The following is an 87556-nucleotide window of genomic DNA, read 5'->3' on the forward strand; positions in this document are numbered from 1 at the left end:
GTTTTATATTACATTAAAAAAATAAATTATTTTTTTAATTTCTTTAATCTATAGGCCATACTTCTCTTAAAAGTTATTAAAGTTTATTTTCCTTTGACTACGTCGAAAAACACAAAAAAACAACTATCAACAAAAGTATCGATAGTTGTTTCTATGCATTTGCCCTCTTTTATATTCCAGTAACTCTATGTTTTACTACTACTTTTACAAGATTTCTAATTATAGCTCTCCAGCTTTTAATTTTCCATGCCACTCTTTTAAGAATGGAATATCTTCTTCTTTAATAGCGCCGGATTCATTTGCTGCTTCAATCAGATAATCAAAATTTGTTAATGATACGTATTGGATGCCAGCCTCATCAAATGCTTGTTCAGCGCGTGGAAGATTATATGTGTATACACAAACAACTCCAAGCACCTCACAGCCTGCTGCACGCAATGCTTCTACTGCTGTAATGGAAGAACCACCTGTAGAAACGATATCCTCCACAACCACTACTTTTTGTCCTGCTACGTATTTTCCTTCAATTTGATTACCACGGCCATGCTCCTTTGCTTTAGAGCGTACATAAACCATTGGTAATTCTAAAATATCACTTACCCATGCCGCATGTGGGATACCTGCTGTAGCTGTTCCTGCTACAATTTCTGTCGCTCCGAAATTTTCTTTGATGACAGAGGCTAAACCATTTGCTAATTGTTTACGAATAACTGGATCGGAAATTGTTAAACGTGTATCACAGTAAATAGGTGATTTAATACCAGATGCCCATGTAAATAGCTCTGTAGGATTTAATTCTACTGCTCCAACTTTTAACATAGCGTGTGCAATTTCATTTTGTAATGTCATAATTTATGCCTCCCATAATTCACTTACGATTTTATATGCTGCTACTGGATCCTGCACACCTGTTACAGCACGGCCAACAACGATGAGTGATGAACCATCACGCTTTGCCCCATCAGGTGTTGCTATACGTTTTTGATCGTGTGCAGCCCCTCCAGCTAAACGAATCCCAGGTGTGACACGTAGAAATTCATCTCCACACACCTCAGCAATCGCCTTAGCCTCATGGACAGAGCAAACAACACCTTGTAAGCCTGCTTCCTTTGTTAGCCCTGAGTAGTGTAGGACAGACTCTTGCAATGAAAGAGCAATCTTTTGTTCTGCTTGCATTTGTTCTTCTGTTGTGGATGTTAATTGAGTAACAGCTATTAGTGCAGGACGTTCTTTGCCTGTTGGTGTTCCTGCTTCAAGTCCTTCTAGAGCTGCTTCCATCATAGCACGTCCGCCTGCAGCATGGACATTGACTAAATCTACCCCTAATTTTGCTAGCCCCTTCATCGCAGAGCCTACTGTATTTGGGATATCATGTAATTTTAAATCAAGGAAAATATCATGACCTAAATCCTTTACTTTGCGTACGATATCAGGTCCCTCTTGCATATATAATTCCATTCCAATTTTCACGAAAAGAGGCTCATCGAATTTTTTTAGAAAATCGAATACTTCTTTTTCTCCTGGAAAATCTAGAGCTAGTATAGGTTTCGTATTCATCAACGATGGCTCCTTCCAATAATCTCTGTTATATGTTCTACACCTAATGCATCCAGCTTTGCTGGTAATTCTTCAATAATGTTCGGGCAAACGAAATGGTCAACAAAGTTAGCTGTTCCTACTGCTACAGCTGAAGCACCTGCGGACATAAAATCAATGACATCCTGTGCTTCCGTTACACCGCCCATACCAATTATCGGAATATTGACAGCCTTGTACACCTCATAAACCATTCGTATTGCTACAGGTTTTACAGCAGGACCAGATAGTCCACCTGTGCCATTAGCTATGACTGGCTTACCTGTACGCTCATCTAAACGCATACCAACCAATGTATTAATCATGGTAATACCATCTGCTCCACCTGCTTCAACAGCTAGGGCAATATCAACGATGTTCGTCACGTTTGGTGATAACTTCACATAGACTGGCACTTCTGACACAGCCTTGACAGCCTTGACAAGCTCACGTGCAGTAGCAGGATCTGTTCCAAATTGAATACCACCACATTTCACATTAGGGCACGAAATATTCAGCTCCAACGCTTTAACATTTGAAGCTGTTGAAATACGGCGTGCTACTTCTACATAGTCTGATGTCTCTGTTCCAGCAACATTGGCGATGATGGGCACATTATAATCCTCTAAAAATTTTAATTCCTCATTCATCACTTTTTCAATGCCCGGATTTTGTAGACCAATGGCATTTAACATCCCCGCTGCTGTTTCGGCAACACGTGGCGTAGGGTTACCTGCACGCGTTTCGACCGTTGTTGCCTTAATCATGATAGCCCCTAGTTTAGATAAATCATAAAGCTGTGCATATTCACGACCAAAGCCAAAGCAACCTGAGGCTGGCATAATAGGGTTTTTTAAATCTAAGCCTGGTATTTGAATTGTTAAACGACTCATAGTGCCACCGTTCCTTTCGGGAAAACTGGACCATCAGAGCAAACTTTAACATAGTCTTTTTCAACCTGATCAGTTGTTTTGCATACACATGCAAAGCAAGCTCCAATACCACAGCCCATACGTTCTTCAAATGATAAATAGCCTTCTTTTTCAGGATAAAAGCCTTCTAATGCTCTTAACATTGGTAAGGGTCCACAGGAATAAAAAACATCAAATTCAGGAGCATGCGACTCTAAAACCGTTGTTACAAAGCCTTTTGTACCTTTCGAGCCATCCACCGTAACATAATGCGTTTCACCAAGTGCACTAAATTCATCCTCATAAAAGCAGACATCTTTTGTTTGGAAGCCTAAGACGTGGATTGTTTTCACACCACGAGCATTCAATTGCTTGGCTAGCTCATGTAATGGAGGGACACCAATGCCACCACCAACTAGTAGTGCAGTACCTCCCTTTTGCACCGCTTCTACTGGGAAACCATTCCCAATTGGTCCAAGTACGTTGACCAGCTGACCTTCTCGATTTGTTGCCAGAACTTTCGTACCACGCCCCTCAGCACGATAGATCATTGTAAACTCATTGTTGTCTTTATCAATATTTGCAATACTAATTGGTCGACGTAAAAGCGGCTCCAGTGAATCCGACACCTTTACATGGACAAACTGGCCAGGAGTCATCTCCTGAACCAGTTCACCATGAAGTGTCAGTTCGAAAATGTTTGTCGCAATTTGCTTTTGAGAGACGACCGTCATTTTCTCTTGACGTATCATATTAGTGTACTACCTCCGCTTTTGGCATTTGTTCTGCTGTAAATGTCATAGATTCGATAACACGTACCATTGCTTCTGCTGTATCTAAAGATGTTAGACAAGGAACACCATTTTCTACAGACTCACGACGAATTCGGAAGCCGTCACGAGCTGGTTGCTTGCCTTTTGTTAAAGTGTTGACAACAAGCTGAGCTTCCCCATTTTGGATAAGATCAATCAATGTTTGTCCTTTCGCCCCAATCTTGCCTACTACATCAGTTCGTACGCCTGCTGCTTCAAATGCTTTTGCTGTACCTTCAGTTGCTACAATGCGATAGCCTACTGTTGAGAAGCGTTTTGCTAATGCAATCGCTTCTTCCTTATCTTTATCAGACACAGTGAATAATACTGTACCTTCTGTTCGTATTTCCATACCTGCTGCAACTAAGCCTTTATAAAGAGCTTTTTCTAATGTTGCATCTTTACCCATTACTTCACCAGTAGATTTCATTTCAGGTCCTAATGTAATGTCTACACGTCGTAATTTAGCGAATGAGAACACTGGTACTTTTACAAATACGCCTCTTTGCTCAGCTGCTAGGCCTGTTGGATAGCCTTGCTCTACAATGGATTTGCCAAGGATTGCTTTTGTTGCAATATTAGCCATTGGGATATTTGTAATCTTACTTAGGAACGGTACTGTACGTGATGAACGTGGGTTCACCTCGATAACAAATACTTCGTTTTGAGAAATGACATATTGGATGTTCATTAAGCCGATGATGCCTAGCCCCTTCGCAAGACGAGTTGTATAGTCAACTAATGTATCTTTTTGTGCCTGTGTTAATTTTTGCGGTGGGTAAACAGAGATTGAGTCACCAGAGTGAACTCCTGCACGCTCGATATGCTCCATAATTCCTGGTATTAACACATTCTCACCGTCACAGATAGCATCTACTTCAATTTCCTGTCCTGTTAAGTAACGGTCTACTAATACTGGATGATCTGGAGATGCCTCTACCGCGTTTTCCATATAGTGCTGTAATTCTTCTTGGTTATAAACAATTTCCATTGCACGCCCACCAAGTACATAAGAAGGGCGGACAAGCACTGGGAAGCCTAGACGCTCACCAATGGCAAGAGCCTCCTCTGTAGAAACCGCTGTTTCTCCTTGAGGTTGTGGAATATCTAATTCACGTAGCGCCTGCTCAAATTTATCGCGGTTTTCTGCACGGTCAATATCCTCAAGAGACGTACCTAAGATTTTCACACCATTAGCAGCTAATTTATCAGCAAGGTTAATAGCCGTTTGACCACCGAATTGAACAACAACACCAATTGGTTGTTCTAAGTCGATAATATGCATAACATCCTCAATTGTTAATGGTTCAAAATATAATTTATCAGAAATTGAGAAATCTGTTGACACTGTTTCTGGATTTGAGTTAATGATGATCGCTTCATAACCTGCTTCTTGAATCGCCCATACTGAGTGTACTGTGGCGTAGTCAAATTCTACCCCTTGGCCAATGCGGATTGGTCCTGAACCGAGTACCACCACAGAAGGTTTTTCTGACTTAATCGATTCATTTTCGTCTTCATATGTGCCATAGAAATATGGTGTTTCTGATTCAAATTCTGCTGCACATGTATCCACCATTTTATAGACTGGCATAATACCATGCTCTTTACGATAAGCATACAATTCTTCTGGTGTTGTTTCCCAAAGCTCAGCAATTTTCTTATCTGCAAAGCCTAAACGTTTAGCTGTTCGTAGTACGTCTTTATCATTCTTATTGTCAGCAAGCGTTTGTTCCATATTCACAATATTTTTAAATTTATTTAAGAAGAATAGATCGATTGCTGACCATTCATGAATTTGTTCAATTGTTACACCTCGACGTAAAGCTTCACCGATGAAGAATAGACGCTCATCCCCAGCCTTGCGAATACGTTTTTCAATCCAAGAATCTGAATTTTCTTCAGCATGTTTTAACTCTAAGTGTACTTGACCTGTCTCAAGAGAACGAACCGCTTTTAGCATAGCTTCCTCAAAAGTACGACCTAACGCCATTACTTCACCAGTAGCTTTCATTTGCGTACCAAGATTACGTTTAGCAGATTCGAATTTATCGAATGGCCAGCGAGGAATTTTTGCTACGATATAGTCCAGTGCAGGCTCAAAACAAGCATATGTTGAGCCTGTCACAGGATTTTTAATTTCATCTAACGTTAAGCCTACTGCAATTTTAGCGGCTAGCTTAGCAATTGGATAACCTGTTGCTTTTGATGCTAATGCAGATGATCGAGAGACACGTGGATTTACTTCAATCACATAGTAATTAAAGCTATATGGATCAAGTGCAAGCTGTACGTTACAGCCACCTTCAATTTTTAATGCGCGAATAATATCGAGTGAAATATTACGTAGCATTTGGTTTTCGCGATCAGATAATGTTTGCGTTGGTGCAACAACGATTGAGTCACCTGTATGAATCCCTACTGGGTCAACGTTTTCCATGTTACATACAACGATGGCATTGTCAGCTGCATCACGCATTACTTCGTATTCAATTTCTTTATAGCCTGCGATTGATTTCTCTAATAGACATTGCGTTACAGGTGAATATTTTAAACCCGATGTCACAATTTCTTCTAAGTCTTGATCGTTGTAGCAAATACCGCCCCCTGTACCGCCAAGTGTAAAGGCAGGTCGAACAATGACAGGATAGCCAATTTTCGCAACAAATCTTTTCGCTTCATCTAAGTTATGAATAATATCAGATTCAGGAACTGGAGCTCCTAGCTCATACATTAAATTACGGAATAAATCACGGTCCTCTGCTTTATGGATGGCATCTAATTTAGTACCAAGAATTTCAATCCCAAGCTCATCTAGAATACCTGATTTGTCTAATTCGATCGCCATATTTAGGCCCGTTTGACCACCAAGTGTTGGTAAAATCGCGTCTGGACGTTCTTTACGTAATATACGCGATACAAAATCAAGAGAAATTGGCTCAATATAGACTTTGTCTGCAATTTCTGTATCTGTCATGATTGTAGCAGGGTTTGAATTGATTAAAATAACGCGGTAGCCCTCTTCTTTTAATGAAAGACATGCTTGTGTTCCTGCATAGTCAAATTCTGCTGCTTGTCCGATAACAATTGGGCCTGAGCCGATTACTAAAATAGTTTCAATATCTGTACGTTTAGGCATGTTGTTTCCCCTTCCCTGCTTCTACTTCCATCATTTCGATGAATTCATCAAATAAGTGGTTTGAATCTTCTGGACCTGGTGATGCTTCTGGGTGATATTGCACTGTGAAAATTGGATATTTTTTATGACGCACACCTTCACATGTTCCATCATTTAACGCGATATGTGTTAATTCTAAATCTGTATCTTTTAATGATTCGATATCGATGGCATAGCCATGGTTCTGAGATGTTAAATCTGTACGACCTGTACGTAAATCTTTTACTGGATGGTTACCACCACGGTGTCCAAACGGTAATTTAAAGGCTTTTGCACCACTTGCTAAAGAAAAGATTTGATGGCCTAAACAAATACCGAACATTGGCACTTTTCCAATTAAGTTACGTACTGTTTCAATGCCTTCTTGAACATCTTCAGGATTTCCTGGTCCATTTGACAGCATGATGCCATCTGGATGCCAAGCTAAAATTTCCTCAGCTGACGTATTATAAGGTACTACTAGCACATCACAATCACGTTTGTTTAATTCTCGTAAAATCCCATGCTTCATTCCATAATCAATTAGGACAACTCGTTTACCACGCCCTGGAGATGGATAGGCCGCTTTTGGTGATACTTCACGAACATGGTGCGTAATGGCTGGCGTTGCTTGTAATTGTGCTACTATTTCATCCACATTTACTTCTTCATCAGCAGCTGTCAAAATCGCTTTTACGGAACCTTTACTACGAATAATACGTGTTAATTTTCGTGTATCAATTCCTTCAATTCCTGGGATATCCTTTGATGTCAAATAATCATCTAAAGTTAAATCACAGCGGAAATTTGAAGGATTTTTAGCTAATTCACGCACAACAAATCCACGAATGGCTGGCGTAATCGATTCAAAGTCATCACGGTTAATGCCGTAATTACCAACTAAAGGATAAGTTAAAGTGACAATTTGTCCATAGAATGAGGGATCTGAAATCGTTTCCTGATAACCCGTCATCCCTGTTGTGAATACAACCTCACCTTGTGAAGCGCGCTCGCTACCAAATGCTGTACCTGTAAATACTGTGCCATCTTCTAAAACTAGTAAACGTTTTTTCATTACTCTGCCTCCTGATATACGATATTGCCTTCAAAAATAGTTAGTACTGGCCAACCCTTTGCCACCCAGCCGTTGAATGGTGTATTACGACCTTTTGATACAAAGCCTTCTGCATCAATCGTTTGTTCTTTTTTAATATCAATTAAAATCATATCCGCTGAAGCACCCACTTCTAATGTGCCATATGGCAGATCAAAAATCTCAGCTGCTTTCACTGTCATCCAATCAACTAATTGTTTTAACGTCCACTTTCCTGTTTCTACAAACTGTGTATAAAGTAGTGGGAAAGCTGTTTCGAAACCTACAATACCAAATGGTGCGCCAACCATACCGCAGCATTTTTCTTCTACTGTGTGTGGCGCATGATCTGTTGCAATGCAGTCGATTGTGCCATCAAGTAGTGCTGCAAGTAGAGAATCTTTATCATCCGCTGCGCGTAATGGTGGATTCATTTTCCAATTAGCATCATCAGATGGAATATCCATCTCTTCTAGTAATAAATGATGTGGACAAACTTCTGCTGTGACACGGATTCCTGCAGCCTTTGCATCTCTTACCGCACGCACTGATTCCTTCGTCGATACGTGACAAACATGGTAACGAGCGCCTGCTGCTTCTGCAAGTAGTACATCTCGTGCAATTTGTACGGATTCACAAATGGAAGGTATTCCTGGGAGGCCTAGCTCTTTATTACGCTTTCCTTCATGCATCACACCATCATAGATTAATGAGTTGTCCTCACAATGTGCTACAACGACCATATCGTGCTGGGCCGCATCTTTCATTTGCTCATACATCGTTGAGGCTAGCTGGATACCAACACCATCATCTGAGAATGCCACTGCTCCATGTGCTTTTAATTCTTCAATATTTGTTCGAACCTCACCCGATATATCCTTTGTTAGGGAACCGTATGGGAGTACTCGAATAACCGCACTGTCCTTAATGAGCCCATTGATGAGTTGCATGTTTTCAACCGAATCAGGTACTGGCTTTGTATTAGGCATTGCGCAAATTGTCGTAAAGCCGCCTTTTGCTGCTGATGCCGAACCTGTTGCAATGGTTTCCTTATGCTCAAATCCTGGCTCTCGTAAATGTGTATGAACATCGATAAAGCCTGGTGCTACGATTAAGCCATGTCCTTCAATCAGTTCTGCACCTGCTACAGTCACATCTTGACCAATAGCCGTAATCTTTCCGTCTGCCATTGCAATATTGACTGTCTTCAATTCACCTTGTTCATCTAGCATTTGTACATTTTGAAGTACCTTTGTCATGTTATTCTCTCCCCTTTAAAATGGTTTCCATAATAGCCATCCGTGTGTAAACACCGTTCCGCACCTGTTCAAAAATTCGAGAGCGATCACACTCGACTAACTCAGAAGCAATTTCGACATCACGATTGACGGGTGCTGGATGCATAATAATGGCCGATTCTTTCATTTGCTTTTCTCGTTCAATTGTTAAACCAAACTCTTGATGGTAACCTTCCTTTGAGAAGCTTTTATTTACTTTATGACGTTCATGTTGCACACGTAGTAACATAATGACATCACTTATTTCGATCAGATTATCCCATGAATGGTGCGCTTCAAAACCGCCAGACCATTCTTCTGGGCAAAGGAAATGAACATTTGCCCCTAAATTTTGTAATGCTGTTGCATTTGATTTCGCTACTCGACTATGAGAGATATCTCCTGCAATTGTGACATTCAACCCTTCGAAATAGCCAAACTCTTTTTTGATGGTATAAAGATCCAATAAGGATTGTGAAGGGTGTTGCCCAGCACCATCTCCTGCATTAATAATCGCTACGTTGATACCATTCAGCAGCTCATTGTAATACTCATCTTCTGACGCTCGAATGATGACAGCATCTAAACCAATCATTTCCAATGTTTTGACCGTATCGTACATCGTTTCCCCTTTTGTAACACTCGAAAACCCTGCATCAAAAGGGATAACATGACAGCCAATTTTGTATTCTGCCATTTCAAAGCTTGTTTTTGTACGAGTACTTGGTTCAAAGAATAGGTTGGCCACTTTGTGTGTGCGAGATAACGATGATGTTTCACCATTTTCAAATGCTTGCGCAAGATCTAGGATTTGGTTAATCTCTTCTGTTGTTAAATGTTCCATCGATAATAAGTTCTTCATCATGTGACCTCCATTAGGTTGTGAATCGTGAACGTCTTTGTCTGACGTTCTCTGTATATAAAGTAAAAGCCCCGTTGATGTCATCAACGAGGCATGAGGAGGCGTGACAAACTACAGCAAGACATACATCCTACTTCAGCCTGTCCACAACTTCCCTTTTTTTGCCTCTCTGGACAATTCATTAAAAGGTACTACTATGAATCTTTATTTTGATTGTATTGTACGGGTATATCAGCTTCTTTTTTACCTGGTAGAATCGCATTCAATAGCACACCAATAATCGCTGCTAGGGCCATTCCTTCAACACTCAATGATTCTGAGATAACAAACTTGGCACCGCCGATACCAATGACTAAAATCACTGAAGCAATTACTAGGTTACGACTGTTACCAAAATCAATATGATTATCAACTAGCATACGTAAGCCACTTGCTGCGATAATTCCGAAGAGTAAGATGGAAACCCCACCAAGTACTGCGGTTGGAATCGTTGCAATTACGGCCATTGCTTTCCCGAAGAATGATAGTAAGATAGCAACCACTGCTGCACCTGCAATAACGTAGATACTGTATACTCGAGTAATGGCTAGTACACCAATATTCTCACCATACGTTGTTTTCGGAGGGCCTCCGATTAAAGCACTCACAAATGTGCCAAGTCCGTCACCTAGTAGCGAACGGTGTAGTCCTGGCTCTTTAATATAATCCCGATCTACTACTTTTCCTAATACCAGTTGATGACCAATATGTTCTGAAATTGTTACAATAACGATCGGTACCATGATAAGTAGAATTTTTGTTGTTATTTCAAACTCATAATGCACACCCGGTATTAAGAAATCAGGCATAGCGAAGAATTTTGCTTTGGCAATCGGTGTATAGTCTACTATGTCAATTATCATGGAGTAAATGTAACCTACAATTAGGCCCATCAAAATTGGCATAGTGCTTAAAATTCCTTTAAAGAAAATCGTAAAGATGATAGCTGTAAAGACCGTAACTAAAGCAGCTGAGAAGTGTAAAAAGCTATACTCTCCATTAACGTTCATTGCCATATTCACAGCCGTACCAGAAAGTCCAAGCCCAATTACCATAATTACTGGACCTACCACAATCGGTGGCAAGATTTTCATAATCCACTTATAACCACTTTTCCAAATGATTAAGGATACAATTCCGTACGTAATGCCGACAGCCATAGCACCGATCATGGCATTGCCTGGGTTTACACTCGCACCGTCTTCATTTAAACCACCTGCAGCAAGTAGGATTGGTGCAATAAAGGCGAAGGAGGAGCCTAAATAAGCCGGTACCTGGAATTTCGTAATTAATAGGAAGAATAATGTAGCAATTCCGCTTGTTAAAAGGGCAATCGCTGGACTAAGACCTACTAACTGCGGTACTAAAATTGTTGAACCAAACATCGCAAACATATGCTGGAAACTTAATGTCACTAGCTGGAGCGGGGTCGGTTTATCCTTAATATCTAAAACTGCATTTGACATACTGTTTCCTCACTTTATTGTTCGTCTTCTTTGTAAATAATGACGCAATCTTCTCCGTCTACTTCTTGTAAATTGACAACAATGCGCTCAGAGCCAGAAGTTGGAACGTTTTTTCCCACATAGTCTGCTCTAATTGGTAGCTCTCGATGTCCTCTATCTACTAGAACAGCTAGTTGAATTTGTGCAGGTCTTCCTAAATCCATTACAGCATCTAGAGCTGCACGTACTGTTCGACCTGTATAAAGTACATCATCTACTAAGATGATTTTTTGATTTTTCACTTGATACTCGATATCAACTTGTTCTACATGTGCTTGTTCGTTTTCATGTTTCGTTGTTAAATCATCTCGGTAAAGTGTAATATCAAGTTCCCCTGTACGAATCGGTTTACCTTCAATTTTTTCAATTCGCTGCGCCAAACGTCTGGCTAGAAAAGCACCTCTTGTTTTAATGCCAACTAAAATACATTCATCGATTCCTTTATTACGTTCAATTATTTCATGGGCAATACGTGTTAATGCTCGTGTCATTGATGGGCCATCTAATAATTCATTTTGTGCCATATTCGTATCCTCCTCTCTTCAATCTATTATCGGCCATGTGTCCATAAAAAAACCTCTCGAGGCGAATAGCCTGAGAGGGTTGTATACGTGTCGAAAAAGCATGTTGGAAAAATTTGCAGCACAAATTTCCACAACACTATCACATGTCCCTTCTCAGCCTCTCTGGACTGCCATTAAAGGTGAATATTTAGTTATGTTGTTCATTCACTGTCGTTAGTATAGACTTTCTTTTCGTATACGTCAATGCCTATTTCGTAAATCATTTAATAATTGTTCATAATCAGCTGGAAGTGGTGTTTCAAACTCCAAGTATTCTCCAGATGAAGGATGATCGAATCCTAAAGTCGCTGCATGTAAAACTTGTCCCCCAAAGTCGATTGTCTTTTTGGGACCATATTTTGGATCTCCAGCAAGTGGGAAACCAATATAATTCATATGCACACGAATTTGGTGTGTACGGCCCGTTTCTAAACGACATTCCACAAGCGTATAGTCACCAAAACGTTCAACAACTTGGAAGTGTGTGACAGCATGTTTACCATTATCGACAACTGCCTGTTTTTGGCGATCTTTTTGGTCACGTCCAATTGGTGCATCAATTGTCCCCTTATCATGTGCAATATGCCCGTGGACAAGAGCAATATATTTACGAGTAACTGTTTTATTCACTAATTGATTGACTAATGATTCATGAGCCGTATCGTTTTTAGCAACCATCAATAAGCCCGATGTATCTTTGTCGATACGATGGACAATCCCTGGTCGAAGTACACCATTAATCCCTGATAAGTCTTTACAATGATACATTAATCCATTTACCAGTGTACCTCCCATATGGCCCGGTGCTGGATGTACCACCATACCCTTTGGTTTATTCACAACAAGAACATCTGCATCCTCATAAACAATATCTAAATCTAAATTTTCTGCGACAACATCCAATTCTTCCACTTCTGGTACATCAATAGCGATGATGTCACCAGCTTTAACCTTATATTTTGCCTTTACAGCATCACCGTTTACTTTAATGACTCCCTCATTAATCCAGTTCCCAATTTGCGTGCGTGACCACTCAGATTGTAAGCTAGAAAGTGCTTTATCAATGCGCTCTCCTTGCTGCTGTTCTTCGATTGTATATGTTACTTGCGTCATTGTTTCACCTGTTTCTTCTCTTTTTTATCTTCCATAATTAAGCCAATCATCAGCACGACAACCGCTATTGTTAATGCAGCATCTGCCACATTAAAAATAGGAAAATCATAATTAATAATTGGAATTAAAACATCTACAAAATCGACCACTTCTCCTCTAAATAGACGGTCTATAAAGTTTCCTACTGCACCACCAAGCAAGAGCATTAAGCCGACTTGAAAAACAGGCTTTCCCTTTGCTTCTTTATGATAAAAATAGACAATCGCACAGATAACAGCAACTGTGACAATACTAAACAACCACATTTGCCCCTCTAGCATCCCCCATGCTGCCCCTCTATTTCGATGAGACAAAATACCAAACCATGGGTCCCATACAGCAATGCGTTCAGCATATTCCATATTTTTCACAATCAGCCATTTTGTCCATTGATCCAGTAAAACGACAAAAGCAGCTAATCCATAATATTTATACACAGACATTCCTCCGTTCACTCAACATCTTACCTATTCTACCATAACAGTACCATTCACAATAACTAATATCATATCTAAATATGGCTGATTCTAAATCTCTTCAAGAAATATAAAAAGGCTACCCCTATTACGTTTAAGCAATAGAAATAGCCATAACTTATTGGTTAGACAGTTTCAGATTCTTTTGAATGTACTCGCTTCATGAAGTCATTAACATCAGCAGGAACTTTGCGATCTATTAATGACACGATAATAACAGATAAGAAGCCCACAGGTACTGTCACAATACCTGGAATTTTAAACTGCAAGAAGCTTGGTAACGTTCCTGGTAAAAAGATCATCCACATAGACACGCCAAGTCCTATTAATAATCCTGCAATGGCTCCTTTTTCTGTCATGCCTCTCCACCAAATACCTAAAATGAATATTGGGGTAAATGTACTTGCAGCGACAGTAAAAGCGAGCGCCACTAAATGGCCAATAGATGCATCCTTTACAAGTAAACCCAATGCTCCATATAAAATACCTAATAATACAATAGCCACTTTCCCAGCAATAACTCGTTGTTTTTGTGTAATATCCTTTTTCATGATATTGGCATATAAATCATGAGCTAGTGCACCTGAGCTTGTAATAAACAATCCTGAAAGATTGGAGAAAATAGCTGCAAATGCTCCTGCTATAACTAATCCAAGTAGCCATTTGCCACCTAGTGCAAGGGCTGTAGTAGGAATGACCATATTATTCCCACCCAGCACTAAATCACGCATGACTTCCTCACTAGCTGTCCCAGAAATGAAAATAGATCGACCTACAACACCTAAATAAACAGCTAACAAGAAGAACGCGCTTGCAATTCCAATGGCCATGAGTGCAGATTTACGGGCTGCTTTAGCACTTGGGTTTGTATAAAAGCGCAATAAAATATGAGGAAGACCAATTGTTCCTAGCGCTAATCCTATCGTCATACTAATTGTTTGCCAGAACGTGGGGAAATAAAAGCCCGTGCCTGTCCAAGCAGCACCATCAAAATTGATATCATTGCCATCTAAGGCATACGGTGAAGTGCCTGTAATTGGACCGCTAAATGAATGGATGGCTGCTAAAATTTTATCATAATGTAAACCGCCATAAACTGCTGCAATTAACATCACAATAAACGCACCAAGACGAATCCACAACTCTAATGCTTGGTTGATGGTTGTTCCTTTCATACCACCAATACCTACATAAAAAATCATAACAACACAAGTAAATATAATGCCGAATTCATAAGAAGTACCGAAAAACATACTTAAAATCTGTGCAGCACCTAATAATTGGGGAGCTGCATAAAAGCCTGAAATAGCTAACACCACTGCCACAGCTACAAGCCGAGCTCGTCTACTATGAAAACGATAGCCTAAAAAATCTGCAACGGTAAATGCACCAAAACGTCTTAAAGGACCTGCCACAAAAATCGCTAATAATGTTAACCCAATGGAGAAGCAAAAAGCATAATAAGCACCATCATATCCAAGTTGAAATGTTAACCCTGCGATACCCAGAAATGTTGCTGCACTTAAGTAATCCCCACCAATGGCAGACCCATTTGTAAACCATCCGAAGCTTCGGCCACCTACAAAGAAATCCGAAGCTGTTGCATTTCTTTTTGTTAAATACGTAATGTATACAATTGTTCCCATTAAAGCAATGGTCATTAACATCTTTGGTTCTAATAGAGCTTCCATCATTCAACATTTCCCCCTTTGTTCCAACTACTTATTTGCTATATCATATTGCTTTAGACGTTTCTCGTACATGGCTGTGTGAACATATGCAATAATAAATGCCATAGCCATCATTACAATCGTTGTCACAAACCATGTGACTGTCATACCACCCCAGATCTTCTTAAACGCAAATGCTGGCGCAAACCAATTCATAACAGGGATACTAAAAATCAAAATAAAGTAAAATATCGATAAACCTAAACCTGTTGTAAATTCATCTTTCATAATTTTGTTTGTTGTTGCATCTAAAGGTGGTAGATCTTTCACATCAATTGTTCCTGCTTCTACATAGTCATAATCATGACTGCCTACTTCCGCCATAAGCCAACTCCCCCTTTTTTGGTAAGTGAATAATTGTCTGAAATTTCAAATTATTATTCACTACAATTATTCTATTCTATTTCAACTTCAATATAGATATAAAATATTGCTGTATTAGTACAAAAAATTGCTATTTTAAGTTAAAATATTTTTATCTTTTTATTCGTAGGGGGCTGGTAGCATTTTAAAGGTGGTATGGTATATGGAAAGCTCATTTGACAAGCAGCAAATGAGTGAATGGTTAAAAGAGGTTTTACCAAACGCTTTAGAGGAATGTAAAGTGCCAAAGCCAGAAGATGAGGTCATTATTGTCTATGAAGTCAATCGGTTATTTGATTGGGTAAAGATTAATCGATTAAAAAGAAATTATCCTAATAGTATTATTGTCCCGTTTGTTACAGAACACCTTACCTACTCGACTGGTATAGCAATTGAATTAGCTTTACCTGCACTTCTCATAAAACCATTACAAAAATCAAAATTTTTAAGAATTGTAAAAAAGCTGTATACGTCCTATCAGGAAAAAAAGGCGAGTACACTTACAATGCTTGAGCTATCACAACAAGTATCCCAACAACATACCTCTCCATTTAGGGAAGCATTTTTAAAACGCCTGATCCGTGGAGAAATTGACAATGAACAAGAAATAATACAATCTGCTTCATTTTTATCGACAAACTGTATACCTAATATTGTTTTTTTAATTCAAGGCTATATTGATGGGGCTAATAAGAAAGCTGTCCCACACGATGCAAGTAGTAGTATTACAACAGTTTTTCGTCAGCACTTTGCTGAGAAGGCCTCATTATCCTTTTTACATTTTGAACGCTATTTATTACTTCTCATGCGAATTCCTACTGACTACAACTCTTTCAAACATTGGACTGAGGGTGAAGCCTGTTTATTAGAGGTTATCGAGACCCTAAAAAGGGATTGTTCTATTCATCTTTTTATGGGGGTTGGAGGTGTATTTCAGGATGCTATGCAAGTGAAGGAATCCTATAGCCAGGCTAGAAAAGCACGTAGAAAACCACCTATCCATAATATACACATCCGATATTACGAAGATTTAACAAAGCATGAGCAGCTGCAAAAAGCTATTCAGTATATTGAAGAGCATTACGACGAACAACTGACCATTCGTGATGTTGCAAAATATATTAACTTTAGCCCAACTCATTTTAGTAGACTATTTAAAAAAGAAACAGGTCGCAATTTTGTTGACTATGTTGCTTATACACGCATTATCAAAACCTTACCTTTTTTACGCAAGTACGACTACACCATAGAAAAAATCTCCTCCACCTGTGGCTTCAATACACCAAATTACTATAGTTTAACTTTTAAAAAATATGTAGGTATATCTCCAACAGACTATCGCAATACGACAGAAATTTTATTTAAATAATGGAAAAGAATCTGCAAAACTTCCATGAAAAAAGCAAGCCTCCAACAAGGAGACTTGCACATCCTCTACATTAAAATGCAGATTCTTGTTATTTATAGATTAAACGTAATACTTTTCTACAACTTCTGCACAGCGAGCACATACTGTAGGCTGTGCTTCATTTGAACCAACTGTTTCTGAAATTGACCAGCAACGCTCACATTTCTCACCTGTAGCCTTCTCAACAACAATGGAAACATGCTCAAGTGTTAAAGCTTCAGCAGGTGCCTCCTCGATAGCAGCTACCTCAAAAGCTGAAACGATGGAAAGTTGTGCAAAGTCAATGTTGGCATCGTTCAATAATGCGACAACATCTTCTTTCGCGTAGACAGTGACTTTTGCTTCAAGTGATTTACCAATTGTTTTCGCATTACGTGCTTCCTCTAATGCTTTTAAAATATCATCGCGTACATCAATAATTTTTTCCCATTTTGTACGTATGCTGTCAAAATTCGCTTGAACATCTACCTCTGGGAAATCTGTTAATTGAACAGAAACTTCTTCTACAATACCTTGAGCATGTAGATAAGACCACATTTCATCTGTTGTATGTGGGATAATTGGTGTCATGATTTTTACTAATGTCATCAATGTATCATAAATAACTGTTTGCATCGCACGACGATCCTTATTGTCATGACCCTCGATATAGACTACGTCTTTGGCAATATCAAGATAGAATGAAGATAACTCTACAGCAACGAAATTATTGACTACATGATAGACAGCAGCAAAATCATAGCGATCATAGGCAGCACGCACAGTTTTTAAGACATCCTGTAAGCGCATATACACATATTGATCCATTTCACGAAGCTCAGCATAACTTACACGATCTTTCGTAGGATCGAAATCAGCAATATTGCCGTGTAAGAAACGGAAAGTATTACGAATTTTACGATACACTTCAGATACTTGCTTTAACATATCCATAGAGATGCGGACATCTGCTGTATAGTCAACAGAAGCAACCCATAAACGAAGTATGTCTGCTCCATACTGATCCATTACTTTTTGCGGAATAATCACATTCCCTAAAGATTTACTCATTTTACGTCCTTCACCATCAAGTACAAAACCATGTGTTAAAAGTCCTTTGTATGGTGCATAGCCGTTAATAGCTACAGATGTAATAAGAGAGGAATTAAACCAACCACGATGTTGGTCAGAACCCTCTAAATAGAGGTCAGCTGGATATTTCATACCACGTTCTACTAGTACACCTTGGTGTGATGAACCGGAATCAAACCATACATCCATAATATCATTTTCTTTTGTAAATTCGCCGTTCGGGCTACCTGGATGTGTAAAGCCTTCTGGTAATAACTCTTTTGCTGTTTTTTGGAACCAAATATTTGATCCATTCTCACGGAATAATGCTGAGACATGACTAATTGTTTCAGGTGTAATAATAGGTTCACCATTTTCAGCATAGAAAATCGGAATCGGCACACCCCACGCACGTTGACGTGAAATTACCCAGTCTCCACGATCACGAATCATATTATAAAGACGAGTTTCTCCCCAAGCTGGTGTAAATGCTGTTGCTTTTACAGCCTCTAATAACTCCCCACGGAATGCTTCAACAGATGCAAACCATTGTGGTGTCGCACGATAAATAACAGGCTTTTTCGTACGCCAGTCATGTGGATAGGAGTGCGTAAAGAAATCAAGCTTTTCTAACGCTCCTACTTCTTTTAGTTTTTCTGTGACGAGTTTATTTGCATCATTATAAAACACGCCTTCAAAGCCAGGTGCTTCATCTGTATAACAGCCACTATTATCAAGAGGGCTAAGAATACCTAAACCGTACTGTTTACCAATATGATAATCGTCTTCACCATGCCCTGGGGCTGTATGAACACAACCTGTACCCGCTTCAGCAGTTACGTGTTCACCTACCATAATAAGCGATTCACGATCGTAGAATGGATGTTGTGCTACAATACGATCTAATGCCTCTCCTTTTACCTCTTGTACAACCTCATAGTCTACCCATCCAAGCGTAGTTGCCACTGACTCTAATAACTCTTTGGCAATGATGAATTTTTTATTAGCCACTGCAACTACTACATAGATAAATTCAGGATTCAAAGAAATCCCTAAGTTTGCTGGTAATGTCCATGGTGTTGTTGTCCAAATGATAAATTTAGCATCTGCTGGAACAACACCCTTCGCATCCTTAATTGCAAAGCTTACATAAATGGATGGAGATTTGATGTCCTTATATTCAATTTCAGCTTCCGCCAAAGCAGATTCAGAAGAAGGAGACCAATAAACCGGCTTTAACCCTTTATAGATATAACCTTTTTCCGCCATTTTACCGAATACTTCAATTTGACGAGCTTCAAACTCAGGCTTTAATGTAATATATGGATTTTCCCAATCACCTCGAATGCCTAGACGGCGGAATTGGGCACGTTGATTGTCAATTTGCTCATAAGCATACTCTTCACAAAGTTGGCGGAATGCTGCTACTGACATTTCTTTACGTTTTACACCTTTGTTAGTCAATGCTTGCTCAATTGGTAAACCATGTGTATCCCAACCTGGAATATAATTGACATGGTAGCCAGTCATGGAGCGATGACGTGTAATCATATCCTTCAATACTTTATTTAGAGCATGGCCTATATGGATATCACCATTTGCATAGGGAGGACCATCATGTAGAACAAATTCTGGTCGACCTTCCGTACGCTCCATCTGTAATTTGTTAATATCCATGCCATTCCATTTTTCTTGCATTTTTGGCTCATTTGCCGGTAAATTTCCACGCATTGGGAAATCTGTTTTTGGCATTAATAAAGTATCTTTGTATTCAACCATTAAAATTCCTCCTTTATTTTACACAAACAGGTAGACATTTTTCTCATAAGACAGTTATTGGCAAAATTATCTAAAACGATTCGGAAACAAACAAAAAAAGCCCTCAATCCCACTAAGGGACGAGAAGCTTCTACTCGCGGTACCACCCTAATTGTAGTACAAAAATTTGCACTACCTCTTAAAAGCACGTTTAACGTCGTGCATCACGAAATAACCTACTTTTTTCAGTTATTTAGCTCAGAAGTGATGTTCAATGCTAGTTGTATGTTTGGGCTCTCACTGTCCCCAAATCGCTTAACAACGCCTAACAAATACTGTCTTCGTCTCTGCTTTTATGCATATCTGTTCAAAATAATTACTATTACAAAGTATATGAAATTCAAACAATCGCGTCAAGTTTCATTTGTCAATTACAGCAATTAAAAAGAAATGTTAAATATCCTCAGAATCCTGTGCTTCTTCAACAGATGCTTGAATTTCTGTTAAATCGATATCATATTGCAGCAAATGATCCCAGTCATCTGCATTAAGTAAATCCAGCTGTGCTTCTACAAGCATCTTGAAACGATTACGAAATACCTTAGATTGCTTTTTAAGCTCATCAATTTCAATCGTCACCTTACGAGCCTTCGTCAAAGCTTCATTGACAATTCGATCAGCATTTTTTTCAGCTTCTTTTACAATGAGCTTTGCCTCTTTTTGAGAATTTCTTCTCACTTCATCAGCCGCTTCTTGTGCAACGACAATAGACTTCTGCAAAGTTTCTTCTAAGGTGTTGAAATGTCTCGCTTGTTCTAAAGCCATCTCTAATTGCTTATCAACCTCTTTTTTTTCACGAAGCAGAATTTCATAGTCTTTAATAATCTGATCTAAAAATTCATTTACTTCATCTTCAGCATAACCTCTGAAGGCTTTTGTAAACTCCTTATTATGTATATCAATAGGTGATAATGGCATACAATCCTTCTCTCCTTTACATGTACATTCGTAATTCCTATTATACAATTGTTCCGACAACTTAGCAGTAAAAATTAATGAAATTTACTTCACTTTCAGCTTTTTTGGGCCAATCGACCGACTTGAAGACGGATTTTATCTTTTTTTGTTCGGCCTTCAGTCATAATAATTTTCACCCTACCACTTCCACGTATCGATAAAATATCTCCCTCTTGTAATTCAAAAGCAACTGTATCTCTTTCTGTCCAATTTACACGAACTTTTTTCCCAGTAATTAAAGCTTGAGCTTTTTGGCGTGATACATTTAATACAGTCGCAATAATTACATCTAAGCGCATGGAAGATACTGTATGAGATTCCTCCAACCATTCTTCCTCATTTACAATAAGGGAATCCGCTTCTTTTAAAGACTCAATATGCACCTTAACTTTACCAATACCTGTTAAATGTAACCGAACATATTCTGCTACCTCTTGAGCTACAACGAATTGCACCTGCTGATCATTTACACGAATATCACCAAATTTGCCACGGTTTAAACCTAATGAAAGCAACGCACCTAAAACATCAGGATGTCGTAATTGGACAAATTTCACTGGATATTGAATCGTAAATGCCACTAACTGAAAGTCTTCTTCTATTGCTTCATAGTAAGTAGGAAAAATAAGCATACGCTGCCTCTCCGCCTCTTCAAATAAACCTGTGCATGCAGTTTTTAGGGTATCATTTTGCCCGATAATCGATGTCACAATAAAACGTTGTCTTGGATCAAGAAAATCTGTCAGCTTAGGCGCATAACGATCTTCAACCTCACGCTGCCAGCTTATTACCTGTTCAATAAAGGGCTGTTCATCTTTTCGAAAATGCTGGATTAAGTGTTCCATCTTGTTGTCTCCTCTTTCACTAGTTCCATTTTGCTTTGTTAGTTGGAAACTTAGTATTCCCAATTAATGACGTTTGGACGTCATTGTTTTAAAATTTTTTATTAGTCGCATTAGTAGCATAGAAAATTAAAATAAATAAAAAATCCCCACCAAAACGTGAGGATTTACTTCTAAGCGAACATAAAATATATTTTCTGAATGACTATATAAAGCCCTCTTTCTATAAAATTCAGCATAAAGATAGCCACAATTGGCGAAATATCAATCATACCAAGAGGCGGAATGAATTTCCTAAAAATACCTAAATATGGCTCACAAACTTTTTCAAGCATGCGACCAATTGCTGAATTTTGAGCGGCAGGCACCCAAGACATTAAGATATATGCAATTAGCATGAATGAGTAAATCTTAAATGCTAATGATACATAACCAAGTATAATAAAAAAAGTCATATAAACTACAATCCTCGCTATTAATTATCGTCTAAAATAAAGTTTGTAATTTCACCAGTCACTTCTACATTATCTGGCGTACAAAGGAAGATATCTTTACCAATACGTTGAATATCTCCAGCAAGAGCATAGACTGTGCCACTTAAAAAATCAATAATGCGTTTACCTTGTTCTCTTTCGATACGTTGCAAATTGACAATTGTTGCACGTTTATTTTTTAAATGCTCTGCGATATCTTGTGCTTCTGCATAAACTCTCGGTTCTATTAAAACAACTTTTGCTCCCTTAGAACTCATAGCTGCCTGCAAACTGACAATGTTATTAGGAGTTGCTGTGCTTTGTGGCATGATTTCATGAATAGGTGCTTTGCGTTCTTTCATCATTTTTTTTGGCTTAACTGAATGAATCGGTTGCTGTTGTTGTATGGGTTGTTGTTGCTGAATAGGAGCTTGCGTGATTTCTTCTTCTAATTCTTCTTCAAGGTAAAAGAAGTTTTTAATCTTATTTTTCATGCTCATCCTGTTCCCCTCTTTCATTTCCAACAAGAGCCGTTCCGACTCGAACAAAAGTAGCCCCTTCCTCTACCGCAATTTCAAAGTCATTAGACATGCCCATTGATAACTCGGTACAAGGTGCGTGTGCGAATCCTTGCTCGGCTATTTGCTGTTGACATTGTTTTAATTGCTTGAAAACAGAGCGAATAATTGCTTCGTTTTCGGTGTTTGGTGCCATAGTCATTAAACCTACAACTTGAATCTTAGTAAAACCTTTTAATGCTTCTACAAAAGGCAAAACTTCTTCGATAGTTAAACCATGTTTTGATTCTTCACCAGAAATATTTACTTGTACAAAACATTTAACAGGTTGTTCGGCTCTTTTTTCAATTTCTTCTGCCAAACTAAAACGATCTAAGGAGTGTAAATAATCAATGCTGTTAATCACTTGTTTTACTTTACGTGTTTGAAGCGACCCAATGTAATGCCAATGAACATCAGCATGTATCTCAGTAATTTTACGATGTAAGCCCTCTGGTCTGTTTTCTCCTAAATGAGTGAGCCCTGCTTCAATTGCTTCTTGTGTTCTTTCAACAGAAACTTCCTTCGTCACGGCAATTATTTGGACTTTTTCGCCCTCACGATTCCCTTTTTTTTCTGCTGCTGTTATTAAATCATTTAGCTTGTTTAAATTTGTTAAGATTTTTGTCACTGTTTTTCCCAACTTTACAACAATAGTTTCCTTTATTGTAACAAGCAATGCTTGATTTATCAATGAATAGCCTGACCTATGTCAGCATACAATTCTCACAATTTTAATGTGCCTATGTCTTAGGAAAGGGCTTTGACTAAAATGACATCCTTACCAACAACAAGCACATCCTTCATATACACTTTTCTCACAGACTCTTCACCTTTAAAAAAACCAAGATATTTGCGAGGCTCTGCAATCAAAAATGCTGTCACATAGCCTGTTTCTTTTGATACTTCAGCATCTATTACAAAGCCTATAAATCGTCCATTTCCTGCTTCAATGACTTCTTTTTGTTGTAACATCGAAAAACGCAATGACATACCTCCTCTATTGTTTACTTTCGTATAAACATTTCTACTACCATCAAACTTTGCTGTTACTTTATATTTATGTATCATTTGTTCATTGAATGAAGATAAAATGCGCACCGAATTATACGATGCGCATTTTTTTATTTGTAATCTTTTTGCATTGTTTCAATTGCATTTTTTTCAAGACGTGAAATTTGTGCTTGAGAAATCCCAAGTTCTTTGGCAATCTCAGTTTGGGTCTCTCCATAATAAAATCGTTTGGCAACGATCATTTGCTGACGTTCATCTAGCTTTTGCAAGCTTTCCTTTACCGACACATAGGCAACCCATTGATCTTCTGATACATCATCATCACGTAATTGGTCCATCATATAAACAGCATCTCCGCCATCTGAATAAATGGGTTCCTGTAATGAAACTGGATCTTGAATGGCATCTAAAGCAAATAAAACGTCTTCCTTTTTCATGTCAATCATCTCGGCAATTTCTTCAATCGTTGGTTCTCGCAAATTATCGGTTATCCATTGCTCTTTTGCCTGCATTGCCTTATAAGCTATATCTCTTAGAGAGCGAGATACACGTAATGCATGATGATCACGCAGATGGCGACGAATTTCACCAATAATCATTGGTACAGCATATGTCGAAAATCGTACATTATGCTTTAAATCAAAATGATCAATGGCTTTCATGAGGCCAATACAGCCTACTTGAAATAAATCATCTGCCTGTTCACCTCTATAGGCAAATCTACCGACAATACTAAGCACTAACCTTAAATTGCACATCACAAGCTCTTCTCTAATCTCTGTTTCTCCAGCTTGTAATCGGATAAAGAGTTCCTTCATTTCCTCGTGCTTTAGAATTGGCAAAGTCGATGTATCTAAGCCGCAAAGATCTACTTTTGTTCGCATATTCGATTCCTCCGGATGTTATTCTCTGACTAAACCGTGACATCAGTTTGTCCGAGAGAAACAAGAATATGCACAAAAGCTGCGACCAATTTTAGGTAGGATAAATTTCCCTTTCTAAGAAATTGGTTGATTTAAATTTTCACGTAAATCTTGAATAATTTTCTTTTCTAAACGGGAAATATATGATTGCGATATGCCTAAATGATCTGCAACTTCTTTTTGTGTCATTTCAACTTTTCCATTGAGACCAAAGCGACATTCCATAATATAACGTTCACGCGCACCTAGTAAATTAATAGCATGGAACATATGCTGACGTTCAATTTTTTTCTCCACATTATCTAAAATAATATGCTCTTCTGTTCCTAAAATATCTGACAGTAATAATTCATTTCCATCTGCATCAGAATTTAGTGGCTCATCTAAGGATACTTCACCCTTCATACGACTTGTTTTTCGTAAATGCATTAAAATTTCATTTTCAATACAGCGTGATGCGTATGTTGCAAGCTTAATATTTTTATCCGTATTGAACGTCTCAATTGCTTTTATTAAACCAATGGAGCCAATACTGATTAAGTCTTCGATTGGCGTTCCCGTATTATCAAAACGTCTAGCAATATAAACAACAAGACGTAAATTACGTTCAATTAGTGTGTCTCTAGCTCGTAAATCACCATTCATAAAGGATGCAATGACTGTAACTTCTTCTTCTCGACTTAATGGCACTGGCAATGAATCATTTCCCCCTATATAGTACGTTTCACGACTCCGAAACTTACTCCATAATTTTTTCAAGCTAGCAAGTAGCCTAAGAAGCAATAGTTCTCCCCCTCTATGAGTTATTTGAAAGCGCTGAAAAATGTAAAATTGCTGCTGTGCTATGTGGAAAATTTTTAGCTTTTTTGGTTAATACGATATATTCATTCATTTTCACTTGCGAAGGCTCCCCCTTTATATGCCACTCATCAAAGCGAAAACCAAGGACAACGGTTTGCTGCTGTACTGTATTGACATGAATAAATCGTATATAACGCTGATAATCTTCTGAAAACATAGATACATTGTACGGATCTGTTTCTTGCCATTCCATTAATGATTCCCGGAACGCTGAAGGTAAATGTGGTCTCAAAGCAGTATAGGAAACAAAATGAACCGGCTTTCCTGATAATGGCTCAATGGCTTGATTTCCTGTATCTACAAAGGCAGAAAGTGGTATCTTTGCCCCAAAGATTGTTAAAGTTGTATCAAATACAAATTGACCACTTAAGCGTTCTAACTTTACAAAACCCCATTGCTTATAAAATGCAATAAGATTTAAAACTGCAAGCAAAAAGCAAATCATAATGAAATGGGTGGAAGAAAGATTTTTTAAAAAAGGTTGTAGTGCTGTTAACAATCCGCCAATAACGATCGTTGCTGTTAACACAATAGGTCCTTGCTTCTGAAAGCTTCGAATCTTAAAGTGAAACGCTATACCAATTAACAATATAAAACTAAGAATTGTCGTCCACAGCAATTGACCGCCAATGACAGCTACAAAACTACTACAAATAGAACTCATTAATAATCTTGAATTTTTTACAAGGACTCCTGTTACTCTTGCCGTAAACGTGAGTATCGCTAGATTAAAAAGCGTATTAATGAGCACCAGCCATTCTCCATACATAACAGCCGCCTCCTACTTACAAAGTTAGCACGTTACTCCCACAAATATTGTCAAACAATCGCATCATTTCCTAAAAATGTTTTGACAAAAAACATGGTTTCCTTACACATTTGAACATCATGGCAGACAATATAAAAAGCTCGTATTTTACATATGTAAAATACGAGCTTTTTAGAAGTTAATTAACCACGATTTTTGCGGTTACGTAAAAATGCTGGAACCTCAAGCATATCATCCTGTGCATAATTTTGCTGATTTTGACGTGGCTGCTCATGTTGAACATGCATTTCTTGTCGTTGTTCACGAATAGGTGCTTGTTGCTGTGGAGCAGATTGTCTGTTCATATTAAGTGTCGGTTTTGCTGTAGGTCGTTGTTGCTGTAAAGCTTCCTCAGTGAAGCCTGTCGCAATAACTGTAACAATGATTTCATCTTTAAGATTTTCATTAATTACAGAACCGAAAATCATATTTACCTCTTCATCTGATGCAGAAGCTACGATATCTGCTGCTTCTTGTACTTCAAATAAGCTAAGATTTGAACCACCTGTAATGTTCATAAGGACACCTTTAGCACCATCAATGGATGATTCAAGCAATGGACTTGAAATAGCTTTCTTTGCAGCCTCAGAAGCTCTGTTTTCACCTGTTGCAATACCAATTCCCATTAAGGCTGAACCTTTGTTGGACATAATCGTTTTCACGTCTGCAAAGTCTAAGTTAATAAGACCAGGTGTAGCAATTAAATCTGAAATACCTTGTACACCTTGACGTAATACATTATCGGCTTCTCTAAAGGCTTCTAACATTGGTGTTGATTTATCAACTATTTGTAGTAGCTTGTCGTTTGGTATCACAATCAGTGTATCTACTGCTTCTTTCATACCGCCAATTCCACCGATTGCTTGTGTTTGACGTTTACGACCTTCAAAAGTAAATGGACGTGTGACAACACCTACTGTTAGGGCTCCCAATTCACGTGCAATTTGTGCAATCACTGGAGCTGCCCCAGTACCCGTTCCGCCGCCCATACCAGCAGTCACGAATACCATATCGGCGCCTCTTAAAACCTCTTCTAGCTGTTCTCTGCTCTCTTCAGCAGCTTTTTTTCCTACTTCTGGATTTGCACCTGCACCTAATCCACGCGTTAATTTAGCACCAATTTGTAGCCTTACTTCCGCTTTGGATAAATTTAATGCCTGAGCATCCGTGTTAACTGCGATAAAGTCAACACCTTGTACACCATGTTCTATCATTCGATTGACAGCGTTGTTACCGCCGCCACCAACACCTATGACCTTTATTACTGCAAGTTCATCAACACTTGTATCAAATTCTAACATCTCTTTTTCCTCCCACGGTAACTCGACTCTGTATCATTCATTACGCATTCTAGTTAATCAAAAAACTTATCAAATAATTTTTTTGCTCTCCCAATTACGCTTTCTTTTGGTTCTGAAGGTGCAGAATACTCTTGCTTTTTGCTTATAGCTGGTTGAGCCCCTACAACTGCATATTCAACAGGCTGCGTATTCGTACTTTTACCGTAAAAATCATCTTCTAAATAGGCGTAACGAATAAGTCCAACTGCCGTCGCAAATGAAGGCTCTCTAACACCGATATAATCGGGTGTATAGATTCTAACACGCGTTTGTAGAATTTGACGTGCTAATTGGGCAATCCCCTCAAGCTTTGCAACACCACCAGTTAAAACTACACCGCCTGGTAAATCTCTAACACCTAAACGTGCTAATTCATCTATAACTAACTCTAGTAATTCTTCTAATCTAGCACCAATAATCTCCGATATATAACGTTGGCTGTACTGATCAGTAGAATCTGTACCCACGACAGGCACTTCAAAGAGTTCGTCATCTGATGCGTCATCATAAAAGGCATGTCCAAACTGGTGTTTAATTTGTTCTGCTTGTTCTGTTGGTGTTTTTAAAACGATTGAAATATCTTTCGTTATATGATCACCACCAACTGGTATGACACCTGTATGCGTTAATAATCCCTCTTCAAAAACTGCAATTGTTGTAGATCCGCCACCTAAGTCAATAAAGGCAGTTCCTTGGTTTTTTTCATCTTCTGTTAATGCAAAGTAGCCTGATGCTAATGGCTGCAAATATATTTCTCGTATACTTAAACCCGCTCGCTCAACACAGCGAAGAACATTGTGTAAAAGCGTTTTGGATGTCGTTATCATTGTTGCATCCATTTCAAGACGGATGCCAATCATACCACGAGGATCTTTAATTTCATCAAGGTTGTCCACAATAAACTGTCTTGGAATGATGTTAACTAATTCACGTTCAGGAGGTATTGACATGACTTGTGCAGATTCTACCACTCTGTCTAAATCATCATCTGTAATTTCTCTATTTTCACTATTTACAGCGACAACACCTTTAACTAGCTGTAACATCGTCTGGTTAGCTGGAACGCCTAAAACGACTTCATGGATTTGATAACCAGTCATTCGTTCGGCCTGTTCTATTGCTTTTCGAATAGATTGTACTGTTGCATCAATATCAACAATTGCACCTTTTCGAACTCCATTCGACTTTACATTTCCGACGCCAATTACATGTAATTGCCCGTCACTCATTTCACCTATTAATACCTTGACAGAGGAGGACCCAATATCAAGGGAAATGTATAAATCTTGCTGATTCAATTCGCTGCACCTCCTTGAAAAATGCTCTTGTTTTCATTCTATTGTAAATTTGGCATAATGTCTAAGCAAATCGAGTATTTTGGTCAATTTTTCTCTCATTCTATGGAAGTTTTTTTCCGCTTGTGACGTTTCTCATCTAACCGAGTTAGTAATATACGCCTAATAATTGCTATATTTTGGAATAAACGTACTCCAAAAGCAAAAATCGCTGCTAAATACAAATCTATCCCCAAATTCACTCCTATAAAAGCTAATCCTGCTGCTAGAACTATATTAAAAAAGAATCCTGATACAAAAACTTTATCATCGTAAACTTGCTGTAATTGAGCACGAATACCTCCAAATAATGTATCTAAAGCTGCTAAAACAGCTATTGACAGATAATTTTCATACATAGAGGGGATTTGTATATTTGTTAACAAGCCAAGGGCAAGTCCAAATACCAAACCTAAAAATGGTAGCCACATATATTAATCTCCTTTTTTTACCTCTGCTAAATAATCATTTGTCAACGGCTGATCAAATGCTGGAATTTGTAACTGTTCAATTGGTTCTTCAATTACTAAATTAAAATTGTCTAAATAAAATGAGTCTATAAATGTTGAGGCCTGCAAGGAATTATACATTTTTTGTGCTGCTTTATAATCGCTTGTCCCAACAAATATCTCAAATGAAGGCGAAGACAGTGGTATACTGTTTACTGTTGTCTTACCATTAATATCCCGTATTGCTGTTGTTTGTACTACCCGATTACCATCAATTGAGACATTAGTAGCATTGTTCTTAAAAAGGGTATTCAATAATTGAGTTAACAAATCGGGTGAAATCTCTTTAATTTCATAGCCCATTTCTATCAGTTCAGGTGCAGGTTCAACTCGAAGTACAACACCTGGCCCTATAACTTCTGTTAATCCTGCTTGTAGCTTTAAACGATTTAATGTTTCATTTAAAGCTGCTTGCTGATTTACTTTTTCAGATTGCTCATAGCGATCCACTACTTCATGAAGTGAGCGAATTTCTGCCAGTAGTGCGGAATGTCTTTGTTTTTCTTGTGCTAATTCCTCTCTTATTGCCCAAATATCTCGTGTATCTCGCTCAGCTGGTTTTTGTATGGTATTGTATTGTACCGCTATCATCAAACCGATAATAAATAGCACGATCGTTATTCGGGTGTACATATTTCTTTTCAAAATAGCCCCTCCTAGACGTATCGTATGCCCCTCAGAATACGACTTTGAATTGTATAATTTTCTACAATCGACTATATAACTGAAGGCTAAATTAAACATGAAGTTTAAAGTATAGAACTTGTCCTAACTTTCTATTTTTACTTTTGGCATGGTAAGCTTCTGATTTTCTTCAAGTGACACAACAATATTGTCATTTAATAATTGATCCACCACGCCCCCGTTTAAGTTTAAAGAAGCTATTAATGTATCTGAATCACCAACCGCTTCGATTACAAACGGAGCTGGATGTTGTGTACCATCAATTGTTATTACTGGGCCATTACAGCGAATATAAGAACTCGCTAATACACGTTGTCCATTAATAGCAATAGCTTGCGCGCCTGAAATTTTTAGTTCATTTAACAATTTAAATACATGACTTTCATGGACAATATAGTCATTTGGATTTAAGGATTTTGGATCATAGTCTCCATCTTGAAGGGTTATGCGTATGCCCTTCCCCTCACTCTTTAGTTCACCGAGTAAAAGCCGTAAATCTTCTGCTTGCTCAACAAGCTTCTTGTAGTCCTTTTCGTTTGAAGCAAAGGATTTTTCATACTTCCGAATTTGTTCTTGTAAATGATTTAGTTCTTCCGTAAGTTCTTTATTGCGCTCTTGTTGAGTGATTAGCTCCTCACGATAAGAATCTTCTTGCTCAAAAAGCTCAGAATTAATAGTGCCTGCTTCTCGATTATCTTTCGCCTGGTTGTATGAATAGCCGATGATAAATCCTGTTGTTACACAAACAATTAGTAATTCGAATTGTTTTCTAGTAAAAAAACTACCTTTGCTATTCGTCTTCTTGTTGTTCATCTTCTGTCACTTCCTGGTTAACCATTTCACCATCTGCATTTACTTCCATGTCAATACTAATCTTGTTGTATTCCTCGTTAAAAGGACGATAGTATGAACCGACCTCTAAATCAATCACACCTTTTTCTAAGTTAGCAATTTGTGCGACGATAGAGGGGTAGTAATTTAACTTTTCCGCTAGTGTCTGAATAACAGCACGTACTTCGTAGCCATCATTCATATAAAGCTTTACTGCATTTGGATTTGCTTCATTACTATTCGTGTTAACCTGAGAAATTAAAGCTAATACTTCGGGCTTTAATTGTGCTAGCTGTTCAACAAGCTTATTAATTGTCTTTTCACCAGTTATCCCGATAAAAACAGGTGCATCAATGGGTGTATCATTTCCCGTTTGTTCAAAGCGCTTGCCGTTTTCTAGCAAAGGATAATAAGTCCCATCCCCAGCTAAGTACGCAACTTTTTTCCATTCTTTAATATCAATTGTTACGCCTTGTAACCAGTTACGGTTAACCTGTACTTCTTTTACCCATTTATCCTTTAATAAAATCTGTTCAATATCTTCCACTTTGAAACTCCACATTGATTTTCCTGGCGCAAGAGTACTTGCCTCCAAATAATATTGGTCATTCGCTAGCTTCGCACCATTGACAGTGATTTTATTGATGTTACTGTATGGAGATTGAAAATAAAGGAGTACTGCTAACACAATAAAGAAAAGTAATATTAGCACTATAAATTTCCGGTTTGTACGCTTTTTTCGTCGCTTTTTTAGCGTAGGTATGCGTTCTTCTATATCAATTACTTTCTCCATAAAAGTACTCCTCCTTTATATTTATTTCGCTAATTGATAAATAATACCTATTATTAACCACATTGTTACTAAAGATGTTCCACCATAGCTAATAAAAGGTAATGTAACACCCGTTACTGGCACTAAACCTATTACTACGGCTATATTTAGAAAAGCCTGCACCATAAGCATTGTGACTAGCCCGATAATCGCATAATAGGACGTTCGGTTTTTAGCCTGTACAGCAAATCTATAGCCTGCATAGATCGTTAGTACAAAAAGCACTAAAATAACGAGGCCACCAATCAATCCGACTTCTTCTAAAATAATGGCGTAAATAAAATCATTTTGAGGCTCTGGTAAATACAGAAACTTTTGTCGGCTTTGTCCAAAGCCATGCCCAAAAATCCCTGCTGGACCGATAGCCATTAAAGATTGCACCGCTTGGAACCCACTAACCAAGGGATCAGCCCATGGATCAAGAAATGCTTCTATACGCTTTAGACGATATGGCGCTGTCGCTATGAGACCTACTAATCCAGCGACACCAGCTAGCATAATCATGGCGTATAATTTTAGAGGATAGCCAGCGACAAAAAACAATAAAAACACAGATACAACGAGAATAAATACTGAGCCAAAATCCGGCTGCAACATGATAAGAACAACAGGAAGTAACAGGATAAAACCATGTCGCCAGTTAACAACAGGAGTGCCCGTTTTATGTTGGGCTAATATATGGCTCAAGTACACAATGACGGTAATTTTCGTTAGCTCTGCCGGCTGTATTGTTAATGGACCTACACCAATCCAGCTTTGCGAACCATTTCGCACTAATCCTATACCAGGAATCAGGACGAGAACGAGTAAAATTAACGAAAATATATAGGCCATTTTCCAAAAGGACTGCTCTCTCAAAATATTTAATCGAATCGTGATTAAAAATACGACAATGGCTACCACAAAGTATACGCTTTGCTTCATATAAAACGGCATTTTTCCACTATAATGAACGGCACTCCAATAGGTACCTGCAGAATAGACGAAAATAATGCCGATTATTGATAGCATCAAAGTTGTGACGAGCAATAAGTAGCTTTCTTTACCTCTCAGTAATGCCATCCTTCCAAGTCAAGTATATTCTAAAATAGTTACAGGCTCATTACAGCTTCATTACAGCATCAATAAAAACATCTCCACGTATTTCAAAGCTGTCATATTGATCCCAACTTGCACATGCTGGAGATAGTAAAATAACATCTCCTTCTGCAGACATCGGTGCTGCATATTGAACAGCGTCTTCTACATTTTGAGCAATGACGGTATGTTGGACACCACACGATTTTGCAAATTCTACAAATCGTAAGCCAGTTTCTCCAAACGCAACAACACCCTTTACATGACTCATACAAGGGCGAAGCTCTTCGAAAGAATGTCCACGATCTAAGCCACCTGCGAGTAAAATGACAGGAGCTTGGAAAGCATCTAAAGCACTCTTTGTCGCTAAGCAATTGGTTGCCTTAGAGTCGTTGTAAATCTTACGACCGTTCCATTCACGTACGAATTGTGTACGGTGTCTAACTCCACCAAATGTCGCTAAAACCTCTTCCATCTTCTCTTTGTCACAGCCAACTAAAATACAGGCTGCCACGGCTGCTAGGATATTTTCTAAATTATGCTTACCAGGCAAGGCAATGTTCGCGCGATCCATGTATGGTTCACCTTGCCAATAAATTGTTGTATCATCTGCACTAATTCCATTTGCAGTACGCCCCTTCGAACTGAATGGAATCTTCTGTGCATGAGATTGTGCTGCATATCCAACCACTATCGGTTGGTCGGCATTATAAATAAAATAATCACTGTCATCTTGATTACGAGTTACGCCAAACTTCGCTTCAGCATAGTTATTAAATGTTCCATGATAGTCTAGATGCGCATCATAAAGATTCGTCAAAATAGCAATTTTAGGCTTAAACGTTTTAATCCCCATCAATTGGAAAGAAGACAATTCTGTTACAATGATGTCATCTTGATTAGCTTCTTTTGCGACGCCACAAGCAACTGTCCCAATATTTCCAGCAATTAAAGGATTTTTACTTCCGTTACTTAACATGTCGAATATTAAAGTTGTCGTCGTTGTTTTGCCATTTGAGCCTGTTATACCAATAAATGGTGCATCACTAATTAAAAAAGCTAGCTCAATCTCTGTCCAGACTGGAATCTCTCGACTAAGGGCATCAGCCACAATTCGATTGCTATAAGGTATACCTGGATTTTTTACCACTAACTCAAAGCCTTCATCAAGTAAATCTTCAGGATGGCGACCACAGATAACTGTAATCCCCTTCTGTAAGAGCCCTTGTGCATCTGGACTTTCATCAAATGGTTTTGAATCATTTACTGTTACAAATGCACCAAGCTCATGTAAAATTTCAGCAGCGGCCACACCACTTTTTGCTAGACCTAACACAAGTACTTTTTTATGTTGTAAATCTGTATAGTTTTTCATTAGAACGCCTCCGATAAGACTGCAATTAATGCTACTGCTAAGGCAGTTGACCAGAAGACAAGCACTACTTTCCATTCTGACCAACCGGATAATTCAAAATGATGATGAATAGGGCTCATTTTAAAAATACGCTTTTTTCGAAGCTTAAAGCTACCTACCTGCAAAATAACGGAAAGTGTTTCGATCACAAACACTAAGCCAACTAGTAAAAGCAAGAATTCTTCTTTTACTAAGACAGATACCATAGCTAATGCTCCACCTAATGCTAATGACCCCGTATCCCCCATAAATACCTTTGCAGGATTTGCATTAAATAATAAAAAGCCTAATAAAGCACCTGTTACAGCAAACGAAAATAGTGCAATATCTGCCTGACTTTGGAATAGCGCAATAACACCAAATGCTGCAAAGGCAATGGAGGCAGTACCCGCCACTAGCCCGTCTAGTCCATCTGTCAAATTCACTGCATTGGAGAAGCCTACTAACCAAAAAATTAAAAAGGCTACATAGAATACATCTAGATCAATAGTCCACTCCGTAAATGGAATAGCTAACGTTGTATCAAACGATCCTACATGTAGAAGGAAATACGCAAGAATAGCAATAACAATTTGACCAATCAATTTTTGAAGAGAGGTTAAACCTAAATTTCTTTTAAATACAACCTTTAAACCATCATCTAATAAACCTATTAAGCCGAATCCTGCTAATACTAATAAAAGTACTACGGTCTGTGTCGTTAATAAATCTAAAAAGCTACCTACACCAACAGTTGTTACGAGGATGGATATTAAGAAAATGATTCCCCCCATTGTTGGTGTACCAGCTTTTTTCATATGTGATTTTGGTCCCTCTTCTCGAATACTTTGCCCAAACTTTAGACGACGAAGAAGTGGAATACTAATTGGTGCCAGGATAACTGTTACTATAAAAGCAAGAGCTAAAATGGTAAGTGTTGTTGCGAGTTTCATTGAAAAATCTCCTTTAAATCTTGTTTCACTTTCTTCTTTAAGAAAAAAGCATTAACTTTCATTTTATTATTACTACCCTTCATAATAATAGTGGTTCTTTCCCATTTTTTAAAGGTAAAGTTATTTTAGTTCTCCAAATATAAATGAATGGTACCATCTTGTTTGATAACACTATCCACTTCAGGTAATTGATTACCAATTTTAGTCCCTTCTCCATGCCATTCAATACGGAATGGATAAAATTGCTTGGCAATATCATCCTTTGTTTGACCAATAAAATTCGGTACCTTCACAGTAATTGGGTCACCATAACGATAATCCTTTTCCAGTTGTTCCTTCGATTTTTCAATACCTACAAAAGGCGCAACATCCTCAATAATTTGCCCCACTATAGGTGCTGCTACAACACCACCAAACTGGGTTGTCTTTTTCGGATTGTCAACAGCTACATAGACAACAATTTGCGGATTGTCTGCTGGTGCAAAGCCAATAAAGGATACGATGTATTCTCCACTTTTATAACGGCCATTTTCAACTTTTTGCGCTGTTCCAGTTTTACCACCAATTCGCAGTCCATCTCGAAAGGCTTGTCGACCTGAACCATTCGCTACTACTGATTCCAAAGCACCTCGAACCTTAGCAGAGGTTTCTTCACGAATTACCTGATTTTTAACAACTGGTTGCGTTTCTTGTATGACTTCACCTGTATTTGGATTAAATACCTTTTTCACAACATATGGCGTATAAAGCTTGCCTCCATTTATGGCAGCAGCTACTGCTTGAACTTGTTGAATAGGTGTCACGGCTACCCCTTGCCCAAATGAAGTGGTGGCCTGCTCAACAGGACCAAAGGCATCCTTAGAAAATAAAATACCCGATGCTTCACCAGCTATATTAGACCCTGTCTTTTTTCCAAAACCAAAGTCTTTAATATATTGTAGTAATCGCTCATTGCCTAGACGCTGACCTAATTCTATAAAGCCTGGGTTACAGGAGTTCTCAACCACCTCTAAAAAGGTTTCATGCCCATGTCCTTCACGTTTCCAACAGCGAAGCTTTGCTCCCGCCACCATCGTATAACCTGGATCATAAAAGGTTTCATGCTCCAAATCCACTAAGTTTTCTTCCAACGCAGCACTAAGGGTAATAATTTTAAAAGTAGAACCGGGCTCATACGTCATCCATACAGGTAAATTTCGATTGTAGATGGCTGGCTCTACTAATTGATATTCCGCTGGGTGGAAAGTAGGATAAGAGGCTAATGCCAAAATTTCGCCAGTGTTTGGATTCATCGCAATCGCTAGTGCTTGGTCAGCTTCATAGCGCTTCATTGCTTGCGATATTTCGCGCTCTACGACTTGCTGTACATCAACGTCAATTGTTAGCTCAATCGTAGCACCATCTTCTCCTGCTTTCCAAGCACTTGAAACATTAGGCAAATTATTACCTTTTGCATCTGTAAAGAGACGGATAGCAGAAGAATTAGCCTGCAGAAATTTATCATATTCATATTCAATCCCAGCTAATCCTTGGGCATCATACCCCGTAAAACCTAAAAATCGAGATAATAAAGTGCCATAAGGATAATCCCTAGAATAATCAACACCACTATACAATCCTTCAATTTGCATGCCTTGTAATTCTACTGCTTTTTCATAAGGTATATTTTTGCCTTCAGGTGCTAGTTTCACTAAGTACGCTTTTTTTTGCATTTTCTCTAATAGCTTCGCTTTATCCACTTCTAGAACCTGGGCAATTTTTTCAGCAGCTCCTTCAATATCATCACTTTGTGAAGGCATGAAATATAAAGTAGGCGCTAGCTTATTAGTTACAATACTCTCTCCATCTCGATCTGTTATATGCCCTCGTTCATTCGCAAATGGAATTTCCCTGTCCCAGTTCTCCTCTGCCTTAGTAGTCAATTCTTTTTGATCTAACACTTGCAAAAAGAACAACCTAACAACAATTGCCACTGCTACACACATAAACAACACATATAAAATACGTAAACGCTTTTTAGAATGGATAGAAATCCACTTCATTCGACATCACACCTTGTTTTTTACAACGTATGAAATAAAGTGGACTTCTATTCAGTATTATTCATCCTCTACTTCTTCAACTTCACCCTCAGAGGCAGCTTCAACGTCTTGTACAAAGCTTTCAGCAGGTGTTTTGAGCTTAACAACAATCGGGGAACTATCAGTGATGACGGTTCCAGCTGAAACGCTTTGACTTGCTACAAAACCTTCGCCGAATATTTCCATCTCTAGTCCAGTCATAGATTTGAAGACTAGTAAATTACGTAATGACCAATTCGTAAAGTCAGGCAATGTTACCTCGCCATCTGTCTTTAAAAATACAAAACTACCTTTTACCAGCTTTTGAGTGTTCGTTGGATATTGTTCAATAATTTTACCACCACTACCAACAACAATTGGTTGTAAACCATCATTGGCTAATTCTACTTCAACCGCTTCAGCACTTTGACCTGTAAAGTCCTGAATACTGACTTTATTGACATGTTGAACATCGTCTGGGTTGATATTAAGGTGCTTTAAGCTATTTAACATAACTGGATTAAAGACTTTTGATACTGGTACAGATCCAAGCTCATTGTTCAGCTTAGGTTTTTTCACTGAGACATATACAATTAGCTGTGGATCATCTACAGGAGCCAAACCTAAAAATGAATAAAGGTATTGGTTTGAAAGATATCCACCACTAGCTTTCGGAATTTGGGCAGTCCCCGTTTTCCCTGCAACCTCATAATCCTCCAATATAAAATCCTTCGCTGTCCCATGTTTTGATGTTAATGTTGAAGCTAGGATTTCTCGTACTTGTTTCGCTGTATCAGCTTTAATCGGCTGTCCTTTTTCAACTGGCTCATGATTTTGAATAATTTTCCCTGTAGAAGAATCAACAATACGGTCGATAACATACGGTTGCATCATCTTGCCATCATTCGCAATAGCAGTCATCGCTTGGATTAACTGAATAGGTGTTACTGTTGAACCTTGGCCGTAAGTTGTTGTTACTCGTTGAATAGGGTACTTCGATAAAATAGTACCTGCTGCTTCATTCGGTAAATCAATTCCCGTTTTATGCCCAAAACCAAAGCGATCCAGATAATCAATAAATACGTCATCGCCAATCTTAGTTAATAAATGGGCCATACCAGTATTGGCAGAGCGTTGAAAACCTTCTAAATAAGTGATTGGACCCCAACCATATCTATTGTGATCTCGAATCGTACGGTCAAATACTGTATATGAACCTGACATAAACCAATCATTCGGTGTCCATTTTCCCGTATCGATAGCTGAAGCAAGCGTGAAAGTTTTCATCGTCGAGCCAGGCTCAATTGTCTCCTCAATCACCTCATTCAGCCACTTCATATTTTGACTTTCACGTGTTTCTGGGTTAAATGTAGGACGCTGTGACATTGCTAAAATCTTTCCAGTCTTCGGATCTGCTACTACCGCGGTCATGGACTCAGGATTATATTCCTGTTCAACCTTTGTCATTGCTTCCTCTAAGAAGCTTTGGATTGTTTTATCAAGTGTTAAATAAATGTCATCCCCATTTTTTGCAGGTGTAATCATTTTCTCACTGTTTGGAAGCAAATAGCGGAAAGCATCTGTCTCATATTCCACCTTGCCATTAACGCCTGTTAATTCTTTATCATACGTATATTCTAGACCCATTTCTCCCTTGGTTGTAACCGTGCCATCTTCATTATCTTTTTTGAGAGCATAGCCAATTAAATGCGAGGCAAATACACCATTTGGATAATACCGTTTTAAGTCACTCACAAAGAGAATTCCTGGTAATTTTTCTTCCTTTATTTTACTCATGACCTCGTGACTAATGCCACGGCCTGCGCTACCAAACTCAACTTGATATAAAGGTTCACCATCACTTCTATATCGATTGTTCAATTTTTTAACAATCTCGTCTTCCTTTTCCTTCATCGCTGGAATATATTTCGCTAGTACTTTTGCCGTTTTCTCCGAATCCACTACATGTCGAGGATTCTTTGGATCTGTTGTAGCCTTTTCGCTTACAATGGCAATCATGCGATAACTCAATGTATCCTCTGCAATTACTTGTCCATTTTGATCATAAATCTTCCCACGATTAGCTGTAATTACACTTTCCTTACCATACTTAGCTGCTGCTCTCGCTGCAAGCTCTTGTCCTTCCACTTCACCTGTAGCCTGTAATGTCACCATTCTTGTGAATAATAGAAAAAAGAGCCCTCCATAAAAAATTAATAATAGAAAGGCTCCCCATTGGAATCGAAATCTCTTTTTTTTCATTCTCCCGGCACTACCTTTACATTTTTCTCATTTTGAGTTAAACCGAGTTCTTTGGCTTTTTTCCATATGTTTTCGTATGTAGAAAGTTCACTTACACGAACCGTTAAGTCAACATTCTGTTTCGCAATCTCTTCTGCTTCTGATTCGATTTTTTGAATGTCTATACTTGTTGTTTGAATCGCTGCTTGTTTATTTAATACAAGAATTCCTAGTACAGCAATAATGCCAATTAAAACAATTAGCATTGTCTTTTCAAACTTCTGGTTCGTTTTTTTACGACGTATGATAGTGGGTTGTGGACTAGGTGGTGTTATCGGTTGTTGCACTTGTTGATGTTGGTGCTGTTGCCTTACACGAACTGCTGCCATTTACTCACGCCCTTTGTCGTTAATTTTCTCCACCACTCTAAGCTTCGCTGAACGCGCACGATTATTAACTGCCAATTCTTCATCAGAAGGAATAATAGGCTTTCGTGTAATAAGCTTTAAAGTTGGCTTCATGTCATCAGGAATTACAGGTAAATTTGGCGGTAATTCCGGTAATGATGACGCTTCCTTAAAGATTGTCTTGCATAGGCGGTCCTCCAATGAATGGAACGTAATGACACTAATGCGCCCCCCTACGTTAATCATATCAATCGCATCGACTAATGAATCCTCTGCTGCGCCTAGCTCATCATTAACAGCAATTCTTATTGCTTGGAAAATGCGCTTTGCCGGATGTCCACCTTTTCGGCGTGCCGCTGCTGGAATACCCTCTTTAATTAATTCTACAAGTTGACCAGTTGTTTCAATCGGTGCTGTTTTTCGAGCCTCTTCAATTTTACGGGCAACTTGTTTAGAAAATTTTTCTTCTCCATAACGGAAAAATATACGAACAAGATCTTCGTATGCCCATTGATTAACAACATCTGATGCTGTCAGTGTTGCAGTTTGATCCATACGCATATCAAGTGGTGCATCGTGGTGATAACTAAAGCCTCTCTCAGGTGTATCTAATTGTGGAGAAGATACGCCTAAGTCATATAAAATACCATCAACCTGCTTAATGCCATGAGCTAATAGTTCTTCTTTTAAGTAACGGAAATTCGAATGTATAAATGTAACACGCTCTATATAAGGTGCTAATCGAATTTTCGCATTTTCAATAGCCGTCATATCTTGATCAAAACAAATTAAGCGGCCTTTATCTGATAATTGTTGTACTAGATATTCACTGTGTCCCGCACCACCTAGTGTACAGTCCACATATACACCATCAGGATCTATGTTCAACCCATCAACAGTTTCTTTTAATAACACGGTTGTATGATCGAACATACCACTCGCTCCTCTCAGGCCTTAACCTCATTCAACTATCACGTTGTAATGCCTATTACAAGTTAAAAATCAAAGCCAATCATATTTTCTGCAATTTCATTAAAAGATTGTTCAGACTCACTAAAGTAAGCTTCCCAAGCATCCTTAGCCCAAATCTCGATTCGATTTGAAACACCCAACACCACACATTCTTTTACTAGATGCGCATGCTGCATAAGGGTAGTTGGGATGTTGATACGCCCCTGCTTGTCTATCTCTACCTCTGTTGCTCCAGAAAAGAAAAACCTCGCAAATGCTCGTGTATCTTTTTTGGTCATTGGTAAACCTTTTAATTTCTCTTCGAGTTTTCGCCATTCATTCATAGGATAGCCAAATAGACAGTTATCGAGACCTCTTGTGACAACAAACGTTTCGCCTAAAGCTTCACGAAATTTTGCCGGTACGATTAATCGCCCTTTCGCATCAACGGAGTGTTGATATTCTCCCATGAACATACTACTCACCCCACTTTATTAAATAATGTACCACATCCCCCCACTTTCCTCCACTTTTTTTAAAAAAAACTTGACATTTTATCACTTAATATGCAATTAGACCTTTAGGAATTTTTTTGACATGTGCTAAATGATACAAAAAAAGAGCCACCCCTGGTAGGATAGCTCTTTAAATACTATTTATCTCGACATTATTCATCAAATTCACAGGATATCAAATTACTACTTAGGTAAAAAGTATCTGTTTATTAATTTTATAAATAAAGTAAATAGTGGTGTTTACCGATGCTATAATTTTGCTTCAGCATTTCAGTAATTAACATAGGTCCAAACTCATTGAAATATTGATACGGATTAAAGGATCTCTCTTGGAAACCATCATTCGGATATAATTCATTTTGCAATGTCATAAATTTACGAATCGTCGTTTCATGCTTACCCAATACAGTTTGTTCAATTTTTTGCTGTAGATAGTCAAATTGCTTCGCATGATTTTCTTGATTTTTCTCAAGAATCTTATCTAATTGCAGATGCTGTTTCTCTAAATAGGAGGCTAGCTCTTCATATTTTTCTACTAACAACTGCTGCATAGCTTGAATTTGACGTTTGGCTTCACTGTCCTGTACATCTGCAATAAAACGTTCTTTCAGGTGTAATGCTTTCCCTTCCCATACGTCAGTAACAGTTAGTTGATGCTCGCGTAATAATTGCTCTACATGACGAGTGACAATAGTTATATGTAGGCGCGGAGCAAAAATCGGCATTTGTAAATCTAACACTGAAAATGCATTTTTCAGTGTCGCCCAATAAGCTAGCTCTCCTGGACCTCCAACAAACGCTAATACTGGCAATGTCATCTCCTGCATCAATGGGCGAGTTACTACGTTATTACTTAAACGTTCAGGATGATTATGCGCCACTTCTAATAGCTCTTCTTGTGTAAATTTAAGGTTTGCCGCTAAATTAACAAACAGATCATTTTTTCTTTCTAAAAGATGTCGCTCCCCATCTTCTACGTAAAATAAATTGGCGGCTTCATATGTTGCTAAAATAGGCTTACCATAGCCAGCACGTTCAAGCTCTTGCTCCTTTTCCGTTACTACTCTAGCAATTTCTTCATTGGATTGAATGATTTGAGCAAAATATTTATGTTCAAATTGACGGAATTGAAAGTTAGCGGCATCGATTAATAATAAGCCTTCCTCTTTGAATAATTGATTCATTAGACAGGCAAAGAAATCTGTAAATGTTTCACTATTGTTCAATGCGTCAACTAATTGCTTAATCAGCGTTTCTGTATACTCTGTTTCTCCAATATCACGAATAATTGTATTAATTAATTGCGTCATCGACTCTTTGTTGAGGGCTGTTGCAGAAGCCATCGTTTTACGTCTAGAGCGCTCCCCATAAGCTCTTTTTTTCAGCAATTCCCCATGTACCGTATAGGTGTGATTGATTTCTTCTAAGTCATGATCTTCTCCAGCTATCCAGAAAACAGGAATAACAGGCTGTTGAAGCTTCGTACTTTGCTCTTTCGCTAATGCAATAACTGAAATAGCTTTATGAACGGAGTAAAGAGGGCCTGTTAAGATACCTGCTTGTTGTCCACCAACTATTACCATAGCTCCTTGCTCTAGTTGTTCTAAATGTTCATTCGTTTTTTTGGATAACCCCAGCGGCTCCATAAATTGACGGATGATTGTTGTTAACTCTTTTTGATCACGGGAATTTCGCGCTAAATGCTCCGCTCTTTTCTCAAAAGCTTGATCATTGTATTCATACTCAAAAAATTGATGAATGGCAGTATTTGGCGACCAGTAATCTGCTAGTACATGATTTTTTATAGGTACTTGGATTGACTCCAGTTTCATTTAACATAAACTCCTCTACTCACTAAATCATTTCCTTACTCATAACAAGAAATTGAATTTCATTCATACTATGCACATGAGGCTTTCAATGTTGCCTTGACATTCAAATTGCTCAAAAAAATCCGCGGCATCTATTAGCGACTTTTAGGCAACAATGTTGCAGCAGACATTTCGATTTAAAAGCCATCATTCTCCCTCGAGAAATATTTTCTATACCTAACTTTGCTTTCGGTAGAAAAAAAACATGCGCTGGTTCACTTCCTCATATCACTGAACTACGCTTCTAGTTTCGAAGGTTTATGAATGCAATCCATATTCTCATCCCCACAGAATGATTTTTATAACTATTTTAATGCTATTATTTTAACGCTTAAAGCTTCAACATGAAAAGAAAATGCTTAGACAACCTGTAAATATTCCATAATGGATTGGATAACACCCACGATACATATCACTAGATAAGCTGTACTAAGTATTAAGAATAAAAAACGCCAAATTTTCTTTAATAACGGCTTTACTTCTATTTCCTTTTTAGTCCGCCAATCAATATATGTAAAAATCATGGCCATCATTATCGCGAGGATCACTAAAAGCGCTCCAACATTCACACGCCAAAGCACACCGATAGCTAACGGAACAGAAAAAAACAAGCACAATGTCGTAACATCAGAGGCTGCTCCAAAAGCATGTGTGCCTCGAATTTTAACTTTCCTGCCAACCAGATAAACAATTACGAAAAGAACAATTGGACAAAAAATAATGATACTAATAACTATATGTAAAAGGTCTTTCAACTTCTTTCACCGCTCTCCTCTATTGCAAGCACTTGATGATATAAAGTACGCAAAGTAGGTAAATTATGACCGTTTGCTAAAGCTTTATTTAGAATGACACCAACAATTGTTTCGATTTCACTTTTTCTCCCCTGCAGACGATCCGCTAGCATAGATGAAGTATTGTTGGCCGTTTTCCTACATAAGTCTATCACATCACTAAAAGATATGGTGTGTTCAATATCTTCAAAAGCTTCCGTAAGCTCTCGATAAATATTTTCTAGCAGTAAAAATGCTTGTTGATTAGTCACTAACTCTCCGTTCTTTACTTGCAATACAGCTGTCAATGGATTAATTAAGCTATTAAGTACCGCTTTTGCAAAAAGCATTTGCTCTGCATTACTAGCCAATTCAATAGGAAATAAGGAACGTTGTAATTGTAGTAGCTGTTGAAAAGCCTGGTGTTCTCCTCGTTCTATTGCTATTTTAAATAGCCCTACTCCTCTATGTTGAACCGTTGAATGGTCCAACAATTGAGCTCCAAAGGTCACTGAACCAAAGGCGATATTTTTTTGTGGCAAGAGTAGTGCCTCCTCAAAATGCGCTAAGCCGTTTTGCATAAAAAGCAACGGCATTTCACTTGAGAATAAGGCTAATTGATTGTAGAGCTTTTGCAAATGTCCGTATTTAACAGCAATCACTAGTAAATCTTGCTTTGGTAGATTAGCCAAATCTGTAGTAGCAACAATCCTTTGCACAGTTTTAGTCCCATCAACGTTGATACGTGTTAACTTCTTGGCATTTAGTTCAATTACTTGTTCCTGCCTTCTGGCAACCAACGTTACTGGTATACCAGACTCCGCTAAAAAACTTGCTGTTAATTGACCAACTGCCCCTGCTCCAATTATCGCTACTTTCATTGTCTACACCCTTTCCATCTTTACTGATCAATGTACCTCGATGTCATCACATCCAGATTATTCCAAAATGTTCAAAACACTCTGTGATACTTTGAAACAACACGATACTATTCACACCATCAAAAAGGGTGACGCACTTTTTGGCATGCCTCCTATAACAGTAGACTTTAAAACACCCATCTGATGCTTCACCTCTGAATAGTATACATTCATAAAACTATAAGAATAAGGTGCCTTAGAATACATCTAAGGCACCTTCTACGCAGGTTCTTTTATTATACAGGATAGACTGATTATTGACGATATACAGAAAGGGTTTTATGTCCATAAAAGAAAAGCAATGTAATTCATGTTCCAAAAACCACGTAAACATAATTTTAATCTTTCATTAATGAATAACCTTGCTGAAGCCATTTCACTAGCTTCTCATGCTCATTTTGCAATTCCCGATGCTTCATTTCAAGCGTTTGATAAGCCTCCGTTAATTCGTCAAAACTTGTCAACGCTAATTTCAAATGACTTCGCATAGATTGTTGGGGCTGATTTCGCACAGCTAGTAGTGACTGACTATATTGACCACGCAATGTTTTATTCCATCGGAAACCACACGCTTGTTTTGTACGACCTAGTTCTATGGCCGCCATTTCAAAGGCCTCTAGCTGTGTTTTGCCATTTTGCACATTATGCAATACGATTTCTGCTAGTCTTTCATCATCTTCCTTTGTCCATTGATCTTTTCTTTTTTTCAATTCCATAATCTATCACCCTCGCATTTTTTACTACTATATGCAAAAGCAAGCAAAATAGAATCATTGCATGAAAAAAGACAGTGATGATGTTTTTACTCTCAACACTGTCTTTATACATTACTTATTATTCTTCTTTGTCAAGAAATTATTAACCGCTTGATGGTGCGCTTCACTTTCCCACAACTTTGCACAGGTACGAACTTCTTCCATCACACGCTCATACATATTTCGTTCACGCCACTTTCTAAGCTCAATCTCCTTATAAGCTTTATGAACAGAAGGATGAATTTTTCGCATATGTTCAATAAAATCGTTCAAGGCATCTTCTTTTGTGCCTTCAAAAACACGCATAGCCCATCCTATCTCATATAATAATTGCGCAGGGTAAGGCTTCGCATCCACGAGCATCTTCATCGCACGATCATGACGCAAACCTCTTTCAAATAAATATGTACCGCCACCCCAGCCACTTGTAATGGCTAGTGTTCCTTGAATAAATCCACATTTCGCATGGCTAGCTACTAAACGAAAATCACAAGCTGTTGCAATCTCACAGCCACCTCCAACAGCCGTACCATTTATAAGTGCTATAGTTGGTACAGGAAGCGTAGCAAGGTCATATAATATTTTCCCCATCTTACTTAACATACCAAATGCCTCATCCTCTGTTTCCAATGAATGAAACTCAGATAAATCCCCTCCTGAGCAAAACGATTTATCGCCAGCACCAGTCACTACTAAGAAACGCACATCTTCATGCCCACGAATATATGTAATGACTTCTTGAAGACCGTTCATCACTTCATCATTGACAGCATTCCGTTTCTCTTCACGGTTAATGGTAAACGTCATAATGCCATCATGATTGTCAATCGTATAAGACATATTACTACCCCCTTTGTCGCAATGAATAAATTGTATCACACAATTATTTCACTATCGTAAAGAACTTCATAATCAACGAAATATTCCGTCTTTTCAAGCAAACAAAAAGGCTAGTAAAGAGCCATGGTCTCTCTACTAGCCTTTTAAGTGAGCAAACACTGTATTATTTGCTTACTACTTCTTTACCTTTGTATTGTCCGCAAGCTTTGCAAACACGGTGTGATAATTTAGCCTCACCACAGTTAGGGCAAGTTACCATACCAGGTACAGATAATTTGAAATGCGTACGACGCTTTCTTTTTGCAGTTTTAGAAGTTCTTCTAAATGGTACAGCCATTGATGGCACCTCCTTACAGATCGTCTATTCGTCTGTTTGATCAAAATACTTAGCTAAAGCAGCTAGTCTTGGATCCACTTTTTGTTCGTCAGCTTTTTTGTGTAGCTCTACGTCTTCATCTGTTGCATAAGACCAATTTTTACCACCATGCACTTGTCCTTCAGAATCTTCCTTGAACACTTGCATTGGTACCTCAAGCAAAACTAATTCCTCAAGAACCGGTTTCATGTCGATGACTTCACCGTCAATATAGTGAATGTCTCCGTCATCGTCTCCTCGTTTATCTTCGTCAATCCAGCTAAAAATTTCAACTGTCTCAACTTCAATTGGAAACTCAACATCCTCCCATGTGCGAGCACATGGTAGTGTTAACGTTGCTGTCACAGTTAACTGACATGTCATTTGCGATGCACCAAAAGTACATAGCCCTTTTACATGAACGGGCGAAATTGCTCGAATATCCTGGTTTCGCTCCATCACTTCATCCAGCTGGACAAAGGCATCGATTGGCATCCCGTTTTGGCGGTATTTAGATAATTGATGAATTGACCATTTCATTCGTTTAATCACCTCGAGACAACACTGTTGATTATATAATGTGTAAAAATAGATGTCAAGATAATTTCTTGTCACCACTTTAAAACCCACCTATAATTATATACTATAAGAAGTGTATTTACTCCTAACAGTTTAAAATAAAGACACAAATTATAAGGGGGAGAAGCATGCAAGCAGTTGGAATTGTTGTTGAATATAATCCTTTTCACAACGGACATGCTTATCATTTAGAACAGGCTAAAAAAGCAGCACAGGCAGATCTCGTAATCGCTGTTATGAGCGGCACATTTTTACAACGTGGAGAACCTGCCATGGTAGATAAATGGACACGTACTAAAATGGCGCTTTCTGGCGGTGTAGATATTGTTATTGAACTGCCTTATGTCTATAGTACAGCACCTGCTACAGATTTCGCAAAAGGAGCCATTTCCTTATTAAGTGCTGTTGGTTGCAACTCCTTTGCTTTTGGAAGTGAAGACGGCTCTATACAGCCCTTTCTAAACACTTTCGAGCTGATTGACAGCCACCGTGCAGAATATGACCTGTTCATTAAAGACAGCCTTAAAACAGGTGCCAGCTACCCAAAAAGCCTACATTACGCCTATGAACAGCTTTCTCAGATGTACCCTGCTCCATACATCGATCTTGCACAACCAAATAATATATTGGGCTTTCATTATCTTGAAGCAGCGAGGGCACTTAACAGCAACATTAAACCATTAACAATTCCTCGTGTTGCAGCAGGATATCATGATGCATTAAAGGAAGATGCATCGATCGCCAGTGCCACTGGCATACGTAAAGCCCTTGCCTCTACAAATTCTTTACAAAGTGTACAAAATGTTGTTCCTACAGCTACTTTTGATTATTTAACAGACTGGCATATAAAGTATAACCAATTTGCTAGCTGGGAAACATTTTGGCCGTTATTACAGTTCACCATTATAAGACATACCCCTTCAGAACTTACTCGTTATGCAGAAGTAACAGAGGGCATAGAAAACGCAATTGTAAAAGCAGCCAAAAGCAGCTCTACATTTTATAGCTTTATGGAAAAAATAAAATCTAAGCGTTATACTTGGACCCGCCTTCAACGGATGATAACACATATCTATACAGGGTTTACCAAAAAGCAGCTTCAAAGTTTTAACGCGCCCTCTTTTATTCGGCTATTGGGTATGAGTTCGACAGGACAAGCTTATTTAGGTCAGCAAAAAAAGAATATAGAATTACCCTTAATCAGTCGAGTTGCAGCTACAAATGATGCAATGTTAGCTATCGATATACATGCAGCAGAGCTTTATAATTTAAGTATCGAGCAAGGAACAAAGGATTTTACGCTGCCTAAGGATTATCAAACACCACCTATTCGTTGCTAAAGATATCAAAAGGGATGCTAAAGTCCTTTTAGCATCCCTTTATATTATTTTGGTTGAAGTTGCTTTAAATAATTAATAGCATCGTCAACGCTCTTCACTGGAACGATTTTCATTTTTGTTTTAATCTCTTTGGCCGTTTTGACAGCCGTTGCATAATTCGATTCTAGCTCTGGATACTTCGCTTTCATTTCTTGAGAGATTTCATCATCTGGTGCAAAAAAGATTTCCATGCCGTCACGATCAGCGGCAATAACCTTATAGTCTATTCCACCAATTCTTCCAACAGATCCATCTATTAACATTTCACCTGTTCCAGCAATTGCATAGCCTTTTGTTAAATCTTCATCAAGTAATTGGTCTAATATTTCAAGTGTAAACATCAGTCCAGCAGAAGGTCCCCCTATATCCTCTGTTTTCATCGTCACTTTCGGATTAGTTTCAATCGATTTGCTTTCAGTATAAGAAATACCTAAACCCGCTCTATGTTCTTGGGCGTTAGGAATTTCCTGTAGTGTAATAGTCTCCTGGTGTTGTTCTTCATTACGTATAAATTGAATGGTTACCTTATCGCCAAGCTGCTTAGGTTTTAATAGATCCACAAGCATTTGCTGGCTAGTTATTCTTTGTCCATCAACCTCGACAATTTCATCACCAGCTTTTAAAATACCGTCCGAAGCTCCTCCGTCTAAAACGTTTAATATGAATACACCATTAAAAAGAACCTTTGTCTCTAGCCCTGCTCTTTGGAAGGCTACATATTTGGCATTAAATTGTGAATCAGACATTAACTTTAACTGTCGAATATTATATTCCTCATCATCCTCTAAAGGATTTCGTACTTGTTCAATATCCATTAGCTTTTGATATTTTTGAACTTTCGCCCACAAATACGAAAATGGTGTGGCTTGCTGCATAGCAACTGTCATTAAACTTAAAGACCCCTCACTATCTGCCTCTTTACTATCCACAGTAACAAATTTACTGACATCATAGGCACTTCCAGGTTTCATAATATACGCGTCTAGTCGGTATAACATCATAAAACAAATCACGACTATCAACACTGCATAAATACTAATTTTTTTCTTCACTTGAAAACACCTCCTAGGACGCTTGCAAAACCATACGTTCATGTTTTTGCCTTTCTCACATATATTGATTTTAGCATTTGCCTATGTGAATGACAAAAAGTTGAAACGAGATGATAACATGTTTGCTACAATTCAAATAGTGCTCTGCGTAATTCTAATTCTCTTACTCTTGTTATTCCCACAAACCGCTCACAGTGGTACTGATTTAGGCTTAAATCTTTTCATGGAAGCACTTTTTCCGTACTTATTGCCGTATCTTGTGTTAACACAATGGCTTCTGCGTTTAACAGCCCCTATGCGTACCAAAACAAAAAGGGCTTCTTTATACGTACAAGCCTATATTATTAGTGCTCTTGGAGGCTATCCAACTGGCGCAACCACTATTGTTTATTTGAAAAATAGTGGTCAATTACACCCTAAAGAGGCAAATTTCTTGCTAGCTGTTTGTCATGCACCTAGTCCACTTTTTGTATTAGGTTTTGTAAGCCTTGATTTACTACACAGTAATACGTTTGGATGGTTGTTTTTATGTTTACTACATACGTTTAATATTTGTTGCCTAGTAACTGGCTACTTTTTCTTTCGCAAAACTGATTCACCTAATATCTCCGTACACAACACACCACTCTATAGTGCTCCATTTTCGGAAAGTATTAAAGAAACAGCCCCAACCATTCTACTAGTTGGTACAACCATCATCTTTTTCACAACGATTCAAACCATTGTACAACAAGGCTTAGATCAGCTGATACCAAAGCTTCCCTATACGATTGAGCTTTCCATAGCAGCTGTTCTGGAGGTAACGAACGGTCTTAAAATGACAGTTACAGCATTTCCAGATCTCCCCTATATCCATTTACTTGTTGTGATTTTGTTAACGATGCAAAGTATAAGTATTCACTTACAAATTTTTGTTATCGCCAAATCTGCAAAACTTTCTGTACGACCTTATATTAAATTCCGCCTCCTTAGCATAATCATTGTACCAACTATTTATGCTCTATTTTTTCTAAAATAACAATCGCTCTAAATATCAAAAAGAGGATGTCATCGTTCTTTTGACATCCTCTGCATCCTTATTGTGTAAAACCATATTTTTCTTTTAAAGCCTTTACGACACATGTAGGGACTAGCTCGTTAACATCACTACCGTATTTCGCAACCTCTTTTACTATACTAGAACTAAGGAATGAATATTGATTTTTCGTCATGATGAAAAAGGTTTCGATTGTTTCATCAAGGAAACGGTTCATAGATGTAATTTGCATCTCATATTCAAAATCTGAAACTGCCCGTAAGCCACGAACAATTGCCTTCGCCTTTTTTTCCTTAGCATAATCAATCAATAAGCCTGAAGAACTCTCTATACGAACATTAGGTAAGGTTTTTGTCACTTCAGCCATCAAAGCCATACGTTCCTCTACAGAAAACAAAGGATTCTTTGCTGAATTGTTTAATACTGCTACATATACGATATCAAACACATCAGCCGCACGTTTAATTATATCTAAATGGCCGAATGTTACAGGGTCAAAACTTCCAGGAACTACAGCAATTTTTTCAGACAACTTATTCTCCCTCTTCCTCTGTACAGCGATAAACAGAAATAATTGTTCCGCCATAGGTTTCTTGTCTTGTTAAAACAAACTCCCCAAAATTTTGAGGTAATCCTATCTCTTTTGCATGTTCACATAAAATAATACCATCTTGTTGTATTTTACGGTTATCGACCAAAATCTGTACGAGGTCATAATATTCCTGCTGATGGTAAGGTGGATCTAAAAAAACGAGTTTAAATGTAATATCACGCTTTAATAGCGCTTTCACAGCGCGCTTTGCATCTATACGAAAAAGCTCTGTATATTCTTCATAACGGCATTTTTTTATATTTTCTTGTAGCACCTGGAATGCTTTAGGATCTTTCTCAATAAAAATAGCACGTTCTGCTCCTCTACTTAATGATTCAATCCCCAAGCCACCGCTTCCAGCAAACAGATCTAACGCTAAACCTCCATCAAAAAATGGCCCAATTATATTAAAAATGGACTCCTTTACTTTGTCAGTTGTAGGCCTTGTCGTATTTCCTGCTATTGCTTTAAGCGGCATTCCTTTGCGCTCTCCTGCTACAACTCTCATATCAGCATCTCACCGTACTTTCGTCTATATAAAGTATTTTGCAGCGAAAGGTTGGCCCTCCGCTGCAAAAGTTATTGTTGCTCTTGTTTTAATACTTGAATACGCTCATCCTTTTTTTGTAGTTCAACTAGGAATAATCGTTGTAACCAAGCTTCTTCTACATAATAATGATCAGCAATCTTAATGATTGGTTCAGAGATAGTCGAATACCTACGCTGGTTGAATACATAAAATCCAGGCTCTTTAGGGAAACGGAATGTACGATGCTCACTATTTACATAATAGCCATTCTTTCCTTCCGCAGCTGAGTAGCCGAGGTAAGGCAATAATGTATCTGCCGTATACAATACCTGTCCCTCATAGAGAATAACATGAACATCTTCCTTCAATGTATCATCCACATAGACATCACGTGCATCCTCAAATAAAAGTGGATAGGTTCCATTTTGCTGAGCTGCATTTAATGTAAAATAAGATGTCTTGGCATCTAATACCTGTGATAAGTACTTGTCCATTGTATCTGGTGAAATCGATTCATCTCCAAGCTTTTTCAATGTTTCCTGCCAAGCTTGTTGTTGAGCATCCGTCATGTAATCATTTAATGTCTTGATGATTTTCTTTGTTTTTTCTCCACCAATTGGATCGCTTATTAAATAGGATGCCACAACCTCAGGCAACCATTCTGGGGAATCTACAAAATTATATTGTGATTTGATTTGTGATAAAATTACTTCTTGCTCTACAGCTTGTGCAGTAAGTGTTGGTAAAAATAACAATCTTTCGTCATGAACTGCTACTGGACTTTTTTCTTGAATAATTGCAATATGCTCATCACTTAGAAGCTGTAAATTTTTTAATGACTTTAGAAAATCATTAGGGACTTCTTGCTGGGCATAAATTGATAACACCGGTGTCTGTTCTTGCGCTTTAAGCTCCCCGGCTTGCCAATATAAATCTTGAACAGTACCGTTTCCTCTAAACATGGTGTAATTGACAAGTACAAGTTGTTGTTGACCTACTAGGGGCAAACCCGTAACCCATTGTCCTTTCACCTTACTGTCTGTAGAAATTGAAACAATTGAATACGATGCTTCACCATTTATTAGTGTAGCAAAAACATTTTGAAGGAGCATCTTATTTTTTAAGCCACCCTCAATTGGAATTATGTATGACACAGATTGTGATTTTGTCTCCCCTTTTGCAAAGTAAGAAACTTCATCTGATAAACGATCACAGCTTTTTTCATTTTCAATAAAGCAACTAGCGTTTGTTGCTTTTTCAGGCCATTTAATTTTCACCTTTTGATTTGGTAGGTTTTTAAAATGTTGACGAATATCTAAGCTATTTTCGCGATAGACAATTTCTATTTCCTGAGAATAATGAAAATCCCCTATGCCTGTTTCTAAATCAGATGAATAAGCATGGTATTGGAAAAATACCGTTCCTGTAATGATTAGTGCTAAAATAGAAAAAAAGCTTAATGCAAATTTCATGTGCTTGACCTCCCGCAGCATGATACTATGAATATTGGAAAGGATGTGCAATTATTATGCCACAACAATTTATAGAATTAGGTGAAGGCTATGGTGATGTTTACGAGCTACTCGAAATTATTAAAACCAACCAGGAACGTTTTCATCAAGCCTTTTTACTAACATCTACAAAAGAAGACAAGAAGGTGATTTCTTTAGCTGTCGCCCTTAAACCAGTCGGCGAAAGTAAGTTCATGCCTATTTATATTTGTCGAGAAGGCATCCCATACAATGAAGAACAGCCAACACAGCGACAAAAAATGTTTGAAGCACAAATAGAACAACTCGGTCGAAAAGCAGTAGTTGTAGAAATAAAGCACTCATCTATATTTTCGGAATCAAAACTATTTTATCAATACTTAATAGGTATATTAAGACTAAATAACTATATACCTGCATTAACATAAGTTTATAGACCTACTTTGTAGTCATATTCCTTTGCTTTATCTGGTTTTGCATTTTCATATTCAGTTTTTACAAAAGGACGATAAGACGCCACAACGTCTTTCACAAATGGAAGGCGTTGTAGTTTTGTTGTCATCATGTCAATATCCTCACGATCGCAGTAAAGCACTACGTATTTTTGCCTTCTAGAAATATAAAGAACATGACCATATTTCCGAAGTGACTTCGCATGTTTTAATTGATGGACGTAAACGATTAGCCCTTGTCGTTCGTTCATAGTGGATTCCCTCATTTCTTACATAAAAGAATACCATAGACCAGAAAATGATAGCAACAGAGTTTAGCTGACAGAACGCTCAATTTTCCGTTATAATGGAAAAGCATACGACGTTGAACATCGTGAAGATGAATCAGTTGTTTTAATTAAATTCAATTGTAGCATCATTACAGGAACAGAAGAATGCTGAAAGATGATCATGCCTCAAATGAACCCTTTACAAGACATTTGCACCTCCATAATGATTGTTTTTCAAATAGGATGGCAAAAATCGGCATAAAAAAATCATCATTCACTTATATAACTAATTTTAATAGTAGGCCCTGTACTTACTACTATTGATTAAACAATGAATTCACTACTACTTTTTATATGAGGATAATTGTTAAGGAGGACGAATATGGGTAAGAAAACAAAAATTGCGCTTGCAATTGCAGCAGCAAGTGCAGCAGCTTGGGCAGGCAGTAAAGCTATTTCAAAACCACAGCAACGCGAAGGTAAACAAGCATTACAATTCGAACGCCCCATAATTCTTGCACATCGTGGCGGAGCTCTTTTAGCACCAGAACATACAATGGTTGCATTTGAAAAAGCTGCACAGCTAGGTGTCGATGGCTTTGAAATCGACATTCGCCTAACAAAAGATGAGGAAATTATTGTTTTCCATGACGAGACAGTTGAACGTACAACGGATGGCTATGGTCTCATTGCAGATATGACGTTGGCAGAAATCAATGCCTTGAACCACGGCTACCAATTTGAAGATTTAGAGGGAAATTTCCCATATCGAGAGGATAAATTAAAAGTCGTAACTTTACGAGAGTTGCTTGAAGCCTATCCAAATATGTTAATCAACATTGATATCAAAGATGCTCCTGATACGTACGAAGGGAGTCTGATGCCTTCTAAACTTTGGCGCTTAATTGAAGAACTTCAAGCTGAACATCGTGTTGTTGTGACAAGCTTTTATGGTGAGCAAATAGATCGGTTTAATTTATATGCTCAAAATCAAGTAGCACTTGGTGCAGGTGAATCAGATGTCAGAAAAGCATTTGCTTCTTTCTCAAGTCAGTTTGGACATTTATATCACCCTAAAGTGGATGTTTTTCAAATCCCTCCAAAGTCAGGGGTTATTGCATTAGATTCTCCTAAATTTATTCAGTTTTTAAACAACCTCAATATTCCTGTCCACTATTGGACAATCAATGACCTAGATACGATGAAAAAATTACTCAATAATGGAGCAAAGGGCATTATTACAGATCGTCCGGATATTGCAGTTGAGTTATTACAAGTTCAAGAGTCTAAATAAGACTAGGAATGAAAGGGAAGCACACTGAACTGATGTGCTTCCCTTTCATGTAAATGTTAGATCCATTATTACTCCCCATTACAGTAATACTTATGTTAAATAATCTATGATTGCATCAGTTACTTCTTGTAGTGTGGCAGCTCCACCCAAATCAGGCGTTTTTATACCCCGCGCTAATGTTTGCTCTATAGCATTCAATATCCTTGTTCCCACATCTTGATAACCAAGAAAATCGAGCATCATCTTACCTGTCCAAATTTGTCCAATAGGATTGGCAATTCCTTGACCAGCTATATCTGGTGCAGAACCATGGACAGGTTCAAACATTGATGGATATAGCCCTTCAATGTTTAAATTTGCTGCAGGTGCAATACCAATGCTTCCCATAATGGCACCGCCTAGATCTGTCAAAATATCCCCAAATAAATTCGATGCTACGATAACATCAAAATTTTCTGGCTTCATCACTAAAAATGCCGCTAGTGCATCAATATGATTAGATGCTTGACCTACCTCTTCATATTCTTTTCCTACTTGAGTAAACACTTCATCCCAAAAAGGCATGCTATATGTAATCCCATTTGATTTTGTAGCACTTGTCACATGTCCATTACGTGTTTTGGCTAATTCAAATGCATAGCGCATCGCCCGTTCTGTACCCTTTCTTGTAAAAACAGCATTTTGGATTGCCACCTCTTCTTGACCACTATGTATTCTTCCTCCGCTTTCAGCATACTCCCCTTCAGAATTTTCCCTTACAACAATAAAATCAAAATCATTTGGTTGTCGTAAAGGTGATGGTAACCCTTGAAGTAGCTTTGCAGGTCGTACATTAATAGATTGCTGTAGCTCACGTCGAATTTTAATGAGAAGGCCCCATAATGATACATGATCCGGAACCAAGTTAGGCATACCAACTGCACCTAAAAATATTTGGTCATACTGTTTTAACAGCTCAATGCCATTATCAGGCATCATTTTTCCTGTCTCTAAATAGTATTCACAGCCCCATGGAAAAATTGTCCATTCAAATTGAAAGCGTCCATCTAACAACGCTGCCTGATCAAGAACTTTTATTGCAGCTGGCACAACCTCTTTTCCTATTCCATCCCCAGGTATTACGGCAATTCGATAAGTTTTCATTAATGCTTCCTCCTTGAATTTAATTATAAAAAAGACTGTAAACTAACTCAGTTATTGCCTTCGAGTTGTCTACAGTCTAGAAGAGATATGTTATATACACATCCTATTTACGCTGAGCAAGAGCATGAACCGCCCGAGCCACATCCACCTCCACAAGATGAACCAGATGCAAAGAATGGATTACTAACAGGAACTTTTACCGCTTCAGAGACCGTTTTTCCTATTAATAGGCTAATCTCATCCAGTAAATCCTGAAAATCGTTTTCAGCAATTTTCAAGGCTGAAACTTTCTCATTTAAGTCAAGTGCCCTTTTCTGTTGGCGAATCGACTTCATAATTGTATGGTAGTCCGGATGATATTTTCCGAAACGTTGTACATCTTCGTACTGCTCTTTCATGCGATTAAATGCATATATAGCCTCTACAATTTGTGCATCACTATATACAGCTTCATACGCTTGTTGTAGCGCCATCGCAGGTTCTGAGGAAAGAATCATCTCACAAAGCGCTTCCGCCTCATCCAAAATGATTACCCAGTCAGAGGTCATCATCATCTTTAATTCCCCCAATCTCTTTCCCATCATAACAGATTTTATGGTAATTTTACATTAATGATAATTTTAATGAAAGAGGTTTTCCAAATGATGACAACATCTAAGGAGCAGGTTGAACAGTTAGTGGCCGAGATTTTACAAGACAGTACCGAGGAAGATGAAGAAGTTTTATTACATCTTTTAAATGGCCTACGGGAGAAACAGCAAGGCATTCACCGTCGTTATATTAATGCTACTTTACATATGGTAGGTAAATTTGAGCCTGAGGTCAGTGAGGTCCGTATCCCTATTACACCGGTCATCCATAATACGATAAAGGTGCCACACGGAGGTATTGTTGCAACGATTGCTGATGCCGCTATGGGAGGGCTTGCTTCGCGCTCTGTGCCTGAGGGCTATAATGTAGTTACTACGAACATGAATATATCATATATTGCTACCACTACAAATAAAGAATTGATTGCACGTGGTCGTTTTGTTCATAAGGGACGCCAAACGCTTGTCATGGAATGTGATATTGAAGATGAGACTGGTCGCAGGCTTGCCATTGCTACAGGATCTTTCTTCGTTATTCAGCGTCGTCCGTAATTAAACTCGCAAAATAGTCTTTAATACATTGTTGATCGGAAAAAGGGAACTTTTGATTTTTAATTTGCTGTGTTTGTTCATGCCCTTTTCCGGCAACAAGGACAATGTCTCCCTTTTCTGCCTTTGCTAATGCTTGATGGATAGCAAGTTTGCGATCTAAATAAATTTCATAATATTGTTGCTCTGTAAAACCAGCAATAATACTTTCATTAATCACAATAGGATCTTCATCACGAGGATTATCTGTTGTTAAATAAATAACATCAGCATATTTACTTGCTACTGCCCCCATTGCAAAGCGTTTCGCCTTGTCTCGATTTCCTCCACAACTGAAGACAAGGTAAATTGTTTTAGAGCGATCAAAGGTTTGCAATACTGCTTGCAATGCTTCTGCTGTATGGGCATAATCTACATAAACATCAATTCCTAATGGATTTTCAATCTTCTCTAGCCTGCCCTCTGGTAGCCTTAACGACCACATATGTCCAACTATATCTTCCATAGGGACACCTAAGCGCCATACAGCCATTAAGGATGCAACAGCATTTTGCACATGGTATTTACCGACAAAAGGAATTTCTACAATATGCTCACTCGCGGAAGTCTGTAAACAAAGTACGGTTTTTCCAACTGATTCACTGACGATTTGAATATGTAAATCATTGTGATTATCAAAACCAAATGAGCAAGATTTTTTCTTATCATAAATACCAACAGAACGGCAAAAATTATCATCTCCATTTAATACTAGCTTTTTTGATAAATCCGCTAAACGTTTCTTGGCACGTTTATAAGCTTCTAAACCTCCATGATCTTCTAAATGATCTTCTGATAAATTTAAAAATACACCACAGTCAATGTCACAATGATCGAGCCTATGCTGCTGCAACCCCATTGAAGAAGCTTCTAATACAACATGGGTCACACCTTTTCGCACACATTGCTTAAGAATGGGGTGTAATTCTTTAGCTTGCAATGTTGTTAATTGCTCATAAGCCGTTTGTTGTTTCTCACCATTGATGAAAAAGCCAACCGTTCCAATAACTGCTGCATGTTTATGTAGTGCATTTAGAAGCTGACTAACAAAATGGCTCACTGTCGTCTTTCCATTTGTACCTGTAATGGCGATAACAGTTAAAGCTTCTGCTGGAAAAGCAGCAAGCTTCGCACTTGCATACGATAAAAATAATGCTGTATTTGGAACCCATACAAAAGGAATTTCTTTATCTATAATTGGCAAAGAGATACTTTCTTCTGAAACGATGGCAGCAGCTCCACGTGCCAATGCCTCTTTGACAAACCGACTTCCCGATGTTTTTTTACCTTTTCGCACAATAAATATATCACCAGGTTGTACCGCCTGTGCATAGTCCTCTACACCAGTAATTTCTGTTCGTATAGATCCTCCCGTCACGCTACATGGCCAGTCTTTTAATAACTCTGCTAATTGCAAACCTCATTCCCCCTTTCAGTTCTCTATCATATGACGGCGTTTGTAACGGTGTGACGAAAAATGTAGAAGCCTAAAAGAAGGAGAAACTCCACATAAAAAATGAAGACAAGCCCGTTTGTTGAAAGCTTGTCTTCATCTGAATATTCTTCTGTTATGGTAAGGTTTGATTTGATTTATCTGTAGATTCTTCGCTATCTTGTTTTTCATTTTTCGTCTCTTCATTATCTTGCTCTTCTCTACCCACTTCTTGTGTAGTAGGTTCAAGATATATTTGCGTATAATAATCTACAAAGGCGCCAGAACCAACGCGTGTATATCGATCATTCAAAAGAACTTTTCTATGTTCAGGAGAATTTGTCCAGCCATGCATGGCTTCAATCGCATCAAAATAAGCAGTTGCCAGGTTTTCGTTCGCTTCACTATACTCGATTTTTTGCGTCTGTAATCGTTTTTTTAGATCACCATAGGTTGGAGATTCATGCGCTAAAAAATTTTGCACCTTCATGTCCTCACTATGCATTCTTGCTGCTTCCTCCAATGATTCATCCATTTCTAAAGGAAGTAAATCATGATGGACTCTTGTTACATTTAGCAAATCGTCTAATTGTTTAGCGCTAGCCACATCAATTTCTTGCTGTAAGAAAGAGGAAGGTGGAGCACGTCTAACAAGCTCCCCTTGATAGCTCATTTCATATGGCTGATGAAGGACAAGTGTTTCACTGTCTGTATATCGTATCCCTTGCAACTCACTTGTCTCCCTATCTATGTAAAGCTGTGCATAAAGACCATCAAATTTGATAAGCAGCCTTGTTTGCATATCTTCTTCACTCATTGAGAAAATGAAAATATTTTCGCCTACAGTGGCGGCTACCTCATAATCAATGATCGTCATTCTGTATATTTCATCACGTTTTTGGCCTACTTTAAAAGGAAATGCATCAATTTCTTGTCCTGCTATGTAAATTTGTGTCACAATATTATTATCAATACCAATCATAAAAAAAGTTGAAACGTCTTCATTGTAGACCCACCATTGATAACCAAATGAAGACGGCTCTTTTCTTGCAGGCTCCCCATATTGTTCTAAAACAGTTTGTGTGCCTTTTCCTATCAATGTGGATATACCCGTTTGTGGACGTGTCATTGCTCCTATTGCAGGTTCCTGCTTTAGCTGTGTTTGAGGTATGATATTCGAATTGGTATTTGGGCCTTCTAGTGGCTCATTTTCCTTAGGGGTATTAAAAAACATAAAACCAATTAATGCAACTGCACCACAAACCATTAAAATGCGGAATAAAGCTTTCATACAGGACTCCTTTTCATCACCATTATTGTAAGTTATTATATCAATTGTAATTGGGTTGACACAATGTTGTCATTGCAACAATGTCGAATATGCTCTATTATAAAAATGAGCGTATACTTTGTACGAGAACCTAAAGGAGGACTATACATGTATTTTGAAAATACTAACCTTGAAAATTTAACAGCTGATCAAGAGCTACTTGTCAGCATTATGAAAAAACATGGTTTAGAATGTGATGGCGGCTGGGATTACGAGCGTATGACATTCGATAAACGATTCGATACTCGTGAAGGTCGTTATTACCTACGCGTATTCGCATATGCTATTTCTGGTGACGTAGGTGCACACGATGCTATCCTTACATTAATGAAACCAGTCCTTGGTAAATACTATTATCCGCATGGTGTTGAATATGGCGATGACGAGGTTTATCCAGCACACCTTGTAAAAAAATGTGAAGAAATCTTAAAAAAGGTTAAATTAGAGTTAGATCAATTCTCAATCGAGCCTACAAATAAAAATAACTTTGAACCTGTTAACGCACGCTAATCTTTCGTACATTGAAGTGACGGCAAGTAAGCGTAAATAGCTTCATGGTTGTAAAAAGACTGGTGGTCCAGTCTTTTTTTATTTTGAGTAAAAAAAAATTTTTTTCTCATACTACCTATATCTATTACATGATGTAGGTGAGAAAAATGTTATCATTTTTTAATCGTCCTTTTTTTCGTCATCCCATTATTGTTATTGCAATGGGTATACTGATCCTTTGGTCCATCTCCATATCATTACCAATTTTACTTGCCTACTTAACCGCGTTATTGTTAGAACCAATCATCGTTCGAATGAGCAAACGGTTTAGAAAAAAACGGAAAATCGTTGTCTTCTTCTTTTTTTTGTTTTTTCTAAGTATATCTTTATTATTATGTACACTTATCCTTTATATAAGCTGGAAACAATTTTCTTCCTTTATTATTGATATACCTGATTATCTTAATCAATTGTCTGCCCTATGGATTCAAATGCAATCTAAGCTCAGCAATTACACCTATCATTTACCGGTAGAGCTAGTTTCACAAATTCAATTTATGATTGCAAAAGCTTTAGCATCCATCGAAAAATTTTCTTTATCCTTAACGAACGTCAATGTTTGGTCAACGTTATTAACATATATTCCCACACGTCTTTTTGATATATTTGTTTATTGGATTGTGTTGTATATGTTGCTTTTAGAATTACCAACAATTAATCGTAAATTATTATCGCCCGTTCCTTTTCATTACCATCAAAAAATTATCTTTATTGGCCAACGTGTTAAGCTAGCCTTATTTGGATTTCTGAAAGCTCAATTACTTGTAGGGATAGGGATCTTTGCTATATCATTCGCTGCATTTTATTTTTTAAAAACACCATTCCCTATATTGTTAGCACTTTTACTTGTTGTTTTAGACTTTATCCCTTTTCTTGATTCATTTATTTTATTAGTCCCATGGGCAATCTATCAGGTCTTTGCTGGCGATTATTTATATGCAGCTGTCTTAATTTTACTAACCATTGGACAATTTCTAGTCCGACGAATGATTGAGCCAAAAATTATTGGCGATAAAATTGGACTTTCTTCCTTGAATACCTTTATTGCCATGTTTATTGGTTTTAAAATCTTTGGATTTATTGGAATATTAATTGGTCCGTTACTGGTTGTCGTAGTGCTTTCACTATTCCAACCAACTATAAAAAATCTCCCTCCTACACAGAAATAAGGAGGGAGATTTTTTTAAAATCCTAAAATGGCTTTAATTACTGATGTTGTTTCACCAGGCTCAAATAAAATATACAATAATAAATAAACTAATACACCAGTTATGGCAACAAAGAACCAAATAATACTTGTAATTGGCCCAATTCGTCTGTGTAATTTAATGTTCATTTTCAAACCTGAAATAATACTAACGATACCAAACACAGCTCCAGATGTCGCTAAAATAATATGGAAAATCAAGAAGAACGTATAGTATGGTTTTAAATCTTCTCCACCGCCAAAAGCTGTATTTCCAATAAAGATTGTACGGGACGCATAGATGATAAAGAAAATAAGTGCTGCAACACCTGCAGCAAGCATCACTTTCTTATGTCCCTCTACATTTCTTTTTATAATTAAGCCCCACCCTATCGCTACAAGTACCGCACTAATAACGATAAACGATGTACTAATAGTAGGCAATATTTGCAATTCCATTGTCAAAACCCCTTACACAAAGTAAATTTCTATTCTTCAACTAATGTTGCTGTTGACTTTCCCACTTCTTTTGGTGGGCAGCTAAAGCGTCAGCAGTGATTTTATCCGGATCTTTTTGCTCAGATCGATACCATCTTGTGAAGATCGTACCAATTAGTACACCAAAAATAAGCTCTTGTAGGATTTTCATTAACACGCCACCTAATTGCTGATCTGCAACTGGTTTCATGTCTGTAAATAGCTCTGGTCCAGATAAAGATAATCCTGACAATGTAGAGGCTGGTACACAAAGCTCCATTGCCTTTAACCATGCATCACCGTTTGTGTATGTCTCATACATTGCATTTGGCGCAAAGATGATTAATCCACAAGCAGGTGTAATTAAAACAGCATTAGCAATAATATACGCCAATTTATGCAAAGGCTTCATTTGATTACTATTTGGCATATTTTGAATTAAAGGCCAGTACATAAACACTGCAGATAGAAATAATACAAATGTATAGGTACCATGTAATGTTTCATTTAATTTAATGTAATCCAATATGGACGGTAAATGATAGAAAGAAAATAGACCGATAAATACAAAGACAGCAACAACTGGTAATGTTAGCACTTTAAACAAAGTTCTAACTACAGGTGCCTCAATAGCCACCTTCCAAACCCACCAGGGAATCCCTTTAATTAAGAAAATAGGGACCAGCAATAACAGAATAGCCATTTGCACCATGTGCATGGTAAACATAATATGAGCCATTAAATCAATCGGAGATCCTTTGATAATATAGATGGTAATCATAGCTAAAACAAAGTAAATAGCTTCACTTTTTTTCAAAGGTTCACTTACTTTAAAATCTTTACGCCACTTTGTTGTGACTAAAAAATAGATGATTGTTATAAAAACAAGAACCCCTATTAAATACGGGCTCCACAATGCTTGGAAACCAAATATACTAAGTGGCATATGGAACGCACTCCTTTAAACTTCAGTACTCCTATTATAAAACGCTTACAGCTATACTGCAATGAACGAAAGGTGAACAAATGTTAAGTTTCAACAGTGTTTGCCTCTTTGGATACCTAAATAACCTCAAAACATAAGAAAAGCACGTTCGTACAAAATAACGAACGTGCTTTTTTGGTGATTACCACCAAATGATTGTTAAAAATGCTAAGAAGAATGTAAATGCGATTAAAATTCCCATCCACATGAAGAAACCAATAACACCACCAAAGTGAGTTTTTTTATCTTCTAAGTGCATGAAAGAATAAAGTTGAAGTACAACTTGAACGCCAGCCAATAATAATACGAATGGCATAATTAAGTATTTAGAAAAATCAGCTGCAACTACTGCGAATGCGATAAAAGTGAAGAAAATCATAATCGCAAAGTTGATTACTTGTTTACGCATATGAACGGCATTATGATGACGATCATACTCATACTGTGCCTGTGACTTAGCAACTATAGGTGTATCGTGTGAAGACATTATCCGATCACTCCCATCAAGTATACTACTGTAAAGATAAATACCCAAACTACGTCGATAAAGTGCCAATATAAAGCAGCAACGAAGAATTTAGGTGCATTGTACAGGTTTAATCCACGTTTAGCATTACGGATCATTAAAGTACCAATCCATACAAGACCTAAAGTTACGTGGAAACCGTGTGTACCAACTAACGAATAAAACGCTGTTGCGAATGCAGATTGATTAAATGTAAAACCAAGGTGCACATAGTGGTTGAACTCATAAATTTCAAGTGCTAAGAATCCAAGACCTAAAGCTAATGTAATCGCTAACCAAGTTTGCATACCTTTAAAGTTAAAGTTACGCATATGGTAAATTGCATAAACAGATGTTAGTGATGATGTTAATAATAACATCGTCATAGCAAATGCTAATGGTAATTCAAATAAACCTTGAGTTGTGAACTCCATGCCAGCTGGCCCTTTGTTCTTAAGCGCTAAATAAGTAGCGAATAAACTTGCGAAAAGTACAACTTCACAGGCAAGGAAAATCCAGAAACCAACGACTTTATTTTTACCTTCCATCGTAGCTTGTTCAGGATGATCTGGCCAAGTATGAGGAGTAAATTTAGTATTGAAATCCATTATTTATTTCCTCCTTTGCCGTAAAGATGTTCTTCAATTTCAAGAATTTCTTCTTTGTGTAAATGGAAACCATGATCGTCTTTAACAGAACGAGCAATCATCGCACCAAATGTAATTGCTAAACCAATGATTAATACATAAATAGACCATGGCTTATCTGCGTCTGGATTGTAAAGTGCACCAAATGCTGCAATAAACATACCTAATGAAATAACGAATGGAATCGCTGAGTTATTTGGCATATGGATATCACCTAGTGGCTCAGCAAATGTTACTTCTTTATTACCTTCTTGTTTTTCAATCCACCATGGATCTAAACCACGAACAAGTGGAGTTTGACGGAAATTATAGAATGGAATTGGTTGTGGAATTGACCATTCTAAAGTACGTCCATCGCCCCAAGGGTCGCGTCCTGCTGGTTTGCCCTTAATAGACATTAAGCAGTTGATTACCATTAAGATAACCCCTACACCCATCATTAATGCACCGATTGTAGAGATATAGTTGAATTGATCCCAACCTTGACCTTCCATGTAAGTGAATACACGACGTGGCATACCCATCAAACCTAAGAAATGTTGAAGGAAGAATGTTAAATGGAATCCGATAAAGAATACCCAGAAAGTAATTTTACCAAGCGTTTCGTTTAACATACGGTTGAAGAAAATTGGCCAGTAGAAGTGCGCTGAACCGAATAATGCTGTAACGATACCACCAACGATTACGTAGTGGAAGTGAGCAACGATAAAGTAAGAATCATGTAATTGATAGTCAAGAGGTGCAGATGCTTGCATGACCCCTGTAACACCACCCGCAACGAATGACGGGATAAATCCAAGTGCATAAAGCATTGGTGTTGTAACTTTAATAGATCCACCCCAAATAGTTAGGATCCAGTTGAATACTTTCATACCTGTTGGAACCGCAATTGCCATTGTTGCAACAGCGAAGATTGCGTTTGCTGTTGGCCCAAGACCAACTGTAAACATATGGTGAGCCCAAACCATGAACCCTAAGAAACCAATTAAAATTGTAGCGAATACCATTGAAGAGTATCCGAATAGACGTTTACGAGAGAACGCTGGAATAATCTCAGAGAATAAACCGAATGCTGGTAATACTAAGATATAAACCTCTGGGTGTCCGAAGATCCAGAATAAGTGTTCCCAAATTACTGTGTTACCACCCATTGTATGGTCAAAGAAGTTACCACCGAACATACGGTCAAATAACATCATTAATAAACCAATTGTTAATGGAGGGAATGCGAATAAGATTAAGGCACTTGATACAAGAGCAGTCCAAGTGAATAATGGCATACGCATAAATGTCATACCTGGAGCACGCATTGTAATAATCGTAACGATAAAGTTAAGACCTGAAATTAATGTACCTGCCCCTGAAATTTGTAAACCAAGAACATAGAAATCAATACCATGTCCTGGAGAGTATAAAGATAATGATGCATAAGAAGTCCAGCCCGCATCAGGAGCGCCACCCATAAAGAATGACAGGTGAAGGAATACTGCACCTAGGAAGAATAACCAGAACCCTAATGAGTTAAGGAACGGGAATGCAACGTCACGCGCACCAATTTGTAATGGTACAAGCATGTTCATAAATGCGAATAGTAGTGGCGTAGCAGCTAGGAATAACATTGTTGTTCCATGCATTGTTAATAATTCATTGAAAAAACCAGCTGATACGAAATCATTATTTGGTTTCATTAATTGAATACGCATTAATAATGCTTCAAAACCAGCGATAGCGAAGAACAATGTACCGGCTAATAAATACATCACTGCTAACTTTTTATGGTCAACAGTAGTGATGTAATCCCAGACAGCTGCTCCAAAGCCCTTTTTCTGTGTGTATGAGCTCACAACTTTTACCTCCCTCAAAATTTGTTACATAGAACGAAAATTATTTTTCTACTGATAAGCCCATGATGTAAGTTGCAAGAGCTTCAATTTCTTCATCAGATAAATTACCGTAGATAGGCGCAGTGCCATCAGCATTCATCATTAAGTTACCTGGTTTAAATTCCTCAGGGTTTTTAATCCAAGCTTTTAAGCTTTCTTCATTATGCTCTAAGAAACCAGCAACACGGTTACGGTCACCAAACGTAGTTAAGTTTGGACCTGGTGTACCGCCTGCTCCTGAACCAGAGATAGCATGACAGCCTAAGCAGCTATTTGCAAAAGTTGCTTCACCAAGATCTGTTGAAGCTTTGTCAGCAGTTTGTCCTTCAGTTGCTTTCATTGCATCAACCCATGCATCAAATGCGTCTGGGCTTAATGTTTTTACTTTAAAGTCCATTAATGCATGTGAAGGTCCACATAATTCAGCACATTTTCCATAAAATACGCCATCTTTAAGATCTTTTGATTCTTTATCGAATACTAAGTAGAATTTGTTTAAGTTTTCCACGTTTGTATCCATTTTACCGCCTACAGCAGGAATCCAGAATGAGTGCTTAACATCGGCAGCTTTTAAATTAAAGTAAACTTTTTCACCTGTTGGTACCACTAACTCTTGAGCCGTTACGATACCTTGGTTAGGATATTCGAATTCCCACCAGTATAATTTTGCCGTTACATTGATTGTTAGGGCTGTTTTGTTCCCTTCTTCATCTACCTCATCCATTGCAGCAACATCTGCAAATTTATAAGTAGTTGTAACAACTGGTACAGCGATAATTAATAATAAAATAATCGGAATAACTGTCCAAATCACTTCTAAAGTATGACTACCCTCTACTTGCTTAGGGATAACATTTTCACCTACGCGTGCACGACGGTATTTTAGGAATGCAAGTAAATAGATAACAGATACTATTACTACTACTAGCGTCATAATTACAGTAGTTAACAGTAATAAATTTAATTGTTGTTTACCTACTTCTCCAGATGGTTTTAGTGTAGAAAGATAATCTTCACCACAACCTGAAAGGAAAACCATCATCACTGCTAGAAGTGAAAAAAGACGCCATTTTTTAAGCCCTTTCATCATAGCTTAATTAAACCCCTCTTTCTTTGTTGTATTTTCATGTGTACCTAGGACATCAGTTCTGTCTATATGAATTCTTATAAAAAGAAAGAATCCCTAACTTTAGCTAAACACCGCAAATATTATGATGGCTACAAATAGTATGGTCATATGATTCAACGAATAAATAAACATTTTATTTGCCCATTTCATATCATCTTTTGTTGTAAAGCCTTTCAGAGCTAGTATTAACCAACCCAAGTTCAATGCAGTAGCAAGAGTTAAAAAGCCAATTCCAAGCTCTGTTAAAAGGAAAGGTAACGGTAATAATAAAAGAATCCAGAATAACATTGAGTACTTTGTACGTTTAAATCCCTTTACAACAGGTAGCATTGGTATTTTAGCTGCACGATATTCCTCAGTCCGTTTCATTGCAAGCGCATAGAAATGTGGTGGTTGCCATGCAAACATGATAAGGAATAAGGCTAGTGCTCCTGGACCTAAGGCAGGCTCAATCGCTGCGAATCCAATAACAGGAGGAATAGCCCCCGAAATACTACCTACAACCGTGTTACTAACATGCTTCCTCTTTGACCACATTGAATACAGAACGACATAAGCAAATATTCCTACTAGTCCCCACATGCCGGCTGCAAACGATGCCGCAAATAACAAAATTTCACCTACAATTAAAAATGAGAGGGCAATGGTCAACACAAAGTTTGGCTTAAATCTGCCTGTCACTGTCGGTCTTGCCTTAGTTCTTTTCATGATGGGATCTATATCCTGATCAATGAAGTTATTCATTGCACCTGAGCCACCAATGATTAATGCCGCACCCAGCATGGTGTAAAATATGACATCAAGCTCTTGCAAGAAATGTCTACTAGTAAACTGAAAAGCCAGCCACATCCCTGTAAACGTTGTGACAAGATTCGAGTTAACGATTCCAATTTTTATTAGTGCTAAGAAATCTTTTACAACAGATGTTGTTTCTGGACCAGGATTTCTAGTAGCCGCCAGTGTACGACCGTTTGACATAATACCTCTCCTTTCATTTTTGTAAGCATATTCCGCTAACAATAACTATAGCGAAATTTGCGATTGATTTCTAGACATTAAGTGAAATTTAGATGAAGTTGTAAAAATTAGTTTTGTCTAGAAATATAATTAAAAACAACATATCTATAGTAAAACATTTTCTAAAATGAATTGTGAAGGTTAAAGCACGAAATTATGAACAATTTGTGAAATGGAATCGACATCTAGTAGTCCCTTCTCTTTACAAGTTGTTTTTTATACGTATTTTCGATATTATCTAGTAGCAGAAACATTACGTTCTTGTAATGTTGATAGATAAAGTAGGTGACTCATTTTATGCAACACAACAGGTATTTGAAGTGGTTTGCTGTTGCCGCTACAGTAGGGATGCTCCTTATATTACTAGGTGGGGCTCTCGTTACCAAAACAGATAGTGGCCTAGGCTGTGGTCGTAACTGGCCTGATTGTAATGGATCTCTTATTCCAAAGGAGATTACACCAGAAGTCCTTATTGAATTCTCACATCGTCTCGTAACAGGAGTTGTATCTATTTCAATTCTTGTGTTAACCGTTTGGACATGGCGTAAGCTCGGACATATTCGCGAAGTAAAACTATTAGGTTTCCTAGCAATGTTTTTCTTAATCGCGCAAGCTCTTATTGGAGCAGCTCAAGTATTATGGGGGCAAGGTGATTTCATCTTAGCTCTACATTTTGGGATATCTCTGATTTCCTTTGCCGCTGTTCTTCTTCTCTCTATGATTGTATTTGAAGTCGATCGGAAATTTGATGCCGATAACGTATTTATCGGTAAAAAGTTACGTTGGCATACAATTGCTGTCACAATTTATTCTTATTTAGTCGTTTATACAGGGGCGCTAGTTCGTCATACAGATTCGAGCTTAATTTGTCCTGATTGGCCATTTTGCTATAATGAAACACCTTTGGCACCCCCGAATAATATGTATGAATGGGTGCAAATGGGACATCGATTAGCTGTTCTTATTATTTTCATTTGGATTGCATACATAACTTGGCACGCTGTAAAGGAATATAAACATCAACGTGTTATCTACTATGGATGGATAATTGCCTTTACTATAGTAGTTTTACAAGTTATTGCAGGTATGTTAGTAGTCCTTACTAAACTGAATTTAACGGTAGCTTTACTGCATTCATTATTTATTTCCCTTTTATTCGGTTTATTATGCTATATGATCATGCTAGTTGCTCGAAGTAATTATAATGAGAAAAAGAAATAGCCCAGAAATAGCCCATTAAAAAAGATTCGCCACCAAAGATGTGTCGAATCTTTTTTCTATGACTATTTTTGTTTCTTCATAGCTTCAGTCCCTATAATTCCAACAATTAAAATAATCATGGATACCAGTGCATAATCTTTAAAAAATGTTGTAAAAGGAATGTCGAAATATCGACAAATTAACGTTACGAGACGGCCTCCTAATAAAATTAAACCAATGACTAACATCCAGTTAAATAGCGCTCTAAGCATTTTTTGGCCCCTCTACTTTCATTGCTGTCCATATAATATTTGTTACTTCGAGACTGTAATCCTCTGCCGCAATAGCAAGCGGTCCCCCTATAAGCATGTATTCACCAATCGCTCCTTGAATTACTTTTGCCATTACATTGACAGAGCGAACACTAAAAGTCCCCTGTTTTTTACCATCTTCTAAAATATTACGTAATGCCGTCAATAGTGGGTCTTCCTCTTCATCTGGCAGTTTATAGTAAGGGATGTCATGTGCAGTCCGAGCGTTGAAGACAATTTCTAATAATGCTGCATTTTCTTTTGGGTGTGTCGCTTGATAAGCAATGCTTGCCTCTATGAAGTTTGCTAATTGTGTGGTAGGGTCACTGGCAGTATATGTTTTTGTCAAAATGAAAGTTGTGGATTGCTCAATTAGTGCTTGCAGACTTTGGTTGATTAAATCTTGTCGATCTACAAAGTGATAAGAAATTAATGCTGTGCTAATAGAAGCACGTTTAGCGATTTGTGCTAAACTTGCCTTTACATAGCCTATATCATCAAGTGTCGCTATCGTAGCTTCAATAATTTGCTGCTTTCTTGCTTCCTGAATAAAGGTATTTTTATTGTTATCCATAGAATTCTCCTGATTGATTAACCAAACATTTTTCTGATTAAGTAATCAGATTTTATATGATTTATCGCTTAAACACAATAAAAAAGGTTATGTAGATACTAATAAAAGCATCTAATAACCTTTTTTTCATGACTATTTATTCAATTTCAATTAATAGATCCCCTGTTGAAATGGCATCTCCTGCACTTGCATATACCTCTTTTACAATGCCGTCTTTAGGTGCTTGGACAGTTGTTTCCATTTTCATAGCTTCTGTAATTAACAGGTGATCACCACGTTTAACAGGACTACCTTTAGAAACAACTACTTTCAACACAGTACCTGGCATTGTAGCACCGATTTGGTTTGGATTGCTTGGATCGGCTTTTAATGCTAAATTGCCATCAACCTCAACAGTCATATCTTGAATCACCAATTCACGCGATTGACCATTAAGCTCAAAGTAAAGGACACGTGTTCCATTGTGTTGTGGTTCCCCGATTGAAACGAGTTTAATAATCAATGTTTTACCTTTTTCAATTTCGACCTCAATAATTTCACCAAGCTTTAAGCCATATAAGAATGTCGGTGTGTCAAGAACTGAAATATTGCCAAAGGATTCTGCTGTTTTCGCATATTCCTCAAAGACTTTTGGATAAAGTGCATAAGCCAGTACATCTTTTTTCGTAACTGGGCGATTTAACTTTTCCTCTAGCACAGCCTCTAATTGATCAAATTGAATAGGCTCTAATAATTCTCCTGGACGAACTGTAATTGCTTCTCGATCTTTTAACACTACTTGTTGTAATGCCTCTGGGAAACCGCCATGTGGCTGCCCAAGATAACCTTGGAAGAATTCAATCACAGAATCTGGGAAGTCAATTGTTTTCCCTCTTGTTAAGACTGTATTTTCGTCTAGATCATTTTGCACCATAAATAAAGCCATATCACCCACTACCTTGGAGGATGGTGTAACTTTAACAATATCACCAAATAGTAGATTTACACGGGAATACATGCGTTTCACTTCTTCCCATCGATCACCAAGCCCTACAGCTTTTGCTTGTTGCTGTAAATTACTATACTGACCACCAGGCATCTCATGTACGTAAATCTCAGAATGCGGGCTGATCATGCCACTTTCAAAATCTTTATAGTATTTACGAACATCTTCCCAGTAGTACGATAATTTTTCTAATGCATCGATATCCGCTCGTACCTCACGTTTGCCGCCCTTCATTGCATAGTACAAGGAGTTTGCACTTGGTTGAGATGTTAGACCTGCCATAGATCCAAGCGCTGTATCAATAATATCAACACCTGCTTCTATCGCTTTAGCATATAAGTAAATTCCATTGCCACTAGTATCATGTGTATGCAAGTGGATTGGCAGACTTGTCGTCTCTTTTAACTCGGAAATTAAACGGTACGCCGCTTCCGGTTTCAATAAACCAGCCATATCTTTAATCGCTAAAATATGGGCACCAGCTGCTTCAAGCTCTTTCGCCATATCCTTATAGTATTGCACTGAATATTTCGCACGACTGTCATCGAGGATATCCCCCGTATAACAGATGGCTGCTTCAGCAATTTTTCCTGATTGACGCACAGCATCTATCGCTACTTCCATGCCTTTAATCCAATTTAAGCTATCGAAAATACGGAATACATCAATTCCTGATGAAGCCGATTCAGCGATAAATTCTCGGATTAGATTGTCAGGATAGTTTGTATAACCAACAGCATTAGCTCCGCGCAGTAACATCTGGAATAACACATTCGGCACTTGCTCACGCAGTTTCGCTAGCCGCTCCCATGGATCTTCTTTTAAGAAGCGATATGCTACATCGAATGTTGCACCGCCCCACATTTCCAGCGAGAATAACTGATGCATCATGCGAGCTGTTGCATCTGCAATTTGATACATATCCTGTGAACGAACACGTGTTGCAAGCAGGGATTGGTGAGCATCGCGGAATGTAGTATCTGTTAGTAGTACGTCTTCCTGTGCTAAAATCCACTGCACTAAGCCATCTGCTCCCTGTGTATCTAAAATCTGCTTTGTACCTGCTGGTGGTACAATTAAAGGATCAATTTTAGGTTGGTTTGGCTGGACAAAGATAGGTTTTGACTTCTTCTCTACACCAGGGAAGCCATTTAAGGTCACATTCCCAATATAGCTTAACAGCTTTGTTCCACGGTCTTTACGCACAGGGAACTCGAAAAGCTCTGGTGTTGTATCAATAAAGCTAGTATCAAAGGCCCCTGATAAAAACTTTTCATGAGTCACCACATTATTTAAAAACGGAATATTCGTTTTAACGCCACGAATACGGAATTCTTTTAAATTACGATCCATTTTCGCAGCAGCTTCTTTAAAGTTCATACCCGAAGTAGAAATTTTCACCAACAAAGAGTCATAGTATGGTGTAACGACAGCACCCTGGAAGCCATTCCCAGCATCTAATCGCACGCCAAAACCACCACTTGAACGGTAAACCATTAACTTTCCTGTATCTGGCATAAAGTCATTTGCAGGGTCTTCTGTTGTCACTCGTGCTTGAATGGCATAGCCAATCATTGGCATATCTTCTTGCTTTGGCATATGAATTTCTTCACTGTGAAGTCCATAGCCTGCCGCTACCTTAATTTGGGCATGGACGATATCAACACCTGTAATCATTTCTGTAATTGTATGTTCTACTTGAATGCGAGGGTTTACCTCGATGAAATAAAAATCGTCTCCTGCGACTAAAAATTCCACTGTCCCTGCATTTATGTACGAGACATTCTTCATTAATTTCACAGCAGCATCGCAAATACGATTTCTTAACTCTTGTGAAATCGAATGAGATGGCGCAATTTCTACCACTTTTTGATGTCGACGCTGAATTGAGCAATCACGCTCATATAAATGCACAATATTGCCATGTTTATCGCCAATAATTTGTACTTCAATGTGTTTTGGTTTTATAATTGCTTTTTCTACATATACTTCATCGGAACCAAAAGCAGCCTTTGCCTCAGATTTTGCTCTTTCATAGGAGGAAGCAAGATCCTCTGGCGTATGGACTAGACGCATCCCTCGACCACCACCGCCAAGTGCTGCCTTAATCATAACTGGATAGCCATAATTGCTAGCAAACGTCTCTACCTCTGCTAGATCGGCTACTGGGCCATCTGTACCAGGAATAACAGGAATCTCAGCCGCAATGGCTTGAGAACGTGCTTTGACCTTATCTCCAAACATATCTAAATGCTGAGAAGTTGGTCCGATAAAGACAATGCCCTCTTCCTCACAGCGACGTGCAAATTCCACGTTTTCTGATAAAAAACCATACCCTGGATGAATCGCATCAACATCTGCATCTTTTGCGATGGCAATAATACCTTCAATATCTAAATAAGCATCGATTGGTTTCTTGCCAGCTCCCACTAAATAAGCTTCATCTGCTTTAAAGCGATGAAAAGCACCACTATCTTCTCTTGAATAGATGGCAACAGTTTGGATATTCAGCTCCGTACAAGCACGGAAAATACGAATTGCAATTTCTCCTCGATTGGCTACGAGAATTTTGTTGATTGATTCCATAGGTATCCCCCTTTATGATTGTGTTTTTTTCCTCTCTACCTTTTCAAACATAGAAACATTGATCAATATTCCCATCGCTAAAGATAGAATGATTATAGATGTACCGCCATAGCTTATAAAAGGTAACGTTACACCGGTTAACGGGATTAACCCGGTTACACCCCCAAGATTAATAAACGATTGCCAGCCTATCCAGCTCGCAATACCAGCCGCAATCATGCGTGCCAATGGATCTTTTGTCCGCAATGCAATAGAAAAACCTTTATATACAATAAATCCCAAGCCACATAAGACAATCAAAACGCCCCATATCCCTAACTCTTCCATTATGATTGCCATAATAAAATCTGTTTGTGGTTCAGGCAAGTATCCTAATTTTTGAATGGATTGACCAAGGCCCCGCCCTTCTAAGCCGCCTCCGCCAATGGCATAATAACTATTCACCACTTGGTGACCACTACCATCCTCATACTCAAATGGATTTAAGTAAGACAATATCCGTCCTTTTCGATTTCCTGTTAGTAGCTCTCCCTTAAATATCCATAGAATACCAAGAATAGCTGTACCAAACGCACCTAATACACCGAAAAATTTCCAAAATGTTCTAAATGGAATACCACTTGAAGCTACAACTGAAACGGCAATACCACATAGAATAATCACTGCTCCTAAGTCTGTTTCAAAGGCTACCCCAGCAACTACTAAAATCCATAGAAAAATTGGGTAAAAAATTTCAGTCGGTTGTAGCTTTTCAAACGTATATTTTTGCGCTTTTCGATAAAAAGCAGCTGCAAAATATAAAATTATAAATAGTTTCGCATACTCTGAAGGTTGAAAATTCCCTAAACCTGGGATAGCAATCCAACTTTGAGAGCCTACTTCTTCTGCCCCATTCCCTGCTACTTTTACCCATGTAAATAACACAACCAATACAACAGTTAGCAATAACATAATATTCTTATTCGCATAATGTTTATATGGGAAAAATGCTGTAATGATAAAGCCAAGAAATGCCACCATTAAATTGGTCACTTGCTTTTGATAAAAATAATCAGGTGCTTGACCTTTTTGAACAATAGCAACCATCATACTTGAACTGTAAATCATTATTAATCCAAATAAACTTAATAATAGGACCGTAAAAAATAAGGGATAATCAAAATTTTGTGCATAGCGTTTTAAGTATTGTCTCATTGGAAAACCTCGTTCTAGTAAAAAAACTCAAAGCGCAAAGAAGCGTTTGAGTTTTTCTTTTTATTTGTCTGTATACGCGTCGTGTAGTACAGAAAGTTCCTTCTCGAGTGAATCGAGAATTTCTTTGCCTTTTTCACGTTCAATCAATCCAAGCTTCACAGCAAAGTCAATTTCACGTGATAGACCGAACATTTGTGTATCTAATACTTCCTCATATAAAGGGCATTGTGGCATTGTTAAATGATCCATTTGTACTCGAATAAGGCGAGCAATCTTATCTGCATCAGCAACTAATAGCTCCAAAGCCTTCTCTTGAAAAGAAGTTTGTGATTTCGTATCCATGAGGACGCCCCCATTATCTGATATTTCTTCGATTCTATCTTAATAAAGTTTATCTTTTAGTCGATAAAAATGCAAGTGTCTTCATTGGAAAATAGAGAATTCGAATTATATTTCTTTATTATCTCTAGGCATTAGCGTTATACTATGTCATGGATATACAAGATTTGAGGAGGATTTCTATTATGGAAACAATAATTCCTATCACAGGTGCAGTCACATACCAACTAACATTAGATCCTACTGTGTGGATTTTCGATGATCGTAAATTAGATTTAAACACTTACTTCACTACTCAAAATGTTGAGGAAGATGCTGACGTCAAATATATGCGTGAAGTAGGAGCACACTGGTCACGTGAAATTATGGAAGGAGCAACTTTCCCACCTACATTAAAATCAGAAAGGAAATTTGACCGTAAAGGAATGGAGACAGGTACATTTGGTATCGAATTAAGTCATTTCTTGAAGAATGCTGAAATTAAACCAGAAGCGACAAAAATCGTCTTAACTTGCAAAGATGGCGAAGAATATCCTTTCACAATTGAAGAAGCTTATACACTTATTTTAAAATATAGCCAAGACGGTAAGCCTCTTTTAGAAGACGGTCCCATCCATGTATTACTAAGAGACGGTTCAAATATTGACAATCCTATTAAAAACGTATCAGCCATTCGCGCTGAATAGGAGGGAATGCAATGCGCGTTAAATGCGTTATTTGCGATACGATTCATAATTTAGATGATAATTTACCTTTAGCAAAAAAATTGCGTAATCGACCAATTCATACTTATATGTGCGATATTTGTCATGATCGCATTTCGGAAAATACTGTAGCACGAATGGAAACAGGCAATTTCCGTTTTTATCGTACTTCACCCCAAATGGATAAAGAATTTTAACTAAAGAACAGATTAAAAAGAGGTGCCTCTATTTGGAGACACCTCTTTTTTTACTATCCATTATTTTTAATAATCGTTTTTTCAACTAATTCTACAACTTGATACATAATGGTAGCAAAAAAGGCAATGATCAGAAGTGACATAAGGACAAGGTTAAAATTAAATACTTGGAAGCCATAGATAATTAAATAACCAAGTCCTTTTGAAGCTACTAAAAATTCCCCTACAATAACCCCTACCCATGATAAGCCAACATTCACTTTCAAGGTCGAAATGATTGTAGGAAATGAGGCTGGCAAAATGACCTCACGAAAGATTTGCCATCTTGTCGCTCCAAAGGTTTGTAAAACCTTACTATAATTCGGATCGACACCTTTAAATGCCGTATATACAACAATCGTTGTTATAATGATGGATATTAATGCACCCATAGCTATGATAGAAAAATAACCTGGGCCGAGTGCAACAATCAAAATCGGACCAAGTGCAACTTTTGGCATCGCGTTTAAAATTACTAGATAGGGATCGAGTACTTTTGATAGTAACGGGGACCACCACAAGACAACAGCTATTAATGTTCCTAATAAAGTCCCCGCTAAAAAGCCAATAACTGTCTCCATTAATGTAACACTCACATGCAATGTTAAAGAACCGTCAATGACTTTCTCAATAAATGTATGCCATACATTAGTTGGCGAGCTAAAAATTAACCGATCAATCCATTCTAATCTTGAAAGCAGCTCCCATCCACCAAAGAATAGCAGTAAAATAATAAGCTGATATATTCGAACATAGCGTTTTTCTTTTTTTAACAATTGCTGATATTGCTTAAATAATGTATTATCCAAGGCTCTCCAGCTCCTTCCAAATAGTTTGGAAAATATCTGCATAGGCTGGATGCTGTCTTACATCAAAAGGTGATAGTTCATTAAGGGCTTTAGGTATTTCAAACACTTTGTGAACTGCCCCTGGGTTTGCAGAAAATAGAACTACGCGCTCACTCATTGCGATTGCTTCACCAATATCATGTGTCACAAGAATAGCAGTCTTTTTATAAGTTTTTAATGTTTCCACCACTAAATCCTCAAGCTTTAATTTCGACTGATAATCTAACGCTGAAAATGGTTCATCTAATAATAAAATTTTAGGATTTACAGCTAAGGTACGAGCAAGGGCCACACGTTGCCGCATACCTCCTGATAATTCTCGAGGGTAATTGTTCCCCACATGCGGTAATCCTACTTCCTGTAATAACGCATTGGCCGTTACTTTATGTGTTTTATGACTTTTCTCCATTATTTTCAAGCCGATTGTGACGTTTTCTTCAATGGTCTTCCAAGGAAATAAATAGTCCTGCTGAAGCATATAGCCAATGCTTGATTGATTACTTGCTGATAGCTTTTCACCATCTATATAAACATTGCCTTCAGTGGCAGGGAATAATCCTGCAATAATTGATAATAATGTGGTTTTACCGCAGCCACTCGGCCCAATAAACGAAACAAACTCTCCTTCATGAATGGCTAAACTGATATCACGTAATACTTCCTTTGCCTGTGTACTTGAAAAATAACTATGGTGAATATTCTCCAGCTGTAAAAATTCCATATTACTCAGCAGCCTTTTTGGCAAAAGTAGTGTTCACAAGTTTTTCATACTCCACTCGTTGAGGAAGTTCACCTGCTTCCTCCATAATTGTTTGCAAGTTATCCCACTCTCCTTCATCAAGGATTGGGTCAGTAGCATAAGAGCCTTGTGCTTTATATCGCTCAATTACCGTTTCAATTATCTCTATATCTACATTTTCAAAATACGGTTGAATAATCTTTGCTACTTCAGCAGCACTCTCATTTTGCACAAAATCCTGTGCTCGTTTCAATGCATTTGTAAAGGCTTGAACAGTTGAAGCTTCATCCTTTAAATAACTACTTTTAGCCATAAAGGACGTGTAAGGAAGATTACCAGACTCAGTTCCAAACGAAGCTACAATATAACCTTTTCCTTCTTTCTCAAAGACACTCGCAGTAGGTTCAAATAATTGAACATAGTCACCAGTACCTGATGCAAAAGCAGTAGCAATGTTGGCAAAATCAATATTTTGAATGAGCGTTAAATCATTTACAGGGTCGATGCCATGTTTTTTCAGCACGAATTCACCTGCCATTTGTGGCATTCCACCTTTACGTTGCCCCAAAAACGTTGAGCCCTTCAATTGATCCCACGAAAAATTATCTATCTTATCTCTTGCCACTAAAAAGGTACCATCCGTTTGTGTTAACTGTGCAAAATTTTGAATGGGATCATTTGCACCTTGTAAAGTGACATAAATAGACGTCTCCGACCCAACTAAAGCTATATCAATTCCATCTGACAGTAACGCCGTCATCGTTTTATCGCCACCTGCAATCGTTTGTAGCTCAACAGAAAGACCCTCCTCCTCGAAGAAACCTTTCTCAAGTGCTACATATTGAGGCGCATAGAAAATCGAACGAGTTACTTCTCCTACTTTGACTTTTTCTAGCTCTGCTTTATTACATGCCGTCAAAGAAAGGAGTAACAAAGCAATGACACCTAATAATAAACCTCTTGTAAGCCAACGCATTCCCTTTCCTCCTTGATGTGTTGAAAATAAGCCTATCGACATTAACTTATTCACATAAGAAGATTTCGGTGCCTATCATTTTTTAATTTGTGTAGAGTGCGGGTGTTTCTTCAGTTTGACTACAGGGGAAACATACAAAAAAACAGCCTTAGCATTAAAACCGCTAAGACTGTTTATAACAGATAAAAAGTTCTTATTATAAAGTACGTAATTGTTATTGATTGGTAGCTTGTTGCTCTTCTCTTTTTTCACGCCATAGCCTTGTTTTATAGACAATTAGAATTAAGGCCGCTACAATCAGACCTTCAATCATTGGTAAGAATAGGGCGAAGAATGTAAGCATGATACAACCTAAAAATAGGAACGCATAAATAATAATATTTTGAGATAACTTTAATTTCTTGGCAAAGCCTAGTTTATAGACAATGGCAGAAAGTACAAATACAAGAAGAAATACAACATAACCTGCTATTTCATAGCTTGGTAAATTTTCATATAAAAATCTAGTGATACCAGCCATTCTCCCATAAACTCGTGTTGTTTCATCTGTACCTGTCTGTGCAGCAACTTGAATAACATTTAGTTCACCCAATAAAGCGGACTTCAGATCCAAGACTCCTCTTCCTTTCGTGGAAGCAAAAAATTATTGTTCAGCGTTTTTTAGTTTTTTCGCTATTCTTTCACGTTCATTTTTATCTAGAATTTGTTTACGAAGGCGAATAGATTCTGGAGTGATTTCTAAATACTCATCATCATTTAAGAACTCTAATGCTTCTTCTAGTGTTAATAGACGCGGCTTTTTAATAACGTTTGTTGCATCTTTTGTCGCAGAACGAACATTCGTTTTTTGCTTCATTTTTGTTATGTTTACAGTGATATCATTATCACGTGTATTTTCACCAACAATCATACCTTCATAAATTTCAGTACCTGGCTCAACAAATAGTGTACCACGGTCCTCTACTTGCATCATACCATAAGTTGTCGATTTACCAGTTTCCATTGATACAAGAACACCTTGGTGACGTCCACCAATACGGCCTGGAATATATGGTTGGTAACAATCGAATGTATGGTTAATGATACCAAAACCTTTCGTCATAGACATGAATTCTGTTGTATATCCAATTAAACCACGAGCAGGAACAAGGAATGTTAAACGTACTTGGCCATTGCCATTGTTCACCATATCCAACATTTCACCTTTACGCGTACCAATCGATTCAATAACCGAACCTACATTTTCCTCTGGAACATCGATTTGTACACGTTCAAATGGTTCACATTTTACACCATCAATTTCACGAATGATAACTTGAGGTTTTGATACTTGTAGTTCAAAGCCTTCACGGCGCATATTTTCAATAAGAATTGATAAATGTAGCTCACCACGTCCAGAAACCGTCCATGCATCTGGTGAATCTGTATCTTCTACACGTAGAGATACGTCCGTTTGAAGTTGTGAACGTAAACGCTCTTCTACTTTACGAGCAGTTACCCATTTCCCTTCACGACCTGCAAACGGTGAATTATTCACTAAGAAAGTCATTTGTAATGTTGGCTCGTCTATACGTAATGGTGTTAAAGCTTCTTGATGTTCCACCGGACATACTGTTTCCCCAACGTTGATGTCTTCCATACCTGAAACAGCAATTAAGTCACCAGCTTTTGCTGATTGGATTTCTTCACGTTTTAAACCAAAGAAACCAAATAGTTTCGTTACACGGAATTGTTTCACAGTCCCATCTAACTTCATTAAAGCAACTTGTTGCCCTACTTCAATTGTTCCGCGGAATACGCGTCCAATCCCAATACGACCAACATAATCATTGTAGTCAAGTAATGCCACTTGGAATTGTAATGGATCTACTGAGTTGTCTACTGGTGCAGGAATTGCTTCAATTACCTTTTCAAATAGACATTGCATATTTTCTTCTTGTTTTGCTGGATCAGCATCAAGAGAAGCTGTACCGTTTACACCTGATGCATACACAACAGGGAAATCTAATTGATCATCATCAGCGCCTAGCTCGATGAATAATTCTAATACTTCATCTACTACTTCTAAAGGACGAGCTGAATCTTTATCAACTTTGTTTACAACTACAATCGGTGTTAACTTTTGTTCCAACGCTTTTTTCAGTACAAAGCGTGTTTGCGGCATACAACCCTCATACGCATCGACAACTAGTAAAACGCCATCTACCATTTTTAAAATACGTTCTACCTCACCACCGAAGTCGGCGTGTCCAGGCGTATCAAGGATGTTAATACGAGTTCCGTTATAGTTTACTGCAGTATTTTTTGCTAAAATTGTAATACCACGTTCGCGTTCAATATCATTAGAGTCCATTGCACGTTCTTCAACATGTTCGTTTGAACGGAATGTACCTGATTGTTTTAATAATTGGTCGACTAAAGTAGTTTTACCATGGTCAACGTGGGCGATAATTGCGATATTGCGAAGATCTTGACGTAAGTTTGTCATTATTCCACTCCATATTCTTTTTTCGAATGTTTAACTGTGATATTATAGCACAAGAAGGATAGAAATGTCCTTATTAGAATTTCCATCATTCTAAAAAATATATTTGATCGACAAATTTTTTATATAGGAGGCTAGGCTATGAATCGTGCAAAAATCGTAATGGCCATCTATGCATTGGCAGCTGTATTAGCAATGTGTTCTATCGGCTACTCTGTTGCAGCTAGTAATGTATTTGGTGTAATAGCTGGTATTGTGGCTACTTGTGTCATTTTCATGACAGCCTTTAAAATGAAGCGTAAACTACGTGCGCAAGGATTACTTTAAAGAACATAAAAAGGAGCTGTCTAATAAATAGACGGCTCCTTTTTATTCATATGGCACTATATATTTTTCTAATAATTCTTTATGAATAGCGGGATTAGCAATAATAAATGTATCCTGATGAAGGAAATCAAAGCCTTCACCATGTAGATTTGTAGCAACTGCTCCAACTTCCTGAGCAATGATGGTCCCTCCTGCGATATCCCATGGTGCTAAACGCATAGAGACATAGGCATCTAATTTGCCACTTACAACAAATGCAATTTCCATTGCTGCGGAGCCATAGGACCGTGTACCGCGAACTTTACGAACCATATCTATCACCTTTTCATGGTGAATATGTCGATTAGGTGCGACCCAATGTGCATTTATGCCAATGACAGACTCCTCCATTGTAACAGACTGTAGTTTACGCAATGGTGAATCATTATACCATGCCCCTTGCCCCTCGATGGCACTAAATAAATCCTCCCGCATGACATCAAATATGTAACCTAACTTTCCTACGCCATTGACAAAAATACCGATTGAAATCATAAAATGGCGATGCTGTTTAACAAAATTCATCGTTCCATCAATTGGATCAATAATCCAAACTACACCATCTAGTGATTTAACCTGTTCGCCCATTCCTTCTTCCCCTAGAATTTTATGGGTTGGATCAAAAGCTTTAATTTGCTCAATAAAGAATAACTCCGTCTCTCGATCAATATTGGTAACGAGGTCATTTGCACCTGATTTTGTCTCAATTACTAGATTATACGAAAAAGCCTCTCGAATACGTCGCCCAGCTTCAAAAATAATATCTTTTGCAAATTTATCAATTTGTTGTAAATCCACTCATAACCCACCCTTCGAATATAAGAAAAGGCCTTTTATATTAATCGCTCTCGTATGTTTATGATGCCTTTTCCCACTACTTCACAACTTTTGCTATATAAAACCTAGTACTACCTTATGATATAATTTCTATTTTACCCTTTGTCACAATAAAAATCACCTGCTGTCGGAATATTCAGCAAGTGATTTTTTAAATGGGTATTAGATTTTGATTACGCATAGGCGTGCAAACTTTCAAGTTCCATCTGAATTTCTGCCAGACGTTTTTTACTTTTTTCAATTTCCATGTCATTTTTTTCATTCATTGCTGCAAAAAGTGAAGCTAATTCATAATCTAATTCTAATTGTAAAATGTGCTCATATTGCTTTTCAATGTCAACTTTACGTATAATTTTTACGAATGGTTTCATAAAAAACACTTCCTTTTTTTAATTTTTTTACAAAAACTTTACTCATTTGATAAAGTTCTTGTTATAAGATTTTTTCCCAAATTCAGCGTAAAATAAACCTTATAAAACGAAAGGAGTAAAATAAAATTGCCAAAAATAAAGTGGACAAACAAAGACTTTAAGGTTTTTACAATAGACGGTTTAGAACAAAGAATGGATGCTTTAAATTTACATGTACGTCCAAAATTCAATCAGCTAGGTGAAGATTTTTCTGCATTTTTCTCTAGCCAATTAGGTGAAGAATTCTTCCCGCATGTGGCTAAACATGCTCGAAGAACTGTTAACCCTCCAAAAGATAGTTGGGTTGCCTTCGCCCCTTATAAAAGAGGTTATAAATCATTGCCTCACTTTCAGATTGGTCTATGGCACACACATTTATTCATCGTCTTAGCTATTATTTATGAAGCGCCTCAAAAAAATGTTATGGCTGAGCGTTTACTAGCTCATAAATCTTTAATTGAGCAGCTTCCAGATGATTTTATCGTGTCAGGAGATCATATGTCCCCTGAGGCCGTTTCTCTCGAAGTGGCAAAAGAAGACAAGCTTGAAGAAATGCTTATTCGCCTACGAGATGTCAAAAAGGGTGAGTTTTTAATTGGCCGTCATATTCCAAAAGAACAAGCAACCAAACTAACAGCAAGCGAATTACATCAATTAACAGAAGACACATTTAACAGCTTACTTCCTCTTTACAACATTATTGTTGGAAAATAAGCTAACCTTATAAAGTTTTTTATTGATGTAGTTTATGCAATATGTCGTTTTTTAACACAAAAAAATAAAGAGTGGATGTGAGTTGATCTCACATCCACTTTTTTTAACGGCCATTTCTTGGGGTAACTTTTATAATCATCCCATCTTCGGCTTCCTTTGTTTGTTTTACAACTGGATAGCTAATGTAGCCACTCGCCTCTTCAAATTCGCGAAAAATTGATTTTTCCTCTGCTTGGGAAGGAACAATCTCTTTAAAGCGTCGATATTTAGCTAGCATAACTTCACGCTTGATGCCTTTTTCATAAGCTTTCTCAATTCCCTCAAAGAATTGAACAACATCCACAATCTCCTCTGTGGACCAATCAGTTGAAAACGGATAAGAGTATTCCATTCGACAAAACCACCTTTACGTTATTGCCCCCATTTTAACCGTATACTTTCAGCTTCTGCAACCATTCGCTTAATAAGGTCATCAACGGTTGGGATATCGTGAATCATTCCAGTCACTTGTCCAGCCCAGCCAAAGCCCTGTTCCTTATCACCATCGTAAATAAAGCGTTTATTTGCTGAACCACTTATATATTCTTTCAATGCCTCATATGTTGGTGTTTTTTCCTCAATTTCCAAAATCTTTGTAGTAAAGTCATTGCGTAATGCACGAGCCGGCGCACCAATTGAGCGCTTAATAATGGTTGTATCTGCCTCAGTACTTGCAACTAGTGCCTCTTTATAAGCCTCAGATGCATCAACACACTCTCGTGTTGCTATAAAACGAGTGCCCATTTCAATGCCTTCAGCTCCCAATGCTTGAGCAGCCATCCAGCCGCGTCCATCACCAATTCCGCCTGAAGCAATGACAGGAATACTAACACTATCAACCACCTGGGGAACAAGAACCATTGTACCGACATCATCACGCCCAAGATGACCGCCACCCTCTTGACCCACAACCATTACAGCATCTGCTCCAAGCTGTTCAGCCTTTTGAGCTTGTCTACGAGCAGCTACAAGGACTAATTTTTTTATCGCTGTGCCTGCCAGCAAATTAAATATAGGCGCTGGATTTCCCCCTGTCATTGTAACAACTGGAACTTCTTCTTCGATTGCAACGCGCACCATATCCTCATAGCCTGTACCATGCATGCCAATCGCAAAATTTACGCCAAATGGTTTATCTGTTAATGTTCGTACCTTATGGATCTCTGCTCGTAATAATTCAGGATCACGTAAACTCATAGCCGTTATTTGCCCTAAACCACCAGCATTCGACACAGCTGCGGCTAAATCAGCATATGCTAAATAGGCTAATCCCCCTTGAATAATTGGATATTTAACCTGTAAAAGATCCGTCACACGTGTATTCCAATTCATAGTACCTCCCCTTTCGTTCAATACTATTTTCTCGGTATCCTGAAAAAAATCCTTTTATTTTTTAGGAAAAGCCTATTTTTTCGTGTCGTTAGGTGCTATAATTCATTTGTTTTCTTAGATATTATAAAGTGAGGTGGTACCTGCGTTGTCACAATTAGAGACTCCATTGTTCGACGTATTACTAAAACATCGGAACAGACATCCCATTCAGTTCCATATTCCAGGCCATAAGAAAGGGCAAGGAATGGATCCTGCTTTCCGAGAATTCGTCGGCGACAACGTTTTATCAATCGATTTAATTAATATTGCTCCACTAGACGATTTACATTCACCAAAGGGTGCTATAAAAGAAGCGCAAAACTTAGCAGCTGAAGCCTTTGGTGCTGATCATACATTCTTTTCCGTTCAAGGTACTAGTGGCGCCATCATGACGATGATTCTGACCGTCGTCGGTCCAGGTGATAAAATTCTAGTGCCACGGAATGTTCATAAATCTATTATGTCGGCGATTGTATTCGCTGGTGCCATTCCAATTTTTATTCATCCTGAAGTTGACAGCGAATATGGGATTTCTCATGGCATATCCCCTGAAGCTGTTGAAAAAGCATTAAATGCTTACCCAGATACAAAGGCAGTACTTGTTATTAATCCAACATATTTTGGCTTTACAGCTGATTTAAAGCGTATTGTGGAGATTGCTCATGACCGTAATATTCCGGTAGTAGTAGATGAAGCGCATGGTGTACACATAAAATTCCATGATGACCTTCCATATTCAGCTATGGAAGCAGGTGCTGACATGGCAGCAACAAGCGTTCATAAGCTTGGTGGCTCCATGACACAAACGTCTATTTTAAATGTACGTGAGGGTCTTATTTCTGCAAAACGTGTACAAGCTGTATTTTCTATGTTAACAACTACATCGACATCCTATCCATTACTTGCTTCACTTGACACAGCTCGACGTCAGTTAGCCATTCATGGATACGATTTAATTGACGATGCATTACGTTTAGCAAAGGATGCTCGTAAACGCATCAATCAAATACCACATTTAAAGTGTGCAGGTAAGGAAAAGTTACATTCTTCTGCAACTTATGATATGGATCCATTAAAACTTCTGATTAGTGTGAAAGATTTAGGTATTTCTGGTCATCGAGCTGAGGAATGGTTGCGTTATAATGCCAATATTGAAGTCGAATTGTCTGACCTTTATAATATCTTATGTTTAGTGACCTTAGGAGATACAAAAAAGGAAATTAATCTTTTAATAAATGCGTTAACTCGTATGTCTAAAGCATTTGATTCTGAAGCGGCTATAACAGAGGCTTTGGTAAATGTGCCAGAAATTCCAGCTCTTGCTATGTCTCCACGTGATGCTTTTTATGCAGATACAGAAGTCGTTCCCCTTGCAGAAGCAGATAACTGTATTTGTGCAGAATTTATTATGGTGTATCCTCCCGGGATTCCTATTTTTATTCCCGGGGAAATAATTACTCAAGAAAATATTCATTATATTCAAATGAATATTGAAGCAGGTTTACCTGTTCAAGGACCAGAGGATACAACATTAAAAACAATTCGTGTAATCAAAGAACGTAAGCCAATTTTCTAAAAAATATAAGCTAGCTCTTCAATATGAAGGGCTAGCTTTTATATTTATAAATACAGATGTGAGTAT

Annotated in this window: 89 protein-coding genes and 1 other annotated feature; of the genes, 14 read left to right on the plus strand and 75 right to left on the minus strand. The window is 37.9% G+C overall.

Going from position 1 to position 87556, the window contains the following annotated elements; translation table 11 throughout:
* Positions 1 to 219 precede the first annotated feature (219 nt).
* The 14 genes from pyrE to VK91_RS17470 all read right to left on the minus strand — a co-directional run bounded on the left by pyrE (position 220) and on the right by VK91_RS17470 (position 15476).
* Positions 220 to 849: an orotate phosphoribosyltransferase gene (gene pyrE, locus VK91_RS17405; RefSeq protein ID WP_048394623.1), complete on the minus strand. Its 630-nt coding sequence runs from the start codon at positions 847 to 849 to the stop codon at positions 220 to 222.
* 3 nt (positions 850 to 852) lie between these two features.
* Positions 853 to 1557, minus strand: coding sequence for an orotidine-5'-phosphate decarboxylase (gene pyrF, locus VK91_RS17410; RefSeq protein ID WP_048394625.1), 705 nt, complete (start codon positions 1555 to 1557; stop codon positions 853 to 855).
* The gene (locus tag VK91_RS17415) at positions 1557 to 2468 is read right to left on the minus strand and encodes a dihydroorotate dehydrogenase (protein WP_048394627.1); all 912 of its coding nucleotides are present in this window, start codon (positions 2466 to 2468) and stop codon (positions 1557 to 1559) included. Before VK91_RS17415 ends, pyrF begins: the two co-directional genes overlap by 1 nt.
* The gene (locus tag VK91_RS17420) at positions 2465 to 3238 is read right to left on the minus strand and encodes a dihydroorotate dehydrogenase electron transfer subunit (RefSeq protein WP_048394630.1); all 774 of its coding nucleotides are present in this window, start codon (positions 3236 to 3238) and stop codon (positions 2465 to 2467) included. Before VK91_RS17420 ends, VK91_RS17415 begins: the two co-directional genes overlap by 4 nt.
* A 1-nt stretch (position 3239) precedes the next feature.
* Complete coding sequence (gene carB / locus VK91_RS17425; RefSeq protein WP_048394632.1) at positions 3240 to 6437, minus strand: carbamoyl-phosphate synthase large subunit; 3198 nt, start codon at positions 6435 to 6437, stop codon at positions 3240 to 3242.
* Entirely contained in the window at positions 6430 to 7530 is a 1101-nt protein-coding gene (gene carA, locus VK91_RS17430; RefSeq protein ID WP_016994256.1) for a glutamine-hydrolyzing carbamoyl-phosphate synthase small subunit, read from the minus strand. Before carA ends, carB begins: the two co-directional genes overlap by 8 nt.
* Complete coding sequence (locus VK91_RS17435; protein ID WP_048394634.1) at positions 7530 to 8807, minus strand: dihydroorotase; 1278 nt, start codon at positions 8805 to 8807, stop codon at positions 7530 to 7532. The genes carA and VK91_RS17435 overlap by 1 nt, the downstream gene beginning before the upstream one ends.
* 1 nt (position 8808) lies before the next feature.
* Positions 8809 to 9687, minus strand: coding sequence for an aspartate carbamoyltransferase catalytic subunit (locus VK91_RS17440; RefSeq protein WP_048394636.1), 879 nt, complete (start codon positions 9685 to 9687; stop codon positions 8809 to 8811).
* A gap of 194 nt (positions 9688 to 9881) precedes the next feature.
* Positions 9882 to 11192, minus strand: a complete 1311-nt coding sequence (locus tag VK91_RS17445) for a uracil-xanthine permease family protein (protein WP_048394638.1) — start codon at positions 11190 to 11192, stop codon at positions 9882 to 9884.
* Positions 11193 to 11206: 14 nt separating this feature from the next.
* A complete protein-coding gene (pyrR, locus tag VK91_RS17450) occupies positions 11207 to 11755 on the minus strand; it encodes a bifunctional pyr operon transcriptional regulator/uracil phosphoribosyltransferase PyrR (RefSeq protein ID WP_004227349.1) in 549 nt (182 codons plus the stop codon).
* Positions 11756 to 11995: 240 nt separating this feature from the next.
* Positions 11996 to 12907, minus strand: a complete 912-nt coding sequence (locus VK91_RS17455) for an RluA family pseudouridine synthase (RefSeq protein ID WP_048394640.1) — start codon at positions 12905 to 12907, stop codon at positions 11996 to 11998.
* The gene (lspA, locus tag VK91_RS17460) at positions 12904 to 13383 is read right to left on the minus strand and encodes a signal peptidase II (RefSeq protein ID WP_004227346.1); all 480 of its coding nucleotides are present in this window, start codon (positions 13381 to 13383) and stop codon (positions 12904 to 12906) included. The genes VK91_RS17455 and lspA overlap by 4 nt, the downstream gene beginning before the upstream one ends.
* A gap of 164 nt (positions 13384 to 13547) precedes the next feature.
* Positions 13548 to 15116 carry a cation acetate symporter gene (locus VK91_RS17465; RefSeq protein ID WP_004227344.1) on the minus strand — a complete coding sequence of 523 codons (1569 nt, stop codon included), beginning with the start codon at positions 15114 to 15116 and terminating at the stop codon, positions 13548 to 13550.
* A 24-nt stretch (positions 15117 to 15140) separates the two neighbouring features.
* The gene (locus VK91_RS17470; RefSeq protein WP_048394642.1) at positions 15141 to 15476 is read right to left on the minus strand and encodes a hypothetical protein; all 336 of its coding nucleotides are present in this window, start codon (positions 15474 to 15476) and stop codon (positions 15141 to 15143) included.
* 202 nt (positions 15477 to 15678) lie between these two features.
* On the opposite strand from VK91_RS17470, the gene VK91_RS17475 reads away from it, so the two are divergent.
* Entirely contained in the window at positions 15679 to 16884 is a 1206-nt protein-coding gene (locus tag VK91_RS17475; RefSeq protein ID WP_048394644.1) for an AraC family transcriptional regulator, read from the plus strand.
* 99 nt (positions 16885 to 16983) lie between these two features.
* Here VK91_RS17475 and ileS read toward each other — a convergent pair whose 3' ends face one another.
* From ileS to VK91_RS17630, 31 genes are all read right to left on the minus strand, one after another.
* Positions 16984 to 19752 carry an isoleucine--tRNA ligase gene (gene ileS, locus VK91_RS17480; RefSeq protein ID WP_048394646.1) on the minus strand — a complete coding sequence of 923 codons (2769 nt, stop codon included), beginning with the start codon at positions 19750 to 19752 and terminating at the stop codon, positions 16984 to 16986.
* Between the two features lie 112 nt (positions 19753 to 19864).
* Positions 19865 to 20088 (minus strand) — a binding site (T-box leader).
* Between the two features lie 96 nt (positions 20089 to 20184).
* On the minus strand, positions 20185 to 20709 hold the full coding sequence (locus VK91_RS17485; protein WP_004227329.1) for a DivIVA domain-containing protein: 525 nt from the start codon (positions 20707 to 20709) through the stop codon (positions 20185 to 20187).
* Positions 20710 to 20804: 95 nt separating this feature from the next.
* Positions 20805 to 21593 (minus strand): RNA-binding protein, encoded by a 789-nt coding sequence (locus VK91_RS17490; protein ID WP_004227327.1) that lies wholly within the window; start codon positions 21591 to 21593, stop codon positions 20805 to 20807.
* A 170-nt stretch (positions 21594 to 21763) separates the two neighbouring features.
* Positions 21764 to 22045: a YggT family protein gene (locus VK91_RS17495; protein WP_004227322.1), complete on the minus strand. Its 282-nt coding sequence runs from the start codon at positions 22043 to 22045 to the stop codon at positions 21764 to 21766.
* Between the two features lie 20 nt (positions 22046 to 22065).
* Positions 22066 to 22563, minus strand: a complete 498-nt coding sequence (locus tag VK91_RS17500; protein ID WP_004227319.1) for a cell division protein SepF — start codon at positions 22561 to 22563, stop codon at positions 22066 to 22068.
* Positions 22547 to 23251, minus strand: coding sequence for a YggS family pyridoxal phosphate-dependent enzyme (locus VK91_RS17505; RefSeq protein WP_048394729.1), 705 nt, complete (start codon positions 23249 to 23251; stop codon positions 22547 to 22549). Before VK91_RS17505 ends, VK91_RS17500 begins: the two co-directional genes overlap by 17 nt.
* 119 nt (positions 23252 to 23370) lie before the next feature.
* Complete coding sequence (locus VK91_RS17510) at positions 23371 to 23613, minus strand: PRC-barrel domain-containing protein (RefSeq protein ID WP_225340754.1); 243 nt, start codon at positions 23611 to 23613, stop codon at positions 23371 to 23373.
* A 131-nt stretch (positions 23614 to 23744) separates the two neighbouring features.
* Positions 23745 to 24518, minus strand: coding sequence for an RNA polymerase sporulation sigma factor SigG (gene sigG, locus VK91_RS17515; protein WP_004227313.1), 774 nt, complete (start codon positions 24516 to 24518; stop codon positions 23745 to 23747).
* Between the two features lie 114 nt (positions 24519 to 24632).
* Positions 24633 to 25340 (minus strand): RNA polymerase sporulation sigma factor SigE, encoded by a 708-nt coding sequence (gene sigE / locus VK91_RS17520; protein WP_009373518.1) that lies wholly within the window; start codon positions 25338 to 25340, stop codon positions 24633 to 24635.
* Positions 25341 to 25353: 13 nt separating this feature from the next.
* Positions 25354 to 26187: a sigma-E processing peptidase SpoIIGA gene (locus VK91_RS17525; RefSeq protein WP_048394649.1), complete on the minus strand. Its 834-nt coding sequence runs from the start codon at positions 26185 to 26187 to the stop codon at positions 25354 to 25356.
* Positions 26188 to 26369: 182 nt separating this feature from the next.
* Positions 26370 to 27527 carry a cell division protein FtsZ gene (ftsZ, locus tag VK91_RS17530; protein WP_004224858.1) on the minus strand — a complete coding sequence of 386 codons (1158 nt, stop codon included), beginning with the start codon at positions 27525 to 27527 and terminating at the stop codon, positions 26370 to 26372.
* 53 nt (positions 27528 to 27580) lie between these two features.
* On the minus strand, positions 27581 to 28864 hold the full coding sequence (ftsA, locus tag VK91_RS17535) for a cell division protein FtsA (RefSeq protein ID WP_004224856.1): 1284 nt from the start codon (positions 28862 to 28864) through the stop codon (positions 27581 to 27583).
* Between the two features lie 95 nt (positions 28865 to 28959).
* Positions 28960 to 29331 carry a small basic family protein gene (locus VK91_RS17540; protein ID WP_048394651.1) on the minus strand — a complete coding sequence of 124 codons (372 nt, stop codon included), beginning with the start codon at positions 29329 to 29331 and terminating at the stop codon, positions 28960 to 28962.
* Positions 29332 to 29334: 3 nt separating this feature from the next.
* Complete coding sequence (locus tag VK91_RS17545) at positions 29335 to 30054, minus strand: DUF881 domain-containing protein (RefSeq protein WP_036077135.1); 720 nt, start codon at positions 30052 to 30054, stop codon at positions 29335 to 29337.
* 123 nt (positions 30055 to 30177) lie between these two features.
* Complete coding sequence (locus VK91_RS17550; protein WP_048394654.1) at positions 30178 to 30906, minus strand: DUF881 domain-containing protein; 729 nt, start codon at positions 30904 to 30906, stop codon at positions 30178 to 30180.
* The gene (locus VK91_RS17555) at positions 30884 to 31717 is read right to left on the minus strand and encodes a cell division protein FtsQ/DivIB (RefSeq protein ID WP_048394656.1); all 834 of its coding nucleotides are present in this window, start codon (positions 31715 to 31717) and stop codon (positions 30884 to 30886) included. The genes VK91_RS17550 and VK91_RS17555 overlap by 23 nt, the downstream gene beginning before the upstream one ends.
* 21 nt (positions 31718 to 31738) lie before the next feature.
* Entirely contained in the window at positions 31739 to 32818 is a 1080-nt protein-coding gene (gene ftsW / locus VK91_RS17560) for a putative lipid II flippase FtsW (RefSeq protein WP_048394659.1), read from the minus strand.
* A gap of 40 nt (positions 32819 to 32858) precedes the next feature.
* The gene (murD, locus tag VK91_RS17565; RefSeq protein WP_048394660.1) at positions 32859 to 34208 is read right to left on the minus strand and encodes a UDP-N-acetylmuramoyl-L-alanine--D-glutamate ligase; all 1350 of its coding nucleotides are present in this window, start codon (positions 34206 to 34208) and stop codon (positions 32859 to 32861) included.
* Positions 34208 to 35179 (minus strand): phospho-N-acetylmuramoyl-pentapeptide-transferase, encoded by a 972-nt coding sequence (gene mraY, locus VK91_RS17570; RefSeq protein WP_048394663.1) that lies wholly within the window; start codon positions 35177 to 35179, stop codon positions 34208 to 34210. Before mraY ends, murD begins: the two co-directional genes overlap by 1 nt.
* Before the next feature lie 125 nt (positions 35180 to 35304).
* Positions 35305 to 37221 (minus strand): stage V sporulation protein D, encoded by a 1917-nt coding sequence (locus VK91_RS17575; RefSeq protein ID WP_048394665.1) that lies wholly within the window; start codon positions 37219 to 37221, stop codon positions 35305 to 35307.
* A 57-nt stretch (positions 37222 to 37278) separates the two neighbouring features.
* Positions 37279 to 39501, minus strand: a complete 2223-nt coding sequence (locus VK91_RS17580) for a penicillin-binding protein (RefSeq protein WP_048394667.1) — start codon at positions 39499 to 39501, stop codon at positions 37279 to 37281.
* Positions 39498 to 39869, minus strand: coding sequence for a cell division protein FtsL (gene ftsL / locus VK91_RS17585; RefSeq protein WP_004224836.1), 372 nt, complete (start codon positions 39867 to 39869; stop codon positions 39498 to 39500). Before ftsL ends, VK91_RS17580 begins: the two co-directional genes overlap by 4 nt.
* Positions 39870 to 40820 carry a 16S rRNA (cytosine(1402)-N(4))-methyltransferase RsmH gene (rsmH, locus tag VK91_RS17590; protein ID WP_048394669.1) on the minus strand — a complete coding sequence of 317 codons (951 nt, stop codon included), beginning with the start codon at positions 40818 to 40820 and terminating at the stop codon, positions 39870 to 39872.
* A 62-nt stretch (positions 40821 to 40882) separates the two neighbouring features.
* The gene (mraZ, locus tag VK91_RS17595; protein ID WP_048394670.1) at positions 40883 to 41314 is read right to left on the minus strand and encodes a division/cell wall cluster transcriptional repressor MraZ; all 432 of its coding nucleotides are present in this window, start codon (positions 41312 to 41314) and stop codon (positions 40883 to 40885) included.
* 254 nt (positions 41315 to 41568) lie between these two features.
* The gene (gene bshC, locus VK91_RS17600; RefSeq protein ID WP_048394671.1) at positions 41569 to 43185 is read right to left on the minus strand and encodes a bacillithiol biosynthesis cysteine-adding enzyme BshC; all 1617 of its coding nucleotides are present in this window, start codon (positions 43183 to 43185) and stop codon (positions 41569 to 41571) included.
* A 398-nt stretch (positions 43186 to 43583) separates the two neighbouring features.
* Positions 43584 to 43979 carry a DUF3397 domain-containing protein gene (locus VK91_RS17605; protein ID WP_048394673.1) on the minus strand — a complete coding sequence of 132 codons (396 nt, stop codon included), beginning with the start codon at positions 43977 to 43979 and terminating at the stop codon, positions 43584 to 43586.
* Positions 43976 to 44878 (minus strand): ketopantoate reductase family protein, encoded by a 903-nt coding sequence (locus tag VK91_RS17610; RefSeq protein WP_048394674.1) that lies wholly within the window; start codon positions 44876 to 44878, stop codon positions 43976 to 43978. The genes VK91_RS17605 and VK91_RS17610 overlap by 4 nt, the downstream gene beginning before the upstream one ends.
* 377 nt (positions 44879 to 45255) lie before the next feature.
* Positions 45256 to 45633, minus strand: coding sequence for a transcriptional regulator (locus VK91_RS17615; RefSeq protein WP_004224822.1), 378 nt, complete (start codon positions 45631 to 45633; stop codon positions 45256 to 45258).
* A gap of 111 nt (positions 45634 to 45744) precedes the next feature.
* Positions 45745 to 46512 carry an enoyl-CoA hydratase/isomerase family protein gene (locus tag VK91_RS17620; protein ID WP_048394677.1) on the minus strand — a complete coding sequence of 256 codons (768 nt, stop codon included), beginning with the start codon at positions 46510 to 46512 and terminating at the stop codon, positions 45745 to 45747.
* Between the two features lie 163 nt (positions 46513 to 46675).
* A complete protein-coding gene (gene rpmF, locus VK91_RS17625; RefSeq protein ID WP_004224819.1) occupies positions 46676 to 46849 on the minus strand; it encodes a 50S ribosomal protein L32 in 174 nt (57 codons plus the stop codon).
* A gap of 24 nt (positions 46850 to 46873) precedes the next feature.
* On the minus strand, positions 46874 to 47407 hold the full coding sequence (locus VK91_RS17630; RefSeq protein WP_004224818.1) for a DUF177 domain-containing protein: 534 nt from the start codon (positions 47405 to 47407) through the stop codon (positions 46874 to 46876).
* 167 nt (positions 47408 to 47574) lie between these two features.
* On the opposite strand from VK91_RS17630, the gene VK91_RS17635 reads away from it, so the two are divergent.
* Positions 47575 to 48786 carry a nucleotidyltransferase gene (locus tag VK91_RS17635; RefSeq protein WP_048394678.1) on the plus strand — a complete coding sequence of 404 codons (1212 nt, stop codon included), beginning with the start codon at positions 47575 to 47577 and terminating at the stop codon, positions 48784 to 48786.
* A gap of 44 nt (positions 48787 to 48830) precedes the next feature.
* Here VK91_RS17635 and VK91_RS17640 read toward each other — a convergent pair whose 3' ends face one another.
* Positions 48831 to 49877: a SepM family pheromone-processing serine protease gene (locus tag VK91_RS17640; protein WP_048394679.1), complete on the minus strand. Its 1047-nt coding sequence runs from the start codon at positions 49875 to 49877 to the stop codon at positions 48831 to 48833.
* A 118-nt stretch (positions 49878 to 49995) separates the two neighbouring features.
* Here VK91_RS17640 and VK91_RS17645 point away from each other — a divergent pair, with 118 nt between their 5' ends.
* Positions 49996 to 50895: a hypothetical protein gene (locus tag VK91_RS17645; protein WP_231595723.1), complete on the plus strand. Its 900-nt coding sequence runs from the start codon at positions 49996 to 49998 to the stop codon at positions 50893 to 50895.
* Between the two features lie 58 nt (positions 50896 to 50953).
* On the opposite strand, the gene coaD is transcribed toward VK91_RS17645, so the two are convergent.
* The 3 genes from coaD to VK91_RS17660 all read right to left on the minus strand — a co-directional run bounded on the left by coaD (position 50954) and on the right by VK91_RS17660 (position 53506).
* Positions 50954 to 51445 (minus strand): pantetheine-phosphate adenylyltransferase, encoded by a 492-nt coding sequence (gene coaD, locus VK91_RS17650; RefSeq protein ID WP_004224812.1) that lies wholly within the window; start codon positions 51443 to 51445, stop codon positions 50954 to 50956.
* Position 51446: 1 nt separating this feature from the next.
* Positions 51447 to 52013, minus strand: a complete 567-nt coding sequence (gene rsmD / locus VK91_RS17655) for a 16S rRNA (guanine(966)-N(2))-methyltransferase RsmD (protein WP_048394681.1) — start codon at positions 52011 to 52013, stop codon at positions 51447 to 51449.
* A 71-nt stretch (positions 52014 to 52084) separates the two neighbouring features.
* On the minus strand, positions 52085 to 53506 hold the full coding sequence (locus VK91_RS17660) for a hypothetical protein (protein ID WP_048394682.1): 1422 nt from the start codon (positions 53504 to 53506) through the stop codon (positions 52085 to 52087).
* Positions 53507 to 53562: 56 nt separating this feature from the next.
* Between VK91_RS17660 and VK91_RS17665 the strand changes: the two genes are divergently transcribed.
* Entirely contained in the window at positions 53563 to 53952 is a 390-nt protein-coding gene (locus VK91_RS17665; RefSeq protein ID WP_036077099.1) for a hypothetical protein, read from the plus strand.
* Between the two features lie 2 nt (positions 53953 to 53954).
* Here the strand turns inward: VK91_RS17665 and VK91_RS17670 are convergent, their stop codons facing one another.
* The gene (locus VK91_RS17670) at positions 53955 to 54227 is read right to left on the minus strand and encodes a YlbG family protein (protein ID WP_004224806.1); all 273 of its coding nucleotides are present in this window, start codon (positions 54225 to 54227) and stop codon (positions 53955 to 53957) included.
* Between the two features lie 400 nt (positions 54228 to 54627).
* Between VK91_RS17670 and VK91_RS17675 the strand changes: the two genes are divergently transcribed.
* Positions 54628 to 55539 (plus strand): glycerophosphodiester phosphodiesterase, encoded by a 912-nt coding sequence (locus VK91_RS17675; RefSeq protein WP_048394685.1) that lies wholly within the window; start codon positions 54628 to 54630, stop codon positions 55537 to 55539.
* 90 nt (positions 55540 to 55629) lie between these two features.
* Here VK91_RS17675 and VK91_RS17680 read toward each other — a convergent pair whose 3' ends face one another.
* Positions 55630 to 56682: a tartrate dehydrogenase gene (locus tag VK91_RS17680; RefSeq protein WP_048394686.1), complete on the minus strand. Its 1053-nt coding sequence runs from the start codon at positions 56680 to 56682 to the stop codon at positions 55630 to 55632.
* A gap of 107 nt (positions 56683 to 56789) precedes the next feature.
* Positions 56790 to 57236, minus strand: a complete 447-nt coding sequence (locus VK91_RS17685) for a YlbF family regulator (RefSeq protein WP_004224800.1) — start codon at positions 57234 to 57236, stop codon at positions 56790 to 56792.
* Positions 57237 to 57323: 87 nt separating this feature from the next.
* On the opposite strand from VK91_RS17685, the gene VK91_RS17690 reads away from it, so the two are divergent.
* The gene (locus tag VK91_RS17690; RefSeq protein WP_048394688.1) at positions 57324 to 57824 is read left to right on the plus strand and encodes a PaaI family thioesterase; all 501 of its coding nucleotides are present in this window, start codon (positions 57324 to 57326) and stop codon (positions 57822 to 57824) included.
* On the opposite strand, the gene VK91_RS17695 is transcribed toward VK91_RS17690, so the two are convergent.
* Positions 57805 to 59277 carry a UDP-N-acetylmuramoyl-L-alanyl-D-glutamate--2,6-diaminopimelate ligase gene (locus VK91_RS17695; protein ID WP_048394690.1) on the minus strand — a complete coding sequence of 491 codons (1473 nt, stop codon included), beginning with the start codon at positions 59275 to 59277 and terminating at the stop codon, positions 57805 to 57807. The two genes, VK91_RS17690 and VK91_RS17695, sit on opposite strands and share 20 nt — an antisense overlap.
* Before the next feature lie 151 nt (positions 59278 to 59428).
* The gene (locus VK91_RS17700) at positions 59429 to 60583 is read right to left on the minus strand and encodes a CAP domain-containing protein (RefSeq protein ID WP_048394693.1); all 1155 of its coding nucleotides are present in this window, start codon (positions 60581 to 60583) and stop codon (positions 59429 to 59431) included.
* Positions 60584 to 60730: 147 nt separating this feature from the next.
* Here VK91_RS17700 and VK91_RS17705 point away from each other — a divergent pair, with 147 nt between their 5' ends.
* Complete coding sequence (locus tag VK91_RS17705) at positions 60731 to 61132, plus strand: YugN family protein (protein ID WP_004224795.1); 402 nt, start codon at positions 60731 to 60733, stop codon at positions 61130 to 61132.
* Between the two features lie 146 nt (positions 61133 to 61278).
* A complete protein-coding gene (gene ytvI / locus VK91_RS17710; protein WP_082148174.1) occupies positions 61279 to 62340 on the plus strand; it encodes a sporulation integral membrane protein YtvI in 1062 nt (353 codons plus the stop codon).
* 14 nt (positions 62341 to 62354) lie between these two features.
* On the opposite strand, the gene VK91_RS17715 is transcribed toward ytvI, so the two are convergent.
* The 7 genes from VK91_RS17715 to cyoE form a co-directional block, all read right to left on the minus strand.
* Positions 62355 to 62816 (minus strand): DUF420 domain-containing protein, encoded by a 462-nt coding sequence (locus VK91_RS17715; protein ID WP_016992774.1) that lies wholly within the window; start codon positions 62814 to 62816, stop codon positions 62355 to 62357.
* Between the two features lie 40 nt (positions 62817 to 62856).
* Positions 62857 to 63780: a cytochrome c oxidase assembly factor CtaG gene (gene ctaG, locus VK91_RS17720; protein ID WP_004224790.1), complete on the minus strand. Its 924-nt coding sequence runs from the start codon at positions 63778 to 63780 to the stop codon at positions 62857 to 62859.
* A 181-nt stretch (positions 63781 to 63961) separates the two neighbouring features.
* Positions 63962 to 64306 (minus strand): cytochrome C oxidase subunit IV family protein, encoded by a 345-nt coding sequence (locus VK91_RS17725; protein WP_004224789.1) that lies wholly within the window; start codon positions 64304 to 64306, stop codon positions 63962 to 63964.
* Positions 64306 to 64932, minus strand: a complete 627-nt coding sequence (locus VK91_RS17730; RefSeq protein WP_004224788.1) for a cytochrome c oxidase subunit 3 — start codon at positions 64930 to 64932, stop codon at positions 64306 to 64308. Before VK91_RS17730 ends, VK91_RS17725 begins: the two co-directional genes overlap by 1 nt.
* Positions 64932 to 66815 (minus strand): cytochrome c oxidase subunit I, encoded by a 1884-nt coding sequence (ctaD, locus tag VK91_RS17735; RefSeq protein WP_004224787.1) that lies wholly within the window; start codon positions 66813 to 66815, stop codon positions 64932 to 64934. Before ctaD ends, VK91_RS17730 begins: the two co-directional genes overlap by 1 nt.
* Positions 66816 to 66855: 40 nt before the next feature.
* Complete coding sequence (gene coxB / locus VK91_RS17740; RefSeq protein WP_048394696.1) at positions 66856 to 67944, minus strand: cytochrome c oxidase subunit II; 1089 nt, start codon at positions 67942 to 67944, stop codon at positions 66856 to 66858.
* A gap of 99 nt (positions 67945 to 68043) precedes the next feature.
* Positions 68044 to 68961 (minus strand): heme o synthase, encoded by a 918-nt coding sequence (gene cyoE / locus VK91_RS17745; RefSeq protein WP_048394698.1) that lies wholly within the window; start codon positions 68959 to 68961, stop codon positions 68044 to 68046.
* A 336-nt stretch (positions 68962 to 69297) separates the two neighbouring features.
* Here cyoE and VK91_RS17750 point away from each other — a divergent pair, with 336 nt between their 5' ends.
* Entirely contained in the window at positions 69298 to 70221 is a 924-nt protein-coding gene (locus VK91_RS17750; protein ID WP_048394700.1) for a heme A synthase, read from the plus strand.
* Positions 70222 to 70283: 62 nt separating this feature from the next.
* Here VK91_RS17750 and VK91_RS17755 read toward each other — a convergent pair whose 3' ends face one another.
* From VK91_RS17755 to VK91_RS17775, 5 genes are all read right to left on the minus strand, one after another.
* On the minus strand, positions 70284 to 70472 hold the full coding sequence (locus tag VK91_RS17755) for a hypothetical protein (RefSeq protein ID WP_004224783.1): 189 nt from the start codon (positions 70470 to 70472) through the stop codon (positions 70284 to 70286).
* Complete coding sequence (locus VK91_RS17760) at positions 70465 to 71085, minus strand: TetR/AcrR family transcriptional regulator (RefSeq protein WP_048394702.1); 621 nt, start codon at positions 71083 to 71085, stop codon at positions 70465 to 70467. Before VK91_RS17760 ends, VK91_RS17755 begins: the two co-directional genes overlap by 8 nt.
* Before the next feature lie 136 nt (positions 71086 to 71221).
* A complete protein-coding gene (pyc, locus tag VK91_RS17765) occupies positions 71222 to 74656 on the minus strand; it encodes a pyruvate carboxylase (RefSeq protein WP_048394705.1) in 3435 nt (1144 codons plus the stop codon).
* A 12-nt stretch (positions 74657 to 74668) separates the two neighbouring features.
* A complete protein-coding gene (locus tag VK91_RS17770; RefSeq protein ID WP_048394707.1) occupies positions 74669 to 75850 on the minus strand; it encodes an FtsW/RodA/SpoVE family cell cycle protein in 1182 nt (393 codons plus the stop codon).
* A 60-nt stretch (positions 75851 to 75910) separates the two neighbouring features.
* Positions 75911 to 76192, minus strand: coding sequence for a YlaN family protein (locus VK91_RS17775; RefSeq protein WP_004224778.1), 282 nt, complete (start codon positions 76190 to 76192; stop codon positions 75911 to 75913).
* Positions 76193 to 76374: 182 nt separating this feature from the next.
* Here VK91_RS17775 and VK91_RS17780 point away from each other — a divergent pair, with 182 nt between their 5' ends.
* The gene (locus VK91_RS17780) at positions 76375 to 76875 is read left to right on the plus strand and encodes a hypothetical protein (RefSeq protein ID WP_048394710.1); all 501 of its coding nucleotides are present in this window, start codon (positions 76375 to 76377) and stop codon (positions 76873 to 76875) included.
* A gap of 11 nt (positions 76876 to 76886) precedes the next feature.
* Positions 76887 to 77090: a YlaI family protein gene (locus VK91_RS17785; RefSeq protein ID WP_048394712.1), complete on the plus strand. Its 204-nt coding sequence runs from the start codon at positions 76887 to 76889 to the stop codon at positions 77088 to 77090.
* Between the two features lie 53 nt (positions 77091 to 77143).
* Here the strand turns inward: VK91_RS17785 and VK91_RS17790 are convergent, their stop codons facing one another.
* The 5 genes from VK91_RS17790 to typA form a co-directional block, all read right to left on the minus strand.
* Positions 77144 to 77938, minus strand: coding sequence for an ABC transporter permease (locus VK91_RS17790; protein ID WP_082148175.1), 795 nt, complete (start codon positions 77936 to 77938; stop codon positions 77144 to 77146).
* A complete protein-coding gene (locus tag VK91_RS17795) occupies positions 77931 to 78698 on the minus strand; it encodes an ABC transporter ATP-binding protein (protein WP_048394715.1) in 768 nt (255 codons plus the stop codon). The genes VK91_RS17790 and VK91_RS17795 overlap by 8 nt, the downstream gene beginning before the upstream one ends.
* A gap of 1 nt (position 78699) precedes the next feature.
* Positions 78700 to 79692, minus strand: a complete 993-nt coding sequence (locus VK91_RS17800; protein ID WP_048394717.1) for an ABC transporter substrate-binding protein — start codon at positions 79690 to 79692, stop codon at positions 78700 to 78702.
* Between the two features lie 214 nt (positions 79693 to 79906).
* Positions 79907 to 80305, minus strand: coding sequence for a YlaH-like family protein (locus tag VK91_RS17805; protein ID WP_004224772.1), 399 nt, complete (start codon positions 80303 to 80305; stop codon positions 79907 to 79909).
* 30 nt (positions 80306 to 80335) lie between these two features.
* Positions 80336 to 82180: a translational GTPase TypA gene (gene typA / locus VK91_RS17810; RefSeq protein WP_048394719.1), complete on the minus strand. Its 1845-nt coding sequence runs from the start codon at positions 82178 to 82180 to the stop codon at positions 80336 to 80338.
* Positions 82181 to 82318: 138 nt separating this feature from the next.
* On the opposite strand from typA, the gene VK91_RS17815 reads away from it, so the two are divergent.
* On the plus strand, positions 82319 to 82504 hold the full coding sequence (locus tag VK91_RS17815) for a DUF5325 family protein (protein WP_004224770.1): 186 nt from the start codon (positions 82319 to 82321) through the stop codon (positions 82502 to 82504).
* 42 nt (positions 82505 to 82546) lie between these two features.
* Here VK91_RS17815 and VK91_RS17820 read toward each other — a convergent pair whose 3' ends face one another.
* Both VK91_RS17820 and VK91_RS17825 read right to left on the minus strand, forming a co-directional pair.
* Positions 82547 to 83341, minus strand: a complete 795-nt coding sequence (locus VK91_RS17820; RefSeq protein ID WP_004224769.1) for an inositol monophosphatase family protein — start codon at positions 83339 to 83341, stop codon at positions 82547 to 82549.
* Between the two features lie 212 nt (positions 83342 to 83553).
* Positions 83554 to 83751, minus strand: coding sequence for a hypothetical protein (locus tag VK91_RS17825; RefSeq protein ID WP_004224768.1), 198 nt, complete (start codon positions 83749 to 83751; stop codon positions 83554 to 83556).
* Between the two features lie 126 nt (positions 83752 to 83877).
* On the opposite strand from VK91_RS17825, the gene VK91_RS17830 reads away from it, so the two are divergent.
* Positions 83878 to 84504: a YktB family protein gene (locus VK91_RS17830; RefSeq protein ID WP_048394721.1), complete on the plus strand. Its 627-nt coding sequence runs from the start codon at positions 83878 to 83880 to the stop codon at positions 84502 to 84504.
* A gap of 103 nt (positions 84505 to 84607) precedes the next feature.
* Here the strand turns inward: VK91_RS17830 and VK91_RS17835 are convergent, their stop codons facing one another.
* Both VK91_RS17835 and VK91_RS17840 read right to left on the minus strand, forming a co-directional pair.
* Entirely contained in the window at positions 84608 to 84895 is a 288-nt protein-coding gene (locus VK91_RS17835) for a UPF0223 family protein (protein ID WP_048394723.1), read from the minus strand.
* Between the two features lie 20 nt (positions 84896 to 84915).
* Positions 84916 to 85875: a nitronate monooxygenase family protein gene (locus tag VK91_RS17840; protein WP_048394725.1), complete on the minus strand. Its 960-nt coding sequence runs from the start codon at positions 85873 to 85875 to the stop codon at positions 84916 to 84918.
* Between the two features lie 145 nt (positions 85876 to 86020).
* On the opposite strand from VK91_RS17840, the gene VK91_RS17845 reads away from it, so the two are divergent.
* Positions 86021 to 87490, plus strand: coding sequence for an aminotransferase class I/II-fold pyridoxal phosphate-dependent enzyme (locus VK91_RS17845; protein ID WP_048394727.1), 1470 nt, complete (start codon positions 86021 to 86023; stop codon positions 87488 to 87490).
* The last annotated feature ends 66 nt before the right edge of the window (positions 87491 to 87556 follow it).

It is taken from the genome of Lysinibacillus sp. LK3 (assembly GCF_001043675.1).
Taxonomy (GTDB): Bacteria; Bacillota; Bacilli; order Bacillales_A; family Planococcaceae; genus Lysinibacillus; species Lysinibacillus capsici.

Coding starts and splice junctions, on each gene's coding strand:
- pyrE (WP_048394623.1), bottom strand. CDS start 849: ATGACATTACAAAATGAAATTGCACACGCTATGTTAAAAGTTGGAGCA.
- pyrF (WP_048394625.1), bottom strand. CDS start 1,557: ATGAATACGAAACCTATACTAGCTCTAGATTTTCCAGGAGAAAAAGAA.
- VK91_RS17415 (WP_048394627.1), bottom strand. CDS start 2,468: ATGAGTCGTTTAACAATTCAAATACCAGGCTTAGATTTAAAAAACCCT.
- VK91_RS17420 (WP_048394630.1), bottom strand. CDS start 3,238: ATGATACGTCAAGAGAAAATGACGGTCGTCTCTCAAAAGCAAATTGCG.
- carB (WP_048394632.1), bottom strand. CDS start 6,437: ATGCCTAAACGTACAGATATTGAAACTATTTTAGTAATCGGCTCAGGC.
- carA (WP_016994256.1), bottom strand. CDS start 7,530: ATGAAAAAACGTTTACTAGTTTTAGAAGATGGCACAGTATTTACAGGT.
- VK91_RS17435 (WP_048394634.1), bottom strand. CDS start 8,807: ATGACAAAGGTACTTCAAAATGTACAAATGCTAGATGAACAAGGTGAA.
- VK91_RS17440 (WP_048394636.1), bottom strand. CDS start 9,687: ATGAAGAACTTATTATCGATGGAACATTTAACAACAGAAGAGATTAAC.
- VK91_RS17445 (WP_048394638.1), bottom strand. CDS start 11,192: ATGTCAAATGCAGTTTTAGATATTAAGGATAAACCGACCCCGCTCCAG.
- pyrR (WP_004227349.1), bottom strand. CDS start 11,755: ATGGCACAAAATGAATTATTAGATGGCCCATCAATGACACGAGCATTA.
- VK91_RS17455 (WP_048394640.1), bottom strand. CDS start 12,907: ATGACGCAAGTAACATATACAATCGAAGAACAGCAGCAAGGAGAGCGC.
- VK91_RS17465 (WP_004227344.1), bottom strand. CDS start 15,116: ATGATGGAAGCTCTATTAGAACCAAAGATGTTAATGACCATTGCTTTA.
- VK91_RS17470 (WP_048394642.1), bottom strand. CDS start 15,476: ATGGCGGAAGTAGGCAGTCATGATTATGACTATGTAGAAGCAGGAACA.
- VK91_RS17475 (WP_048394644.1), top strand. CDS start 15,679: ATGGAAAGCTCATTTGACAAGCAGCAAATGAGTGAATGGTTAAAAGAG.
- ileS (WP_048394646.1), bottom strand. CDS start 19,752: ATGGTTGAATACAAAGATACTTTATTAATGCCAAAAACAGATTTCCCA.
- VK91_RS17485 (WP_004227329.1), bottom strand. CDS start 20,709: ATGCCATTATCACCTATTGATATACATAATAAGGAGTTTACAAAAGCC.
- VK91_RS17490 (WP_004227327.1), bottom strand. CDS start 21,593: ATGGAACACTTAATCCAGCATTTTCGAAAAGATGAACAGCCCTTTATT.
- VK91_RS17495 (WP_004227322.1), bottom strand. CDS start 22,045: ATGACTTTTTTTATTATACTTGGTTATGTATCATTAGCATTTAAGATT.
- VK91_RS17500 (WP_004227319.1), bottom strand. CDS start 22,563: ATGAGCATGAAAAATAAGATTAAAAACTTCTTTTACCTTGAAGAAGAA.
- VK91_RS17510 (WP_225340754.1), bottom strand. CDS start 23,613: ATGTCATTGCGTTTTTCGATGTTACAACAAAAAGAAGTCATTGAAGCA.
- sigG (WP_004227313.1), bottom strand. CDS start 24,518: ATGCGAACAAAAGTAGATCTTTGCGGCTTAGATACATCGACTTTGCCA.
- VK91_RS17525 (WP_048394649.1), bottom strand. CDS start 26,187: ATGTATGGAGAATGGCTGGTGCTCATTAATACGCTTTTTAATCTAGCG.
- ftsZ (WP_004224858.1), bottom strand. CDS start 27,527: ATGTTAGAATTTGATACAAGTGTTGATGAACTTGCAGTAATAAAGGTC.
- VK91_RS17540 (WP_048394651.1), bottom strand. CDS start 29,331: ATGTGGCTACCATTTTTAGGTTTGGTATTTGGACTTGCCCTTGGCTTG.
- VK91_RS17550 (WP_048394654.1), bottom strand. CDS start 30,906: ATGAACAACAAGAAGACGAATAGCAAAGGTAGTTTTTTTACTAGAAAA.
- VK91_RS17555 (WP_048394656.1), bottom strand. CDS start 31,717: ATGGAGAAAGTAATTGATATAGAAGAACGCATACCTACGCTAAAAAAG.
- ftsW (WP_048394659.1), bottom strand. CDS start 32,818: ATGGCATTACTGAGAGGTAAAGAAAGCTACTTATTGCTCGTCACAACT.
- murD (WP_048394660.1), bottom strand. CDS start 34,208: ATGAAAAACTATACAGATTTACAACATAAAAAAGTACTTGTGTTAGGT.
- mraY (WP_048394663.1), bottom strand. CDS start 35,179: ATGAAACTCGCAACAACACTTACCATTTTAGCTCTTGCTTTTATAGTA.
- VK91_RS17575 (WP_048394665.1), bottom strand. CDS start 37,221: ATGAAGTGGATTTCTATCCATTCTAAAAAGCGTTTACGTATTTTATAT.
- VK91_RS17580 (WP_048394667.1), bottom strand. CDS start 39,501: ATGAAAAAAAAGAGATTTCGATTCCAATGGGGAGCCTTTCTATTATTA.
- ftsL (WP_004224836.1), bottom strand. CDS start 39,869: ATGGCAGCAGTTCGTGTAAGGCAACAGCACCAACATCAACAAGTGCAA.
- rsmH (WP_048394669.1), bottom strand. CDS start 40,820: ATGTTCGATCATACAACCGTGTTATTAAAAGAAACTGTTGATGGGTTG.
- mraZ (WP_048394670.1), bottom strand. CDS start 41,314: ATGTTCATGGGAGAATATCAACACTCCGTTGATGCGAAAGGGCGATTA.
- bshC (WP_048394671.1), bottom strand. CDS start 43,185: ATGAAACTGGAGTCAATCCAAGTACCTATAAAAAATCATGTACTAGCA.
- VK91_RS17610 (WP_048394674.1), bottom strand. CDS start 44,878: ATGAAAGTAGCGATAATTGGAGCAGGGGCAGTTGGTCAATTAACAGCA.
- VK91_RS17615 (WP_004224822.1), bottom strand. CDS start 45,633: ATGGAATTGAAAAAAAGAAAAGATCAATGGACAAAGGAAGATGATGAA.
- VK91_RS17620 (WP_048394677.1), bottom strand. CDS start 46,512: ATGTCTTATACGATTGACAATCATGATGGCATTATGACGTTTACCATT.
- rpmF (WP_004224819.1), bottom strand. CDS start 46,849: ATGGCTGTACCATTTAGAAGAACTTCTAAAACTGCAAAAAGAAAGCGT.
- VK91_RS17630 (WP_004224818.1), bottom strand. CDS start 47,407: ATGAAATGGTCAATTCATCAATTATCTAAATACCGCCAAAACGGGATG.
- VK91_RS17635 (WP_048394678.1), top strand. CDS start 47,575: ATGCAAGCAGTTGGAATTGTTGTTGAATATAATCCTTTTCACAACGGA.
- VK91_RS17645 (WP_231595723.1), top strand. CDS start 49,996: ATGTTTGCTACAATTCAAATAGTGCTCTGCGTAATTCTAATTCTCTTA.
- rsmD (WP_048394681.1), bottom strand. CDS start 52,013: ATGAGAGTTGTAGCAGGAGAGCGCAAAGGAATGCCGCTTAAAGCAATA.
- VK91_RS17660 (WP_048394682.1), bottom strand. CDS start 53,506: ATGAAATTTGCATTAAGCTTTTTTTCTATTTTAGCACTAATCATTACA.
- VK91_RS17665 (WP_036077099.1), top strand. CDS start 53,563: ATGCCACAACAATTTATAGAATTAGGTGAAGGCTATGGTGATGTTTAC.
- VK91_RS17670 (WP_004224806.1), bottom strand. CDS start 54,227: ATGAACGAACGACAAGGGCTAATCGTTTACGTCCATCAATTAAAACAT.
- VK91_RS17675 (WP_048394685.1), top strand. CDS start 54,628: ATGGGTAAGAAAACAAAAATTGCGCTTGCAATTGCAGCAGCAAGTGCA.
- VK91_RS17680 (WP_048394686.1), bottom strand. CDS start 56,682: ATGAAAACTTATCGAATTGCCGTAATACCTGGGGATGGAATAGGAAAA.
- VK91_RS17685 (WP_004224800.1), bottom strand. CDS start 57,236: ATGATGATGACCTCTGACTGGGTAATCATTTTGGATGAGGCGGAAGCG.
- VK91_RS17690 (WP_048394688.1), top strand. CDS start 57,324: ATGATGACAACATCTAAGGAGCAGGTTGAACAGTTAGTGGCCGAGATT.
- VK91_RS17700 (WP_048394693.1), bottom strand. CDS start 60,583: ATGAAAGCTTTATTCCGCATTTTAATGGTTTGTGGTGCAGTTGCATTA.
- VK91_RS17705 (WP_004224795.1), top strand. CDS start 60,731: ATGTATTTTGAAAATACTAACCTTGAAAATTTAACAGCTGATCAAGAG.
- ytvI (WP_082148174.1), top strand. CDS start 61,279: ATGTTATCATTTTTTAATCGTCCTTTTTTTCGTCATCCCATTATTGTT.
- VK91_RS17715 (WP_016992774.1), bottom strand. CDS start 62,816: ATGGAATTGCAAATATTGCCTACTATTAGTACATCGTTTATCGTTATT.
- ctaG (WP_004224790.1), bottom strand. CDS start 63,780: ATGCCACTTAGTATATTTGGTTTCCAAGCATTGTGGAGCCCGTATTTA.
- VK91_RS17725 (WP_004224789.1), bottom strand. CDS start 64,306: ATGTCTTCACACGATACACCTATAGTTGCTAAGTCACAGGCACAGTAT.
- VK91_RS17730 (WP_004224788.1), bottom strand. CDS start 64,932: ATGGATTTCAATACTAAATTTACTCCTCATACTTGGCCAGATCATCCT.
- coxB (WP_048394696.1), bottom strand. CDS start 67,944: ATGATGAAAGGGCTTAAAAAATGGCGTCTTTTTTCACTTCTAGCAGTG.
- cyoE (WP_048394698.1), bottom strand. CDS start 68,961: ATGTCAAACGGTCGTACACTGGCGGCTACTAGAAATCCTGGTCCAGAA.
- VK91_RS17750 (WP_048394700.1), top strand. CDS start 69,298: ATGCAACACAACAGGTATTTGAAGTGGTTTGCTGTTGCCGCTACAGTA.
- VK91_RS17755 (WP_004224783.1), bottom strand. CDS start 70,472: ATGCTTAGAGCGCTATTTAACTGGATGTTAGTCATTGGTTTAATTTTA.
- VK91_RS17760 (WP_048394702.1), bottom strand. CDS start 71,085: ATGGATAACAATAAAAATACCTTTATTCAGGAAGCAAGAAAGCAGCAA.
- pyc (WP_048394705.1), bottom strand. CDS start 74,656: ATGGAATCAATCAACAAAATTCTCGTAGCCAATCGAGGAGAAATTGCA.
- VK91_RS17770 (WP_048394707.1), bottom strand. CDS start 75,850: ATGAGACAATACTTAAAACGCTATGCACAAAATTTTGATTATCCCTTA.
- VK91_RS17775 (WP_004224778.1), bottom strand. CDS start 76,192: ATGGATACGAAATCACAAACTTCTTTTCAAGAGAAGGCTTTGGAGCTA.
- VK91_RS17780 (WP_048394710.1), top strand. CDS start 76,375: ATGGAAACAATAATTCCTATCACAGGTGCAGTCACATACCAACTAACA.
- VK91_RS17785 (WP_048394712.1), top strand. CDS start 76,887: ATGCGCGTTAAATGCGTTATTTGCGATACGATTCATAATTTAGATGAT.
- VK91_RS17795 (WP_048394715.1), bottom strand. CDS start 78,698: ATGGAATTTTTACAGCTGGAGAATATTCACCATAGTTATTTTTCAAGT.
- VK91_RS17800 (WP_048394717.1), bottom strand. CDS start 79,692: ATGCGTTGGCTTACAAGAGGTTTATTATTAGGTGTCATTGCTTTGTTA.
- typA (WP_048394719.1), bottom strand. CDS start 82,180: ATGACAAACTTACGTCAAGATCTTCGCAATATCGCAATTATCGCCCAC.
- VK91_RS17815 (WP_004224770.1), top strand. CDS start 82,319: ATGAATCGTGCAAAAATCGTAATGGCCATCTATGCATTGGCAGCTGTA.
- VK91_RS17825 (WP_004224768.1), bottom strand. CDS start 83,751: ATGAAACCATTCGTAAAAATTATACGTAAAGTTGACATTGAAAAGCAA.
- VK91_RS17835 (WP_048394723.1), bottom strand. CDS start 84,895: ATGGAATACTCTTATCCGTTTTCAACTGATTGGTCCACAGAGGAGATT.
- VK91_RS17840 (WP_048394725.1), bottom strand. CDS start 85,875: ATGAATTGGAATACACGTGTGACGGATCTTTTACAGGTTAAATATCCA.